Consider the following 112,246-nt stretch of genomic DNA (forward strand, 5'->3'; position numbering starts at 1 on the left):
TCCCTGTCCCGACTCCGTCGGGCCGGGGCCCTCGCCCACTACCGCTGCGTGGGCTCCCTGTCCCGACTCCGTCGGGCCGGGGCCCTCGCCCACTACCGCTGCGTGGGCTCCCTGTCCCGACTCCGTCGGGCCGGGGCCCTCGCCCACTACGCTTAGGGCCATGGGTCAGACCTTGCGTCCTCGCGATATCGCTCGTCTCCGTTTGCACAGCCATGGACTGCTGCCGGGGGCGGACGGATTTCCACGGCCCGGCTTCGAGGACCCCGAGGACGTTGTCCGCTGGATGACCGCGATGCAGGGACAGGACTGGTACTCGGTTCCGTGGTCGCTCGGTGCACGTCTGGTCTTCGGCGCGGACAGCCCGGCGCAGGCGCGAAGTGCTTCCGCGGCGGCCGTCCGGCAGGCCTTTCAAGACGGCCGCATCGTTCGCTCCTGGCCGATGCGCGGCACACTCCACACACTCCTGCCGGAAGATCTCGCTCTCTTCCATTCACTGACCTCAGACCGGCTCATCTCCTCCATGGCGGCCCGGCACCGCGAACTCGCGATCACTGCAGCGGACGGGGAGAAGGCCCGCGATGCGGTGCATGGCACCCTGCGTGGTGGCGGCCGGGCGACGAGGGCGGAACTGTTCGCCGCGTTGGAGGACGCGAAGCAGGGAACCAGAACCCAACGCGGTGCCCATCTGCTGTTGCTCCTCTCGGTCACGGGAACCTTGGTCCAAGGCCCAGTCGGGGAGAAGGAGCACCTTTTCGTCCTCCAGGACGAGTGGATCGGGGACCGCCGTCGTGAGCTTTCGCCGGAAGCCGCCCTGGACGAACTTCTGGAACGCTATGTCCGTAGCCACGGCCCGGCAACCCTCCGTGACTTCGCCTGGTGGACCGGCCTGACGCTCACAGCATGCCGTGCCGCGCAAGGGCGGCTCGGAGCACGTCTGAGGGAATACGAATCACCGTTTCACGGCGACGGGCTGCTACTCAGTTCCGAGACGGCGGACTGGCTGGAGCGACGGAACGGTGAGGCTCTGCCGGGGGCACGGTCCTTTCACCTATTGGCCGGCTTCGACGAGTACATTCTCGGCTACACGGACCGCAGCGCTGTTCTGGCCCCAGAGCATTTCGACCTCATCGTGCCCGGAGGAAACGGCATGTTCAAGCGCACCACCATGAGCGGGGGCATCACCGATGGCACCTGGTCCACCGATTCTCGTGGCACGGTCGTGCTACAGCCTTTCGAGGTGAATGGCACGCACCCGACCCCGCACCGTTCCAGCAGCAAGTGGTCCAGAGCCTACGAGCGGTTCGTCGACGCTCAGCGAATGTAACTGTTCCTTATTCCCGTATCGGAGTCCGGGGAGGTCACTCCTGAGGACCAGTTGACGGTGTTGTCGTTCCCGCTGACCCGCAAAGCCCCCAGTTTTCCGCTGAGGACCACGCCGTTGTGGGCACCAGCGATGGAGAGATCCTGGACGTCGTGGGCATTGAAAGAGCCTCGGTCACCGCCGAGGCTGGCTTTGCCCGCCTTGGCGCTGAGCACCACGGTGGTGTCCGCGCCGGAGACCGTGAGTTCGGCGATCTCGTCAGCGTTCAGGCTCACCGTGGCGGCGGTCGTCTCGACTGATCCCCACTTCTTGCCGATGATCGCGGCCCCAGCGCCGGTCACCGAGAGCTTCTTCGCCGAATCGATGTTCGCATGGACGTTCGCCCCGGTGATGCTGACCGTGCCGCAATCACCGGTGATGACCGCAGAGGCGTCCGCGGCGGTGACCGCGACGTTCTCGCCGGGGGCGCAGTTGCCGTCCGTGGTGATCTCGCGGACGCCTCCCGCTGCGGATTCCGTCGTGGGGCTGGCCGTCCCGGACGGCTGCGCCGCAGGAACAGAACAGCCGGCCAGCGCGAAGCCCACGAGCAGGGTTGCGGCCGCGGTGAGATGGCGCGATGTGGTCAGTGTCATGGCATTCCCCTTGCCGTTGAGTGATGACACACCGATCCTAGCCGGGCTGCCCGCACCATCCGCTTCCCGGTGGAGGTTTGCCCTTCAGACCCCCATACGATCCAGGGCTGCCCGCAGGCGCTCCACAGTGCCGTCGACATCGCCGAGCTTGTCCAGGCCGAACAAACCCATGCGGAAGGTGGAGAAGGTGTCCGGCTCACCGCAGTGCAGCGGGACACCGGCGGCGATCTGCAGACCTTCCTCCTTGAACCGGGCACCGCTGCGCAGGCCCGGATCATCCGTGTGGACCACGACGACGCTCGGCGCAGCGAAGTCCGCTCCGGCGACCGAAGGCAGGCCGCGTTCCTCCAACAGCTCACGGACCCGGCGCCCAAGCTCGATCTGAGCGGCGCGCAAGGCCTCGAAACCGCGTTCCCGGGTCTCCGTCATCTGCACCAGATTGCGCACGATCGTGTCCGTGGGCATGGTCGCGTGGTAGGCGGCGCGGCCCTCACGGTAGGCCTCGGAAATGGACAACCAGGTCCGCAGATCGGCGGCGAAGCTGCTTGACGCACGGGACTCCACGATCTCCAGGGCAGTGCTGTTCAGCATGACGTAACCGACGCCGGGGGAGCCGCTCCAGCCCTTCTGCGGCGCACTGAGCAGCACGTCGACGCCCAGCGACTTCATGTCCACCAGCATCGCTCCCGAGGCGATGCAGTCGAGCACCAGGACGCCTCCGACGTCGTGCACCGCGTCAGCGAGCGAACGCACATAGTCATCGGGAAGGATCATGCCCGCGGCCGTCTCGACATGAGGAGCGAACACCACGGCGGGACGTTCGGTCCGAATGGCAGCGACCACCTCGTCGAGAGGAGCAGGGTTCCACGCCGCCTGATGTTCCTGGCTCTCCGGCTGCGCGGCGCAGACGGTGACGCTTTCGGCGATGGAACCGGCTTCCAGGATCTGGGACCAGCGGTAGGAGAAGAGCCCATTCCTCACCACCAGGGCATGACGGTCTGCGGCGAAGTGCCGGGCGACGGACTCCATGGCATAGCTGCCGCCCCCGTTGACGATGGCCACGCTGTCCGCGCTGTACGCCGTGCGCAGAATCTCCAGGGTCTGCTGCATCGCGGAAACGAAACGCGCGGACATATGGTTCAGGGAGCGGTCGGTGAAGACCACCGAGTATTCCAGAAGCCCGTCCGGATCGACATCGGGGCGGGGCAGCTCAGGCGTGGGAAGGTCCATGTCTCCATGGTGGCATGCCGGGCCCGACCGGGACATCACGACGGCCGCCATGTGGATACCGTGACGCACGCAAAGAAGGGGTGGAGATCCGTCCGGAGCTCCACCCCTTCTCCTGCGTCTGACGGTTCAGAGCCGTCCGGTGGCGATGTTCACCATGCGCCGCAAGGGCTCTGCGGCCCCCCAGAGGAGCTGATCCCCCACCGTGAAGGCGCTGATGTACTCCGGGCCCATCTCCATCTTGCGGATACGGCCCACGGGGATGTTCAAGGTTCCCGAAGCGGCGACGGGGGTGAGGTCGTTCATGGACGCCTCCTTGACGTTGGGCACCACGGTGGCCCATTCGTTGTCGGTGTCGATGATCTTCTCGATCTCGGCGACGGAGAGGTCCTCGCGGAGCTTCAGGGTGAGCGCCTGGGAGTGGGAGCGCATGGCGCCGATGCGCACGCACAGGCCGTCCATGATGATGTGATCCTCGCCTGCGGTGCCGAGGATCTTGTTGGTCTCCACCCCGGCCTTCCACTCCTCACGGCTCTGGCCGTTGCCGAGGTCGGAGTCGATCCAGGGGATCAGGGAACCGGCCAGCGGCACACCGAACTGAGCCGCGTCCACACCGTCGCGCTGGTGGGCGAGCACCTTGCGGTCGATCTCCAGGATGGCCGAAGCGGGGTCGGACAGCTCGCTGCTGACCTCGGCGTTCAGGGTGCCGAACTGGTTCAGCAGCTCGCGCATGTGGCGGGCGCCGCCGCCGGAAGCGGCCTGGTAGGTCATGGAGGTGCCCCACTCGACCAGGCCGTTCTTGAACAGGCCGCCCAGGCCCATGAGCATGCAGGACACGGTGCAGTTGCCGCCGATGAAGTCCTTCACGCCGGAAGCCAGGCCGCGGTCGATCACGTCGCGGTTGATCGGGTCCAGGACGATGATCGAGTCGTCTTGCATACGGAGTGTGGACGCCGCGTCGATCCAGAGGCCGTCCCAGCCGCGCGAGCGGAGTTCACCGTGGACCTGCTTGGTGTAGTCGCCGCCCTGGGCGGTGACGATGATGGGCAGCTTCGCCAGAGCCTCAATGTCGAAGGCGTCCTCCAGCTTGCCGGCGCCGTCGGCGAACGACGGCGCGGCACCTCCTGCATTGGAGGTGGAGAAGAACACGGGATTGATGCTGGCAAAGTCGTTCTCTTCCTGCATGCGGTGCATGAGGACGGAGCCGACCATGCCACGCCACCCGACAAAGCCAACGGAGGGCACGGCTGCTGAAGTCATGACCCGATTTTACGCAGGTACACCGACATGTTTCCGCCGGTTACGTCACAGCGACGACCCCGGCTGGCGAGCTCAGCCCTCGGATGCCTCGGCTTCCAGCGCGGCCCGGCGCTTCTTCAAGGCCCACCAGGAACCGAAGACGAACACCTGGGTCACCAGGACCAGCACGATCACTCCGGCGATCCGGTTTCCACCGAGGATCATGAACAGCCCGAGGACGGCCGTGACCAGCCCCAGGAGCGGGAAGAGCATGTAGCCCAGGACGAAGAGGATGTCGGAACGCGAGAGAAGGTGCTTCATGAATGCCTTTGCGGGTACGGATCGGATGCGCGCCTCAGGCGCGTTCCCAGAGCGTGAAACGGAAGCGCGTCCCGTTTGAAGATGTCAGCCAGCCATCGGCGCCGTCCGGTGTGGGGGTGGGAGAGACGGCGGTGCGTGTCCACTCGGCCGGCAGGACGGGCGCGTGCGTGTCGCCGTCGACGTCGGAGTCGATCACGGTGATCACCGCGAAGTCGGTCTCCGGGAGCGCCTGGCGGAAGATCTCCCCGCCGCCGATCACATAGCGCAGACCGTCCCCGGCCTCGCTGTACGCGGCCTCCAGCGACGGTACGACGACGGCGCCCTCCGCCTCGGGAGTGCCCGCCCAGTCCTCGCGGCGGGTCACCACGATGTTGGTGCGGCCGGGCAGCGGACGGTACTTGGCGGGGAATGACTCCCAGGTCTTGCGGCCCATGATGACGGGTGTCCCCGCTGTGACGGTGCTGAAGTGTTTCATGTCCTCGGGCACATGCCAAGGCATGGTGCCGCCGGCGCCGATCACACCACGGGTGGTCTCGGCCCAGACCATGCCGGTGCCGTGGAGACGCGGCCGGATCTCTTCTGCGAAGGCCGTGGGATCGACGGGGCTCATACGGCCACCGGGGCCTTGATGCCGGGATGGTGCTGGTAGTCCACGACCTCGAAGTCCGCGAAGTCGTAGTCGAAGATGCTTTCCGGCTTCCGTGCGATGTGCAGGGTCGCGGACGGCAGCGCGTCCCGGCTGAGCTGGAGTTCGACCTGTTCCACGTGGTTGTCGTAGACATGGCAATCACCGCCGGTCCAGACGAAGTCGCCGGCTTCCAGATCCAGCTGCTGCGCGATCATGTGTGTCAGCAGGGCGTAGGAGGCGATGTTGAACGGCACGCCGAGGAACATGTCCGCGGAGCGCTGGTAGAGCTGGCAGGACAGCTTGCCGTCTGCGACGTAGAACTGGAAGAAGGCGTGGCACGGAGGCAGCGCCATGTCCGAGATCTCCGCGACGTTCCAGGCGGAGACGATGTGACGGCGGGAGTCCGGATTGCTTGCGAGATTCCGCATGAGCTCGGCGATCTGATCGATGTGGCCGCCGTCCGGAGTCGGCCAGGAGCGCCACTGAACGCCGTACACGGGCCCGAGCTCCCCGGCGTCGTCGGCCCACTCGTCCCAGATGGAGACGCCGTTCTCTTGCAGCCAGCGCACATTCGAGTCGCCGCGGAGGAACCAGAGCAGTTCCAGGGCCACCGACTTGAAGTGCACGCGCTTGGTGGTGATCAAGGGGAATCCCTCGGCCAGATCGAAGCGGATCTGGCGCCCGAAGACGCTACGCGTCCCTGTCCCCGTCCGGTCCGATTTGTGCGTGCCATTCTCCAGGACGTCGCGCAGCAGGTCCTCATAAGGAGTGGGGATGCTCATGGCTCCAGTCTAGTGCGGATCACCGACGAGATCTCTTCGAAGCCCACCCCGTAGGCTCTGCTGAGGTCCACCAGGCGTTCGACGGCGTCGCCGAGCTCGGGCGGAAGACCACCGTGGGGCATCGGGGTGTCCGCGGGGGCGACGACAGTGCTTCCTGAGCGACGGGCGGTGCGTATCAACCCGGCGGCTTCGAGCTCCCGGTAGGCGCGGGCGACCGTCCCGGCGGCGAGTCCGAGGTCGCCGGCCAATGCGCGGACGGTGGGGAGCCGCGCTCCATCCGGCAGTTCCCCGCTGCGGATCATGGCTTCGAACTGAGCCCTCACCTGCTCGAACGGCGGCACCGGAGAATCGAGTCGGACCGCGACGGTGGAATTCATGCGCGCTGCGGCTCCAGGTCCGGGGACATCTTCTTCCGGGGCGCCGGGTCCACACCGCTGAGCGCCCAGAGCAGCACGGCCAGCAAGAGCATCAGGGGACTGACGAAGCCCATGACATTGACGATCACGATACTCCGCCCTCCCTCCTCATAGCCGTCGCTGATCCGGACCGGCAGTAGGAGCTGGAACAGGAGGAGGGCCGAGAGGCCGAGCAGGATCGATCCGGTCCAGAGGGCCATCCGCTGCCACCGTTCCTGGAGGAGACCGGCCGGCTCCGATGCAGGGAGCGCCGCCTGGAGCGTATGGCGTGCTGTCATCCGGGCTGCGAGAAGTGCCGAGCCGAGAAGTGCCAGAATACTGACTCCGACCACGACCGTGGAGGCGGTGGCCCTCTCGTTGTGAGGACCTTCGTTCGAGAGGGTGGTCCAGAAGGCGCCGGCCAGAGTGAAGAGACTCGTGAATCCGCAGAGGAGTGCGGTGGCCAGGGTGCTGCGCCGAGGGAGCGGCATGCGGACGGGCCCGGCATCCTCAACTCGTGGGATCCGGGTCGCGCACCAGCAGTTCCACAGCAGATGGAGCACCCCCGCCCCGGCCAGGATGATCGCCTGCTGCAGCCCGGAGCCGCTCAGGAGGAGGCTGCCGCTCAGCGCCAGCGCTGTGAGAATGCCGAGGGGGACGGCAGGGAGCACTGCGAGACGGTGCCAACGCAGGGCCGGATCACTGGGCGTCTGGCGCTCGGCTGTCCGCGAGGCCGCGGGCCAGCGCCACATGACGATCAGCACGAGAAGGTTGAACGCCCCTCCCACGTTGATGCCGGTGCCCGACGCCTGGCCGGGCAACGGCAGCAGATTGAGCCCGGTGGCGATGGCAGCCAGGCCTGAGGCGATGGTGGCGGAGGTGCGCAGCAGCCGGTTCATGGAGAGCGTCCGCAGTACAGCGTTCTCCTCGGGGCCGAGCCCCGTGAGCTGTCGGCGGTGGGCGATCAACAGAAGCACCGCTACGGTTCCGGTCGCCAGGGCCAGCCAGGCACTGCCTAGCCAAGCGGCCGTCACGGCGCCGGGCAGCAGGCCGGGAGCGGGCACTGCGGAGGGTGAGGGGTTCTCTCCGGCCGGCATGCCGGCAAGCCCGACGATGGAAAGGATCAGGCCGAGGCTCACCAGGAAGACAAGCGCGGTGACGACGGCGAGCCTTCGAGGAAGGAAGTCCTGGACCGTGCGTCGTTGCACTTCCGCGATCCGTACCGTGCGACGGTCCCCGGGGTAACTCAGCTGGCCGAGCGCGTGGATGCCGAGGACCAGGATGACAGGCAGGAAAAGCGCCCATGGTGAGGTGAGCGGGTCGGAGGCGCCCGAGGGGAGGCGGCCGAACGACGACGCCGGCTGCAAAGAACTCGCCATCCAGCCCAGGACGCCGACCGTGAGGGAGTGTTTGGCCGCCGTCGTCGTACTGGTTCCTTCCCGTCCGTCCGAGGCGAGGTAGCGGAGCACGAGGAACACGATGGCGGCACCGGCCAGCGCCATCCCGAAGGGAACATAGTTTGCGAACTGCTGTGAGATGTTCATCGGACCCCCTCGGAGTTTTGTATCAAGTGTTTGATACAAAAATCGCTTCGTCAAGAGGGAACGCACAACGCGGGGTCACTTCGGGCCCAATCCAAGCATCGGATTGGGCCCGAAGTGACCCCGCGTCGGGGAAGGAAGGAATCAGAGGGCGGCCGCGTCGAAAAGGGCTGCGACCTCGGCCGGGCCCAGCCCGCTGACCGGGTCCGCCGGGCCGTCCTCGGTGATCCCGGCGAACTCCCAGCCCTCGCCGTCGCGTCGCAGCTGATAGGAGCTCAGTCGCTCCAAGGTGGCGACGGAGACCGTGGCGGTGCTGTCCGGCGACTCCTCGGCGTGCTGGTGCAGGATGGAGACGGCCACCTGGGACGCCGTCAGTTCCTCGGGAAGGGGAGTGGCGAACCAGGTGCTGAAGATCCCGGGCTGGAGCAGCAGCCGCAGTTCCTTCTGCTCCACGAGCACCACCTTCGCGTTCTCCCCATCTGCGGTGCCGACCTCCACGGTGATCCACAGGCGTCCGTCGCCCAGCGTCTGGGCGAGGAGGGAGGCGGCGCCGCTGACGCCGAGGCCGTCCTCCTCGGGCTGGACGAAGCCACGGGCTGCAAGAGCCGACAGGCCCACATTGGCCAGTTCCTCGTCCCCGGCCCAGTCACCGGCGCCGAGAGCGTCGACCGAGCGCGCATGGCCGGGCCCTTCAAAGCTGTTCAGCAGGAATGCCAGCTCGGCGATTCCGAAACCCACGGGCTCCGGGTTGGTGTTCTCAGTCATCCTTCTAATTCCTTCAGCTCGTCGTCAGTCGTCGTAGGGCCGGTACTGTTCCACGGACACCACGGTGGGCCGGGAACCCCCGGTCACCTGGAGCACGAGCACCTCGCCCGGCGTCAGGTACGGATCGGCGGTGGGCAGCCGGCCCGTCAAGGTGGTGTTCAGATGCGTGGAGATCTGTCGCAGAATCGTCGGCAGCGTGGGCCGGTGCACGCAGACCGCGGCGGGAACGCCCTTGTCGAAGACGGCTTCGAAGGCCGCGGCCGTCTTGCGCGGCTTCCGTTCGTGACTGTGCTCGGTGAGAGCATCCACGAGCTTCACTTTGACCTTGTTCGCCTTCACATACGGCGCGATCGTGGAGATGCACCGTTTCCACGGGCTGCTCACGATCCGCTCCGGACGCCAGACACCCAGCAGGCCTTTGACCGCCTGGGCCTGCCGGAGCCCTGAGGCCGCGAGTGTGCGGTCACCCTCGCCCTTGGTCCAGGAGGCTCTGGGCTTGGCCTTGGCATGACGGACGACCACGAGTGGCCAGGTGTCCAGCAGCTCGTCCTCGTAGGTGGACACCAGAGCGGCGAGAGGTTCCCGGTCCGAGGTGTTGCTCAGCAGTTCCGCCGCGCGGGACGGCGTGCACCACAGCAGGCTGTCGACTTCCTTGCCGTCCTGACGGACCCGGGCGTTCTGCGCGTTGATCGCCCAGTAGTGAACCACCTTCAGCCCTGCCGACACCCGGTAGTGGATGCTCGGCAAGGGAATGCCGAGCCCCGCCCGCAGACTGATCTCTTCGAAGATCTCCCGTGAGGCGCACTCGGGGATGGTCTCTCCCGGGTCGAGCTTGCCCTTCGGCCAGGACCAGTCGTCGTAGCGGGGGCGGTGGATCAGCAGGACCTCCAGCTCGCCCCGGTTGATCCGCCAGGGCAGACCTCCGGCCGCGACGACGGCGACCTTCTCGCCCGGGTGTTCACTCTGATCGGCGGTGGGGGAGTCCGCGCGTTCGTGCGGCATCAGCGGAGGGACCCGGAGCTGCGCTGGCGCGAGCGCGAGGCCAGGAGCCAGGACTGGACGTCGAGCAGCGGCGTTCCGTCTTCCGCCTTGTGGTGGCGTTCCCATTCGCCCTCGTCATCCAGGTGCCAGCTCGCCGTCCCGGGATCCACATAGCGGTTCATCAGGCTGATGAGGTCCTGGATGTCGTCCTGGTTGCTCAGCTGGACCAGGGCTTCGACCCGGCGGTCCAGATTCCGGTGCATCATGTCCGCAGAACCGATGAAGACCACGGGGTCGCCGTCGTTGGCGAAGGTGAAGACGCGGGAGTGCTCCAGGAAGCGCCCCAGCACGGAACGCACCGTGATGTTCTCGCTCAGGCCCGGGACGCCGGGACGCAAGGAGCAGATGCCACGCACGATCACGTTGACCTCGACGCCGGCCTGGGAGGCCCGGTACAAGGAGTCGATGATCGCCTCATCCACCATGGAGTTGACCTTGATCTGCACCTTGGCCGCCTTGCCTGCGCGGGCATTGCGGATCTCCTGATCGATCCGCTCGATCAGACCGCTGCGCACGGAACGCGGGGCCACCAGCAGCCGCTTGAAGGTGGACTTCGGAGCGTAGCCGGAGAGCTGGTTGAACAGCTTGGACAGATCCTCGCCCACCTGATGATTCGCGGTCAGCAGGCCGAGGTCCTCGTAGTAGCGGGCCGTGCGGGGGTGGTAGTTGCCCGTGCCGATGTGGCAGTAGCGGCGGATGCCGTCCGACTCCTGCCGGACCACCAGGGACAGCTTGCAGTGCGTCTTCAGACCCACGATGCCGTACACCACGTGCACGCCGGCCTGCTCCAGCTTGCGGGCCCAGGAGATGTTGGCCACCTCGTCGAAACGGGCCTTGATCTCCACCAGAGCCAGGACCTGCTTACCGGCCTCGGCCGCGTCGATCAGGGCGTCCACGATCGGGGAGTCGCCACTGGTGCGGTACAGGGTCTGCTTGATGGCCTGCACCTTCGGATCCGCTGCCGCCTGTTCCAGGAATGCCTGAACCGAGGTGGAGAAGGAATCGTACGGGTGATGCAGGAGGATGTCCCGGCGGCGCATGGCGGCGAACACGTTCGCGGCCTTTGAAGTCTCCGACTCGTTGAGGTAGCGCGAGGTGTGCGGGACCTGCTTGGGGTAATGCAGATCGGCGCGGTCGATTCCGGCGATGACGGACAGGCCGCGCAGATCGAGGGGTGCCGGAACGGCGACCACTTCGGACTCGTCGATGTTCAGTTCGCGGACCAGGAGGTCCCGTACCGCGGGATTGATATCGGTGGTCACTTCGAGACGCACCGGTGGGCCGAAACGACGCCGGAGGAGTTCCTTCTCCAGGGCCTGGAGGAGGTTCTCGGCATCGTCCTCCTCCACCTCCACGTCCTCGTTACGGGTGACGCGGAAGGTGTGGTGCTCCACGACCTCCATGCCCGGGAAGAGCTGGTCCAGATGGACGGCGATGACTTCTTCAAGGGTGATGAAACGGGCCACCCGGCCGGGTACGGCTCCGGCGCGCGGGCCGTCGACGGCGATCAGGCGCGGCAGCTGGTCCGGCACCTTGACGCGGGCGAACAGTTCCTTGCGGGTCACGGGGTTGCGGACCACGACGGCGAGGTTCAGGGACAGCCCGGAGATGTACGGGAAGGGGTGTGCGGGATCCACCGCCAGCGGGGTGAGGATCGGGAACACCTTCTCCGTGAAGAGGGTGCTCACCCGGTGCTGGGCCTCCTGATCCAGTTCGGACCAGTGCATGAGGTGGATGTGCTCGTAGGCCAGGCCCGGACGGACCTGCTCAGCGAAGACCCGGGCATGGCGTTCCTGCAGCGTGCGTGCGGCATCGCTGATCTGTTCCAGTACCTCCACGGGGCTCAGACCCGCGGGGGAGGGGACGGCCAGGCCCGTGGCGATGCGGCGCTTGAGGCCGGCCACACGGACCATGAAGAACTCGTCCAGATTGGACGCGAAGATGGAGAGGAAATTGACCCTCTCGAGAAGGAACAGGTCCGGATCCTCGGCCAGCTCGAGGACCCTGGCGTTGAATTTCAGCCAGGACAGCTCGCGGTCCAGGAAACGGTCCGGACTGATGTCACCCTCGGGCAGCAGGCTCGGCTCCTCGAACTCAGGAAGCTCGATCCGGTCCTGGGTGGCCCGTGCGGCGTTGACCTCGGACGAGCCGATGCGGGAAGGGGTTCTGCCCATGGTCCCGGTGGAAGCCCCATTGTCGCTGCTCATGCCACACTCCTAACGCTGCAGTCGATCAACCTCAACCTTACAGAACGGAAGGGGTCAGTTCGCCGGGTTTTTCCGGTACATGACGTCGCTGTCCCAATGGGCGAATCCCAGGCTTTCGTAGAGGCGCACCGCGGGGGTGTTGTCGGCCTCCGTGTAAAGCAGCACGGTCCTGGCGCCATGCTGCCGCAGGTACTCGATGCCCTTGCGGGTGAGGGTCTTTCCGAGGCCTTTCCCCTGGGAGCTTGGCACGATCCCGACCACGTAGACCTCGCCCTGGGCGGGGTGCCCAGCGAGCGCGGGCTGCATCTTGGTCCAATGGAAGCCTGCGATCCGGTCCTCGGCATCGACGGCGAGGAGGAACCCCTCCGGGTCGAACCACGGCTCCGCCATGCGTTCCCGCAGATCGCTGAGGGTCATGCCGCCTTGCTCCGGGTGATGAGCGAAAGCCGCCGCGTTGGCCGCGAGCCACGCGTCCTCGTCCTGGCCCGGCACGAAGCTCCGGATGCGGTGGCCCGGCGGAAGACCGTCGTCGTCGGACGCTCCCGTGGCAGGCGAACTGAGCCGCATGCGCCAGAGCTCCCGGACCTTGGTGAATCCGAACTGCTGTGCAAGATCCTCAGCCGCCGCGGAATCGCCGTGGGACCATGCCTGGACGCCGTCCAGGGTTCCCTGGGCGTCCTGGAGATCGGTGGCGAGACGGAGACCCACGCCGATGTTCCGGTAGGAGGGGTGCACGGCCATTTCGAGCACGGACTCCGCCTCGCTGCGGGTCAGCACCGCGAAACCCGCCAAGCCGGATTCAGCGGGCGTCGGATCCTGCGTGAAGGGGTCTTCCGGCGCATAGACCGCATGGACCAGGACCTCCTGGCCGGCGTTGCCTCCCGTGCGCAACCCGATGACGGACTGTTCGGACACGGGCGGCGTCCCATCCGCGGATTCAGCCGCGGCGAGGAGAGCCTGCGCTTCCCCGAGCACCGGGCCGTCGAGGGGCGCGGTGAGGCGATGGACCGGCCAGTGGGACGCGTTCGCGCTAGTCATGGCACACAGCCTAGTCGGGGCGGGCGACGAGGGGCACCGCCCGGGGCTTCACGCCTCGGCGGGTTGTTCGTCCTGTTCACGCGTCATGGTCAGCCGGTACCCGACATTGCGCACCGTGCCGATCAGCGTCTCGTGGTCCGGCCCCAATTTGGCGCGCAGTCGCCGCACGTGGACGTCCACGGTGCGGGTTCCGCCGTAGTAGTCGTAGCCCCAGACCTCGGTGAGGAGCTGTTGGCGGGTGAACACTCTGCCCGGATGCTGCGCGAGGTATTTGAGGAGCTCGAACTCCTTGAAGGTCAGGTTCAGTGCAGAGCCGTTGACCCTGGCGGTGTAGCTCGCTTCGTCGATCACGACGCCGGATGCGCGGATCTCGGTCTCCGCCTCGTCCTCCGGCGAGGAGCTGCGGGCCAGGGCCAGGCGGATGCGGGCCTCGACTTCGGCGGGACCGGCGGAGTCCAGGACGACGTCGTCGACGGTCCACTGGGCCGAGATCGCAGCCATTCCGCCTTCGGTGAGGATCAGCAGCAGCGGGACGGACAGGCCGGTGGCCTTCAGCAGTTTGGTCAGGGACCGGGACCCGACCAGGTCCTTCCGGGCGTCGAGGAAGATGATGTCGCACGGCTCGGTCTCGAGGAGCGCGGTGGGCTCGGCGGGCAGGATGTGCACCTTGTGATTGAGCAGCTCGAGGGCGGGCAGGATGTCCACCGATGAGTCGGTGCTGTTCGTCAAGAGCAAGAGTTGCGACATTGTCCCCTCCATGGATCGGGAGCGCGTCGTCGAGCTTGATACCCCAGTATATCGAGCCGCACGCTTCGGCGAGTTAGACGCGTCACAGTCGCGCGCCCCACCCGCCGCGGACCGGGATGGGCCTGCGGGCCCCGGATGGGGGAGGATGGAGGGGTGAGCCCTGCACCTTCGCCTTCAGCCAACGACGACGCCGGTTTCGCCCTGCTGGGCGGCGGCGCCCGCGGCGGCTCCGGCCGCCCCGCCGGACTGCGCTCCACAGGTCACGGTTATCTGACCGTGGGAATCGCTTCGCTGGTGGCCCTGGCAGTGCTGGGCGTGGCCCCCTGGCTGGGGACGGTGGGGCACATGGCGGTCTGCATCGTGGTGGCGGTCGTTTTCGGTTTCGCGTGGCCGCAGTATCTGGCCATCCCGGCCCGCAAGACCCTGGGCGGCATCATCGCCGCGGTCGGCGCGCTTTCCGTGGTCGGAACCGTCGTGGTGCCGGGCCCCGGATTCATGGCCTGGTCGGCACCTCTCATCGCGCTGGGTCTGATGGCCGTCATGCTGGTCGAACTGATCCGTGGCACGGGCCAGCCGCAACGGCTCGAATCGACCTTCGGTGCCAGCGGAGGGGTGCTGCTCGCAGCGCTCGGGGCCGGCTGGGTGGCCAACGTCCGGCTCGGAGGCCTGCGGGAGATGCTGGTGGTGGTCGTGGCGTGCGCCGCGGTCGCCGTGGCGGTCGGCCTCATCCGGTGGCCGGACCGCATCGTAGCGCCTCTCGGGGTGGTGCTCGCCGTTCTGGTGGGCCCCCTGGTCGGCTTCTTCAACCCTGACATCTCCATGCTGCCGAGCGCTCTGCTAGGCCTCGCGGCAGGAATCCTCGTGGTCTGCTTCCGGCGGCTCATCACCTATCGCGTGCATCACGCCTCCCTGGTGGGCGCCATCGCGCTCGGAGTGGGCCCGGTGCTGGCGCTGGGGAGCGTGGCTTATTTCCTCGGCAAGCTCCTGCTCATCTAGCCCTCCGAGTTGAGGATAGGATGGGCACATGTCCGTCCTTGCATTTGAGATTTTCTTCCTGGTCCTGCTCGGCATCGCGGGTATCTCCATGGCCTGGTTCGCCGGGCTGGTGGTCTACCGGCTCTTCAAGGGCCAGAAGTAAGCCGTGCCCATCGAAATCCCCAGCGACCTCACCCCGGAGCTGGTCCCCCTTTCCTGGTTGATCGGTGACTGGGAGGGCCGTGGCCGTCTGGGCACCGGTGAAGAGGGCTCCGAGCACTTCGTGCAGCGGGTGACCTTCGCGCACAACGGTCTGCCGTATCTGCAGTACCGGGCCGAAAGCTGGCTGTGTGACGATGAGGGGACCATTTTGCGGCCTCTGACCGTGGAGATGGGTTTCTGGGCGCTGGAGCGCAAACTGGTCGAGGCCGATGGCGGCCCCGGCATGGTTCCCGCCGAGATCGTCCCGGCCCTCAAGACCGCTGACGATGTCGAAGCGATGCGCAACGCTGATGGAGGCTTCGACATCTCCGTCTCGATCTCTCATCCCGGCGGGATCTCGGAGCTCTACTACGGCCAGATCAAGGGCCCGCAGGTCCAGCTCAGCACCGACATGGTGATGCGTGGCAGCCATTCGAAGAGTTATTCGGCGGCCACTCGCATCTTCGGGCTGGTCGATGGCAAGCTGCTCTGGCGTTGGGATGTCTCCGAGGGGCAGCAGGCCGAAGGGAAAGCCGAAGCCGGCCTGGAAGCGCACGCCTCCGCCATCCTGAGCAAGCTGTCCTGATTTTCCGGACTCCGTCCGATCGGCTGGACGAGCAGCAGGAATAGCCCTCACGCGAGGAAGGTTGCACCCGGTATGGAGTACACGAGCCCGCTTCTGTCGCGCCCTGCCGCCGTCGTTTCATCCGGTGTTGATGCGGGCGTCGCCGCACACTACGGTCAGCCGCTGAAGGAGCAACGCGCCCTCGCGCAGGGCCGGGCCGTGGTGGATCTCTCGCATCTCGGGGTGGTCACCGTCACCGGTCCGGACCGGCTGTCCTGGCTGGACACGCTGTCCTCGCAGCGGGTCAACGCTCTTGCGCCCGGGGAATCGACCCAGCTGCTCCTGCTCGACATCCAGGGGCGCATCGAGTTCGACATCAGAATGGTCGACGACGGCGCCACCGCCTGGCTCATCGTCGAACCAGGCCTTGCGGAGCCGCTGGCGCAGTTCCTGGACCGGATGCGCTTCATGCTGCGGGTCGAGGTCTCTGACGTGACGGACTCCTGGGCGGTGCTCGGCGGGACTGCCGGGCTGGAGGCCTTGGAGGGGCTGAATCGCTGGCGGGATCCGTGGCCCGAGGTGAGCGCCGGTGGTTATTCCTACGCCGTCGTCGCGCCGGACGATCATCCTGGCCGGGGCCGTCCCTGGATCGAGTGGATCGTGCCGCGTTCTGAGCTTGAGAGCCGGACCGCCGGTCTCGAACTGGCCGGAATGATGGCGGCCGAGGCGCTGCGCATCGCAGCCTGGCGCCCCCGCCAGGGTTTCGAAACGGACAGCAGGGCCATTCCTCATGAACTGGATCTGATCCGCACGGCGGTGCACCTGGCCAAGGGCTGCTACAAGGGTCAGGAGACGATCGCGCGCGTGCACAATCTCGGACACCCTCCGCGTCGGCTCGTGTTCCTGCAGCTCGACGGCTCTCAGCACACGCTGCCTGCCTTGGACAGCCCTGTGGTCCTGGACGGGAAGACCGTCGGCAGGCTGAGCAGTGTGGCGCAGCATCATGAGATGGGCCCGATCGCGCTGGCATTGGTCAAGCGCTCGGTGGATGCCGGGGCCGTGCTGACCGTCGTCGATTCGACAGGCTCTCAGGACGCCGAGGGTGAAGCGGTGGTGGAGGAGTATCCCGCGGCGCAGGAGGTCATCGTGGCTCCTGACGCCGGCCAGGTGGTGGGCCGTCAGAGCGGCTTCCTGCGCGCTCCACGCTGAGTTCTCGCCCGGATGTGGCGCGGATCTCCCTCTCCGACTATTCCACCTGGAATAATTGGTGTGGAATGATGGTTGCCTCCCTACGAATCTGATCCACGTAGAACCGGACGCCATACCATGACCCGAACGTCGTTGACCCCTCTGAGCCTGGCGGCCCTCGGCCTCCTCCGGGAGAAGCCGCGGCACCCCTATGAGATGTACCAGACCCTGGTGCTCCGAGGGGAGGACCGCATCGTCAAGGTCCGTCCGGGCACCCTCTACCACGCGGTCGCTCGGCTCGCCGAGCTGGGGCTCGTGGAGGAGGACGGCGTGGAGCGGGATGGCAAACGGCCGGAACGCACGGTCTACCGGATGACTCCCGACGGCGAGGCCGCTCTGAAGGCAACGGTGGAGCACATGCTGGGAGACGCCGGGAACACCTTCCCGCCGTTTCCCCTGGCACTGGCCGAGGCGCACAGCCTTCCTGCCGAACGCGTGGTCGATCGACTGAACGTCCGACTGGAGGGCCTGCGTGAACGGCTCGCCGAGTACGACGCCCTGGAGGGCGGAGCACTCGAACGGGAGGTCCCGCCGGCCTTCTGGATCATCGTCAAATACCAGCAGCATCTGCTCGCCGCGGAGATCGACTGGCTGGAGGGCATGGTGGGGGAGATCCTCACCGGCTCCCTGGACATCAATCCCTGCCCCTGAACAACCGACCCGGCACCGACACCCCTGGGGCCGGACATACTCGACACTGAAAGGTTCCTTCCCGTGGAACAGATCGCCCGACCTTGGCCAGCTCTCTGGTCCTTGGTGATCGGCTTCTTCATGATCTTGGTGGACAGCACGATCGTGAACGTGGCCAATCCCAGGATCATGGAGGGCCTGAACACCGACATCAACGCCGTCATCTGGGTCACGAGCGCCTATCTGCTCGCCTACGCGGTGCCCCTGCTCATCACCGGTCGCCTCGGCGACCGTTTCGGGCCGCGAAACCTCTACCTGACTGGCTTGGCGGTCTTCACCCTCGCCAGCCTCTGGTGCGGGCTCTCCGGCAACGTCGAGATGCTCATCGCGGCCCGTGCAGTGCAGGGCCTGGGCGCCGCGCTGATGGCGCCGCAGACCATGGCCGTCATCACGCGCATGTTCAAGCCGGAGGAACGCGGCTCCGCCATGGCCCTCTGGGGTGCCACGGCAGGCGTCGCCACCCTGGTGGGTCCGCTGCTCGGCGGCCTGCTGGTGGACAGCCTCGGCTGGGAGTGGATCTTCTTCGTCAACGTCCCGGTCGGCATCATCGGCTTCCTGGCCGCGGTGCGCTTCGTCCCCAAGCTGAAGACACACCGGCACCGTTTCGACTGGACCGGCGTGCTGCTGAGCGCCGTCGGCATGTTCCTGCTGGTGTTCGGCCTGCAGGAAGGCCAGAGCTATGACTGGGGAACCGTCACCCCCGGGATCACCGTCTGGGGCCTGATCATCTCAGGCGTCGTCGTCCTGGTGCTCTTCGTCCTCTGGCAGGCGATCTACCGCAACCGCTTCAACGGCGAACCGCTCATGCCGCTGGACCTGTTCAAGGACCGGAACTTCAGCCTCGCGAACCTGGGCATCAGCCTCATGGGTCTGACCATCAGTTCGATGATGCTGCCGCTGATCTTCTACATTCAGATGGTCCGTGGCCTGACGCCCACCCAGTCGGCGCTGCTGATGGCGCCCACCGCCGTCGTCTCCGGCGTGCTGGCACCCGTGGTCGGCAAGTGGATCCCGCGGATGAACCCGAAGGTGGTCATCCCCTCGGCTTTCGCACTGATGTCCATCTCGCTGTTCCTATACTCGTTCCTGACCACTCCGGACACCCCGGTGCTCATGTACCTCATCCCGGCCGCCATCCTCGGTGTGGCCAGCTCGGGCATCTGGGCGCCGATGAGCGCGACGGCGTTGCGCAACCTTCCGCCGCAGAAGGCCGGCGCCGGATCCGGCATCTACAACTCCACTCGTCAGGTCGGTGCGGTGCTCGGTTCCGCGGCGATCGCCGCGCTGATCCAGGCACGTCTCTCGGCCGAGCTCCCGCACGCGCCGGGCGGCCAAGGCGCGCCAAGCGGTGAGATGGCCACCGGTGTGCTGCCGGAGTTCCTGCACGCCGGATTCTCCACGGCCATGTCGCAGGCGATCCTGCTTCCGGCCTTCGCGATCCTGGTGGCCGCCGTCGCGACCCTGTTCTTCATCCGCCCGGCGGCTCCCGCCAAGGCACCGGAGCAGCAGAAGGTGTCCCAGGACTGACCTCCCCGCGCACCTCCCCGCGAAGTAACAGTTGACGCCCTGAAAACCGAGTTTTCAGGGCGTCAACTGTTACTTCGCGGGGCTCAGCCGAAGAGCACAGCGGCCTCATCGTAACGATGGGCAGGCACCGTCTTGAGGTTGCCCAGAGCGTTCTCGAAACTCACGTGTTCGATCTCGGTTCCCTTGAGCGCCACCATGGTCCCCCAGCGGCCGTCCACCACGGAATCGATGGCGGCCATGCCGAGACGGGTGGCCAGGACGCGGTCGAAGGCGCTCGGCACTCCGCCGCGCTGGATATGGCCGAGGATCGTGGCCCGGGTTTCGATTCCCGTCCTGGCCTCCAGCTCCGGCGCAAGCTGATCCGCGATGCCACCCAGCCGGGGACGGCCGAAGGTGTCCAGACCTCGTTCCGAGTGCGGGGCTTCCAGATGATCGGGAACGAAGCCCTCGGCCACCACCACGAGTGGGGCACGTCCGCGGTCATGGGCTTCCTTGACCCATTCCGCGATCTGCTCGATGCCAACTCGCTGTTCCGGGATGAGGATCGCGTGGGCGCCGGAGGCCATCCCGGCGTGGAGCGCGATCCAGCCGACGTGCCGTCCCATGACCTCGGCGATCATGCACCGGTGGTGCGATTCGCCGGTGGTCCGGAGCCTGTCGATGGCTTCCGTCGCGATCTGTACCGCGGTGTCGAATCCGAAGGTGTAGTCCGTGGCGTCCAGATCGTTGTCCACGGTCTTCGGCACGCCCACGATCTTGAGGCCGGCATCAGTCAGACGACGGGCGGCTGCCAGGGTGCCTTCGCCGCCGATCGCGATCATGGCGTCGATGCCGAGGCGATCCATATGACGCTTGATGGTCTCCGGCCCGCCGCCGTTCTCGAACGGATTGGTGCGGGATGTGCCGAGGATCGTGCCGCCCTGCTTGGCGATGCCACGGACCAAGGTCCGGGGGATGTCGATGACATCCCCTTCCACCACGCCGCGCCAGCCGTCCCGGAAGCCGACGAACTCGTGTCCGTGGATCGCGATGCCCTTCAGCACGGCTCCGCGGATCACGGCGTTCAGGCCCGGGCAGTCGCCACCGCTGGTCAGGATGCCAATTTTCATGGGTCGTTCGTCCTTCATGGTTGGGAACAGGAAGAGCGCCCCATTGAGCCCACGCCAATTCTACGGTCCACTGTGACGTGGACGACAAGGGCCCCCGCCACTATGACGGGGGCCCTCACCGTGCCGCAGGCTACTTGACGCCGCGGTTCTGCAGGAATCCCTGCAGGATGATCCGGTCATCCTTGGAGTCGGGGAGCAGGAACCACAGGGCGAGATAGATGACGAACGCCGGGCCGGGAAGCAGGCAGAAGATCAGGTATCCGATCCTCACCCAGGCCACGTCGACGCCGAATTTCGCACCGATTCCGCCGCAGACGCCCCCCAGCCAGCGTTCCGGTCCGCGCTTGAGCCCAAGGCTCCTGATGACGCTGAAAAACTTCTCCATGGCTTCTAGCCTTCCTTGTGTCGTCTCGATTGTCACGCGATGCCGTCGCCGCGGCCGGGGGAACCCGCGGCCGCCCGTAGCCGTGCCCGCCGGCGCGATGCCGCAGAGAGGAGACCGCCGATCACCAGCGCCGCCCCGGCTCCCAGCATGACCCCGATCAGGACATAGCTTCCTTCCAGGACCACGAGGCCCAGGCGGGAGACGATGATGAGCCCGGCCAGGACGATGATCAGCAGCCCCCAGACGACCGTGCCGACCCGCGCGCCCTGAGTGAACTGAGCGAACTGCTCCTGTTCATGCCAGGCCGGCGGGAAGCCGGGCGTCGTCTGCCCTGACCCTGCGGCCTGTCCTGGTCCCTGTGCCTGCGGCAAGGGGAGTTGCGACGGCAGGGACTGTTCTGAGGACGGAGGCAGCGGCTGCGGCTCCGGAACCGTCCAGGCGGACGGCAGGGGCCCAGTCCCGGGCTCCGCCGTTTCCCCGGACGGCGTGCCGTCCGTGGCGGTCCCTGGTTCCTCGCCCGCCACGGGCAGGACGTGGGTGTCCGGATGTTCTCCGGGCAACGGCAGACTCACGGTCTCCTCCTCGTTGCGCGCCTGTCCTCCGGTTTCGGGCTGCGGTGTCTGATCGCTGCTCATCGCTGGCTTCCTTCCTGCACCGTGATGTTGCTGAACGTCCCGTGGAGCTGGACGATGAGGGGTTCGCCGGACTTGCCGGCATTGAGCGTCGTGCTTCCCTGGTCCGCAACGTGGCCGCTGTCGCTGCCGTTCGTGTCCAGGCTCGAGAAGGTCAGATCGGTGCGGAGCTGAACCGGGATGTCCTGCGGCAGGATCAGGACGGCCTTGCCGGCCGTCACGTCGACAGGAACGACGACGGAGGAACCGAGCGGGCCGGCGTGGCCCAGTGTGCTCAGGTCGATGGTCCCGTTTCCGGCCGTGAGTTCGAAGCCTTGCCCGGCCTGATCCAGGCTGCTCGGATTCCAGTCCCGGTTGGCGAAGCGGACCTGTTCCCCATGAGGCGTCATGGTGAACAGCGCGCCGATGGCCAGGCACACGACGGCGAGGAAGCCGATGAACCCGGAGCTGCGGCCGCGAAGACCGGCAATGAGGATTCCGAGACCGAGCACCACGGCTGCCGCCGCCCAGGCCACGGCGTTGACCACGTCACCGAGAGGAAGCATCCCCGCGACGTCGAGGGCTTTGATACCTCCACCGACCAGCAGTGCACATCCTGCGGTCACGGCGACCAAGGAGCCTCCGGGGCCGCGATGGCGCGGTTTCCGGGGCGGCTGTGGCGCGGGCTGCCGGGGAGGCTTCGGCGGGCGAGGGGCTGAGACCTTGGGCTGTTTCGCAGGGAGAGGGGTTGTGATCCCGTCAGCGACCGCCGGTTCCCCCAGGACGGTCGCCGTGGCAAAAGGGAAGCCGCCGTCTCCGGACCCGGGCGACGCCGGATGACCGGAGCCCGCGGGAGCCGCTGAGTCGGGGGTGACCGGATGCTGAGCACGGCGATTGCGCTGATACTCCACGATCATGTAGATCACCGCTCCCGCCACGGCCAGCCAGAACAGCGTCCAGAGCAGACCGCCGAGGCCGTTCCAGCCCCAGGCCCAGAAACCGCGGCCGAGGCTGGGAAGCCCGATGATGGTCATGATGACCGCGCCCGTCATGCCGGTGCTCCAACGGCCTGCCCCGGCCTCCTGAGCGTGGATGCGGCCATCCGGCTCCGGCAGGAGCGCCCAGGCGAGACCGTAGAGCAGCACGCCGATCCCGGCGAAGACCGCCAGGACGATGAACAGGCCGCGGACGATCAGGGGGTCGACGCCGAAGCGATGTCCCAGGCCGCTGGCGACGCCACCGAACCAGCGGTCGCTGCCGCGGACCAGTCCTTGACGTCTGATCCAGGAGAAGAAGGCGTTGGGTCCCTGTCCGGGCGACGGTTCGTGGGCCGGCCCGTCGTGTGGTCCGGCACCGCTGCCGGACGCATCCCCCGCTGCGCCGTTCGGCGTCCGGGGGTCCTCAGGAAGAGTGCTGTCAGTGTTCATGTTTCGATCCTCTCCTCCGCACGGTCCCCGGCTCTACTGGGGGATCCCCTGAACCATCCCTGAGTCACCCCTGGGAAGGCTCGGGGAGCACCCCGGAGCCACCGGATCCGTGCTTGGATAAAGACCATGACATCCCCCGTGCAGCGTCCTCCTCTGGTCCGCGGCGATGACCGCGTGATCGCGGGCGTCTGCAGCGGGCTGGCGGTCCATCTCGGCTGGCCGGTCAAGCGAGTCAGGATCGGGATGCTGCTCTCCGTGCTGGCCGGAGGCGCGGGTCTTCTCTTCTACGGCTGGCTCTGGACTCTGGTCCCCACCGCCGGTGAGCGTTCGCGTGCTTCGGCCCGCCGTCCGGCGTCGCCCATCGCTCCCGCGGTCAGCGCTCCGTCGTCGCCGGCTCAGGGTGCTTCGGGCCCGACGGCGGAACCGGACGCGGGCGGCGTACCGGGCCGCGCCGGAGGTTCCCCGCTGAACCGTGCCTTCCGAACTCCCTGGGGTAAAGAGATCCTGCTCGGTGCCGGCCTTGTCCTGCTGTCGGTGGTCCTCATCGCCCGGCAGCTCGGTGCCGACATCCCCCTGGGCACCTTGATTCCCGTGGCCGCGATCCTGGGCGGGGCAGCCATCGCCTGGATGCAATTGGACGAGTCCCGCCGTGAGGACCTGGTGGATCGCGCGATGGTCCGGCAGGCCGGTGGCTGGGGCCGGCTTCTCGCGGGCCTCGCGCTCGTGATCGCCGGAGTGCTGGTGATGGTCTCCGGCTCGGGCTCCTGGGAGCAGAGCTGGGTGGCGCTCCTGGCATCCTTGACGGTGCTGGGCGGCGTCGCCCTGGTCCTCCTGCCCTGGGGTTTGAAGTTCTGGCGGGATCTGGAGAACGAACGCGCGGCCCGGATCCGCGAGACGGAGAGATCTGAGATCGCTGCGCATCTGCACGACTCGGTGCTCCAGACCCTGGCCCTCATCCAGCGCCGAGCGTCGTCCGAACAGGACGTCGTCCGCTTGGCCCGGGCCCAGGAACGCGAGCTGAGGACGTGGCTCTTCGGTGATCTGAACAGGGACACGGGCCTTTTGGCGGAGCGGATCAAAGCGGCCGCGGCCGAGGTCGAAGACGCCCACGGCGTCCCCTTGGACGTGGTCACGGTGGGCGATACGGAGATGGGCAGTGGGCATGAGGCATTGGTGCAGGCAGCCCGGGAGGCCATGCTCAACGCGGCCCGTCACGGCGGCGGTCAGGTCTCCGTGTACCTCGAGTGTTCGGATCGAGGGGCGGAGGTCTTCGTCAAGGACCGTGGGCCGGGCTTCGAACTGGATGCCGTGCCGGAGGACCGGTTGGGCGTCCGGGAATCGATCATCGGGCGCATGAAGAGACACGGTGGCACGGCGAGCATCACCAGCGGGCCGGACGGGACCGAAGTCCGGCTCCGGCTGCCGACGGACCCGCCGGACGGTCCCCGCGACAACCGGCCCGCAGCACAGAACAGAACGCAGGACGCATCAGCACAGCAGGAGAAGTCATGACGGAGGAACAGCAGTCCGCAGACCGCACGGTCAGGGTGGTGATCGTGGACGATCACGCGATCTTCCGCTCGGGGCTCAAGGCCGATCTGCGCGACGGGATCGATGTGGTGGGTGAGGCGGGGAATGTCGACGACGCCGTCGCCGTCGTCACGCGGAAGGAACCCGACGTCGTGCTGCTGGACGTTCACCTGCCTGGCGGGGCGGGCGGCGGCGGTCGTGAAGTGATCAACCGTTGTGCGGCTCAGCTCAACCGCGTGCGGTTCCTCGCGCTGAGCGTGTCCGATGCGGCCTCGGATGTGGTCTCGGTCATCCGGGCGGGCGCCCGTGGCTACGTCACGAAGAGCATTTCCGGGACCGAGATATCCTCCGCGGTGCACCGGGTCGCGGGAGGAGACGCCGTGTTCTCCCCGCGGCTGGCCGGTTTCGTGCTGGACGCCTTCGGAACGTCCGTCGAGGACATCGCCGACGATGAACTGGACCGTCTTTCCGCCCGTGAGCTGGAGGTCATGCGTCTCATCGCCCGTGGCTACAGCTACAAAGAGGTGGCGAAGGAGCTTTTCATCTCCATCAAGACGGTGGAGACGCACGTCTCCGCCGTGCTGCGCAAGCTGCAACTCTCCAATCGTTACGAGCTGAGCCGCTGGGCCGCGGAGCGCCGGCTGCTCTGAGACTCCGGCGGGTCCCTCCGCCGCCGGACTGAGCGCCTCACAGCGGGCGCATAGCAAGGGCCGCTGTGGCGCACAGTGATGCCGCTGATGCTGAGGAGGAACGGCCCGCAACCGGTGGGTCCGGCTCTCAGGAGAACCGTGAGTGTCCTAGCCCGCAGCGTAGGCAATGCCTTCCGCAACACGATCAGAACCACGGCGGTGGTGGCCGTTCTCGCGGTGACCATCGGCCTGGCCTTGGCCATGCTGGTGGCGAATCAGGCGGTGGGGGACAAGGTCCAGCAGCTGAACGCCTCGATGGGAACGGTCCTGACCGTCAACCCCGCCGGCGGTCAGGGTTTCGAAGGCGGCGGAGAACCGCTCACCTCCGCAACGGCGAAGACCGCGGCCTCCGTGGCGAACGTGTCATCGGTCGTATCGACCAAGGAAGTCCGGCTTGAAACGGCCACGTCCTCCAGCACCTCGTCTTCGACCGGTTCTCAGACGCAGGGTCCAGGCGGTTTCGGCACCTCGGTGGTGACGAGCCTTCAGCCCGCCATCGACGCCGGAACGCTCGGCAACCGGAACAACTCGGGGTCCCAGGGTTCCGGCGGGCAAGGTTCCGGCGGGCAGGGTTCCGCGCCTCAGGGGTCCGGCACCGCGGGCGGGTCAGGACAGACCCGGACGTTCCGCCTCCCCATCACCGCGACCGGCATCGGAGCCGAGGTGGACAGCACCGGCAAGGCGCTGAACATCACCAGCGGAACCGGCCTCGGGGACTACACCAAGGTGAGCACCAAGGCCTTGCTCGGCACCACGCTGGCGTCGAAGAACAATCTGAAGGTCGGATCCACTTTCACCATCGCGGGCAAGAGCTACACGGTGGCGGGCATCTTCGACGCCGGGACCACCTTCGGCAACAATGCCGTCTACCTGACCCTCCCTCAGGCCCAGGCCGTGGCTGGGACTCCCGACGAGGTTTCCAGCCTGGTGGTCACGGTGAACTCCATGAACAATGTGGACTCCACGCGAACCGCCCTGCAAACGGCTCTCGGCAGTGGCAAGGCCGATGTGACGCAGGGGCAGCGTGGCGTCGACACCGCCGTCAGCTCGCTTCAGAGCGTCAAGAGCATTTCGCTCGTGGCGTTCGTGGTCTCGCTGGCCACGGCCGGATTGGTGATCCTCTTCATCATGGTGCTCCTGGTGCGGGAGCGCCGTCGTGAGATCGGTGTCCTGAAGGCGATCGGTGCGCCGAACCGGACCATCGGGCTGCAGTTCGTCCTGGAGTCACTGGTCCTCGTCGTGATGGGCAGTGTGGTGGGGGCGGTGATCGCGTCCTTCGCGAGCAGCGGGATCGCCTCTGCCTTGGTCAGTTCCAACACCGGTCAGTCCACGGGGCAGCGTGGGGCAGGCGGGGGCGGCTTCCCGGGCGGAGGCCGCGGAGGCTTCTTCGGAGGAGCCAACCAGCTTCTGACCTCCATCAACGCGAGCGTCTCTCCCGGGGTGATCGCCCTCGGTCTCGCGGCCGTTTTCGGCGTGGCGATCCTGGGAGCGCTGGTCCCGGCCCTTCTGACGGCCCGCATCCGTCCCATCGAAGTCCTGCGAGGAGAGTAGTCATGATCGAAGTCAAAGATCTGGTCCGTCAGTTCAAGTCCGGCGACCGCACCATCAAGCCGGTCAATGGCGTCAGTTTCGAGCTGGAGCGCGGGGCGTTCGCCTCGATCGTGGGCAAGAGCGGCAGCGGCAAGAGCACTCTGCTCTCGCTCCTCGGCGCCTTGGACAAGCCCACCAGCGGCGACGTCGTCGTGGACGGGGTGAGCCTGGCGAGCCTGCCGGATGCGAAGCTGACGGCGTACCGGCGGAGGGACATCGGCTTCGTCTTCCAGCAATTCAATCTCGTGCCGAATCTCTCGGCACTGGAGAACGTCATGCTGCCCATGGAGTTCGCGGGGCTGGGACGCACGGCGCGCCGCACCCGTGCACAGGCACTGCTGGAACGAGTGCAATTGGACCCGGAGAAACATGTGCGCAAGGCCAACCGGCTCTCGGGCGGTGAACAGCAGCGCGTGGCCATCGCACGGGCCCTGGCCAATGAGCCCAAGCTGATTCTGGCCGACGAGCCCACGGGAAATCTGGACGAGCAGACCGGCGAACACATCATCGGATTGCTCAGCTCGCTGGCCGAGGAACATGGCACGACCGTCCTGGTGGTCACCCACGACCAGGGGCTGGCCAGGAAGACGGATCGGAGGTTCCGCTTGCAGCGGGGCACCCTGAACGAGGAGGCGGCGGCGCGAAGCTGACGTTCAGGACTTGGACGGCTGTGGCGCTCTCCGTGGGGGAAGGGCGCCACAGCTATGAGCGGACGACGGCGGCCTCTGTGCCGGCCGCGTTCAGGCCGGGATGCGGGCTCCAGGACACGCGTTTGCCGCCCGTTCGCACAATGTCAACTTCTTCTTCACACTGTTCTTGACAAGTTAGTCGATAGCTCGACATTTATGATCGCGAAAATCGTGGCACGGAGTTATGCTGCCATTGGCCATCAGGGCCATTTCGTTTCTCGCTATCCCGATCATGAGCAATCAGGAGAACAGTCATGACAGATCGTCAGGAATCATCGATCCTGCCCAGTCGACGGATGATACTCAGTGGCGGCGTCGCCGCAGCCGGGCTCACCGTCGTCGGACTCGGCATGGCCCCGGCGGCCGAGGCCGCGTCCTACGTGCGGCCCGTGAGGGACCCGAGCGCGCATCCGATCACCGCCCAGTGGCGGCAGCCCGGATCCTGGGCCGCCGGTTACCACACCGGCGTCGACATCGGCTGCCCCGTCGGCACCCCGGTCTACGCGACCATCGGCGGCGATGTCCGAACGGGCCGGGCGAACTGGGGTTCCGCATACGGCACCATGATCCTGATCAACGACAACGTGGACGGCTCGGACTGGGGCTACTGCCACCTGTCGAGGTCGGTGGTGAGCGAGGGCCAGCGCGTCGCCACCAACCAGTTGATCGGTTACTCGGGCAACACGGGAAACACCACCGGCCCGCACCTGCACCTGGAACGCCGCCCCCGCTACGGCGCCTACGGTTCGGATCTGAACCCCAATCTGTGGCCGTGACCTCAAGCTGAGTGCGGACCTCCAGCTGTGGCGGTGCGGAGGATGAGGCGCACGTCAGTCCTCCGCGAAGCCGGGAGGAATGCCTGAACCCCTGGGTGCGTTCCGTTGGATGTGACGGACATTCAGCCCCAGTGGGAAGCCAGCGCCTCCTTCATCTCCGACCTCTCCGAGGGTGAAGTCCTCCCATGGGCTTCACCCTCGGCCTGGTTTCTGGTGCTTTCCGGGTCGGTGGTGCTGCGCTGGAACCGGGAGGAACTGGCCCTGCACACTTCCGCAGCGGCGTTTCTCCGCCAGACGGCGCGCTTCAGGATCCAGGCATCGGAACCGAGCCGCCTGCTCCACGTCGATCTCGCAGAACTGACGGGCGCGGCGCTGCCGGAACCCGCCGTCGTCCCCGACTTCAATGCCCGCCACTACGGCGTCACCGATTTCGTGACGGCCTGCCCCCTGAGCGGCAAGCCGACGGTGCGTGATTTCAACCGTGGGTACGGACATCTGATCGGGGGAGCGATGCTCGTCTCCCTGGAGACGGAGGAGCCCGCCTCGGAATGGGACTCCGGGGTGTGCCGGGCCGCTACCGCCATCCGGCAGGACCCGGGACATCCCTGGACCTTGCTTCAGCTCTCCAAGCTGGCGCTCCTGAGCCGTTCGGCCTTGGCCGAGCGCTTCCGGGTGCAGACCGGCGTGACGCCCATGCAGTACGTCCGTCAGGAACGACTGGCCCGGGCGGCCCACCTACTGCGGCACGGCGATCAGCAGATCAGCCAGATCGCCGCAAGCGTCGGCTACACCTCCGATGCGGCTTTCGTCCGGGCGTTCTCGGCGGAACTGGGAACGACGCCGGGACGTTGGCGTGCCTCTGCGGGCTGAGCTGGCAGGGCGGCGAAGCCGACGCCGCCCAGTACTGCCGCCGTCGCCGCGGTGAGGAAGACCGCGGCCAGCCCCGAATGGTCCAGGAGCAGACCGCCGACGACGGCACCCAGGGTGATGGCCGTCTGGAAGGCGGTGACCTGCAGACTGACTGCGGCCTCCGCATCGTCAGGCTCGACCGTGGTGACCCAGAGCTGTGTGGTCACGGGCACCAGATTGAAGCCCAGACCCCAGGCGAGACTCGCCACGGTCAGGGACGCCGTCGTGCCGCTCTGCGAGGCCAGCAGAAGTGAAGCCGCCAGGATGAACGGCCCGAGGGACACCGCGAGCCGCAGCCTGCGCGAGATGGCGCCGGCCAGGATGTTCCCCACCAGGCCGCCTGCGCCCCACAGCAGAAGCAGCCAGCCCATGGCACCCGGATCGACCGTTTCGATGGCCAGCCTGATGTAGGGGTATGCCGTGAAGTTCGCGAAGGCGGCGAGCCCCACGCAGACGATGCCCAGCATGAGGCGGCGATGCCCGAGGGCCCTGCGCATCATGGCGAACCCCGCTGAAGGATGAGCGGGAACGGACGGCAGAGTCAGCGCCAGCGTGAGCGTTGCGAGGACCCCGACGACGGCGGCCGCCCAGAAGACCTGCCGCCAGCCGAGTGCCGTCCCGCCAATGGCGGCGAGCGGCATGGCGACGATCGTTGCGATGCTGGTACCGGTCGCCAGGGCCGTCGAGACCAGCGCCGGCCGGGACGGAAGGATCTGAACGCCGGCCCCGAAGGCGAGCGACCAGTAGCCTGCGATCGCCACACCGAGCGCCAGACGCCCGAGGAGCAGGACCGGGAAGGACGGAGCGACGGCCACCAGGACATTGGCCGCCGTCCCGACTCCGAGGAGGATGATCAGGACGCGGCGGCGATCGGTGCGTGGCACCAGGCTGGCCAGACTCGGGGCGGTCAACGCGCCGGCCAGCGCCGTGGCCGCCACGGCCAGGCCCGCCGTGCCGTCACTGATCCGCAGTTCGGTGGCGATCAGGGGCAGGACGCTCGCCGGAAGGAACTCGCTGGCCACCAGCATCGTGATGCCGAGGGCCAGTGCGGGGATCGCGAAGGGTGCGCGTCGAAGTGCGGTGGCTTTCATGAACACCACTGTGCCGGGCCGCGACCCGGTCGGATTGACCGGGCGTCCGTGGCGATTGCCCTATCGTCCGCGAAATCACGACCGCCCCGCACCCGATGTTGAAGACGGGTGCGGGGCGGTCGGGAGCCGGACGGTTCAGGAAGCCTTGGCCAGGAACTCCTGGAGGCGGTGCACGCCCTCTGCCAGATCATCGTCGCCCAGCGCGTAGCTGAGGCGCAGGTACCCGCTGGGGCCGAAGGCCTCGCCTGGCACGACCGCCACCTCGACCTCGTCGAGGATGAGTGCGGCCAGTTCGGCGCTGCTCTGCGGGGTCGCGGAGCCCCCGCCCGCGACGGGGAACGACTTGCCGAGCAGTGCGCGAACGTCGGCGTACACGTAGAAGGCGCCCTTCGGCGTCGGGCACTCGACGCCGTCGATCGCATTGAGGCCCTCCGTGATGGCCTGACGACGCCGGTCGAACGCCACCTTCATCTCGTCCACCGCGGTCAGTGGGCCGGAGACCGCCGCGAGTGCGGCGATCTGCATGATGTTGGAGACATTGCTGGTGGCGTGAGACTGCAGGTTGGTGGCGGCCTTGATGACATCGGTGGGGCCGATCATCCACCCGACGCGCCAACCGGTCATCGCATAGGTCTTGGCGACGCCGTTGAGGACCACCACCTTGTCTCCCAGCTCGGGGGCTGCGGCTGCGATCGAGGTGAACGGGACACCGTCGTACGTGAGGTGCTCATAGATCTCATCGGTGACCACCCAGAGGCCCTTGGCGGCGGCCCAGGCGCCGATCTCCTTGACCTGTTCGGGGGAGTACACGGCTCCCGTCGGGTTGGACGGGGAGACGAAGAGGAGGATCTTGCTGTTCTCGGTGAGCGCGGCTTCGAGCTGCTCCACCGTGACCAGGTAGCCCTGTTCAGGACCGGCGAAGACCTCCACGGGGACGCCGCCTGCGAGGCGGATGGCCTCGGGGTAGGTGGTCCAGAACGGGGTCGGGACGATGACCTCGTCTCCCGGATCCAGCAGGGTGGCGAAGGTGTTGTACACGGCCTGCTTGCCGCCGTTGGTCACGAGCACCTGGTTCGCGTCCACCCGGTAGCCGGAGTCACGGAACGTCTTCTCGGCGATGGCCTGCTTGAGCTCCGGGAGTCCGCCGGCCGGGGAGTAGCGGTGGTACTTGGGATTCCGGGCCGCTTCGACCGCGGCATCCACGATGTATCCCGGGGTGGGGAAGTCGGGTTCGCCCGCACCGAAACCGATCACCGGGCGGCCGGCGGCCTTGAGGGCCTTGGCCTTGGCGTCCACCGCGAGGGTGGCGGACTCGGCGATGGAGGAGATGCGTCGGGAGATGCGTGCAGCGGGCATGGGGCGGTGTCCTTCGCGTGTTTTTTCTGCGTCATCCGGGGTTCAGCCGGCACTCCTCAGTTTAGGGGGAAACGAGGGCCTGTCGCCGTGTCGAGGACCTCACTTAGACGTATCCGCTCTTCATGCGTATACTTATTCCTCGGTGTTGAAACGCCGTGAAGCATTCCCTGAAGGTTCCTCTCCGAGGGGCTGACGTGGGTTCAGCGGACGGTTCAGATCCATAGGGTAGTGGCGCAATTGGTAGCGCAGCGGTCTCCAAAACCGCAGGTTGCAGGTTCGAGTCCTGTCTGCCCTGCGCATGGTTAGCTCCAGGCATCAGCCGAGAGGACCAGAGCACCAGCACTGAGGCTCGCCGCAGGCGTAGCCACATGGGTTCAATGAGAACGGCATGGCGAGAAGAGCGAGGTAGCAGTGACCGAAACGGCCGCAAACAGCGCTCAGGGCCGCCCGGCCAAGAGCAACGGTAAGAAGGGCAAGAAGCTCGGCTTCTTCGCACGGATGGCCCTGTTCTTCCGGCAGATGATCAGTGAGCTGAAGAAGGTTGTCACTCCGACCCGTTCGGAGCTGCTCAACTACACCTTGGTGGTCCTGGTGTTCGTGGCCATCGTCATGCTCATCGTCACTCTGCTGGATCTCCTCTTCGGCATGGGCGTCGGCTGGGTGTTCGGTGGTTCCGGTCCCCGGGAGAGCTGACCGACAGGACATTTCCGCAGCTTGCTGCCTGCCTTCCCCGAAGGTGAGGTTGCAGTCTGTGGAATTGAGCCATTTAAGTGGGAATGCCGCTGAGTGGTTCAGCCACCATGAGCGTGCCCACGCTTGCAATGCACATCGACGAAGCAGGAGACCACGTGTCTGAGCAGGAACTCGAATTCAACGAGGACAACGCCCCGGAGTCCGAGGACACCGCGGTGGAGACTGCTGCGCCCGAAACCGTGGACGCCGAGTCCGAGGCGGTTGAGGCCGACGGCGAGACCGTCGCCGCCGAAGAGGGAGCCGACGTCGCTCCCGCCGCGCCTGCCGAGGATCCGGTGGAGGCCTTCAAGGCCAAGCTGCGCCGCCAGGAAGGCGATTGGTACGTCGTCCACACGTACGCCGGTTACGAGAACCGCGTGAAGACGAACCTCGAGACCCGTATCCAGACCCTGGACATGGAGGACTACATCTTCGAGATCCAGGTCCCCATGGAAGAGGTCGTGGAGATCAAGAACGCGCAGCGCAAGGTCGTCACCCGCGTGCGCATCCCGGGCTACTGCCTGGTCCGCATGGAACTGACGGATGCGTCCTGGGGCGCCGTCCGCCACACCCCGGGCGTCACCGGCTTCGTGGGCAACGCCCACAACCCGGTTCCCCTCAAGCTGGACGAGGTCGTCTCCATGCTGGCTCCGGTCATCGAGCAGGAGCAGGCGGAGCAGCAGGGTGGCAAGCCGGTCAAGCAGGCGTCCGCTCCGATCAACGTCGACTTCGAGGTCGGCGAGTCCGTGATCGTGAAGGAAGGTCCGTTCGAGACCCTTCCGGCCACGATCTCCGAGATCAAGCCGGAGTCCCAGACCCTCGTGGTCCTGGTCTCCATCTTCGAACGCGAGACCCCTGTCACGCTCGCGTTCAACCAGGTCACCAAGATCTGACAACCCCATAGTTTTCGTTCGCCGGCCGTGCTGCTTTAGCGGCCGGAGAACGTCCGGCCACCTCGCCAGGGTGGCCAAACAACTGAGGCGCACTCCTGTTCCTCAGTAAGCAATTGAGAGAAGGACCCTACATTGGCTCCCAAGAAGAAGGTCACCGGCCTCATCAAGCTGCAGATCCAGGCAGGTGCCGCCAACCCGGCCCCTCCGATCGGTCCCGCGCTTGGTCAGCACGGTGTCAACATCATGGAGTTCTGCAAGGCGTACAACGCTGCAACGGAATCCCAGCGCGGCAACGTCATCCCGGTCGAGATCACCGTGTACGAGGATCGCTCGTTCACCTTCATCACGAAGACCCCGCCGGCTGCTGAGCTCATCAAGAAGGCCGCAGGCGTGGCCAAGGGCTCTGCCACCCCGCACACCGTCAAGGTCGCCAAGCTGACCCAGGCACAGGTCGAGGAAATCGCCACCGCCAAGCTGCCCGACCTCAACGCCAACGATGTCCAGGCTGCTGCCAAGATCATCGCCGGCACCGCTCGCTCCATGGGTATCACGGTCGAGTAATCCTGGCCCCAGGCCATTCGCCGGTCCGCCGGCATCCCAGAAATTCATCAAGTCCCCTCAACCTGACGGGACTGTGGCAGGGCCCAGCGCGGTCCGCAGACCACAACTGCACAAGGAGAAATACGCAGCATGGCAAAGCGCAGCAAAGCATATGAGGCAGCCGCCGCCAAGATCGACGCGGAGAAGTTCTACTCCCCGGTCGAGGCAGTGACCCTGGCCAAGGAGACCAACCCCTCCAAGTTCGACGCCACGGTGGAGGTCGCCTTCCGCCTCGGTGTGGATCCCCGTAAGGCCGACCAGATGGTCCGCGGCACGGTGAACCTGCCGCACGGCACCGGCAAGACCGCCCGCGTCCTGGTGTTCGCCACCGGTGACAAGGCTGAGGCCGCTCTGGCAGCGGGCGCCGACTTCGTCGGTTCCGATGACCTGATCGAGAAGATCTCCGGTGGCTGGACCGACTTCGACGCCGCCGTCGCCACCCCCGAGCTCATGGGCAAGGTCGGACGTCTCGGTAAGGTCCTGGGTCCCCGTAACCTGATGCCGAACCCCAAGACCGGCACCGTGACCCCGGACGTCGCCAAGGCTGTCAATGACATCAAGGGCGGCAAGATCGACTTCCGTGTCGACAAGCACTCCAACCTCCACTTCATCATCGGCAAGGCCAGCTTCGACGCTGAGAAGCTCATCGAGAACTACGCCGCCGCTCTGGACGAGGTGCTTCGTCTGAAGCCGACCGCTGCCAAGGGTCGCTACATCCAGAAGGCCACCGTGGCCACCACCTTCGGCCCGGGCATCTCCGTGGACCCGAACGTCACCAAGGTCGTTCTCGGCGCCTAGTCGCCCGGCAGTCCTTCTGCCGAACGTCTGACAGAGGCCGCTCAGCTCACGCTGAGCGGCCTCTGTCGTACCCGGCGGGTAGTGTGGTGAACATGACGCAGAGCACCTTCACCATTGAGCAGCTCGTGTTGCCGGATTCCGTGGATTCGCCTGATGCCGGGGACTTTCTGCAGCTCTGCGAGCTGACGAATGTCCTCATCCAGGCGGCCCAGGGATCCCTGGACCTCGCCACTCCGAACGGTGCACGCCTGACCATGTGGCAGGAGTCGCCGTATCACCGCCTCGAGGTCTTCTTCATCCGTTGTGAGGGGCGGATCGTAGCCCGTGCCTGGATTCATTTTCCGCGTCAGGAGAACCTGGACACCGCATGGCTGGGCCTGGGCGTCCATCCGGACTTCGAGGGCCGCGGGATGGGGAGGGCCTTGGCGGAACACCTGGAGACGGTTGCCCTGTCCCATGGCCGGACCGTGGTGCAGACGGGGACAGAGCACTCAGTCGGCGCCGATGAGGAGAGCGGTGAGCGGCTCCGTCCTGGTACGGGGAGCGGCAGCGTGCCGCTCGATTCCCGGGCGGTCCGTTTCGCTCTGGCCCGCGGCTACGTGTTGGAACAGGTGGAACGCACCAGCATGCTGGTCTTGGCGGAGGGCACCCTGGGGGAGACCCGTCTCCTCCTGGAATCCGCAGCGGGACGGGCCGAGGGCGCATATGAGCTGGTCTCCTGGCTCGACGAGGCTCCCGAGGAATTCCTGGAGGATCTGGCGAGGCTCTCCACGAGCATGTCCACGGAGATCCCTCTCGGCGGGCTGGAGCTCGGGGAGGAGGCGTTCGACGCGGAGCGGGTGCGTGAGATGGACGAACGACGTCGCTCCGCCGGGACACGCGCCGTGACCACGGCTGCTCGGCACCGCGCCACGGGGGCCCTGGCAGGTTACTCGGTGCTGGAGTACGTGCCGGAGAACCCGGAGGTGGGTCACCAGGACAACACCCTGGTCCTGCCGGACCACCGCGGCCATGCGCTGGGGCAGTGGATGAAGGCGGAGAACCTGCTGCGTCTGGTGGACGCGTTCCCTGCCGTGCGGCGTATCTACACCTACAACGCCAACGAGAACGACCACATGCTCGCCATCAATACGGCCATGGGATTCAGGCCGGCCGGGTATGACGGCCAGTGGCAGTGCCATCTGGTGGACCGTCCCGCGATCGGTATGGATGACGGGAAGCAGACGTGAGCCTTCAGATCGAGCAGTTGTGGATCCCCGACTCGTTGGACGGGGAGGATTCCCATGACTTCCTGGCCGCAGTCGAGGTGTCCCGCCGCGTCCGGCAGTCGATCTGGGGCAGTGACGACCTCGCTTACACGCCTCTGGAGAAGCTCTACGAACTCCGGGACCCCTACGAGCGGCAGGTGCTGCTGGTGGCCCGGCTCGATGGGCGGATCGTCGGGGTGGCCGACATCTCCCTGCCCTTGCTCGGTGATGTGGAGGTTGCGGAGTTCACCCTGGACATCCTGCCGGAGGCTCAGGGCCGGGGTGTCGGGAGAGGCCTGATCGGGGCGGCCGAGCACTTCGCCCGCGCGGAGGGGAGGCGGCATCTTTTCGTGGATACGAACCACCCGGCTGCGAGCCTCGGCGATGGGGTGGAGAGTCTCCTCCCGGACAGTGGGCCCGGATTCGTCCCGCTCTCCAGCCGGTCCGTCGACTTCGCGCGTCGTGGCGGCTACGTCCTGGAGAGGATCGAGCAGTTCAGCTCGTGCGCCTTGCCGCTGGACACGGTCCTCGAAGGTGATCTGCTCGCCGAGGCGGAGTCCGCCAACGCCGGCCGGTACCGACTTCACCATTGGCGGGACCGCTGCCCCGAGCAGTGGCTGGCGGATGTGGCGGCTCTGGACTCCTCGGCTGAAGACCTCACGCTGGCCGAAGCCGCCGAGGCGGGCATGCCACCCGAGGACTGGGAGGACTACGACGCCGAGGCGCTCCGGCGTGCGGAGGAGATCGCCATGGCGCAAGGCCGGCGGACGGTGGTCACCGCCGTCGAGCACATCGAGAGCGGTGCGCTGGTCGGGGTGACGACCATCAGCGTGCTGCCCCAGCGGCAGGACGTGGTGTTTCAGGACGAGACCCACGTGCACCTCGGGCATCGGGGTAACAAGCTGGGCCTGCTGCTCAAGATCTCCAATATGCAGCAACTTCAGGACCTCTTCCCGGATGTGCGGGTGATCTACACCTGGAACGCCCTGGAGAACCGCTATCTGCTGACCGTGAATCAGCAATTGGGATTCCACACGGCGGGTGTGACCGGTCTGTGGCAGAAGCAGCTCCCGGACTTCCGTACGCCCAAGGTGACCTGAGTCCGTCTACGGGCCGCATGACCACTCGACGACGGGCCGCGCGGTCCGATTTGCCGAGTTCCAAGGGTCTCCCGTAAGCTTGAAGTACCAAAGACCGTCGGTTGTTGGATTCCCCTTGTTCGAAGTGGCCTGGCTTGCGCCGCGTACGACGAGCAGGGCGGGGATCCATCGAAGGACCCTTCAGCATAAGGGCGGCCGGCGCAGGTGAACCGAGCTTCCAGGATTCGTCCTGAATGATGCCCCGTGCGCCTGCGCGGGGCGTTTTTTGTTGGTGCCCCTGCGCACTTGAGGCGAGGCATTCGCCACGAGCAAAAGGACCTTCCTGACCGGCCTGATTCCCCGGAAGGAGGGTTATGACAACGCCGAACAAGGTGGCCGCAGTTTCTGAGATCACCACCGATTTCAACGAATCGACCGCCGCTGTCCTGACCGAATACCGCGGGCTCTCTGTCGCACAGCTCAAGGAGCTGCGTCGTTCTCTGGGCGCGGAGACCAAGTACTCCGTCGTCAAGAACTCCCTGACCGCGATTGCTGCCAAGGAAGCCGGTGTCGACGCGTTCGACGGCCAGCTCGCAGGCCCCACCGCAATCGCCTTCATCAAGGGCGACGCCGTTGCTGCTGCCAAGAGCCTCACGGACTTTGCCAAGGCCAACAAGCAGCTGGTCATCAAGACCGGTTACTTCGAGGGCAAGGCTCTGAACGCTTCGGAAGTTGCCGCTCTGGCCGCTCTCGAGTCCCGTGAGCTGCAGCTCGCCAAGGTCGCCGGTGTCCTCAAGGCCCCGGCTGCCGCAGCTGCCCGCATCATTGATGCCCTGCGCATCAAGCTCGAAGAAGAGAACGGCGCTCCGGCGCCCGCCGCTGAGGAAGCACCTGCCGAGGCTCCGGCCGAGGCCGCTTCCGAAGAGGCCTGATCCTCTTCTCCCCACCCACACACTGTGGTGCGCAGGCACCAACTAAAGGAAGGACGCCAATCATGGCGAAGCTCAGCAACGAAGAGCTCATCGAAGCTTTCAAGGAACTGACCATCATCGAGCTCTCCGAGTTCGTCAAGCTGTTCGAGGAGACCTTCGAGGTCACCGCAGCAGCTGTTGCCGTTGCAGGCCCCGCCGGTGGCGGCGCTGCTGAAGAGGCCGAGGAGAAGACCGAGTTCGACGTCATCCTCGAGGCCGCTGGCGACAAGAAGATCGGTGTCATCAAGGAGGTGCGCGCCCTGACCTCCCTCGGACTGAAGGAGGCCAAGGACCTGGTCGACGGTGCTCCCAAGGCCGTCCTCGAGGGCGCTACCAAGGAAGCTGCCGAGAAGGCCAAGGAGCAGCTCGAGGCTGCCGGCGCCACCGTCACCGTCAAGTAATTCGGTTTCGGTTCGGTTCCCCGTTCCACTCGGAACGGAAGCTGATCTCTGCGAAAACCCCGTCCACTTCGGTGGGCGGGGTTTTCCGCTGTCCGGGTGTTTTCGACGGCTTGTTCCAACCTCGGGTGAACAATTCAGGAATCGTTTCACAACTCCTTCCCCAGCCTGAGGAACGGACCTAGACTGACGCTTTGGGCCCACTCGCCCCGACCGCCCGGCGTCCGTCGGGCAGCGTCGCAGATCACTCACCCGAGGTAGCACCCATGAGCGAATCCACATCCGTCAGCCGTCGAGCCATGCTGGCCGCCGCCGTCGTCGCCGGCTCCAGCGCGAGTGCCCTTCTCGCGACGCCCGCCGAGGCCGCACCGGGCCGGGACAAGAAGAACTTCCGGCTGACGGTCCTGGGGACCACCGATCTGCACAACAACGTCTTCAACTGGGACTACTACAAGAACGCCGCGTACTCGGACAAAGACGGCAACCAGATCGGCATCGCTCAGGCATCCTCCCTGATCAAGGCGGTCCGGGCCGAACGTGGGGCGGCGAACACCCTCACCCTGGACGCCGGCGACACCATTCAGGGCACCCCGCTCGCGTACTACTTCGCGAAGATCAAGCCCATTTCCCGGACGGTCAAGCACCCCATGGCGCTGGCCATGAACGAACTCGGCTACGACGCCGTGGCTCTCGGCAACCACGAGTTCAACTACGGGATCGATGTGCTGCGCACCTGGGAGAAGCAGCTGGACTTCCCCTTGCTGGGTGCCAATGTCCACACGGAAGGAAGCGGCGCTCACGCCTTCCGTCCGTACATCCTCAAGCGGGTCAAGACGGCCAACGGCTGGGTCACCGTCGGCCTGGTCGGCTTCGTCACCCCCGGCTGTGCCTTGTGGGACCGCCACAATGTGGAGGGCAAGCTGACCTTCAACGGCATCGTCGAGGAAGCCAAGGTCGTGATCCCGCAGGTCAAGGCCGCGGGTGCCGACGTGGTGATCGTGTCCTGCCATTCCGGAGCGACCCCGGGTTCCTCCTACGGTGACGCTCTGCCTTTCCCGGAGAACGCCTCCACACAGCTTGCCGAGGAGGTCCCCGGCATCGACGCGATTCTCGTCGGACATGCGCACCAGGAGATCCCGGAGCGCTTCGTGGTGAACAAGACCACGGGGCGCCAGGTTCTTCTCACCGAGCCGCTGCGCTGGGGCATGAGGGTCTCCGTCATCGATCTGGACCTGGTGAAGGAACGGGGCTCCTGGACCGTGAAGGCGGCGCACTCACACCTGCTGGACGCGAAGACCGCGCCGGAGGACCCGTGGATTGTCCGCGCCGTCGGTTCCGCCCACCAGGCCGCCGTCGGCTATGTGAACACCGTCATCGGAACATCCACCGCTCCGTTGTCCACGGCGACGGCGTGCTGGGAGGACACCGCTGCCATCGACGCCATCAACTTCGTCCAGGCCAGCCGGATCAAGGGCGAGCTCGCGCAGGGTGAGTACGCGGCCCTGCCGGTGCTTTCCATCGCAGCGCCGTTCTCCCGAGAGGTGGACGTCAAGGCGGGGCCGCTCACCATCCGCGACATCGCGGGCCTGTACATCTTCGACAACACGCTGCTCAGCATCAAGTTCACCGGAGCGCAGCTCAAGGCCTATCTGGAGTGGTCCGCAAGCTACTACCGTGGTGTCCAGGGAAGCACGGTGGCCGCGAAGGACCTGACCAACGCCCCCACGGCGCTGGCGCCGACGGGCACGCCGGACTACAACTACGACATCGTCTACGGTCTGGATGCACCGCTGGAATACAGCATCGACGTCGCAAAGCCCGTCGGACAGCGTATTCAGGGCCTGAGCTATGGCGGCGCCCCGGTGCCGGACGGCATGGAGTTCGCCCTCGCCATCAACAACTACCGGCAGAGCGGCGGCGGGAGCTACCCGGGCGTGACCGCCGCACCCGTGTTGAGCAACAGTCAGCAGGAGATCCGCCAGCTCATGATCGATTACGTCGTCGAGCACGGAACGCTGGACGCCTCGGTGTTCAGCCGTCAGGACTGGAAGCTGCTCGCCAACGGTGCTCCGCTGACCGTTACCGCCTGAGCCCCTTACGCGAGAAGCCAGTTGAGCACAGTCCGGACGCCGGACACTGTGCTCAACTGGCTTCTCGCGTAAGAGGGTGGGTGAGGATCAGCCGCGGTAGAGCAGCAGTGCCTCGCCCTGGCCGCCGCCGCCGCACAGCGACACGGCGGCCTTGCCGCCTCCGCGGCGCTTGAGTTCGTAGGCGGCGTGCAGCGCCAGGCGTGCGCCTGAGGCCCCGATCGGGTGTCCGAGGGCGATGGCGCCGCCGTGGATGTTGCACTTCTCCAGCGGGTATCCGAGATCCTTCAGGGACTGGACCGCCACCGATCCGAAGGCCTCATTGATCTCGATGAAGTCCAGATCCTCCACGGACCAGCCCGCACGCTTCAGAGCGGCGCTGATGGCGTGGGACGGCTGGGAGTGCAGCGAGTTGTCCGGGCCGGCCACCTGGCCGGGCTTGCCGACGACGGCGAGGTAGTCGAGCCCGTGCTGTTCGGCGTAGGCGCGGGAGGCCAGGACCAGCGCGGACGCGCCGTCCGACAGCGGAGAGGAGTTGCCCGCCGTGATGGTGCCGTCGGTGGCGAATGCGGCCTTCAGCGGAGCGAGGGTCTCGGTGGTGGTGCCTGCCCGGACGCCCTCGTCGGTGTCGACGATCTTCGGCTCACCCTTACGCTGGGCGATGCTCAGCGGCGCGATCTCCTCGGCGAGGACGCCGCCATCGATGGCCTGGGCCGCCCTCTGGTGGGATGCGGCTGCCACTTCGTCCTGAGCCTTGCGATCGATGCCGAGCGTCAGGTTGAGGCTCTCCGTGGAGAGGCCCATCGACTGCCCGTCGAAGGCGTCCGTCAGCCCGTCGTGCGCGGCGTGGTCGAGCGCCTGAACGGTCCCGTAGGCCCAGCCTTGCCGGGAGCCCGGCAGCAGGTGCGGGGCGCGCGTCATGGATTCCTGGCCGCCGGCGACGACGACGTCGGCCTCGCCGGCGCGGATGAGGCGTGCGGCATCGATCACGGCAGTCAGCCCGGAGAGGCAGACCTTGTTCAGAGTGATCGCCGGAACGTCCCAGCCGATGCCTGCGCCGATGGAGCTCTGACGCGCCGGGTTCTGGCCCGCGCCCGCCTGCAGGACCTGGCCCATGATCACGGCCTGGACTTCAGAAGGGTCAATCCCCGCCCGCTCCACGGCCGCTTTGATGGCGTGGCTTCCGAGCTGGACCGCCGTCTTGGCGGCGAGCTGCCCGTTCAGGCGGCCCTGGGGGGTGCGGGCCGCTGCGAGGATGACAACGTCGTTGTTGTTTTCAAGGGTGGACATGGGCCTTCGCTTTCCGTCGTGGCGTACTGCGACAAGGCTATCGTGTGCTGTCCCGGGGACGCCCGGTCTGACAGGATGAAGAGGAACGGTCCGTCCGAGGAGGGAATCATGCCAGATCCGCACGCCCGGGTACGCGAGGCCGCCGCAGTGCGGGGCCTTGAGATCGAAGTGCGCGAGCGTCCCGCTGCGAAGTCCTTGGCGGAGGCGGCGGCGTTGCTGGAGATCCCGCCGTCGAGCATCGTCAAGACCCTCGTGGTGAAGCGCTCCGATGGAAGCTATCTGTTCGCTCTCGTCCCAGGCGGACGGGCCATCTCCTGGCCGAAGCTCAGAGCGGTGGTGGGCGTGAACCGTCTTCGTCTCCCCGAGGCCGAGTTGGCATTCGAGGCGACCGGTTATGAGCGGGGAACCATCACACCGATCGGAAGTGCGGGGGAGTGGCCGGTCTTCGCGGACGAGACGATCGTCGGGCAGCGCGTCGCGATGGGTGCCGGTGCCCATGGGTTCAGCCTCTTCGTCGATGCCGATCAGCTGATCCGGGCCTACGACGCGACGGTCGCCGACATCACGGTCCCGGAGGGCTGAGGACGGCTCGCCGGGTCGCGGCTCGGCTTGACGCGGGCCTAGTGACTGGGGTAGACATATTCGTTTCTGTCCTGTACCGTGGGTATTTGCGTCTTCCCTCTGTACCGTCAGCCTTCATATAGCGGTGGGCTGGTCGTGCCTGTGGCGTTTAAGCAGTTTTCTGCCGGCGTTTCAGAGCGGTCCCGGGTCATATAGCGGTCCCGGACAGGTGGTGCCCAGCGTGTGCAGCGTCTACTGGCACTCAAAAGGGGGAGGGCTGTCCAGCCCGAAGGTCTGTGGAAGGAACCCTCTTGGTCGCCTCGAGCACCCCAAACAACGAAACCGCTACCACCGATGGTGCGACCCGTCGCATCTCATTCGCGAAGATTCACGAACCGCTTGACGTCCCCAACCTGCTTGCTCTCCAGACGGACAGCTTTGACTGGCTGGTAGGCAACGAGCGTTGGCAGGCCAAGGTCGCTGCGGCGATCGAGGCCGGCGACGATTCAGTGGCCACCACCTCTGGCCTCGCCGACATCTTCGAAGAGATCTCGCCGATCGAAGACTTCCAGGGCACCATGTCCCTGAGCTTCTCCGATCCTGAGTTCTACGAGCCCAAGTACACCATGGCCGAGTGCAAGGATCGCGACGCGACCTACTCCGCCCCGCTGTACGTCAAGGCTGAGTTCATCAACAACAACACGGGCGAAATCAAGCAGCAGACCGTGTTCATGGGTGACTTCCCCCTCATGACGGAGAAGGGCACCTTCGTCGTCAACGGCACCGAGCGTGTCGTCGTATCCCAGCTGGTCCGTTCCCCGGGCGCCTACTTCGAGAAGGCTCCGGACAAGACCAGCGACAAGGACATCTACACCGCGCGCATCATTCCGTCGCGCGGTGCCTGGTTCGAGCTTGAGATCGACAAGCGCGATCAGGTCGGCGTCCGTCTGGACCGCAAGCGCAAGCAGTCCGTCACGGTGCTGCTGAAGGCGCTCGGCTGGACCGAGGGCCGGATCCTGGAGGAGTTCGGCGAGTACGACTCCATCCGCGCAACCCTCGAGAAGGACACCACGCAGACCCAGGAGGAAGCCCTCCTGGACATCTACCGCAAGCTGCGTCCGGGCGAGCCGCCCACCGTCGAGGCCGCCCAGAACCTGCTGGACAACCTCTACTTCAACGCCAAGCGCTATGACCTGGCCAAGGTCGGCCGGTACAAGATCAACCGCAAGCTCGGCATCGACCGTCCGCTCTCCGACCGCGAGGCTTCCATCCTCCACGTCGAGGACATCGTGGCCATGATCAAGTTCCTGGTCGCTCTGCACGCCGGCGAGACCACCCTGAAGGGTGCCCGCGACGGCGAGGAAGTGGATCTGCGGGTCGAGGTCGATGACATCGACCACTTCGGCAACCGCCGTATCCGCGCGGTGGGCGAGCTGATCGAGAACCAGGTCCGCACCGGCCTGTCCCGCATGGAGCGTGTCGTCCGCGAACGCATGACCACGCAGGACGTCGAGGCGATCACCCCGCAGTCGCTGATCAACATCCGTCCCGTGGTCGCTGCGATCAAGGAGTTCTTCGGAACGTCCCAGCTCTCGCAGTTCATGGACCAGAACAACCCGCTCTCCGGTCTGACGCACAAGCGCCGTCTCTCGGCGCTGGGCCCGGGCGGTCTGTCCCGTGACCGCGCAGGCATGGAAGTCCGAGACGTTCACCCGTCCCACTACGGCCGCATGTGCCCCATCGAGACCCCTGAAGGCCCGAACATCGGTCTGATCGGCTCGCTGGCCTCCTACGGTCGGATCAACGCCTTCGGCTTCATCGAGACCCCGTACCGCAAGGTGGAGAACGGCGTCGTCAGCGACCAGGTCGAGTACCTGACCGCCGACGACGAGGCCGAGGTCGTCATCGCCCAGGCCAACGCGCCGCTGGACGCCGACAACCGCTTCACCGAGGAAGCCGTCCTCGTGCGTGAGCGCGGCGGCGGCGGCGAGCCCGTGCTCATCCCGGCCGAGGACGTGCAGTACATGGACGTCTCCCCGCGCCAGATGGTGTCTGTGGCGACGGCCCTGATTCCGTTCCTGGAGCACGACGACGCCAACCGAGCCCTCATGGGTGCCAACATGCAGCGTCAGGCCGTGCCGCTGGTCCGCGCCGAGGCCCCCTTCGTGGGCACCGGCATGGAGCGCGCAGCAGCGGTCGACGCCGGTGACGTCGTCGTGGCCCGCAAGGCCGGCGTCGTCAGCGAGGTCTCCGCGGATCTGGTCGTCATGCTCAACGACGACGGGACCGAGACCAGCTACCGGATCGGCAAGTTCTCGCGTTCCAACCAGGGCAACTGCTACAACCACCGTGTCCTGGTGAACGAAGGCCAGCGCCTCGAGGTCGGCGGCATCATCGCCGACGGCCCCTCCACCGACGAGGGCGAGCTGTCCCTCGGACGCAACCTGCTGGTGGCGTTCATGTCCTGGGAGGGACACAACTTCGAGGATGCCATCATCCTTTCCCAGCGCCTGGTGGCGGAGGACGTCCTGTCCTCCATCCACATCGAGGAGCACGAGATCGATGCCCGCGACACCAAGCTCGGTGCCGAGGAGATCACCCGTGACATCCCGAACGTCTCGGAAGAGGTCCTGGCGGGCCTTGACGAGCGTGGCATCATCCACATCGGTGCTGAGGTCGAAGCCGGCGACATCCTGGTCGGCAAGGTCACTCCCAAGGGTGAGACCGAGCTGACCCCGGAGGAGCGTCTGCTGCGCGCCATCTTCGGTGAGAAGTCCCGCGAAGTCCGTGACACCTCCCTGAAGGTTCCCCACGGCGAGTCCGGCACGGTCATCGGCGTGCGCGTCTTCGACCGCGACAACGACGACGAGCTGCCCCCGGGCGTGAACCAGCTGGTGCGCGTCTACGTGGCCGCCAAGCGCAAGATCACGGACGGTGACAAGCTCGCCGGCCGTCACGGCAACAAGGGCGTCATCTCCAAGATCCTGCCGATCGAGGACATGCCGTTCCTGGCAGACGGAACCCCCGTCGACGTCGTGCTCAACCCGCTGGGTGTCCCCGGTCGAATGAACGTCGGTCAGGTGCTGGAAACGCACCTCGGCTGGGTCGCCAAGACCGGCTGGAAGATCGAGGGAGAGCCGGAGTGGGTCAAGAACCTTCCGAATCTGCCGCGTGAAACCGGTCCGAACCAGACCCTGGCCACCCCGGTGTTCGACGGTGCCCGCGAGGAGGAGATCTCCGGTCTGCTGGACTCCACCAACGTCACCCGTGACGGCGATCGCCTGATCGACTCCTCCGGCAAGACCCGTCTGTTCGACGGTCGTTCCGGTGAGCCGTTCCCGGACCCGATCTCCGTGGGCTACATGTACATCCTGAAGCTCCACCACCTGGTGGACGACAAGATCCACGCCCGTTCCACCGGTCCGTACTCCATGATCACCCAGCAGCCGCTCGGCGGTAAGGCCCAGTTCGGTGGCCAGCGCTTCGGTGAAATGGAAGTGTGGGCCCTGGAGGCCTATGGCGCGGCGTACACGCTCCAGGAACTCCTCACCATCAAGTCTGATGACATCCACGGCCGCGTGAAGGTCTACGAGGCCATCGTCAAGGGTGAGAACATCCCGGAACCGGGTGTCCCCGAGTCCTTCAAGGTTCTGATCAAGGAAATGCAGTCGCTGTGCCTGAACGTGGAGGTCCTCTCCACGGACGGCACCACGATCGAGATGCGTGACTCTGACGATGCAGTCTTCACGGCTGCTGAGGAACTGGGTATCGATCTGTCCCGCGCAGAGCCCAGCTCCGTCGAAGAGGTGTAGTGACGTGCGACGGCGGCGGTCACCCGCCGCCGTCGCACCCCGCCTCTTCTAAGACAGTCAAGACTTTTCAGACAAGAGAGAACAGGATTCCATGTCCAGCGAATCTTCCTTCGGCCTCATGCAGATCGGCCTGGCCACTGTGGATGACATCCGTCAGTGGTCCTATGGCGAAGTCAAGAAGCCGGAAACCATCAACTACCGCACTCTGAAGCCGGAGAAGGACGGTCTTTTCTGCGAGAAGATCTTCGGCCCCTCCCGCGACTGGGAGTGCTACTGCGGCAAGTACAAGCGCGTGCGCTTCAAGGGCATCATCTGTGAGCGCTGTGGCGTCGAGGTCACCCGTGCCAAGGTGCGCCGTGAGCGCATGGGCCACATCGAGCTCGCCGCTCCCGTCACCCACATCTGGTACTTCAAGGGTGTGCCGTCCCGTCTCGGTTACCTCCTCGACCTCGCTCCGAAGGACCTTGAGAAGGTCATCTACTTCGCCGCGTACATGATCACCAGTGTCGACGAGGACAACCGTCACGCCGAGCTGCCCAACCTCCAGATCGAGCACGATGTGGAGAAGAAGCAGCTGGTCGACACCCGCGATGCCGACATCGCCGCGATCGCCCGTGACCTCGAGGACGAGCTCGCCCGCCTGGAGGGCGAGGGAGCCAAGGCCGCCGACAAGAAGAAGGCCCGTGACTCCGCGGACCGTCAGATGGCGAACGTCCGTAAGCGTGCGGACGCCGACATCGAGCGCCTGGAGCAGGTCTGGGACCGCTTCAAGAACCTCAAGGTCGCTGACCTTGAGGGCGATGAGGGCCTGTACCGCGAACTGCGTGACCGTTACGGCATGTACTTCGAGGGCTCCATGGGCGCCGAGGCGATCAAGAAGCGTCTGGAGAACTTCGACCTGGAGGCCGAAGCCGAGCTCCTGCGCGACATCATCCAGAACGGCAAGGGTCAGCGTAAGACCCGTGCGCTGAAGCGCCTCAAGGTCGTCAACGCGTTCCTCACCACGGACAACAGCCCGCTGGGCATGGTCCTGGATGCCGTTCCGGTGATCCCGCCGGAACTGCGCCCCATGGTCCAGCTGGACGGTGGCCGCTTCGCGACCTCCGACCTCAACGACCTGTACCGTCGCGTGATCAACCGCAACAACCGTCTCAAGCGTCTGCTCGAGCTGGGTGCGCCGGAGATCATCGTCAACAACGAAAAGCGCATGCTGCAGGAAGCTGTTGACAACCTCTTCGACAACGGCCGCCGTGGCCGCCCCGTCACCGGTCCGGGCAACCGTCCGCTGAAGTCCCTGAGCGAAATGCTCAAGGGCAAGCAGGGTCGTTTCCGCCAGAACCTCCTCGGCAAGCGCGTCGACTACTCCGGCCGTTCGGTCATCGTCGTCGGCCCGCAGCTGAAGCTGCACCAGTGTGGTCTGCCCAAGCAGATGGCTCTGGAGCTCTTCAAGCCGTTCGTGATGAAGCGCTTGGTGGACCTCAACCACGCTCAGAACATCAAGAGCGCCAAGCGCATGGTGGAGCGTTACCGTCCGCAGGTCTGGGACGTGCTGGAAGAGATCATCACCGAACACCCGGTGCTGCTCAACCGTGCACCCACCCTGCACCGTCTGGGCATCCAGGCCTTCGAGCCGCAGCTCGTGGAAGGCAAGGCCATTCAGCTGCACCCGCTCGTGTGTGCTGCCTTCAACGCCGACTTCGACGGCGACCAGATGGCTGTGCACCTGCCGCTGAGCCCGGAGGCACAGGCCGAGGCCCGCATCTTGATGCTGTCCTCGAACAACATCCTGAAGCCCTCGGACGGCCGCCCGGTGACCCTGCCTTCGCAGGACATGATCATCGGTCTGTACCACCTGACCACCAAGCGCGTCGGCTCCGCCGGTGAAGGCCGGATCTTCTCGTCCGTGTCCGAAGCCGTCATGGCCTTCGACTCCCGCGAGCTGCACCTGAACTCCAAGGTGAAGATCCGCCTGGACAACTTCGTGCCGTACGAGGGCTGGGAAGCTCCCGAGGGCTGGGAGCCGGGTCAGCGGACCATCGTCGAGACGTCTCTTGGACAGGTGCTCTTCAACGACACCCTGCCTGCGGATTACCCGTGGGTCGAAGCCGTCGCGGACAAGGGCGAGCTCTCCCGGATCGTCAACGATCTGGCCGAGCGTTACCCCAAGGTCGTCACGGCTGCGACGCTGGACAACCTCAAGGACGCCGGTTTCTACTGGGCCACGCGTTCCGGCGTGACGGTCGCCATCTCGGATATCGAGGTGCCTGCCGCCAAGCCGGAGATCCTGGCCGGGTACGAGGCCAAGGCCGCGAAGATCCAGGGTCAGTACGACAAGGGTCTGATCGACGAAGACGAGCGCCGTCAGGAACTGATCGAGCTCTGGGGCAAGGCCACTGATGAGGTCGCCGGTGTGATGCGCAAGTCGCTCTCCCCGATGAACACCATCAACCGCATGGTCTCCTCCGGTGCCCGTGGTAACTGGATGCAGGTTCGTCAGATCGCGGGTATCCGTGGCCTCGTGGCCAACCCGCGTGGTGAGATCATCCCGCGCCCGATCAAGTCCTCCTACCGCGAGGGCCTGTCCGTGCTCGAGTACTTCATCGCCACGCACGGTGCCCGTAAGGGTCTGGCCGACACCGCTCTGCGTACCGCCAACTCGGGTTACCTGACCCGTCGTCTGGTGGACGTCTCCCAGGATGTCATCGTCCGTGAAGAGGACTGCGGCACTGAGCGCGGTCTCGTCACCCCGATCGCCATCGTGGATGAGAACGGTGAGCTGCACCTGGACGAGAACGTCGAGAACAGCGCCTACGCACGCACCCTGGCCGTCGACGTCGTCGATGCCGAGGGCAATGTGCTGGCTGCAGGCGGCACCGACTGCGGCGACGTGGTCATCGCCGAGCTGTTCGCTGCGGGCATCACGGAGATCAAGGTCCGCTCCGTGCTGACCTGTGAGTCCACCGTGGGCACCTGCGCGCTCTGCTACGGCCGCTCCCTGGCCACCGGCAAGACCGTGGACATCGGTGAGGCTGTCGGCATCATCGCCGCCCAGTCCATCGGCGAGCCCGGTACCCAGCTGACGATGCGTACCTTCCACACGGGTGGTGCCGTGTCCGCCGGTGGTGGCGACGACATCACCCAGGGTCTGCCCCGTATCCAGGAGCTCTTCGAAGCCCGTACCCCGAAGGGTGTGGCTCCGATCTCCGAGTCGGCCGGCCGCGTCACCATCGAGGAGGGCGAGAACTCCGTCCGCCTCGTGGTCACCCCGGACGACGGCACGGAAGAGCTGGCCTACCCGGTCCTGCGTCGTTCGCGTCTGCTGGTCAACGACGGCGAGCACGTCGGCGTCGGCCAGAAGCTCGTCCAGGGTCCGGTGGACCCCAAGCAGGTGCTGCGCATCATGGGTCCCCGTGCCGCGCAGAAGTTCCTGGTGGACGAGGTTCAGGGCGTGTACCGCAGCCAGGGCATCGGCATCCACGACAAGCACGTGGAGGTCATCGTCCGTCAGATGCTGCGTCGCGTCACCGTGATCGAGTCCGGCGATTCGGATCTGCTGCCCGGCGAGCTCGCCGAGCGCAGCCGCTTCGAGGGCGAGAACCGTCGCGTGGTGTCCGAGGGCAAGAAGCCGGCCTCCGGCCGTCCCGAGCTCATGGGCATCACCAAGGCGTCGCTGGCCACCGAGTCGTGGCTGTCGGCCGCTTCCTTCCAGGAGACCACCCGGGTGCTCACCCAGGCGGCCATGGAAGGCAAGAGCGACCCGCTGCTGGGCCTCAAGGAGAACGTCATCATCGGTAAGCTCATCCCGGCCGGCACGGGTCTCCCGCGCTACACCGAGGTGAACGTTGAGCCGACTGAGGAAGCCAAGGCGAGCATCTTCTCCGCCCAGGCGTCCTTCAGCGACTTCTCCTATGACCCCATGGGTGTCGACGGCGGCAACGAGTTCCACGCGATCCCGCTGGACGACTACGACCTGGGTGGCGACTACCGCTGATCCTGGTCGGAGCGTAAGCGCCGATAGCGAAGAGACCCCCACCGGAATCCGGTGGGGGTCTCTTGCCGTCTGCGGCGATGCCGGGTTCCGGGCCGGTCTGTCCTCAGCCGTGAAAGCGGCGTTTCCAATCGGCCCAGTCCCAGCGTCTGAGGAATTGCTGCGCGGCCTTCATCCCGGACTGGTAGAGGATCTGTTTGTCCTCCTGGCCGAGACTGAAATCCGTCGGCCGGTAGGGGGAGGTGTCCACGAAGATCGTCCGGGCCCGGATCGCCGGGTCGTTGATGTGGGTGCGTTCCTGCGCACTCATTAGCGTGTGGAGCAGTGACCAGCTGAACTGCACACTGTTGTGTTCCGGATTCCAGTCCTGGCTGCGCAGACTTTGATGTCCCGAGAGTTTGACCCCGAGTGTCGGCCAGCGTGCAGCTTGGCCGTCGTGGCGGTCGAAGACGTCGATCGGGAAATTGGAGAGCAGGCCGCCATCGACGCAGACGATCCGGTCGTGACCGGTGACCCGTGGATTCATCGGCATGCGCCAGGGGTGGAAGAAGAACGGCACCGATGCGGAAGCGCGGATGGCGTCGGCCACCGGGATGCTGTCGGGATCCACGCCCATGAGCTGCCGATAATCCCAGGGGAGCCGGAGCATCAGTCCACGGGAGACGTCGGAGACGATCACCACGAGCCGGTACCGCTGGGCACGGGGGAGAGCGGACCCGGGATCATCCATCCGCAGATCGCCCCAGGTGCGGACCCCCTCGGCCGCCAGGGTGCGGGAGATCCAGTCGTGCAGGAATTCGCCGGCGTAGAGGCCTTGGTGCAGGAGCAGCCCCAGGCCCGGGCCGAGGACGGGTACCCGGCTCAGCAATCCCTTGCGATCCTGGAACCGGGAGAAGTCGAGTTCGTTCAGGACTTCTCTGATCTGGGAGGAACTCATGCCGGCGGCCAGGAACGAGGCGACGATCGCACCGGCCGAGGTGCCGGCCACCCGGTGGAAGGTGTACGGCGACGGCGCGCCCTCCAGGGCCGCGATGGCACCGGCCAGAGCCGAACCCTTCACCCCTCCGCCTTCCAGTACCAGATCGGCGTCCGCCATGACACTCCGTTCAGCCGTAGAGGTGGAGGCCGTCCCGGCCTGGGGGTTCAGCTGTTCGCATCCTGTTCCGTCCCGGGCCGCGAGTCAAGGACGACGCGCGGAGGGACGGCCGGTGCCGGATGCGGATTCCGCGGGGGAGCGCCGCTCGTGGTACAGTTGATTTGATTGATTTAGTGGCAGCGGACACCGTCCATGTTGTGGGTAACTTGCACAACGAATGCCACGCTTTTGCATGTCTGGGGCCCTTTGGGATTTCTTCGGAATGGACCGGATGTGCATCTCTTTGAAGTGCTTCGCCCTGGCGAATCCGCGGCTCTTGCCGTGAGGTCACGGGCCGGGGCAAAGCAAATGGGGAGTGGCCGGGAACGGCCGCTCCAGATGATGGAGAACACGAACAGTGCCTACTATTCAGCAGCTGGTCCGTAAGGGCCGCACGCCGAAGGTCTCCAAGACCAAGGCTCCTGCCCTTAAGGGCAGCCCGATGCGCCGCGGTGTCTGCACCCGCGTGTACACCACCACCCCGAAGAAGCCGAACTCGGCTCTGCGTAAGGTCGCCCGTGTCCGCCTCAACGGCGGCGTCGAGGTCACGGCTTACATCCCGGGCGTGGGTCACAACCTGCAGGAACACTCCATCGTGCTGGTGCGCGGTGGTCGTGTGAAGGATCTCCCCGGCGTTCGCTACAAGATCGTCCGTGGTGCCCTCGACACCCAGGGTGTGAAGAACCGCAAGCAGGCTCGTAGCCGCTACGGCGCGAAGATGGAGAAGAAGTAATATGCCTCGCAAGGGTCCGGCCCCCAAGCGGCCGCTCGTTTCGGATCCGGTTTACGGCTCCCCGCTGGTCACCCAGCTGATCAACAAGGTTCTCGTGGACGGCAAGAAGTCCACCGCCGAGCGCATCGTCTACGGTGCCCTCGAAGGTGCTCGCGAGAAGTCCGGCAATGATCCCGTGGCAACCCTGAAGAAGGCCATGGACAACATCAAGCCGAGCCTCGAGGTCAAGTCCCGCCGCGTCGGCGGCGCCACCTACCAGGTTCCGGTCGAGGTCAAGCCGGGCCGCGCCACCGCGCTGGCCCTCCGCTGGCTCGTCGGCTACTCCAAGGCCCGTCGTGAGAAGACCATGACCGAGCGCCTCCGCAACGAGATCCTGGATGCCTCCAACGGTCTCGGCGCCGCTGTCAAGCGCCGCGAAGACACCCACAAGATGGCCGAGTCCAACAAGGCCTTCGCTCACTACCGCTGGTAAAACCTCACGTTCCGCCGCCGGCCTACTCGGTCGGCGGCGGATGTGTAGTCCATCTCAAAGGGAGACACCGTGGCACAGGACGTGCTTACCGACCTTAACAAGGTCCGCAACATCGGCATCATGGCCCACATCGATGCCGGCAAGACCACTACGACGGAACGCATCCTGTTCTACACGGGTGTGAACCACAAGATCGGTGAAACGCACGACGGTGCGTCCACCACCGACTGGATGGAACAGGAAAAGGAACGCGGCATCACCATCACCTCCGCCGCGGTGACCTGCTTCTGGAACAAGAACCAGATCAACATCATCGACACCCCCGGTCACGTGGACTTCACGGTCGAGGTTGAGCGCTCCCTGCGCGTCCTCGACGGTGCCGTTGCCGTCTTCGACGGCAAGGAAGGCGTTGAGCCGCAGTCCGAGACCGTGTGGCGTCAGGCCGACAAGTACAACGTCCCGCGTATCTGCTTCGTCAACAAGATGGACAAGCTGGGCGCCGACTTCTACTTCACGGTCGACACCATCATCAGCCGCCTGGGTGCCAAGCCGCTCGTCATGCAGCTGCCCATCGGTTCCGAGAACGACTTCATCGGTGTCGTGGACCTGCTTGAGATGCGCGCACTCGTGTGGCCTGGCGACGCCAAGGGCGATGTGACCATGGGTGCCTCCTACGAGGTCCAGGAGATCCCCGCCGATCTCAAGGAGCGTGCCGAGGAATACCGCGCACAGCTCGTCGAGACCGTCGCCGAGTCCTCCGAAGAGCTCATGGAGAAGTACCTCGAGGGCGAAGAACTCACCCTTGAAGAACTCAAGGCCGGCATCCGCAAGATGACCGTCAACTCCGAGCTGTACCCCGTGTTCTGTGGCTCCGCCTTCAAGAACCGTGGCGTTCAGCCGATGCTCGACGCCGTGATCGACTTCCTGCCGTCCCCGCTGGACGTGCCGGACATGATCGGCCACAACCCGCGCAACGAGGAAGAGGAACTGGTCCGTAAGCCCAGCGCTGACGAGCCGTTCTCCGCCCTCGCGTTCAAGATCGCCGCGCACCCCTTCTTCGGTCAGCTGACCTTCGTCCGCGTGTACTCCGGTCACGTCGAGGCCGGCGCTCAGGTGGTCAACTCCACCAAGGGCAAGAAGGAGCGCATCGGCAAGCTCTTCCAGATGCACGCCAACAAGGAGATGCCTGTCGAGGGCGCCACCGCCGGCCACATCTACGCCGCCATCGGTCTGAAGGACACCACCACCGGTGACACCCTCTGCGATCCGCAGAACCAGATCGTGCTGGAGTCCATGAGCTTCCCCGAGCCCGTGATCTCCGTCGCCATCGAGCCGAACTCGAAGGGCGACCAGGAGAAGCTCTCCACGGCCATCCAGAAGCTCTCCGCTGAGGACCCGACCTTCCAGGTCTCCCTCAACGAGGACACTGGCCAGACGGTCATCGCCGGCATGGGCGAGCTCCACCTGGACATCCTGGTGGACCGCATGCGCCGCGAATTCAAGGTCGAGGCCAACGTGGGCAAGCCCCAGGTCGCCTACCGCGAAACCATCAAGAAGGCCGTTGAGAAGGTCGACTTCACCCACAAGAAGCAGACCGGTGGTTCCGGCCAGTTCGCCAAGGTGCAGGTTTCCTTCGAGCCGCTCGAGACCACGGACGGCACCTTCTACGAGTTCGAGAACAAGGTCACCGGTGGCCGCGTTCCGCGCGAGTACATCCCCTCCATCGACGCAGGTATCCAGGACGCCATGCAGTTCGGCATCCTGGCCGGCTACCCGATGGTCGGTGTGAAGGCGATCCTGATCGACGGCGCTTACCACGATGTCGACTCCTCGGAAATGGCGTTCAAGATCGCCGGTTCCCAGGTGTTCAAGGAAGGCGCCCGCCGTGCCAACCCGGTTCTCCTCGAGCCGCTCATGGCCGTCGAGGTCCGTACTCCTGAGGAGTACATGGGCGACGTCATCGGTGACCTCAACTCCCGTCGTGGCATGATCCAGTCCATGGAGGATGCCGCCGGTGTCAAGGTGATCCGTGCCAACGTCCCGCTGTCCGAAATGTTCGGCTACATCGGCGACCTGCGGTCCAAGACCCAGGGCCGTGCTGTGTACTCGATGACCTTCGACAGCTACGCTGAGGTCCCGAAGGCTGTGGCCGACGAGATCATTCAGAAGAGCCGCGGCGAGTAAGTTGTCGCACCTCGGCTGGAGGTCTGCCCGCAGATCTCCAGCCGTCGTCGCGAAACTTCCGGCTACTCGCCGAGGTGCCGCGACAACTCGGCCCCAGGGGCAGTTCAGCCCCTGAACCGCAATTTCATCAAAACCCCTGCCCCCAAGTAGACTTGTACAAGTTCTGCCGCGACACCCGCGGCGAAGTAGCACGTCACTTGAAAAATGTTCTAGGAGGAACCTGTGGCAAAGGCAAAGTTCGAGCGGACTAAGCCGCACGTCAACATCGGCACCATCGGTCACGTTGACCACGGTAAGACGACGCTGACGGCCGCCATTTCCAAGGTGCTGTACGACCAGTACCCGGATCTCAACGAGCAGCGCGACTTCGCTTCCATCGACTCTGCTCCGGAAGAGCGCCAGCGCGGTATCACCATCAACATCTCCCACGTGGAGTACCAGACCGAGAAGCGTCACTACGCACACGTTGACGCCCCCGGTCACGCTGACTACATCAAGAACATGATCACCGGTGCTGCTCAGATGGACGGCGCGATCCTCGTGGTTGCCGCTACCGACGGCCCGATGGCTCAGACCCGCGAGCACGTTCTGCTCGCCCGCCAGGTTGGTGTTCCCTACCTGCTGGTCGCGCTGAACAAGTCCGACATGGTTGAGGACGAGGAACTCCTCGACCTCGTGGAGATGGAAGTTCGCGAACTGCTCTCCTCCCAGGAGTTCGACGGCGACAACGCTCCCGTCATCCGCGTCTCCGGTCTGAAGGCTCTGGAAGGCGACCCCAAGTGGGTTGCTTCCGTCCAGGAGCTCATGGCCGCCGTCGACGAGTCCGTTCCGGATCCCATCCGTGACCGTGACAAGCCGTTCCTGATGCCGATCGAGGATGTCTTCACCATCACCGGTCGTGGCACCGTGGTGACCGGCCGCGCCGAGCGTGGCACCCTCGCCATCAACTCCGAGGTCGAGATCGTCGGTATCCGTCCGGTCCAGAAGACCACGGTCACCGGTATCGAGATGTTCCACAAGCAGCTCGACGAGGCTTGGGCCGGCGAGAACTGTGGCCTGCTGCTCCGTGGCCTGAAGCGCGACGATGTCGAGCGTGGCCAGGTTGTGGTGAAGCCGGGTTCCATCACCCCGCACACCAACTTCGAGGCGAACGTCTACATCCTCTCCAAGGACGAGGGTGGGCGTCACAACCCGTTCTACTCGAACTACCGCCCGCAGTTCTACTTCCGTACCACGGATGTCACCGGCGTCATCACCCTCCCCGAGGGCACCGAGATGGTCATGCCTGGCGACAACACCGAGATGAGCGTTGAGCTGATCCAGCCCATCGCCATGGAAGAGGGCCTCGGCTTCGCTATCCGTGAGGGTGGCCGCACCGTTGGTTCGGGTCGTGTGACCAAGATCGTCAAGTAATCACCTGACGACGCTTCCGGCTTCGCGCCGGTGAGAATGCCCCACTGCTTCGGCAGTGGGGCATTCTGCGTTTCCGCAGGTATCAGGCGCCGCTGGGAGGTCGATTGGCGTTTGAGCCGAGGATGCGGCATACTTGAAGGGTTGCTCGCGCGCTTCTTCGCGTCCCGCCCCGGATAATGCCGGGAGCCAGGGGCCAGGTTGAAGGCAGGGGCAATGACAATCCACCTCTGAATGACGGTGTGGTGTGCTTGGAGAAGCGCGACACGCCCGACCGCGGGGGTCGGAGGCTCCGATGGATTGAGGAACCCGGGATCACTCGGATTCAGTTCGTTCGGAGAGCGGTAGTCACGACTTCAAATGCTTCGGCAGCCGCGCACAACAGCAAAGAGATGCGAAAGCGGTTCTGGTTTTCCAGGAACGCACCTAACTGAAAGAGAGTCAGGCGACATGGCGGGACAGAAGATCCGCATCCGGCTGAAGTCATATGACCACGAGGTCATTGATGTTTCGGCACGGAAGATCGTTGAGACGGTCACGCGCGCAGGCGCAACGGTAGTCGGCCCGGTGCCGCTGCCCACCGAGAAGAACGTGTACTGCGTTATCCGTTCTCCCCACAAGTACAAGGACAGCCGTGAGCACTTCGAAATGCGTACTCACAAGCGTCTGATCGACATCATCGACCCCACGCCTAAGGCCGTCGACTCGCTCATGCGTCTCGACCTGCCGGCTGACGTGAACATCGAAATCAAGCTCTGAGGGAGGTGCTGAGAAAACTATGACCGCAACCCGCAATGTTAAGGGCCTGCTGGGCACGAAGCTCGGCATGACCCAGGTCTGGGACGAGAACAACAAGCTCATCCCCGTCACTGTCGTCCAGGCTGACTCCAACGTCGTCACCCAGCTGCGCAATGCTGAGAAGGACGGCTACACCGCGGTTCAGATCGGCTTCGGCCAGATCGACCCGCGCAAGGTCACCAAGCCGCTTGCCGGCCACTTCGACAAGGCCGGGGTCACCCCGCGCCGCCACGTCGTCGAGCTGCGCACCGCTGACGCCGAGAGCTACGAGCTCGGTCAGCAGCTGTCCGTGGAGGTCTTCGAGGCCGGTCAGAAGATCGACGTCGTCGGTACCACTAAGGGCAAGGGCTTCGCCGGTGTCATGAAGCGTCACGGCTTCCACGGCGTCGGTGCTTCCCACGGTGCCCACAAGAACCACCGCAAGCCCGGTTCCATCGGTGGCGCCTCCACCCCGAGCCGCGTCTTCAAGGGCCTGAAAATGGCCGGTCGCATGGGCGCCGCGCGTCACACCACGATGAACCTGACGGTTCACGCGGTCGACGCCGAGAAGTCGCTGCTCCTGATCAAGGGTGCCGTCCCCGGCGCCCGCGGCTCGGTCGTCCTCGTACGCACCGCCGTGAAGGGAGCCTAGTACCATGGCCAACACCATCAAGGTTGACCTGCCCGCCGAGATCTTCGACGTCCAGACCAACGTGCCGCTGCTGCACCAGGTCGTCGTCGCGCAGCTCGCTGCTGCTCGTCAGGGCACTCACAAGACCAAGAACCGCGGCGAAGTCGCCGGTGCCGGTCGCAAGCCGTTCAAGCAGAAGGGCACCGGCCGCGCTCGTCAGGGTTCCGTCCGTGCTCCTCACATGACCGGTGGTGGCGTCGTGCACGGCCCGACCCCGCGTGACTACAGCCAGCGCACCCCCAAGAAGATGAAGGCTGCCGCTCTGCGTGGCGCCCTCTCTGACCGCGCCCGCAACGGTCGCATCCACGTGGTGGAGTCCCTGGTCGCCGGCACTACGCCGTCCACCAAGGAAGCCCGCGCCACGCTGAAGGCGATCTCGGACCGCAAGAACCTGCTCGTGGTGATCGACCGCGCCAACGATGCTGCCGCACTCTCCGTGCGCAACCTCGTCGAGGTTCACGTCCTCTACGTCGACCAGCTCAACACCTACGATGTGCTGGTCTCCGACGACGTGATCTTCACCAAGGCTGCCTTCGACGCCTTCGTTGCCGGTAAGGACAACAAGACCGTGGAGGAAGCCAAGTGAGCGCCGTCTTCAACAAGGACCCGCGTGACGTCATTCTCGCGCCCGTGGTCTCCGAAAAGAGCTACGGCCTGATCGACGAGGGTCAGTACACCTTCCTGGTGGACCCCCGCTCGAACAAGACCGAGATCAAGCTGGCCGTGGAGAAGATCTTCTCCGTGAAGGTCAACACGATCAACACCATCAACCGTGCCGGTAAGCGTAAGCGCACCAAGTTCGGATGGGGGCAGCGCAAGAGCACCAAGCGCGCGATTGTCACCCTGAAGGAAGGCACCATCGACATCTTCGGCGGTCCGCTCTCGTAGCGGAGACCACTTTAACGAGGAATAAATTATGGCAATCCGCAATTACAAGCCGACCACCCCGGGCCGTCGTGGCTCGAGCGTGGCCGACTTCAGCGAAGTAACTCGCTCGACTCCGGAAAAGTCGCTGCTGCGTCCGCTCACCAAGAGCGGTGGCCGCAACAACACCGGTCGCATCACGACCCGTCACAAGGGTGGTGGCCACAAGCGCCAGTACCGCGTGATCGACTTCCGTCGTCACGACAAGGACGGTGTCAACGCCAAGGTCGCGCACATCGAGTACGACCCCAACCGTACGGCTCGTATCGCGCTCCTGCACTACGTTGATGGCACCAAGCGTTACATCATCGCTCCCAACAAGCTCGCTCAGGGCGACATCGTGGAGTCGGGCCCGAACGCTGACATCAAGCCCGGCAACAACCTGCCGCTGCGCAACATCCCGGTCGGTACCGTGATCCATGCAGTTGAGCTCCGCCCCGGTGGCGGCGCCAAGATGGCCCGCTCCGCCGGTGCCTCCGTGCAGCTCGTCGCTCGTGAAGGCCGTTTCGCCCAGCTGCGTCTGCCTTCCGGTGAAGTCCGCAACGTCGACGTGCGCTGCCGCGCAACCGTCGGCGAGGTCGGCAACGCCGAGCAGTCGAACATCAACTGGGGCAAGGCCGGCCGTATGCGCTGGAAGGGCGTCCGCCCGACCGTGCGTGGTGTGGCCATGAACCCGGTCGACCACCCGCATGGTGGTGGCGAAGGCAAGACCTCCGGTGGCCGTCACCCGGTCAACCCGAACGGTAAGCCTGAGGGTCGCACCCGCCGCCCCAACAAGGAAAGCGACAAGCTCATTGTGCGTCGCCGTCGTACCGGCAAGAACAAGCGATAGGAGCCTGGAAACATGCCACGCAGCCTGAAGAAAGGTCCTTTCGTTGACCAGCACCTCTTCGTGAAGGTCGCCAAGGAGAACGAAAAGGGCACCAAGAACGTCATCAAGACGTGGTCCCGTCGCTCGATGATCATCCCGGACATGCTGGGTCACACGATCGCCGTGCACGATGGACGCAAGCACGTGCCGGTTTTCATCACGGAGTCGATGGTCGGGCACAAGCTCGGCGAATTCGCCCCGACGCGGACTTTCCGCGGCCACGTGAAGGACGACCGCAAGGGCAAGCGCCGCTAAGGCGTTTGACCTCGGTCTTAAGACGAGAGAAGGAAAGCAATGGAAGCCAAGGCTATTGCGCGCCACATCCGCGTAACGCCTATGAAGGCCCGGCGCGTCGTCAACCTTGTTCGTGGTAAGCAGGCGAATGAGGCTCTGGCGATCCTGAAGTTTGCCGAGCAGGCAGCTTCGGAGCCGGTCTACAAGGTAGTTCAGTCCGCAATCGCGAACGCCCGTGTCCTCGCGGACCGTGACGGCGTCGCGTTTGACGAGAATGATCTGTTCATCAGCGAGGCGTTCGTTGATGAGGGTCCGACCATGAAGCGGTTCCAGCCGCGTGCTCAGGGTCGTGCGTTCCAGATCAAGAAGCGCACCAGCCACATCACCGTGGTTGTCGCTACCCCGGAGAACGAGGAGGCCCGCTAAGTGGGACAGAAAGTAAACCCGAACGGGTTCCGACTCGGCATCACCACCAATCACATCTCGCACTGGTTCGCCGACAGCAACAAGCCCGGTCAGCGCTACAAGGACTTCGTCCGTGAGGACGTCAAGATCCGTGAGCTCATGACCACTGGCATGGAGCGCGCCGGCATCGCCAAGGTTGAGATCGAGCGCACCCGTGACCGCGTGCGTGTGGACATCCACACCGCCCGTCCGGGCATCGTGATCGGCCGCCGTGGTGCTGAAGCCGACCGTATCCGCGGCGAGCTGGAGAAGCTCACCGGCAAGCAGGTTCAGCTGAACATCCTCGAGGTCAAGAACCCCGAGATCGAGGCTCAGCTGGTTGCTCAGGGCATCGCCGAGCAGCTCTCTTCCCGCGTGGCTTTCCGCCGTGCGATGAAGAAGGCCATGCAGTCCGCGCAGCGCGCCGGCGCCAAGGGCATCCGTGTCGCTTGCTCCGGTCGTCTGGGTGGCGCTGAAATGTCCCGCTCGGAGTTCTACCGCGAAGGTCGTGTGCCGCTGCACACCCTGCGCGCCAACATCGACTACGGCTTCTACGAGGCCAAGACCACCTTCGGCCGTATCGGCGTGAAGGTCTGGATCTACAAGGGCGATGTGACCGCGAAGGAGCTTGCTGCACAGCAGGCCGCAGCCCCGTCCCGTGGCCCCCGTGGTGGTGGGGATCGCGCCGGTCGTCCCGGTGGCGAGCGTCGCCGTCGCAACGAGCGCCCGGCCGCCGAAGCAGCTCAGGCTGCCCCGGCTGCCGAAGCAGCAGAAGGAGGACAGGCTTAAATGCTTATCCCACGTCGAGTCAAGCACCGTAAGCAGCACCACCCGGGTCGTTCCGGCGCTGCAACCGGCGGCACCGAGGTCAGCTTCGGTGAGTTCGGTATCCAGGCACTGACCCCGGCCTACGTGACGAACCGCCAGATCGAATCTGCGCGTATCGCCATGACCCGTCACATCAAGCGTGGCGGTAAGGTCTGGATCAACATCTACCCGGACCGCCCGCTGACCAAGAAGCCTGCCGAAACCCGCATGGGTTCCGGTAAGGGTTCCCCCGAGTGGTGGGTCGCCAACGTCAAGCCGGGACGGGTTCTGTTCGAACTCTCCGGTGTGAACGAAGAGGTGGCTCGCGAGGCCCTGCGCCTGGCAATCCACAAGCTCCCGTTGAAGGCACGCATCGTGCGTCGCGAAGGTGGTGAATGAGAATGGCAGTTGGATCCAAGGATCTGGCCCCGGCACAGCTGGACGGCCTCGACAGCGAGCGCCTCGTTGCTGAGCTCCGTAAGGCCAAGGAGGAGCTGTTCAACCTGCGTTTCCAGTCCGCCACTGGTCAGCTGGAGAACCATGGTCGTCTGAAGTCCGTGAAGCGCGACATCGCTCGCATCTACACGGTTCTGCGTGAGCGCGAGCTGGGCATTCGCCCGGAGCCCGCTCCCGTGGTCGAGGCCAAGGAAGAGAAGAAGGCCAAGAAGGCTTCCAAGAAGGCTGAGGCAGCTGAGGCCGCCACGACCGAGGAGGACGCCAAGTGAGTGAAAAGGATCAGAACGTGACGGAAACTGCTGCGCAGCAGCGCGGTTACCGCAAGACGCGTCGCGGTTACGTGGTCTCCGACAAGATGGAGAAGACCATCGTCGTCGAGGTCGAGGACCGTGTGAAGCACGCTCTGTACGGCAAGGTCATCCGCCGCACGTCCAAGATCAAGGCTCACGACGAAGAGAACACCGCCGGCATCGGCGACCTGGTTCTCCTCGCCGAGACCCGCCCGCTCTCCGCCACCAAGCGCTGGCGTCTGGTGGAGGTTCTCGAGAAGGCCAAGTAAGCCTTCCTGAGACTCCACGGAGCAATCCGTGAAGACCCCCGTTCCCTCTGGGAGCGGGGGTCTTCTGCTTTGCCCCGTCCCGTTGTGTGCTCACTTGTTGCGGGTGTTGGAGGCCGGGACCCGCAACAAGTGAGCACACAACGGGAGAGGACGACGACGGCGGTCCAGGCGGCGACGCCGGGGTGGCAGGTATCCTGTCAACAGCTGTGCGGGGGATGGCTCCGCCGTCGACCCCTGAGGTGTTTCATGCCGCACTCCGCCCTCGAAGACCAGGCCCGTCATGCCGCCGACTCCCACGGGACCATCAGGGTTCGTGGTGCGCGGGAGAACAATCTGCAGGACGTCTCGCTGGACCTGCCCAAACGGAGGATCACCGTCTTCACCGGTGTCTCGGGATCCGGCAAGAGTTCGCTCGTCTTCGGGACGATCGCGGCGGAGTCTCAGCGATTGATCAATGAGACCTACACGAGCTTCATCCAGTCCTTCATGCCGGCGCTTCCGCGGCCCGACGTCGACGAGCTGGAGAATCTCTCCGCGGCGATCGTGGTGAATCAGGAGCGGATGGGCAGCAACTCGCGGTCCACTCTGGGAACGGTGACGGATGCCCACGCACTGCTGCGGATCATCTTCTCGCGGGCGGGGGTTCCGAGTGCCGGGCATGCGGGGAAGTATTCGTTCAACCTCGCCGAGGGCATGTGCTCCGAGTGCGAAGGATCGGGCTCGATCTCAGCCCTCGACGTCGATGTGCTGCTGGACCGTTCGAAGTCCATTGCCGGGGGAGCGATCCAGGTGCCGGGTTTCTCGGCGGACGGCTGGCTGGTGAAGGTGCTGCTCGGTACCGGACGCTTCGATCCGGATCTCCCCGTCCGGGAGTTCGATGCGGAGACGCTGGACTTCCTGCTCAACTCGCCGGCCATCAAGGTCAAGATGGACAACGTCAACATGACCTATGTGGGGCTCGAGACCAGGATCCGGCAGAACTACCTGGCAGCCGGGAAGGAACCCAAGCAGGCCCACATCAAGGCCTTCCTGGAGCGGGCGGCCACCTTTGCCGTCTGCCCGCTCTGCGACGGTGGCCGGCTGAACCAGGAAGCACTCTCCAGCCGGATCGACGGCAAGAACATCGCGGAGTGTGCACAGCTGCAGGTCACCGACCTCATTCAGTTCCTTGAGCGCGTCGATGAACCTTCGGTGGCGCCCGTGATCGGCAATCTGATCGGTACCTTGCAGGCACTGGTGGATATCGGCCTGGGGTATCTGAGCCTGGACAGGCCCTCCTCCACGCTGTCCGGGGGAGAGGCGCAGCGGGTGAAGATGGTCCGGCACCTCGGCTCCCCGTTGAGCGACGTCAGCTACGTCTTCGATGAGCCGACCGTGGGACTGCATCCCCACGACATCGCGCGCATGAACGAACTCCTCAAGGATCTGAGGGACAAGGGCAACACGATCCTGGTGGTGGAGCACAAGCCGGAAGTCATGGCGATTGCGGATCACATCGTCGACATCGGGCCCAAGGCTGGAATTCACGGTGGTGAGATCGTCTTCCAGGGGACGTTCGCGGAGCTGGCGACGGCGGACACCCTGACGGGCAGCCATGTCAGCACACGTGTGCCTTTCAAGGAGGAACCTCGTTCTAGCACGGGTGTGCTTCAGATCCGCGGGGCGTCGACCCACAATTTGCGAGACGTCGACGTCGATGTCCCGACGGGGGTGCTGTGCGCGGTCACGGGCGTTGCGGGTTCCGGTAAGAGCTCACTGATCCATGGTGCGCTCGGCAAGCGCGAGGGTGTTCACGTCGTGGACCAATCGGCCATCCGTGGTTCACGGCGTTCCAACCCGGCGACCTACACCGGGATGCTGGACCACATCCGGGCGGCCTTCGCGAAGGCCACCGGCACCAAACCGGCCCTGTTCTCCGCAAACTCCGAGGGCGCGTGCCCCAATTGCAAGGGCGCCGGAGAGGTCTTCACCGAGATTCCCGGGATGGCTCCCGTCGGCACGGTGTGTGAAGACTGTGGCGGTAAGTGCTTCACGGAAGAGGTGCTCCAGTACCGCATGGACGGATTGAACATCTACGAGGTCATGCGACTGAGTGTCGAGGAGGCTCAGGAGAAGCTCAAGGTGGCCAAAGCGAAGCCGATCCTCCAGCGCCTCGCACGGGTCGGACTCGGATACATCACCCTGGGCCAATCGCTCTCCACCCTTTCGGGCGGCGAGCGGCAGAGGATCAAGCTGGCCACGCGGATGGGTGGGGACGCCGGGGTCTTCATTCTCGATGAGCCGACCACCGGGCTGCACCTGGCGGACGTGGAGAATCTCCTCTCGCTGCTGGATGAGCTCGTGGACGCGGGCAACAGCGTGCTGGTCATCGAACACCACCTGGGCGTGGTCGCGCATGCTGACTGGGTCATCGACATGGGTCCTGGTGCCGGGCATGATGGCGGCACCGTGGTCTTCGAAGGCAGCCCGGCCGAACTCGCGGAGTCCGGCACGCTGACGGGCCGCTACCTCAAGGAATACGTCGCCTGACACGCCAGAATGAGCAGGGTTCCTTGACGAGAGAGCGGTCCGTCGGTTAGAGCCTGCTGTGATAAGATATTGAATTTGTATGGGTGCGTCATGCGCCCAGGCAAATCCTCGTGAACCATCGTGCCAACGCATACTGCCTCAGGGCCGGTCCCCGGCCAGGGGGCCCAGATGCGCCTGGAACGAGGGTTCAACCCTGTTTTGGCAAAATCCAGGCAGGGCAGAGACACCCCAGTAACCGTTCCGCAAGGCTCGCGCTGTAGGCAGTATTTCAGCGTGGGAACCGGCGCGACGCAAGGAGTAAACATTGATTCAGCAGGAGTCGCGGCTTAAGGTCGCCGACAACACGGGTGCCAAGGAAATCCTCACCATCCGTGTTCTCGGTGGATCCGGTCGCCGCTACGCAGGTATCGGCGACGTCATCGTCGCCACCGTCAAGGATGCGATCCCTGGCGGCAACGTCAAGAAGGGCGACGTCGTCAAGGCTGTCGTCGTCCGCACCCGTAAGGAGCGCCGTCGTCCGGACGGTTCCTACATCAAGTTCGACGAGAACGCAGCCGTCATTCTGAAGAACACCGACGGGGAACCCCGCGGTACCCGTATCTTCGGTCCGGTCGGTCGTGAGCTTCGCGACAAGAAGTTCATGAAGATCGTCTCGCTGGCCCCGGAGGTGCTGTAACTATGGGTGCAAAGATCAAGAAGGGCGATCTCGTCCAGGTCATCAGCGGTGCTCGTCAGGACCGCGGCGGCGACCGTGGCAAGCAGGGCAAGGTCCTGCGTGTGTTCCCGGAGAGCAACCGCGTTCTGGTTGAGGGCATCAACCGCGTCACCAAGCACGTGAAGGCCGGGCAGACTCAGCGCGGCACTAACACGGGCGGCATCGAGGTCGTCGAGGCCCCGATTCACGTCTCGAACGTGGCTCTGGTGGACCCGTCCAGCAAGAAGCCGACTCGCGTGGGCTTCCGTGTCGAGAAGGCCGATCGCAACGGCGTCGAGCGTGAAGTTCGCGTCCGCGTCGCCAAGGCTTCCGGGAAGGATATCTGATGACTGAGACTCTCGAGACCCCGGTGAAGATCGTCCCGCGTCTGAAGACCAAGTACGCCGAGAACATCAAGCAGTCCCTGCAGGATGAGTTCGCGTACGAGAACGTCAACCAGGTTCCGCGCCTCGTGAAGGTCGTCGTGAACATGGGTGTCGGTGACGCCGCCAAGGATTCCAAGCTCATCGAAGGTGCCATCCGCGATCTGACCGCAATCACCGGTCAGAAGCCGCAGGTCACCAAGGCCCGCAAGTCCATCGCTCAGTTCAAGCTGCGCGAAGGCATGCCGATCGGTGCTCACGCGACTCTGCGTGGCGATCGCATGTGGGAGTTCCTGGACCGTCTGGTCACCCTCGCTCTGCCCCGTATCCGCGACTTCCGCGGTCTGAACGGCAAGCAGTTCGACGGTAACGGCAACTACACCTTCGGCCTCACGGAGCAGGTCATGTTCCACGAGATCGACCAGGACGCCATCGACCGCGTCCGCGGTATGGACATCACGGTTGTCACCACCGCCAAGACCGACGACGAAGGCCGCGCGCTGCTCAAGCACCTCGGCTTCCCGTTCAAGACCGAAGACTAATCACTACGTAGAAGGTCCACCGGCTCTGCCGGGGGAAACCAGTACGAGGAAGGGCAAGAGCCCACATGACTATGACTGATCCTGTCGCAGACATGCTCACGCGTCTGCGCAATGCAAACTCGGCACACCACGACACCGTGTCCATGCCGTACTCCAAGCTGAAGGCCCGCATCGCCGACATCCTGAAGGCCGAGGGTTACATCTCGGACTGGAAGGAAGAGGAAGCACGCGTTGGCAAGACGCTGACCATCGATCTGAAGTTCGGTCCGAGCCGCGAGCGTTCCATCGCTGGCGTCCGCCGTATCTCCAAGCCCGGTCTCCGCGTTTACGCGAAGTCCACCAACCTGCCGCACGTGCTGGGTGGTCTGGGCATCGCAATCCTGTCCACCTCTTCCGGCCTCCTGACTGACAAGCAGGCCGGCAAGAAGGGCGTGGGCGGCGAAGTCCTCGCTTACGTCTGGTAACGGGAAAGGAAGAGAAGAATGTCGCGTATTGGACGTCTCCCCATCACCGTTCCGGCTGGCGTTGAGATCAAGCTCGACGGCGCTGTCGTCACCGTCAAGGGCACCAAGGGCGAGCTGAGCCACACCGTGGCCAGCCCGATCGAGGTCTCCCTCGACGAAGGGACCCTCTCGGTGTCCCGTCCCAACGACGAGCGCACCGCTCGTTCGCTGCACGGTCTGACCCGTACCCTGATCGCCAACATGATTGAAGGCGTGACCAAGGGCTACGAGAAGAAGCTGGAAATCGTCGGTACCGGTTACCGCGTGCAGGCCAAGGGTTCTGACCTGGAGTTCGCTCTGGGCTACAGCCACCCGGTCAGCGTCGTCGCCCCGGCCGGCATCACCTTTGCGGTGGAAGGCCCCACCAAGTTCTCTGTTGCTGGCATTGACAAGCAGCAGGTGGGCGAGGTTTCCGCCAACATCCGCAAGCTGCGCAAGCCCGACCCCTACAAGGGCAAGGGCATCCGTTACGCCGGCGAAGTCATCCGCCGCAAGGTCGGAAAGGCTGGTAAGTAACCATGGCCATCAGCATCAACAAGAAGCGCAACAGCAAGAACAAGAGCGCAGCGCGCTCTCGTCGCCAGCTGCGCATCCGCAAGCGGATCTCCGGCACCCCGGCCCGTCCGCGTCTCGTTGTCAACCGCTCCGCACGTCATATCTTCGTGCAGATCGTGGACGACACCGTGGCGAAGACGGTGGCTTCTGCCTCCACCATGGAAGCAGAGCTGCGCTCCCTCGAGGGCGACAAGACCGCCAAGGCCAAGCGCGTCGGCGAGCTCGTCGCCGAGCGTGCCAAGGCAGCCGGTGTTGAGGCCGTGGTCTTCGACCGCGGTGGCAACAAGTACCACGGCCGTATCGCCGCCGTCGCTGACGGCGCTCGCGAAGGGGGCCTGGCACTGTGACCGAAGCCAACAACGAAAAGGAAACCCAGGTGTCTGAAGCTGCAGCAGCTGTTGCAACTGAAACCACTGAGGCTGCCAGCAACGACAACCGCCGTGGCGGCCGTCGTGGTGAGCGCGGCGAGCGTGGTGGCCGTGGCGAGCGTGGTGGCCGTGGTGGCCGCGACGCCCGTGAGGCCGAGAAGAACCAGTTCGTTGAGCGTGTTGTAACCATCAACCGTGTTGCCAAGGTGGTCAAGGGTGGCCGCCGCTTCAGCTTCACCGCCCTCGTGGTGGTCGGCGACGGCAATGGCATGGTCGGTGTCGGTTACGGCAAGGCCCGCGAAGTCCCGGCTGCCATCGCCAAGGGTGTGGAAGAGGCTAAGAAGTCCTTCTTCCGCGTCCCGCGCGTCGGCAGCACCATCCCGCACCGCGTCCAGGGCGAAGCCGCCGCTGGTGTCGTGATGCTCCGTCCGGCTTCCCCGGGTACCGGTGTTATCGCCGGTGGTCCGGTGCGCGCCGTGCTGGAGTGCGTCGGCATCCACGATGTGCTTTCCAAGTCGCTGGGCTCCTCCAACGCCATCAACATCGTTCACGCGACCGTTGAGGCCCTGCGCATGCTCGAAGAGCCGGCAGCTGTTGCCGCTCGTCGTGGCCTGCCGCTGGACGAGGTGGCCCCGGCCGCTCTGGTGCGTGCACTGAACGCCCCGAAGGCAGGTGCCTGAGCCATGGCGAAGAACCTGACTCCGTCCGACGCACAGTTGGAAATCACTCAGATCAAGGGCGTCATCGGCGCCAAGCAGAACCAGCGGGATACCCTTCGCTCGCTCGGCCTCAAGCGCATCGGCCACACCGTGGTCCGTTCCGCTGATGCCGTGACCGTCGGCATGCTCAACACGGTTCCGCACCTCGTAGAGGTCAAGGAGGCGAAGTAATGGCCGAGAAGAAGACTGCTGAGACTGAAGAGAAGCAGCACGCTCTGAAGGTTCACCACCTGCGTCCGGCCCCCGGCGCCAAGACCGCCAAGACCCGCGTGGGTCGTGGCGAGGCGTCCAAGGGCAAGACCGCCGGTCGTGGCACCAAGGGCACCAAGGCCCGCTACCAGGTCAAGGCCGGTTTCGCCGGTGGCCAGCTGCCGCTGCACATGCGTCTGCCGAAGCTTCGCGGCTTCAAGAACCCGTTCCGTGTCGAGTTCCAGGTGGTCAACCTTGACCGCCTCGGCGAGCTCTTCCCGGAGGGTGGCGCTGTGACGGTTGCCGATCTGGTCGCCAAGGGCGCGGTTCGCAAGAACCAGCCTGTCAAGGTCCTGGGCTCCGGTGACATCACTGTCAAGGTCGATGTCACGGTGGATGCCTTCTCGGCCAGCGCTGCTGAGAAGATCCAGGCCGCCGGTGGTTCCATCACCGCTCTCTGAGAGCCGGAACCGCTGAACGCACACTGAGAACTCCCGGTTCCCGGACTTGCTCCGGGGGCCGGGAGTTCCTGCGTTGACGTGCCAGATTACTGGCGCGGGCATGACAACAGTTAGACTCGGGTGTCGGGTTCAGAAAGAACCCCACGCACCCGTCACCTCACCCATCCTCAGGAGGACGCTTGCTCAGCGCATTCGGCCGTGCCTTCAGGACACCTGACTTGCGGCGCAAGTTGTTGTTCACCCTTGGCATCGTCACGATCTTCCGCCTCGGCGCATTCATCCCCGCCCCAGGCGTTAGCTATAACAACGTGCAGCAGTGTCTCCAGCTGACCAAGGGCAACAGCAGCCTGCAGCAGATGGTGAACATGTTCTCCGGTGGCGCCCTGCTGCAGGTGTCGATCTTCGCCCTGGGCATCATGCCCTACATCACGGCGAGCATCATCGTTCAGCTGCTCCGGGTGGTCATTCCCCGGTTCCAGGAGCTCTACGACGAGGGTGCCTCGGGGCAGAGCAAGCTGACGCAGTACACCCGTTACCTCACGATCGCTCTCGGCCTGCTGAACGCCACCACCCTGGTGTCGCTGGCCCGGTCCGGGCAGTTGCTGCAGGGCTGTTCCCTGCCGCTGATCCCGGACTCCAGCATCGTGACCACGATCCTTCTGGTAATCACGCTGACCGCGGGCACCGGCCTGATCATGTGGATGGGCGAGCTCATCACGGAGAAGGGCATCGGCAACGGCATGTCCTTGCTGATCTTTACCTCGATCGCCGCCGGTTTCGTGCCGGCCATGAACGGCATCATCGGTGCCAAGGGCTGGGGCACCTTCCTGGCCGTCCTGGTGGTCGGCCTCGTGACGGTTGCGCTGGTGGTCTTCGTGGAGCAGTCCCAACGCCGGATCCCGGTGCAGTACGCCAAGCGCATGGTGGGCCGCCGCACGGTGGGCGGAACCACCACCTACATCCCGATCAAGGTCAACATGGCCGGCGTGATCCCCGTGATCTTCGCATCGTCCATCCTGTACCTGCCCGCGTTGATCGCGCAGTTCAACACCCCCACGGACGGACGGCCGATCCCGGACTGGGTGGCATGGGTCAACAACAACCTCACCAGGGGAGACCACCCGCTCTACATGGCGGTCTACTTCCTGCTGATCATCTTCTTCACCTACTTCTACGTGTCCATCACCTTCAATCCTGAAGAGGTCTCGGACAACATGAAGAAGTACGGTGGCTTCATTCCTGGGATCCGGGCCGGTCGGCCTACCGCGGAGTACCTGCAGTATGTGCTGTCCCGGATCACCTTGCCGGGTGCGCTGTACCTCGGCATCGTTGCGCTCATCCCGCTGGTGGCCCTGGTGCTCGTTCAGGCCAACCAGAACTTCCCGTTCGGTGGCACTTCCATCCTCATCATGGTCGGTGTCGGCCTTGAGACGGTGAAGCAGATCGACGCGCAGCTTCAACAACGGCACTACGAAGGGCTCTTGCGATGACAAGAATGCTGATCATTGGTCCCCCCGGTTCCGGCAAGGGAACCCAGGCCGAGCGGATCTCCGCGCGGCTCGGTGTGGTGGCCATTTCCACGGGGGATATCTTCCGTGCCAACGTCAAGGGCGAGACTCCTCTGGGCCTGGAAGCCAAGAAGTACATCGACGCCGGCGACTTCGTCCCGGACTCGGTCACCAACCGCATGGTGCGTGACCGTCTCGGCAACGACGACGTGAAGGTCGGTTTTCTGCTGGACGGCTACCCCCGCACGGTGGCCCAGGTCGACGAACTCGATGCCATCCTCTCTGAAGGCGACAGCAAGCTCGACGTCGTGCTGCAGCTGACCGCCGACGATGAGGAATTGGTGACCCGTCTGCTGGGCCGCGCAAAGGAGACCGGCCGCAGCGACGACAACGAGACCGTCATTCGTCACCGTCTGGATCTGTACCACCAGCAGACGGAGGCCGTCGTCTCCAAGTACGCAGAACGCGGGATCCTCCGCCGCGTGGATGGCATCGGGGCCATCGACGAGGTCACGGACCGGGTGATGGCCGCCATCACCGAGGCCGCCGATGAGACGGCCAGCGCCTGACGAAATCCCCCCTATGCCCCCGGAACACTCCGGGGGCATAGCTTTTGGACAAGCAGCCCCGAGAGCCGGCGAAGGCCGGCTGGAACGAAGGAAACGCAGTGGCATTCCACCAGCCCAGGATCGAATACAAGAACAACGCCCAGATGCGCATCATGCAGGAGGCCGGCGAACTGCTCAGCCGTGCTCTCGACGCCGCCGTCGCGGCGGTGGCTCCTGGCGTGACGACCGACCAGCTGGACGCGGTGTTCGCGGAGGTGGTGGATGCTGCCGGAGCCCAGTACAACTTCCTGGGCTACCGCGGTTACCCCAAGCACATCTGCGCCTCCGTCAATGACGAGGTGGTGCACGGCATCCCCGGCGCGCGGGTGCTGGAGGAAGGCGACGTGCTGAAGATCGACGGCGGCTGCATCGTACGCGGCTGGAATGCCGACTCGGCACGCACCGTGATCGTCGGCAAGGGGGATCCCGAGGACGAGCGGCTCTCCGAGGTGACCCGGATGGCGATGTGGCACGGTATCGCGGCTCTGGCCACGGCGAAGTACGTGGGCGACATCGGAGACGCGATCGACGACTACGTGTCCGCGCAGAGCGGTAAGGCACTGGGCATCCTGGAGGACTACTGCGGCCACGGCATCGGTTCCGAGATGCACATGGCACCCGATGTCCTGAACTACCGCAGCAAGCATCGTGGACCCAAGATCAAGCCTGGCATGTGCTTCGCCATCGAACCCATGCTGGTCCGCGGCGGGCTGGAGACCGCCACCCTGGAGGACGACTGGACGGTCGTCACGACCGACGGCGCGCGAGCCTCTCAGTGGGAGCACTCGGTGGCGGTCCACCGCGAGGGCATCTGGGTGCTGACGGCTCCCGACGGTGGTGCGTCCGAGCTGGAGAAGCTGGGCGTGACGGTTGCGCCGATCCCCGCCTGAACCGCCGTCGTCCTTTCGCCCCGCGAAGTGACAGTTGAGGCCCCTAACCATGCCGGTTAGGGGCCTCAACTGTCACTTCGCGGGGCGAAAGGGGGCCATCAGGCGAGTGGGAAGCTCGATGGCAGCAGTTCCTCGGTCGTCCGGTGCGCGTGGTCGGAGATGCTCAGCGAGGCGATGTAGTGGTCCAGGAAATCCTGGGCCCGTTCCCGGTAATCGCTCGTGTCCACAGTCACGATTTCGCGATCCTCGACGACGGTCCGGCCGGCGACCACCACCCGGGTGATGTCCCGTCCGTCGGCGTTCATGACAAGAGTCCGGATCGGATCCGCATGAGGGCCGATGTGGTGACCCGTGAGGTCCAGGACGAAATAGTCCGCCTGGGCGCCCGGGGCCAGTCTGCCGAGATCCGGGCGGCCCAGGGCCTCGGCCGGGTCCAGGGTGGCGGAACGGAAGAGGTCCCCGGCCTGGGCACTGGCCCGGTTCCCCGTGCTCGTCTTGTGCATGCCCATGGCGAGGTCCAGGCCGCGGATCATGTTCGGAGGGGCGGAGTCGGTGCCCATCACGATCCGGACGCCCTTCTCACGATACGAATCGTAGTTGTCCAGGAGGCTGCCGTAGTGCGCCGCCGGGAGCGGGCAGAAGATCACGCTCGTGCCGGTCTCGGCGAGCAGTGCGACGTCGTCCCCTTCGCCGAAGGCCTCAGGCATATGGCGGTGCCCGGGGACCGTCCAGGCGTGCGGGATGAAGGTCCGTTCGGCGAGGAACCCGAGGGAGTGGAGGTAGGGGATGGGACGGAGGCCGGTGCGCTGGAGGATCGTCTCCACCTCGTAGAGCCCTTGTGCGGCGTGCAACCGGACCGGGATCCCGAGCTCGTCCGCCGCCCGGCGGGTGAGCCGGAGCGTCTGCTCGGTCTGGGTCTCGATCCGGGCAGGAAGCAGGGCTGTCCTGATGCGCCCGTCTGCGCGGCCTTCGTAGTCCTTGGCGAAGCGGACGGCCTCGGAGAGCCCGTCCAGTCCCTGCTGCTCGTCTTCGTGCAGGAATACCCGTTCCCCGTCCGTGTAGGGGACGTGGGTGCGGTAGCTAGGGCCTAGGTAGGCGCGCAGGCCGATGGCCTCGACGGCTGCTGCGGTCTCCGCCATGTCCTCATAGTCTTCGCACCACTGAAGGTAGCTCTCTGAGGCGATCGGCATGAGTGTGGTGATGCCGTTGCGTGCCAGCTGCGAGAGGGCGAACTCACGCCGGAAACGGGCTTCCTCCGGCCTGAACACCGGACCGTGGTCTTTCAGGTACTCCTCGGACCACACCAGGCCCAGGCGCGTCTCAGGGCCGTGCCAGGAGTCGAACAGCGCATGGTCGATGTCCGCCAGGGCGTTGAGGTCGATGAAGCCGGGCGAGACGATCGAGAGCCCGGCGTCGATCTCCTGGTCGACGTGGCCCTGATAGTCGCGTCCGACGAACACCACGGTGCCGTCCTCATGGACGAGTTCGGCATCCTTGAGGATGCGGTGGTCGCCGTCGGCATGGCCGATGACGAAGGCTGCTTTGATGCGGGTGATCACGGGGATTCTCCTGGGAGGTCGTGCGGAGGTTCAGATGCCCGGCTGCTCGGCTGACGTCCGGCCGAGGTCGGAACTCTGGTTGTCCAGGATGGCGCCCGCCACGAGCATGGCCTCCTGTGCTTGCTGGTCGCGGATGGCCTCGTACAGCTCGTCGTGGTTGTCGTGGCTGGCCGTGGCGGCCCGGTTGAGGCCGGCCTGGGAGGTCCACCCGGGCTCCGCACTCGCGGCGAGGGAACCGTAGATACCCGCGAGAAGCTGGTTGTGTGATGCTTCGACGACGGCGCGGTGAAAGTCGATGTCAGCCTGGCGGAAGCCGTCGTCGTCGCGTTCGGCGGCTGCGGCACGACGGCGGTCCAGTGCGTCCTTGAGCCGGTTCAGATCGGCATCGTCACGGCGCTGGGCGGCCAGGGATGCTGCGGGCACGTCGAGGCTGCGGCGGACCTCGATGGCCTCATGCGGGTCCGCGCCTTCCATCCCGCGGCGCAAGGCCAGTTCGCTTTCGTCGACGGCGGCCACAAAGGTCCCGTCGCCCTGCCGGGTGACGAGCAGCCCCGCATGAACCAGGGCCCGCAGTGCTTCACGCAGGGGAGCGCGACTGAGCCCGAGTTCCTTCCCCAGTTCCGGTTCCGGCGGGATCCTGTCGCCGAGACCCCAGTCTCCTCGCCGGATGCGCAGGCGGATGTCGTCGATGGCCTCCTCGACCACGCTCCGCCGGCCGTATGCCGTCATGGTTCCTCCCTCGGGCGAACTGTCGTGCCCGGCGGCCTTGGGGCGCAGCGGGCCGGGTGAGTGGGTCCACTCTCCGTCACCGAAGCCTCTCACGGCAATCGAGGAAAATCCACTCTTTCGTAAGACGTCTGACGGGTGTAGCGTGTCGGCCATGACGCAGATCACATCCACGGCGCCGGGCGGACGGCTTCGGGACGCCTCGGCCGCAACGCCGGTCCGGCTCGGCGCGCAGTTCGGCCGATACCCCGGGCAGGAGGAGCAGCCGCTCGAGGATTCCGTTCGCGCCGCCATCCTCGATGGATTCGGACTGGTGGTGCTGAACAGCATCGCCCCGGAACTCGCCGCAGGCGAACACGAGCAACTCAAGAGGGCGGCGGAACTCGCCGCGGACCATGGTGTCGAGCTCCAACTCGGGCTGGGTTCCGCGGGACCCTTCGGAGGGGCGCACCACACTCGCCATTCGCTTGGAGCCGCCCTGGCCCACGGGCTGGAACTCGGCATCCGCGAGTTCTTCGTCCACACCCGCTCGGAACGGGAAGGCACCTGGGAGGGAGGGCGTTTCCTGGACCACAGCGCCCAGTTGAGGCTGATCCGGTCGAATCTGGAGTCTCTCACCGCCCAGGCATCCGGTGCAGGGGCCAGGATCAATCTCAAAACCCACGAGGACCTGGCCTCGAACGAGGTGCAGGCCCTGGTGGAATCTCTCGACCCGGCCGTCTTCTCGATCGGACTGGACGTGGCCAATCTGGTGGTGCGAGGCGAAGACCCACAGGCCGCAACGCAGCGGCTGGCTCTCATGATCAGGATGACGCATCTGGAGGACCTCGTGCTCTTCCCCGTCGAACACGGTTACCGGCGCAGGCTCCGGCCCATCGGAGACGGTGTCCTGGACTGGACGCCGCTCCTGAGCACCCTCCTGGATGCCGGCGTGCGTGACTTCACCCTCGAACAGCACCGCGGAAAGTTCGACACCCCCGTCTTCGAGCGTTCGTGGTTCGAGCACGAACCTCATCTCGATGCCGCGGACCTCGGGCAACTGTCCCGGCTCGGCGTCCTGACCGCCGACGGCGTCGCCCAGGGTCGCATCCCGGCACTGACCGACTGGGACGAGGACCCGTCTCCCGCCGAGCGCCGTCGTCAGCTGCTTCGCAGCGCCACCGCGCTCCGGACCGCGCTCGCCGCCCTCGGCGCTTCCGTGACAGACCCGGCCGCACTCCTCTCCCGGGAGGAAGGAATTCAATGACCGCCATCGCAGCAATCCCCGCCGCCCCGGCCAGAAGCAGACCCTTCAGGAGCTTTCTGAAGCGTGACGCCGCCCTGACCCTGACCCTCTCCCTGCTCGCCGCACTCATCCTGCTCACGCTCCTCGGCCCCCTCCTCTGGCCGCAGCAGCCGGATGACATCAACCTCTCCGATGTCCTGCAGGCCCCGAACGCGACCCATCCGATGGGAACGGACGACACGGGCCGCGACGTGTTCGCCCGTTTCCTGGCCGGCGGCAGGACCTCCATGCTGGCCGGCCTCGGCATCGCGCTCATCGGCGCCGTCGTCGGCTGCATCGCCGCCCTGCTCGCGGGTTCCATGCGCGGCTGGGTGGACACGCTGTTCACCTGGCTCAGCAATTCGATCCTCTGCTTCCCGGCCATCCTGCTCGCCATGGCGATCGCGATGGCCTTGCAACCAGGGGTCACCGCTGCCGTCATCGGCCTGTCCCTGCATTCCTTCCCCTGGTACATGCGCACCCTGCGCGGCGAGGTCATGCGTCTCTATGGACAGGACTACATCCGCTCGACGACGGCGCTCGGAGCGCACCCCGCACGGGTCCTCTTCCGGCACGTCTTCCCGCACCTGATACCGATCATGATCCTGCAGATGGCAGCGGTGTTCGGAGCCGCCGTACTGTCCCTGGCCGCGCTGGGTTTTCTCGGCCTCGGGGCCCAGCCGCCCACTGCGGAATGGGGCGAAATGATCACCGAAGGCCAGCAGTTCTTCCTGACCGGTCAGTGGTGGATCGCCGGATTCCCGGGCCTCGGCCTCCTGGTGGCGGTCACCTTGACCACGCTGATCGCCGACCGGGCCCGTGAGGTTCTCGATCCTCGCGGCGAATTCATCCAGGCGAAGTGAGGCGCACCATGATCAGCACCATTCTCAAGCGGCTCGGAATCTCCCTGGCCACCATCTTCGGAGCATCCCTCTTCGCCTTCATCCTCCTGCGCAAGGTCCCGGGAGACCCTGCCCGCGCGATCGCGGGCGACACGGCCACCCCCGAAACCATCGCGGCCCTGCGGAAGTCCATGGGCCTGGACGAGAACATCTTCGTCCAGTACGGCAAGTACCTCGAATCGATCCTCCACGGGGACTTCGGCTTCTCCTACAGCACCGGCAACAGTGTGGGAACACTGCTGGCGCAACGTCTGCCCGCCACCTTGGAGCTCGGCCTGCTCTCCGTGGTCATCGCCATCGCCGTGGCGGTGCTCAGCGCCAGCATCGCCGTCTACTCCCGTCGCCGGTGGCCGGACAGGGCATTGCGGATCGTCTCCTCCGTTGCCATGGGCTCGCCTCCGTTCTGGATCGCACTCCTGGCACTCATGGTGCTCTCCATTCAGTTCGGGATCTTCCCGGGCCCGGAGGGCAGGCTCTCCCCGGGCCTGGCCGCGCCGCCCAAAGTGACGGGCCTGTTCACGGTGGACTCGCTGCTGGCAGGCCAGTGGGGCACCTTCGGCAACGCTGTCTGGCACCTCGTCCTGCCAGCCCTGGTGGTGGCGCTCGGACCCTTCGCCTTCCTCAGCAGGCTTTACCGGAATCAACTGCGAGGCACGCTCCGCGAGACCTTCGTGACGGTGGCCCGCAGCCACGGCCTGCAACGCTTCCCGGTGTACAACCGCCACGTCGCACCGCACGGCCTCCTGGCATTGCTGCCGGCCGCATCCCTGCTCTTCGCCGACCTGCTCGCGGGCAGTCTGCTGGTGGAAAAGGTGTTCGGCTGGCCCGGCATCGGGTCCATGACCGCCGACGCCATCATCCAGAAGGATTTCGCCGTGGTCCAGGCGGTTCTGCTTCTGGCCGCCATCCTCTACGTGGTGGTCAGCCTCCTGGCCGACCTCCTCATGACCGCAGCAGATCCCCGCACCCGAGTAGGAGCCCGCTGATGTCCCATGCAGCATCCCTTCCCGTCCTCCGGCCCGGTCCCCAGCCCCTCGAAGCGCCGGTGCTCAAGGTCCGGGATCTCCGTACCGACTTCGACGCGAAGTCCGGCACCGTTCATGCGGTGCGTGACGTGTCCTTCGATCTGCGCAAGGGCCAGCGCCTGGCGATCGTCGGAGAATCCGGTTCCGGGAAATCCGCGCTGGCCATGTCCCTCGTGGGACTGGTTCCACCTCCTGGCCGTGTGGTGAGCGGCAGCGTCATGCTCAACGGCAAGGAGCTGGTGGGGCTGGACGACGCCGGGATCTCCCGTATCAGGGGCCGCGATATCGGTCTCGTCTTCCAGGACCCGATGGCCGCGCTCGACCCGCTCCGGACCATCGGGAGCCAGTTCGTGGAGACCATCAGGGTGCATCAGGACGTCTCCGTCCGGACGGCACGGGCTATGGCCTGCGAACTGCTGGCCGAGGTGGGGGTCGACGATCCTGCCCGGAGAATCTCCGACTATCCACACCAGTACTCCGGAGGCATGCGTCAGCGCGTCCTCATCGCCATGGCCATCGCCAACGACCCGGCCGTGGTCATCGCCGATGAGCCGACGACGGCTCTGGACGTGACCACCCAGGCCCAGGTACTCGATCTGCTCGCCTCGATCTGTGATGAACGGGGCAACGCGCTGATCATGATCACGCACAATCTCGGGATCGTGGAGGAACTCTGCGACAGCGTCGACGTCATGTATGCGGGTCGCTTCGTGGAGTCCACCGGGGTGGAAGAGCTGTTCGAAACGCCGGCGCATCCGTATTCCAGGGCGCTCCTGGACTGCGTCATCGACCCGGCCACCACTCGCCGGGGTGCCATGCCCGCCATCGCGGGTTCCCCACCTGATCTCGCGGTGGACGAACCGGGGTGCCCCTTCGCCCCGCGCTGTGCGATCGGCCGCGACGAACAGCGGTGCGCCACCGCACGGCCGGAGCCGCGCACCCTGTCCGGCGGCGCCGTCGTCCGCTGCCACTTCGCCGACGACACCCCAGGAGGTGCAGCATGAACAGCGAATCCGCGCCGCTCCTCAAGGTGGAGAAGCTCAACAAGTCCTACGGACGCGGCTTCAGCACGAAGAACCGCAGCCAGATCCTGCATGACGTCTCGTTCGGACTTCACCGTGGACAGACCCTTGGTCTGGTGGGGGAGTCCGGCAGCGGGAAATCGACGACAGCGGCCTGCGTCATGGGGCTGACGGGCGTGGACAGCGGGGTCATCGAGTTCGACGGAGTGGACCTCACATCCTTGAAGAAGGCCGAGATGCGACGGATGCGCCGACGCATTCAGATGGTGTTCCAGGACCCCAACGGCTCCCTGGACCCTCGTTTCACGGTCTCAGATCTGGTGGAGGAACCACTCGTCATTCACGGGGTCAAGGACACCGCAGAGCGCTCCCGGAGAGTGGGGGAGGCCCTGGACCGGGTGGGCATCACCGCCAAACAGGCCGAACGCTATCCCTTCGCCTTCTCCGGTGGACAGCGTCAGCGCATCGCGATCGCCCGCGCCTTGGTGCTTGAACCCGAGCTCGTGGTCCTGGACGAACCCGTCAGTGCCCTCGACGTCTCCATCCAGGCCCAGGTGCTCAACCTCCTGAGCGATCTGCAGGACGAATTGGGGCTGACTTACCTCTTCATCGTCCACGACCTCGCCGTAGCCCGCCTCATGAGTCACCGGATCGCGGTCATGAAGGCCGGCCGGATCGTCGAAGCGGGGCCGGCGGCCGAAGTCTTCGACCACACCACCCACCCTTACACCAGGGCCCTGCTCGACGCCGTGCCCGGCGCCCGGCGCAAGGCCCGGGCTCTCGTCGCGACCGGCGATGGGCCGTCGACGGAAGGACAGTGACATGCGTCCCCTGCGATCCCGAAGCCGTTTGATACACAAGACGACAGCGCTGCTTGCCTCACTCTCCGTCCTGTCCGTCGCGGCGTGCGGCAGTCCTTCGTCCGGGAGTTCTCAGGAACGCGCCTTCACGGTGAACTGGGCGACCTCCCTGACCAACATCGACCCGGCCTTCGTCTGCGCCGGAAATGAAAACAGCTTCGCCAGCAATTTCTACGCCCGGCTCGTCAAGCTCGGAACAGCCACGCAATCCGACGGAACCGTGGTGGCGGACACTGATCCCGCCAAGGTGTCAGGCGACCTCGCGACGTCCTGGAGCGTCTCCCCCGACGGCAAGGACTACACCTTCTCCCTCCACCCCGGAGCGAAGTTCGCCAACGGGGACCCGCTCGACGCCGAGGCCGTCAGGTATTCGATCATGCGCAATCTGACGATCGGCGGGTGCGGCTCCCTGGGTTTGCAGATCGGCCTGACAGACCCGCCGCTGATCAAGAACGTGGTGGCGGTCGATGCGCGGACCGTACGCCTGCAACTCTCCCGTGCCTACCCGGCCATCCTGGTGACTTTGGCTCAGAGCCGCGGTTCCATCTACGACCCCAAGGTCATCAAGGAGCACGGGGAGGACCAGAAAGGCGTGCCCAATCAATGGCTCGCGGCACACACGGCGAGCAGCAGCGGACCGTACGTCCTGGACGAGTACGTGGCGAACAACTACGCGGTTCTGAAACGGAACCCCAACTACTACGGGACCCCGGCACGTGAGCCGGTGGTGCGGGTCAACTTCATCACCTCGATCCCGACCCTCATGCTCCAGGCCCGCCGGGGCGAGGCAGATGTGACTCTGGGTCTGCCGCCGTACGTGGTGCACCAGCTCAGTCAGGACTCCTGCTGCCGCGTCACCACGGCACCGGCCTTCGCCCCGGTGACGGTGTCCTTCGACAATGCGTCCGGGGTCACCTCGAACGCGAAGATCCGTGAGGCGCTGAGCTACGCCGTACCGTACGAACAGATCCGCCAGAGCGTCGCCTACGGCTACGCGGACCCCTACTACGGCCCGTTCGTGCCCGGAACCCCGGGATTCGACCAGGCCCTCTCGGCGCCGCGAGCGGAGGACGTGGCCAAAGCCAGGGCCTTGGTGAGTGCCTCCGGTGTCCAGGACCCGCAGATCGATCTCATGATCAATCCGACGTCGCCCGGGGTGTCCACGCTTGCCACCATCCTCAAGTCCTCCTGGGAACGGATCGGGGTGAAGGTCACCATCGATTCCCAGACGCCCACTGCGTTCGCGACCAAGTTCAACACGGGCTCCTATCAGTCCGCGCTGCTGTTCGAAAGCGCCGGTGCGGTGGCTGCGTACGAGCTGCGCAAGAAGATGACCTGCGGCAGCAGTTTCAACAACCAGCACATCTGCATTCAGGGCACCCAGGAACTCATGGACAAGCTCAATGCGGCGCCGGACCTGGCCTCGCAGCAGCCCTACATCAACGCACTGGTCAAGGCCTGGACGGCCGATGCACCCACCATCCCGCTCTACCGGGCCCAGTTCACCGGGGTGCTGGACCACTCGGTGAAGCACTTCGACTACTCCTCCTCTCTGACCTTCTACAACTGGGGCCGTTGAGAGCGGTTTCATCCGACGAACTCATAGCAAAGGACACACAATGCGAATCGGTGTTGATGGGAGCAAGATCCCGCACGAGGCGGAAGACTCCGCGATCCGGATTCTGGAACGGGCACAGGCCATGGGATTGGAAGGGGTGTATTTCCGGACCATCATGGACGTCTCTCCGACACTCGACAGAGGTCTCCTGGCCGAGGTCCGGGACTGTGCGGCCGAGTTGGGGCTGTACCTGCAGATGGGCCTTGCGAAGGTCAACCCATATGCCGCGGCGGAAGCCCCTCAGGTGAGGCGGCTGGGCGACGGAGACTATACGCGGGGCATGGTGAAAATGATCGAAGCGGCACATGAAGCCGCCGGGGTCACGGATCTGTGGGTCGCCTGTGCCAACTATCAACGGGGCATGCCGGGATACTACGTGTTCGACCGGTTCCGCACCGATGCCCCCTGGCCGGACCAGCTCGCGGCGATCGAGAAGTTCCTGCGGCTCCTCGCCCCGGTGGCGCGGGACCACGGAGTGCATCTGAACATCGAGACGCACGAGGAGATCACCAGCTACGAGGTGGTGAGGCTCGTGGAAGCAGTCGGACCGGACGTTCTCGGCGTCACCTTCGACACCGCCAACGTGGTGGTGCGTGGTGAAGACCCGGTGGCGGCCGCACGCCGCGTGGCCCCATATACCAGGGCGACCCATCTACGGGACTTCGTCCTGGGGGAGCAGGACGGTGTCTTCGGCAGGGTTTTCGCCCCGATAGGTCAGGGCTCCATCGACTGGGACACGGTGCTCGGCATCCTGCACGCTGCCAATCCGGAGCTCCCGCTGTCCATCGAGAACGCCGGCCCGAGCCTCCACTTGCCGATCGGGCTCGACGATCCCGAGTGGACTTCCGTGCACCCGGACCTCGACCCGTCGGAGGTCGCCGCGATCAGGGCCATGGCTTCTCAGTACGCGGACAGGGTGGGACGCGGTGACGCTTTGCCGTTGGACCGTTTCCGCGCGGTGCCGTACGACGGCGAGCGATTCATCCAGGAGTCGGCCCAGGCTCTGCGGGGGGCGCTGGCCCGTTTGGGCATCGCCGCGGGCGCGGGCGCTCGCTGACACGACAGCCGTCACTCCTCCGCCGAACTCGCGAAGACCGTGCCACCTCGTCCCCTGAGGGCGCGAGGTGGCACGGTCTTCGCGAGTTCAGCGGTGCTGCAAGTGCTACTTGCCGATCTTCGGCTTCACGTCCTTGGTGTAGATCCCGTCGAGCTTGCCCTTGAGATCCGTCAGGCTGGACTTCACGTCGGCCTTCTGGGTCAGGATGGCGGCCGCGGCCTTCGCCATCTCCTGGTCGGCGCCGGGCAGGAAGACGCGGGCGTTGTCCTGCTTGCGGGTGACCGCGAGCTGGTCCATGGCGATCTTGATCTGCGGGGTCTTGGCCAGGACCGAGGTCATGTCGGCGGACTTGCGGGTGGGCATGTAACCCGTGGCGGCGGAGAAGAGCGCGGTGTTCTCCGGCTCGGTCACGAACTTCAGGAAGGTCGCGGCGGCGAGCTGCTGTTCCTTCGGCACACCGGCGGGGATGCCCAGACCGGCACCGCCGGTGGGGCAGACCGGGCTCTCGGCGCTGGGACCGCCGGGGAGGAACCCGACACCCACGTTGAACTTGGCGTTCTTGAGGACGCCCACCAGGGAACCCGTGGAGGAAAGGGTCGTGGAGGCGATCCCCGCGGCGAAGTCGTCCGCGGAGTCCTTGGAGGAGACGCCGGCCCAGGCATCCTTGTACACGGAGTCCTGAGCGAACTGCATCGCCTTGACGTTGGCATCAGAGTCGGCCGTGATCTCCCAGTCCTTGGACCAGGCGCCGCCTTCGCCCCAGAGGTTGTTCTGGAGGGTCCAGCCGGCGTAACCGGCCAGCGCCGGGTACATGAAGGCGAACTGCGCCTTCGACGCGGCCTTCAGCTTCGGCGCCCATTCAGCGAACTCGGCCCAGGTCTTCGGCGCGCGGTCCGGCAGGCCCGCGGCCTTGAAGTGGTCCTTGTTGTAGTAGAAGAGCGGGGTGGAACGGGCGTACGGCATGGCCCACTGCTGGGAGTCGTAGCCGTAGTCCGCCACCAGGGTTTCGCGGAAGTCGCCCATGGTGAAGTCAAGCTGCTTGAGCAGACTGTCCAGCGGGATGATGCTCTTGTTCATGTAGTAGCGGAACCACCACACATCGGAGAGGACCAGGAGGGCGGGCAGACCGCTCTTGGCGGCCTGAGCGGTCTGGAACTTCTGGGCGATCTCCTCGTAGTCCTTGCCACCCGTGATGAGGTTGACCTTGATATCCGGGTACTTGGCCTGGAACTTGTCGATCAGCTGCTTTTCCACGTCCTGAGACTGGCCGGGGTGGGTGGACCAGAAGTCGAAGCTCGTGGCCGGCTTGACACCGCTGAAGTCGGTGTCGGCCGCCGCCTGGGTGGAGCTGCCTCCCGTGGAGGGGCCGCCACAGGCGGCGAGTGCGGCGGTGACGGCTGCAGCGGCGGAGAGACCGAGGAATTGACGACGGCGCAGAGGCGAGTTCATGAGGGACCTTTCGAATGCGGTGATGCGGTGACGGAAGATGGGTTTTCGGTGGGTCGCGCCCGGCTCAGCCGGTGACGCTTCCCTGGGTCAGTCCGGCCACGATGTAGCGCTGCAACATCGCGAAGATGAGCAGCACGGGCAGGATGACCAGAACTGAACCGGCCATGAGGATGCCCCATCCTGCGCCGTTGCTCTCCGAGTTCTGAAGGAGAGTCAGGCCGACGGGCAACGTCATGCTTTCCGGTTTGTCGGTGATGATGAGAGGCCAGATGTAGTCGTTCCATTCGCTGACGACCGTGACCAGGGCGACCGTGGCGATGGACGGAAGGGAGACCGGTACCACCACGCGCCACAGGCGGCGCCAGTGCCCGGCGCCATCGAGTTCCGCCGCTTCCAGGATGGAGCCCGGGAGCGTGAGGAAGTGCTGGCGCAGCAGGAAGGTGCCGAATGCGGTGCCGAGCCCGGGGAGGATGATGCCCCACAGGGTGTTCTTGCCGCCGAGGCCGGCGATCAGGATGTAGTTCGGCAGGATCGAAACCTGGGCCGGGACCATCAGCGCCACGAGGATGATGATGAACACCGCGTTCTTGAAGGGGAACCTCACGAACACGAGGGCGTAGGCGGTGAGGATGGCGAGGCTGACCTTGATGGCCGATCCGACGGCGGTGACGATCACGCTGTTGGTGAAGAACTGCCCGAACGGCACGGTGGTCATGGCCGTGTGGTAGTTGTCCAGGGTGGGCGCCTGGGGCAGGATCTTCAGATCCATGGTGACGATCTCGCCGGGTTGCTTGAATGAGTTCAGGACCATCCAGAGCAACGGCAGGAACACGAGCAGTGTCGCGAGGACCAAGGGGATGTAGCCGCCCGCCAGAGTCGCCACGAGGTTCTTGCGGCTGAAGACGCGCTCCGGCGCGGGTGCCGCCGGGGTGAGTGTTGTGCTCATGCGTAGTGCACCTTCTTCTCCACGAAGCGCAGCTGGAGGACGGTGACCACCAGGAGGATGGCGAAGAGGACCACGGAGATCGCTGCGGAGTAACCAGCGCGGTTGTAGGCGCCGAAGGCCTGGATGTACGCCTCGTAGATGAGGGTGCTGGTGCCGTTGCCCAGAGGGGTCATGATCCTGATCAGGTCGAAGGCCTGAAGCGAGCTGAGCATCGTGGTGATCAGCAGGAAGAACGTCGTCGGGGACAGCAGCGGCAGGGAGATGTTCAGGAAGCGCCGGAGGCCGTTGGCACCGTCCAGGGACGCGGCTTCCATCACCTCGGTGGGCAGCGATTGCAGGCCGGCGAGGAACACGACGGCGCAGTAGCCCAGGTTCTTCCAGACGTAGACCACGATCACCATGACGAGCGCCAGCTGGGGATCGTTGATCCATTCCGGGCTCTTCGCCCCCAGCCCGCGCAGGATCCAGGCGAGCACGCCGTATCCGGGGTCGAAGATGAACAGCCAGACCAGGCCGACGCCGACGCCGGACAGGACGTACGGAGCGAAGACGGCGGCGCGGGCGAAGGTCGTGCCGCGGACCTTCGCATTCAGAGCCAGCGCGACGAGCAGCCCGAGGATCATCGAGCCGCCCACCGTGAAGAGGGTGAAGACGGCCGTCGTGCCCAGGACTCGTGGAGCGTCGTCGCTGGTGAAGAACGTGAGGTAGTTCCCGAGTCCCACGACGGTCGCGTCAGCCGAGCCGAGTGTCCAGTCGAGGGTCGAGTAGTAGATGTTGTTGATCAGCGGCAAGTAGGTGAACACCGCGATCAGGAGCAGATTGGGAGCCGCGAAGGCCAGGAAGATTAGGAAGTCGCGACGGCGCCGGTGGCTCCAGCCGCGCCGTCGGGTCTTCATTCCGGTCGCGGTAGCGGGTACGGATGCCGCCGCCGCTGGCGCTGGGCGCCGGGAAACGTCTGTGTCAGTCATCAAGGAATCTGGGTCTTTCTGCCCACGAGGTCGGTGTGGGCCGAGTTCACTTCACCACAGCCCAGGGCCTGGAAATCCCGTGAAGCCGGCGATCCGGCGAGAGTTCCTGGACACTTCAGAGGCGGTTCACCATCTGGTCAGCGAAGCGTCTCCCCGAGTTCAGAAACGAGAGGATCCCACCACTTGTCAGGGAGGAGAATGGCTCCATGGGACGCATCACGGAGGTGCCCGGCGTGCGGGTCGGGCGGGCGGAACGGGTCGGAGACGGGTGGCTGAGCGGGGTCACGGTGGTTCTGCCGCCGCCCGGCACGGTCGGTTCGGTGGATGTCCGGGGCGGTGGGCCGGGAACGCACGAAACCGATGCGCTGGATCCGTCCACCATGGTGTCCACCGTTGACGCCGTGGTTCTGACCGGTGGCAGCGCCTACGGGCTGGCCTCGGCGGGAGGCGCCCAGCTCTGGTGCGAGGAGCAGGGGAGAGGCTTCCCGGTCCGGGGCGGAGTGGTGCCGATCGTCCCCGCGGCCGCGATCTTCGACCTCGGTCGCGGCGGTGACTTCCGGGCCCGCCCCGATGCGGACATGGGCTACCGGGCGGCCCGCGACGGCGGTGAGCGCGAGGAGGGGCACGACGTCGAGCGCGGCACGGTCGGCGCGGGAACCGGCGCGCTGATCGCCCAGGGCGCGTACAAGGGAGGGCTCGGAACGTCGGCCATCCACCTGGACGACGGCATCGTGGTCGGGGCGCTCGCGGTGGTCAACGCGCTGGGTTCTCCGATCGGGTTCGAACCAGCATCGGCGCGGAAGGATTCTCACGGTGCGCCGGACGCCGGCTCGCTCAACACCACGCTCGCCGTCGTCGTGACGAACGCGGCCCTTGAAGTGGCCCAGTGCCGCCGAACCGCTACGGCCGCGCACGCGGGACTCGCCCGGGCGCTGAACCCGAGTCATACTCTCGCCGACGGGGACACCGTCTTCGCCTTGTCCACGGGGGAGAAAGAGGTGCTGACCGCACTTCCGACGGCGGAACGGACGCCATTTCTCATCGGTCTGCAAAGCGCCGCGGCGGAGGCGGTCAGGCTCGCGATCCTGGATGCGGTCGCGCAGGCGGACACCGTCGAGACTCCTGCCGGGGTCTTCCCGGCCTGGCCTGCAGGGAGTGCGTGAAAGCGCAGGGAACGCTATCATGGGCCGATTTAACTTCTGGCCCCGGATGCCGTACAGTTGATGGTTGGTTGTCTGTTCCGTCATGCCCTCTGCGCTGTGGTACTCCACGGCGTGGCCGCTCTACTGTGGCCGGCTCGGGGGAACGGCAGCCTGTGGGAGTGATCCCACAGGAAAACACCCACAGTTCGTACGGCGCATCAGTGCTGTGCGGCACCAACAGTTAGCGGAGGATATGGCCAAGAAGGACGGGGTCATTGAGATCGAAGGCGTGGTGACTGAAGCTCTGCCCAACGCGATGTTCCGTGTTGAGCTGACGAACAAGCACATCGTCTTGGCACACATCTCTGGAAAGATGCGCCAGCACTACATCAGGATCCTCCCGGAGGACCGCGTGGTGGTGGAGCTGAGCCCTTACGACCTCACCCGAGGTCGTATCGTCTACCGCTACAAGTAAAAACCGCTGCCGCGGCTGGTCCGCGGCAGGGAACCCTGCAAACACGCAAAGGAACGCCATGAAGGTCAAGCCGAGCGTCAAGCAGATCTGCGACAAGTGCAAAGTGATCCGCCGTAACGGCCGGGTCATGGTGATCTGCGAGAACCCGCGCCACAAGCAGCGCCAGGGCTGATTTCCCGCAAGGGATCAACCAGGCTGCTTGCCCACGCAAGTAACTGAAGAAGGCAGCACAAGCTGCGCTGGGACGTATTGGGCCCGGACAGCTGACCCCCGGCCCGGAGGCTGGGGCCGCACGAACGGTGCGGGTGTACTGCCTACGACCTCCGGACAACACAAGGAGAACCGCCACTATGGCTCGTCTCGCTGGCGTTGACATCCCCCGCGAAAAGCGGTTGGAAATCGCGCTTACTTACATCTACGGCGTGGGCAAGACCCGTGCAAAGGAAACTCTGGCTGCCACCGGCATCAGCGCTGACGTTCGCGTCAAGGACCTGACTGACGCCGAGCTGGTTCAGCTTCGTGACTTCATCGAGGGCAACTACAAGGTTGAGGGTGACCTTCGCCGCGAAGTCGCCGCCGACATCCGCCGCAAGGTTGAGATCGGCAGCTACGAAGGTCTGCGTCACCGCCGCGGCCTTCCGGTCCGCGGTCAGCGCACCAAGACCAACGCACGTACCCGTAAGGGTCCGAAGCGGACCGTCGCAGGCAAGAAGAAGGCCGGCCGCTGATCCCCGTAGGGATCACACCGGGTTTCACTGGAAACTTTTGTAGGAGTAGATAATGCCCCCAAAGACTCGTGGCGCCATCCGCAAGCCGCGTAAGAAGGACAAGAAGAATATCGCGCTGGGTCAGGCGCACATCAAGAGCACGTTCAACAACACCATCGTGACCATCACGGATCCGTCCGGTGCTGTGATCTCCTGGGCTTCCTCCGGCGAGGTCGGGTTCAAGGGCTCCCGTAAGTCCACCCCGTACGCCGCTCAGATGGCTGCCGAGACCGCCGCCAAGCGTGCTCAGGAGCACGGCCTGAAGAAGGTCGACGTGTTCGTGAAGGGTCCGGGTTCCGGCCGCGAGACCGCCATCCGCTCCCTGCAGGCCGCTGGCCTCGAGGTCGGTTCCATCCAGGACGTGACCCCGAGCGCTCACAACGGCTGCCGTCCCCCGAAGCGCCGCCGCGTCTGATTGCTGTGGTTCCGTCGCGTCGTCGCTCTTCCGAAACGGAGGGCGACGACGCGACGGCGGAACGACGTCGATTTCCACTACCTGTGTTGCGTCATATAGCGGATGCTCGCTGAAAGGAAACCTAAGTGCTCATTGCACAGCGCCCCACCCTCACTGAAGAGGTAGTTTCCGAAAACCGCTCCCGGTTCGTCATCGAGCCGCTGGAGCCGGGCTTCGGTTACACCCTCGGCAACTCCCTGCGTCGTACCCTGCTCTCCTCCATCCCCGGCGCCGCTGTCACCAGCGTCCGGATCGATGGCGTGCTGCACGAGTTCACCACGGTTCCCGGTGTGAAGGAGGATGTCACTGAGATCATCCTGAACATCAAGAACCTGTCGGTGTCCTCCGAGCACGATGAGCCGGTTGTCGCATACCTGCGTAAGCAGGGCCCCGGAGTCGTGACCGCTGCGGATATCGCTCCGCCGGCCGGCGTGGAATTCCACAACCCGGACCTGCACATCGCGACCCTGAACTCCAAGGGCAAGTTCGAACTCGAACTGACCATCGAGCGTGGCCGTGGCTACGTCTCCGCTGCTCAGAACAAGGCAGGCGATGCAGAGATCGGCCGTATCCCGGTCGATTCCATCTACTCGCCCGTCATGAAGGTGACCTTCCGCGTGGAGGCCACCCGTGTCGAGCAGCGCACCGACTTCGACAAGCTCGTCGTCGATGTGGAGACCAAGCAGTCCATCGCCCCGCGCGATGCCGTCGCTTCGGCCGGCACCACGCTGGTCGAGCTCTTCGGCCTGGCCCGCGAGCTCAACGTTGCCGCTGAGGGCATCGAAATCGGCCCGTCGCCCACGGACGCCGCTCTTGCGGCCGACATGGCGCTGGCCATCGAGGAACTGGACCTCACGGTCCGTTCCTACAACTGCCTCAAGCGCGAGGGCATCCACACCGTGGGCGAACTCGTGGCGCGTTCCGAAGCCGATCTGATGGACATCCGCAACTTCGGTGCCAAGTCCATCGACGAGGTCAAGGCCAAGCTTGTTGAACTGGGCCTCTCCCTGAAGGATTCGCCTCCCGGATTCGACCTGGCTGCCCGTGCAGCCGTGGCCGATGAAGACGATGCGGCCTTCAGCGACGAAGAAGCCTGATATAGCAGATTTCGGTTTGACCGGTCCGTTGGCGGTCCGGATGAACCACCCATCTAGGAGATAGAACTATGCCTACCCCCTCCAAGGGTCCGCGCCTGGGCGGCGGTCCGGCTCACGAGCGTCTCATGCTCGCGAACCTGGCCTCCCAGCTCTTCGAGCACAAGCGCATCACCACCACGGTCACCAAGGCCAAGCGCCTGAAGCCGTACGCCGAGCGTCTGGTCACCTTCGCAAAGCGTGGCGACCTGGCTTCCCGCCGCCGCGTGCTCGGCCTGATCAGCGACAAGGGCATCGTCCACGAGCTGTTCACCGACATCGCCAAGCAGGTGGAGAACCGCCCCGGCGGCTACACCCGCATCACGAAGATCGGCAACCGTAAGGGCGACAACGCTCCCATGGCCGTGATCGAGCTCGTGCTCGAGCCGCTCTCCGCGAAGCAGGCCGTCGTCGCCGAGGCCACCCAGGCCACCGAGAAGGCTGCTCCCGCTGAGGAAGCCGTCGTCGAGGAGACCACTGAGGTCGTCGAGGAGACCGTTGAGGCTCCCGCCGCCGACGAGGCCACCGAGGCTCCGGCCGAGGAAGCCGCTGCTGAGGAAGCTGAGGAGAAGGACGCCAAGTAAGGCTCCTTCGACCCAGTAGAATCGGGTCCATGCGTTATCAGGAACCCGCCGTCACCGAATCAGGTGACGGTGGGTTCCTGCGTATCCGGATGGATCTGGCCTACGACGGCGCCCCGTTCCACGGCTGGGCGGTCCAGCCCGGCCTGCGCACCGTGCAGGGTGCGGTGGAGGAGGCGCTGGAACTCATCCTTCGGCGGCCGCTCCGGCTGACCGTGGCCGGCCGTACGGACGCCGGTGTGCACTCACGGGGCCAGGTGGTTCATTGGGACTCCACGGCGGAGGAGTGGGAGCGGCTCGGCAGGGGCGACACCGCCCAGGCCGCCTCCGCCCTGGGGCGGAGGCTCCAGGGCGCGTTGGCAAGAGTTCTGGGGAACGATGCAGGCGCCGTCGTCGTGCACCGGGTGGTTGTTGCGGCAGCGGGCTTCGACGCCCGCTTCAGCGCGCTGTGGAGACGCTACAGCTACCGCATCGCCGACGACGCGCGCCTTCACGATCCGCTGAGCCGTGCTTTGACGCTGTGGCACAAGAAGCCGCTGGACGTCGAAGCGATGAACCGGGGTGCGGCACTATTGCTCGGCCTGAATGACTTCCGTTCGTACTGCAAGCCTCGCGAAGGCGCGACGACGACGCGTGAACTTCAGCGTTTCGACTTCGAGCGGGGGCCCGAGGGCGTGATCACGGCGCATGTCCAGGCGGATGCGTTCTGCCACAACATGGTGCGCGCACTCATCGGAGCCACTCTTCGCGTGGGTGAAGGGACGGAACCGCCTCCATGGCTGTGGGAGCGCCTGGAGGCGCGGCAACGGGACGCCCGCTCGGTTCTGGCGCCTGCGCACCCGCTCGTGCTGGAGCACGTCGCCTACCCGGAGGATGATCAGCTCCTCGCCCGCGCCGAGCAGACACGGGCTCTGCGGGACTGAACCCTCCTCGCTTTGCCTGGCAGGACGATTAACGATAAAGTTTTAAGTCGTTGTGCGTGTGCCCTCTCGATGATGGGTGCCGCCCGGATGATTCTGTTGCATGGATCGCACGTCCGGGCGGGCTATCGAGCTCCGGGTCTCACTGGTTCGCAAGAGCCCTCACCTCTCGTATCCGGTCGCACAGGAAACCTTGGCAGGACTTCACGCCTGCCAAACTACTTTGAACGCCAGAACAAGAACGAGGCATACACCGTGCGTACGTACACCCCGAAGCCCGGCGATGTTGATCGCCAGTGGCACGTCATTGACGCAACCGACGTCGTCCTGGGCCGTCTTGCCAGCCACACCGCCAACCTGCTGCGCGGCAAGCACAAGCCGACCTTCGCCGCTCACATGGACATGGGCGATTTCGTCATCATCATCAACGCTGAGAAGGTCGCCCTGACCGGCGCCAAGCTCGAGCAGAAGCGCGCTTACCGCCACTCCGGTTACCCGGGCGGCCTGAAGAGCGTCAACTACGCCGAATTGCTCGAGAAGAACCCCGTTCTCGCCGTGCAGAAGGCCGTCAAGGGCATGCTTCCGAAGAACTCCTTGGCTGCCGCTCAGCTGACCAAGCTCAAGGTGTACCGCGGTGCCGAGCACCCGCACGCCGCCCAGCAGCCCAAGACTTTCGAAATCACCCAGGTCGCCCAGTAGTCCTGGCCACCACCCAACTTATTTTTTCAAGGAGAATCGTGGCTCAGAACGAAGAACTGACCACCGAGGCCGTTGAGGCCGAGGAGAACCCGACCAGCTACACCTCGGAGAGCGCCCCGGCGCAGGTTTCCGAGCAGAAGGAGCGCCCGGCCCTGACGGTGCCCGGCTCCGGTGTTGGTCGTCGCAAGGAGGCCATCGCCCGCGTGCGTGTGGTCCCCGGCACCGGCAAGTGGACCATCAACGGCCGCGAGCTGGACAACTACTTCCCGAACAAGCTGCACCAGCAGGAAGTCAACGAGCCGTTCCGCATCCTCGAGCTCGAGGGTGCCTACGACGTGATCGCCCGCATCCACGGTGGTGGCCCCTCCGGCCAGGCCGGCGCGCTGCGCCTCGGCATCGCCCGTTCCCTGAACGAGATCGACGTCGACAACAACCGTGCCACCCTGAAGAAGGCCGGCTTCCTCACTCGTGACGCCCGCGTCATCGAGCGTAAGAAGGCCGGTCTCAAGAAGGCCCGTAAGGCACAGCAGTACTCCAAGCGCTGATTTCTCAGCCTTCCCGAAAGGGCCGGTCGCGGAGCGACCGGCCCTTTCGGGTCCCTCGGCAGAAATCAGCGCTTGGCTCCACAAGCGCTGGCTGTCGGCCCCTCGGCGCAATTCAGCGCTTGGCTCCACAAGCGCTGAGGTTGTCGTCTTCCCAAAGGGCCGGTCGCAGAACGGCCGGCCCTTTCGGGTCCCTCGGCAGAAATCAGCGCTTGGCTCCACGAGCGTGTTGTTCTGTGGAGTTCTTCAAAGGCCCGGCCGCTGTTTGCGGCTGGGCCTTTGCCGTACCTGGGGCGCCCGTGAGGGGTGTGGGTCCCGGGGGTTTGGGCGCGGTCGGCTAGAATCTTGTTCGATGTCTAGATTATTTGGAACCGACGGTGTCCGGGGTCTGGCCAACGGCTTGCTGACCGCTGAACTCTCCCTGCAGATCGCTCAGGCCGCGGCTGTGGTCCTGGGACACGCGCGAACGGACGGGGCCCGCCCCCGTGCAGTCGTCGCCCGCGACCCTCGGGCCAGCGGTGAGTTCATCTCTGCGGCGGTTGAGGCCGGTCTGGCGAGCTCCGGCGTCGACGTCTACGATGCCGGCGTGCTGCCCACCCCCGCGGCCGCCTACCTGGTGGCCGATCTGCAGGCCGACTTCGGCGTCATGATCTCTGCGTCCCACAACCCGGCTCCGGACAATGGGATCAAGTTCTTCGCACGCGGCGGACACAAGCTGCCGGATGAGGTCGAGGACGCCATCGAGGCTCAGATGAAGATCGGCTTCGAGCGCCCGCAGGGTGCCGGTGTCGGACGTATCCGACGCTTCGCCGACGCCGAAGACCGTTACATCGTCCACCTGCTCCGTTCGATCGCGCCGCAGCGTCTCGAAGGGCTCACAGTGGTCCTGGACTGTGCCCACGGCGCGGCCAGTGGCTGTTCCCCTGAACTGTTCAAGGATGCGGGCGCCAAGGTCATCGTGATCGGTGCCGATCCGGACGGACTCAACATCAACGACGGGGTGGGGTCCACTCACCTGGGACCGCTGCAGGCCGCCGTGCTGAAGCATGGCGCCGATCTGGGCATCGCCCACGACGGCGACGCGGACCGCTGCCTGGCCGTCGACCACGAAGGCAACGAAGTGGACGGCGATCAGATCATGGCGATCCTCGCCGTGGCGCTCAAGGATGCCGGAAAGCTGAACGACGACACCCTGGTGGCGACCGTCATGAGCAACCTCGGCCTCAAGCTCGCCCTGCGGGATGCCGGTATCACCATCAAGGAGACCGCGGTCGGTGACCGCTACGTGCTCGAAGGCATGCGCGACGGCGGGTACAACCTGGGCGGCGAGCAGTCCGGCCACGTGATCTTCGCCGACTTCGCAACCACCGGTGACGGGCTGCTCACCGGCCTTCAGCTGGCAGCCCGGGTCGCGCGCACAGGCAAGAGCCTGAAGGAACTTGCGGAAGTCATGCACAAGTTGCCGCAGCTCATGATCAACGTCAAGGGTGTCGACAAGGCTCGCGCCACGCACGATCCGAACGTGGCCGCCGCGGTCGCCCGGGCCGAACAGGAGCTGGGGGAGACGGGCCGCGTCCTGCTGCGCCCCTCCGGCACCGAACCCGTGGTCCGTGTGATGGTGGAGGCCGCGGACATGGAGACTGCGACCCGTGTCTGCGAAGAACTCGCCGGGGTGGTCAAGGAGCACCTCGCCCTCGAACCGACCGCCTGAACAGCAGCCCTGACGCCGAAGGCCGCTCACCCGATGGGGTGAGCGGCCTTCGCGTTTCCGGGGAGAAGGGTGGGCTGGGGTCAGCGGTTCTTGAGTGAGTCGCGGATCTCGGTGAGCAGAGCGATCTGCGGATCCACGGTCTCTTCGTCCTCCTTGATGCCCAGCTTCGCGTTGCGGCGGGCGATCATGTGGTTCATCGGCATGACCACGGCGAAGTAGATGGCCGCGGCGATGAGCAGGAAGTTGACGAGTGCCGTGAGGAACACGCCGATCTTGATGCTGCCGAAGACGAGGAAGTTGTCGAAGTTGGGGGTGCCGAACATCATTGCGATGAGCGGCATGAGAATGTTCTCAACGAGAGCGGTGACAACGGCGCCGAAGGCGGCACCCATGACCACGGCCACAGCCAGGTCGACGACGTTGCCCTTCATGATGAAATCTTTGAAACCCTTGAGCATAGGCCCAAACTAACGCATCGGGAGCCTTCGAGGGTGGATAAAAGCTGACTTCTGATTAAACGTGTCGAGAAACATGACAAGTTGTCACAGGCCCGCGCGGCCATCGGGACGGCTCAGGCGTAGCCTGGAGCCGCCGGCAGGCCGAAGTACGTTTCCAGGTTCTTGATGCCCCGGGAGTGCATGTCCATCGCGGCCGGAACGCCGATGAAACGCAGGTGCCACGGCTCCGCGAGGTAGCCCGTCACGTGTTCCTGATCCATCTGGTACCGGACGATGAACCCGAACTCGTGTGCCCGGCGGGCCGCCCAGACGGCGGAGGGCTGGGCGGCGAAGCAGGGGAGGAATGCGCAGGCGCCGTCGCTGTCCTCCAGGTCGAAGGCCCAGCCGCTCTGATGCTCGGAGAAGCCGGGCCGCGCCGAGGCTGTGTCGGCGCTGGCCGTGCCCCGTGTGTCGGCATACGACTGGTAGAGACGCACCTGGGTCTCATAGGAGCGGTACCCGCTGCCCAGCACCATGCCCACGCCGTCCTTGCTGGCCGCGGCGAACATCTTCTCCGCGGCGTCCGCCGTCGTGGAGTTCAGCAGCGCCAGCTCGCCCTGCGCGGAGGTCAGGACGTCCGGGTGGCGCAGGTCGGCCGGGGCGAAGCTGAGGGGTCTCAGCGGCCGTCTCTTGTTCACGACCACCCAGGGGCTGCGAGGATCGTCGAAGGAATGCCGGGTGCCCGGGAGGCTGAGGTACGGTGCGGGCGGAGGACTGGGGGCCGCGGTGCGCGGTGCCGTCGGTGAGGGGGCCGGGGCGCGGACCACGGATGCGCTGCCCGACGGTGATGCTGAGGAGGTCGCGTTGCCGGACGCCGCCGTCGTCGGCGGTGAGCAGGCCGCCAAGGTGGCGGTGCCGATGCCCAGCAGGCCGGCACGGAGAATGTCCCTGCGACGCGATTCCATCAGACCTTCCTGAGCAGCATCCGGCGGATCGAATGATCTGAATCCTTGGTGAGGACCAGCTGAGCGCGGCCCCGCGTCGGCAGGACGTTGTGAACCAGATTGGGTTCATTGATCCTCTGCCAGATCCCGCGGGCCGTGGCTTCCGCCTCGGCATCACTGAGCGAGGCGTAGCGATGGAAGTAGGACTCCGGCTGCGAGAAGGCCGTGGTGCGCAGCTTGCGGAAGCGGTCCACGTACCACTGTTCGATGTACTGGGTCTTCGCATCGACGTAGATGGAGAAGTCGAAGAAGTCCGAAAGGGCGAGGCCGTGCCTGCCGTCCTGTCTGACCTGTGCGGGCGCCAGCACGTTGAGGCCTTCGACGATCAGCACATCAGGCCGGTGGACCACGACCTCACGCTCAGGGACGATGTCGTACGTGACATGGGAGTACCAAGGGGCCCGGACCTCCTCGGCGCCGCCTTTGACGGCGGTGACGAAGCGGAGGAGTGCCCTGCGGTCGTAGGACTCCGGGAAACCCTTGCGCTCCAGGAGATCTCGACGCCGAAGCTCTGCGAGGGGGTACAGGAAGCCGTCCGTGGTGATGAGCTCAACGTTCGGTGTACCCGGCCAGCGGCGCAGCATCTCGCGGAGCACACGGGCGATCGTCGACTTGCCGACGGCGACGGAACCGGCGACGCCGATCACGAACGGGGTGCGCTGCGTCCGTTCGCCGAGGAAGGTGGTGGTGGCGGAGTGCAACTGGCCCGCGGCCTCGACATACAGGTGCAGGAGGCGGGACAGCGGGAGATATACGTCACGCACCTCCGCCATGTCCAGAGGGTCGCCGAGACCGCGCAGCCGGTCCAGGTCTTCCTGGTTCAAGGGCTGCTCCATCTGCGCAGACAGCCGGGACCAGGTCTGACGGTCCAGCTCCACGAAAGGGGAGGCGCTGTCCGTCTGAGTGTCCGTACGGTGCAAACTCACCTAAGTGATTCTGCCCTCCCCGGCCCCCAGAATGAAATGGGACCCGTGGGCCGGTAGGCTTGAGTCCATGTGTGGAATTGTGGGATACACCGGTCGTTCCGCCGTGGCCGAGGCCGCGGGGCGCTCAGCTCTCGGCGTGGTACTCGAAGGCCTTCGCCGTCTTGAATACCGCGGATATGACTCCGCCGGCGTCGCCGTGCTCGACGGGGGCGGTGTGGCCGCCCGGAAGAAGTCCGGCAAGCTGGCCAACCTCCTCGGGGAACTGGAGGCGGAGCCGCTGCCCGAGTCGCTGACCGGAATCGGGCACACCCGCTGGGCGACCCACGGTGGGCCCAGCGACGTCAACGCTCACCCTCACCTCGCCGACGGCGGCAAGCTCGCGATGATCCACAACGGCATCATCGAGAACTACGCCGGGATCAAGCAGGAACTCGCCGCGCAGGGCGTGGAGTTCCTCTCGCAGACCGACACCGAGGTGGCGGCCGCGCTGCTCGGCGCCACCTACCGGAAGCTTGCCGACGGCGCCATGAAGGGCGATTCCGGCACGGCCATCCTCACTGAGGCCATGCGTCAGGCCTGCCAGCGTTTCGAGGGTGCCTTCACCCTTCTGGCCATTCACGCGGACGCCCCCGAAGCGGTCGTCGCCGCCCGCCGCAACTCGCCGCTCGTGGTGGGACTGGGTGACGGTGAGAACTTCCTCGGCTCCGATGTCTCCGGCTTCATCGATCACACCCGCCGCGCCGTGGAGCTCGGTCAGGATCAGATCGTCACCATCACCCCGGAGAACATGGAGATCACGGACTTCTTCGGGAACCCCGCCGAGGGCCGTGAGTACCACGTGGACTGGGATCCGTCCTCCGCCGAGAAGGACGGCTACCCGTCCTTCATGGAGAAGGAGATCCACGATCAGCCGGAGGCGGTGGCCAACACCTTGCTGGGCCGTGCCGACACCAACGGCAATCTGACCCTGGACGAGCTGCGCATCGATCCCGAGCTGCTGAAGTCGGTCAACAAGATCATCGTCCTCGCCTGTGGCACCTCCGCCTATGCGGGGCAGGTCGCCAAGTATGCCATCGAGCACTGGTGCCGGATCCCCACCGAAGTCGAACTCAGCCACGAGTTCCGCTACCGGGACCCGATCGTGGACGGGAACACCCTGATCGTCTCCATCTCCCAGTCCGGTGAGACCATGGACACGCTGATGGCCGTGCGTTACGCCCGCGAACAGGGCGCGAAAACGGTGGCCATCTGCAACACCAACGGCTCCACCATCCCGCGTGAGTCTGACGCCGTGCTGTACACCCACGCCGGTCCGGAGATCGCAGTGGCTTCCACCAAGGCCTTCCTGGCGCAGATCACCGCCGCCTATCTGCTGGGCCTGTACCTGGCACAGCTGCGCGGGAACAAGTTCAAGGGCGAGATCAAGGACATCCTGTCCGATCTGGGCAAGATCCCGGCGAAGATCACCGACATCCTGGAACGCGAAGAGGACATCAAGTCCCTGGGCCGGAACATGGCAGAAGCCAAGTCGGTGCTGTTCCTCGGCCGTCACGTCGGTTTCCCGGTGGCCATGGAAGGTGCGCTCAAGCTCAAGGAGCTGGCCTACATCCATGCCGAAGGTTTTGCAGCCGGTGAGCTCAAGCACGGCCCGATCGCCCTGATCGAGGACGGCCAGCCGGTCTTCGTAGTGGTGCCGTCCCCGCGCGGCCGCGACTCCCTGCACGCGAAGGTCGTCTCCAATATCCAGGAGGTCCGCGCCCGTGGTGCCCGGACCATCGTCATCGCGGAGGAAGGCGACACGGATGTGGCCGCCTACGCCGAGCACGTCTTCTACGTGCCGGAGACCCCGCCGCTGCTCGCACCGTTGCTGACCACAGTTCCGCTGCAGCTCTTCGCAGCGGCCCTGGCCGAGGCCAAGGGCTACGACGTGGACCAGCCCCGGAACCTGGCCAAGAGCGTGACCGTAGAATAGCGCCATGATCGTTGGAATCGGCGTGGACGTGGTGGACATCGAACGCTTCAAGCGGCAGCTGGAGCGGACTCCGGGCTTGCGCGAGAGACTGTTCGTCCCAGCGGAGCGGGAACTGAACGACCGCTCACTGGCGGCGCGCTTCGCGGCCAAGGAGGCAGCGGCGAAGGTGCTCGGGGCGCCTGCCGGCATGAACTGGCAGGACTGCTGGATCGGGCTTTCCGCGGAGGGGCCGACCATCCAGGTGAAGGACACGGTGAAGGCCGTGGCCGATGCCAAGGGGATCAAGCAGTGGCACCTCTCCATGAGCCACGACGGCGGCATCGCCACCGCGATGGTCGTGGCGGAACGCTGAAGAACACGAGCAACTAGATGATCGGCGCCTATTCCGCGGATCAGGTGCGGGCCGCAGAGCGGCCGGCCCTGGCCGCTGGGATGGGCGCCGAACTCATGTCCCGGGCCGCCTTCGCCGTGGCTCAGCAGACACTCGGGCTGCTCCGGTCTCAGAGGGGCCGGCTGGCCGGCTCTCGCGCGGTCGCCCTGGTCGGCAAGGGGAACAACGGTGGCGACGGGTTGTGGACCCTGACCTTTCTCGCCCGCCGTGGGCTGGCGGTGACCGCGCTGCTGATGGAGGAGACCTGCCATCGGGAAGGACTCGCCGCACTGAGGGCAGCGGGTGGCACGGTGCTGTGGCTGAGCGGAGCCCCGGGGCCTGAGGACGGCGCCGCGAGCCCGGCCGAGGCGCGGGCACTCTGTCTGCGGTCCGACGTCGTCATCGATGCGATTCTGGGTACGGGAGCCCGCGGCGGGCTGCGCGGGCTCGCTGCGGAGCTGGTGTCGGCTCTCGCCGAGGACCAGCGGGTGCCTGGATACCTGCCGCCCGTCGTGGCGTGTGACATCCCCAGTGGCGTGGACGCCGGGACGGGAGAGTGCTCCGGCCCGGTGCTGCGGGCGACGTTGACGGTCACCTTCGTCGGGGCGAAAGCCGGCCTGTTCCTGCCGCCCGGTGCACAGAGCTGCGGCCGCATCTCGGTGGTCCCGCTCGGAGTGGAGGCCGCCTTGGGTGAGCCGCTCGTCCGCCGTCTGGAGTCTGAGGACCTGGGCGAGCTGCTGCCCCGCCCGTCCGCGAACGGACACAAGTACACGAGAGGCGTGCTCGGTGTCGTGGCCGGTTCCGAGGAGTATCCCGGGGCGGCAGTACTGGCCTGCTCCGGAGCGCTCGCGGCCGGGGCAGGGATGGTCCGCTATTACGGGCCCCCGCCCGTGGCCGCACTGGTCAGCAGTGTGCTGCCGGAGGTCGTCTGTCATAGTGGCACGGCCGTGCCAGGAAGAGTTCAGGCGTGGCTCCTCGGCCCGGGAGTCTCGGGCGGCGAGCAACTGGCCCGGTGCCGGGCCGCCCTGGCGCAGGAGCTCCCCACGGTCCTTGACGCCGGGGCCTTGCACCTCCTGAACGAGGGCATTGCCGGACGGGCAGATCTGGTCCTGACCCCGCACGCCGGTGAGCTGGCGGAATTGCTGGGGCGGTTCGGACAGCCGCGGGAACGTTCCGTGGTGGAGGCCCGGGCACTGGACTCCCTCCGGGACGCCGTACGGCTCAGCGGCTGCACCGTGCTTCTGAAGGGCCCCCAGACCCTGACAGGCTCTCCTGACGGTGCGATCCACTCGCAGGCGGATGGCACGCCATGGTTGGCGACCGCAGGCAGCGGCGACGTCCTGGCCGGTGTCCTCGGTGCCCTGCTGGCGCAGGCGCCGCCCTCGTCGCCCGATGCGGAGACAACGGAGGTCCCCGGACGATGGGCGCGCGTGGCGGCTCTCGCCGCTGCGGTGCACGGAAGGGCGGGCAGGATCGCCACCGGTGAGTCCTCCGGGGGCTCCGGCCGTCCGGTCACCGCTCGCGATGTGGCACGTGCCGTGCCCCTGGTGTGGGACGAAACGTCGCACGACCGTAGCCCTGACGTCACCTCGGCCGGATACGGTGAGCCCTCAGGAAGAAGTGACCCTACAAGGAGGCAGTCCGCGTGGAGAACGTGAACCAGCAGCAGGTCTGGCCCGGCAAGGCGTACCCCCTGGGTGCGAGCTACGACGGGGCGGGCACGAACTTCGCCCTGTTCAGCGAGCGGGCCGAAGCCGTGGAATTGTGCCTTCTGGAGGACGACGGCACGGAACAGCGGATCGCGCTGACCGAAGTGGACGGTTACGTCTGGCACGCTTATCTGCCGTCGATCAAGCCGGGACAGAAATACGGCTACCGGGTCTCCGGCCCCTATGAACCGGAACAGGGCAATCGCTTCAACCCGGCCAAACTCCTGCTCGACCCGTATGCCAAGGCGGTCGCCGGTCAGGTGGACTGGGACGCGGCGCTGTTCAGCTATGACCACGAGGATCCCACGCAGCGCAATGACGAGGATTCCGCGCCGCACATGATGCTGGGCGTGGTCATCAACCCGTACTTCGACTGGGCCGGGGATCAGCGACCGGGCACGCCATACCACCAGAGCGTCATCTACGAGGCTCATGTCCGAGGGCTGACCATGCTCCACCCGGACGTCCCGGAGGCGCAGCGCGGCAGTTACGCGGGGCTGGCTCACCCGGCGGTCCTCAAGCACCTGCAGGAGATCGGTGCGACCGCCATCGAATTGATGCCGGTGCACCAGTTCGTCAACGACTCCGTGCTCCAGGACAAAGGGCTGTCCAACTACTGGGGCTACAACACCATCGGTTTCTTCGCCCCGCACAACAGGTACTCGTCCAGCGGCGACCAGGGGGAGCAGGTCCAGGAGTTCAAGGCCATGGTGCGGGATCTGCATCGGGCCGGAATCGAAGTCATCCTGGATGTGGTCTACAACCACACGGCGGAGGGCAACCATCTGGGACCGACGCTTTCCTTCCGCGGCATCGACAACGCCGCCTACTACCGGCTGACGGATGATGACCCGCAGTACTACATGGACTACACCGGCACAGGGAACTCCCTGAACGCACGCAATCCGCATTCACTGCAATTGCTCATGGACTCGCTGCGGTACTGGGTCACTGAGATGCATGTGGATGGTTTCCGCTTCGACCTGGCCGCCACGCTGGCACGGGAGTTCTACGACGTGGACAAGCTCTCCAGCTTCTTCGAACTGGTGCAGCAGGATCCGGTGGTGTCGCAGGTCAAACTCATCGCCGAGCCCTGGGACGTCGGTCCCGGCGGTTACCAGGTGGGCAACTTCCCGCCGCAGTGGACGGAATGGAACGGCAAGTACCGGGACACCGTACGAGACTTCTGGCGTGGTGAACCGGCCACCTTCGGCGAGTTCGCCTCGCGGCTGACAGGTTCCGCCGACCTGTATGAACACTCCGGACGCCGTCCGGTCGCCTCCATCAACTTCGTCACGGCCCATGACGGCTTCACCCTGCGGGACCTGGTGTCCTACAACGAGAAGCACAATGAGGCCAACGGCGAGGACAACCGTGACGGGGAGTCCCACAACCGTTCCTGGAACTGCGGCGTCGAGGGGCCCACCGAGGACCCCGCGGTCCTTGCGCTGCGGGCGCGGCAGCAACGGAACCTTCTGGCGTCGCTCCTGCTTTCCCAGGGGGTGCCGATGATCCTGCACGGGGATGAACTGGGCCGGACCCAGGACGGCAACAACAACGCCTACTGTCAGGACTCGCCCCTCAGCTGGGTGCACTGGGATGAGCTGGACGCGGAGCTGGTGGCCTTCACGGGGGCCGTCAGCAAACTGCGTCACGAGCACCCGGTGTTCCGCCGTCGTCGCTTCTTCGACGGGCGTCCCTCGACCAGCGCCGAGGGCGAGCTGCTGCCCGACGTCGTCTGGCTGGACACGGATGGCACGCAGATGACGGACGAGGACTGGAACAACGGCTTCGCCCGGACTCTCGCGATGTTCCTCAACGGCGGTGCGATTCAGGCACCGGGGGAGCGGGGCGAGGAGATCCTGGACGACGACTTCATGCTGTGCTTCAACGCGCACGACGACGAGGTGGACTTCACGCTTCCGGCCGAGAACTTCGCAGCATCGTGGACTCCGGTGCTGGACACCTCGGGCCGCGAGTGCAGGGGGACTCTCGCCGCGCGGGCCACAGTCAAAGTCGCGGCGAAGTCGATGGTCGTGTTGCAGGGCTGGCGCGGCTAGCCCTCTCGTGCTTCTCGTTCCTCGCGAGACGCCAGTTGAGCACAGTTCGGGACGGGAACACTGTGCTCAACTGGCATCTCGCGAGGGAGCTGGCTGAGGGGTGCCAGCAGGTGTTTCACGATGCGGAACGGCGCTCGCCGTCGGGTTACTCGAGTGGCAGGATGAGAATGTGAGCTACCTTGCATCCCCTCAGCGTTACGAGACCATGCCCTACCGCCGCGTCGGCCGCAGCGGCCTGAAGCTGCCCGCCATCTCGCTCGGTCTGTGGCACAACTTCGGCGACGACAAGAACTTCGAAACGCAGCGGGCCATCCTGCGCCGCGCCTTCGATCTTGGCGTGACCCACTTCGACCTCGCGAACAACTATGGACCGCCTCCCGGAAGCGCCGAGAGCAACTTCGGACGTCATCTCGCCGAGGACTTCCGGCCCTATCGTGACGAGCTGGTGATTTCCACCAAGGCCGGCTACCACATGTGGGACGGCCCCTACGGAGAATGGGGCTCCCGCAAGTACCTGATCTCTAGCCTGGACGCCTCCCTGAAGCGCATGGGACTGGACTACGTGGACATCTTCTACAGTCACCGCCCGGACCCCGACACCCCGCTCGAAGAGACCATGGGCGCGTTGGACTTCGCCGTCCGCTCGGGGCGGGCCATGTATGCGGGCATCTCCTCCTACACCCCGGAGCAGACCCTGGAAGCGGCACGGATCCTCAAGGAACTTGGAACTCCACTGCTGATCCACCAGCCGAGCTACTCGATGCTGAACCGCTGGACCGAGGACGGCAGCCCCAATCTGTATGAGGCGCTGGAGCAGGTCGGAGCCGGCTGCATCGCGTTCTCGCCCCTGGCCCAGGGCATGCTCACGGACCGTTACCTCCAGGGTGTGCCCGCTGATTCCCGCGCCGCACAGGAGCGCTTCCTCAGTGCGGATGCCCTGACCGAAGAGAAGATGGCGCGCGTGCGTGGGCTCAATGGGATCGCTGCCGGTCGCGGCCAGAGCCTGGCGCAGATGGCGATCGCCTGGATCTTGCGGAATCAGCCGAAGGGCGCCCCGGTGACCTCCGCGCTGGTGGGCGCATCGAGCGTGCGTCAGCTGGAGGACACTCTGGGCGCGTTGGACCGGCTCGATTTCACCGAGGAGGAGCTGACCGCGATCGACGAGTTCGCCGTCGAATCCGATATCAACCGCTGGGCGCCCGCCAAGCACAGCAACTCCTGAACCGTCACTCGGCGATGGACGACGACGGCGGGAGACCGCCGTCGTCGTCCATCATGCGGAGGCGGGACTAAAAACGGGCCGTCCGGTGTTGTGCTTGTGCTGGGAGGTTTCTGTCCGTCCCGGCACGTTCGATAGACTGCTGAGGCGTTCCGGCCCGTTGTCCGTGACACGGTGTGGACGCTTCGCCGCTCCTGTCCGCCGCCACCTCCGGTCCGGACCGGGGCCCGCGGTTCAAGATCTGACTAAGGAGTTCCGTGCCGTCACATCCCATTCGCGTTGCCATCGTCGGTGTTGGCAACTGCGCCGCCTCACTGGTTCAAGGCGTCGAGTACTACAAGGACGCCGACCCCAAAAGCACTGTTCCGGGCTTGATGCACGTCGAGTTCGGCCCGTATCACGTGGGGGACGTGCAGTTTGTGGCGGCTTTCGACGTCGATTCCAAGAAGGTGGGTCTCGATCTCGCCGATGCGATCGGCGCGAGCGAGAACAACACGATCAAGATCGCGGACGTGCCCAGCACGGGTGTGACGGTTCAGCGTGGTCACACCCTGGACGGCCTGGGACGCTACTACCGCGAGACCATCGTCGAGGCACCGGAGGAACCGGTTGACGTGGTCGCGGCACTCAAGGCCGCCGAAGCGGACGTCATGGTCTGCTACCTGCCCGTGGGCAGTGAGGAAGCCGCCAAGTTCTACGCGCAGTGCGCCATCGACGCCGGAGTCGCTTTCGTCAATGCGCTTCCCGTCTTCATCGCCGGAACCCCGGAGTGGGCCGCGAAGTTCGAGGCAGCCAAGCTCCCGATCGTGGGCGACGACATCAAGAGCCAGATCGGTGCCACCATCACGCACCGCGTCATGGCGAAGCTCTTCGAAGACCGCGGCGTGACCCTGGACCGGACGTACCAGCTGAACGTCGGCGGCAACATGGACTTCAAGAACATGCTGGAGCGCGACCGCCTGGAATCCAAGAAGATCTCCAAGACGCAGGCCGTGACCTCCAACGTCGAGGCCGAGCTGCGGGCCGATGACGTCCACATCGGCCCGTCCGACTACGTCGCCTGGCTCGATGACCGCAAGTGGGCGTTCGTCCGCCTGGAAGGCCGTAACTTCGGTGACGCTCCGGTGTCGTTGGAATACAAGCTGGAGGTCTGGGACTCCCCGAACTCGGCCGGAGTGATCATCGACGCCATCCGTGCCGCCAAGATCGGTCTGGACCGCGGTGTGGGCGGACCGCTGCTCTCCGCCTCAAGCTACTTCATGAAGTCTCCGCCTGAGCAGGCCAACGACACCGTGGCCCGCGAGAATGTGGAAGCCTTCATCCGCGGCGAGCGCGAACGCTGAGCCGTTCCGGCATAACGAACAACGCGGGGTCATTTCCGGCCCGATGTCCACAAGGAATCGGGCCGGAAATGACCCCGCGTTGTTTAATGTCGCGGCGTTGTCAGCGGCGGCCGGTTTGCAGGCCTGCCCGGCCCATGGCGTCCGCGTAGGAACGGCCCATGTCGATCAGCCATTCGGTCTGGCGCTCCTTGGAACCCGCAAAGCTGCGACCGTGCAGCGAGCGGGCCTTGTAGACCTTCAGGCCGCGACGCCAGATGAGCGGGTTGTCAGTCTTCAGCAGCATCTGGGCGAGACGGTTGGCCTCGGTGCCGTGGGCCACGATCGCGGAAACGCGCGGGAGCAGGCGCATCAGGGTGAGCAACGGCTTGAGGCCGGCGTTCACCTGTTCGGGGGTGAGCTTGCCGTTGGACTCGCCCGGAGTGAACCACGGGTGGGTGTTCCACGGCAGGAGCCATTCCGGACGGAGCCCGAGCTGGAACTGCAGACCGAGCAGGCGGGTGGCCGCGGCGTCGTCGCCGGCCCAGACGGTGCCGTTCGGTGAGGCTTCGCTGTTGTTGGAGAAAAGCGAGACGATCCGTGCCTCGTCGGCGGAGTGCATCGGGTCCACGTAGGGGACCTCGAAACCCGGGCGGAGCTTGCGCAGCAATTCGACGTGTTCATTGACGACGGCGATGTGCGGGGCGAAGAAGGGGCTGTCCGGGCGGCTCGGCGCGGGCTCCGGTGCGTCTTTGTCCGCGGGGGCTTCGGCTTCCGGGGCCGTTTCCACAGCGACGGCGGTGACTGCCTCGACAGCTGCTCCGTCGGCGAGATCCGCGTCGTCGATGTCGTCCGTCGGCGCCTCGGGGAGGGAGACTGCGGTCGGCTGGGGTTCGAGGCGGCGGGTGATCACCGGACCGGCCTTGGGCGCGGTCTTGGAAACCTTCCGGACGGCGGCCTTCGTGGTCGACGTGTCTTCGGCTCGTGCGCTCGTGCTGGCTTTCGCAGTCACGGACTTCCGAGATGCGGACTTCTTGGGTGCGGAGGCGTCGAGATCGTCATCTTCGTCTTCGACGAAGAGGTCGTCCAGCATGCGGTCGAGTTCGTCGTAACCGCTGTCGAAGTCGTTCTCGGCGTTGTGGACGTGGCCGAAACCCTCGTCGTAGCGGGAGGTACGACTGCCGTCGTAATCCTCATCCTCGAAATAATCCGTGTCAGCCAGGGCGGTCATGAGGGCAGGGCTCTCCTCGGGTCAAGCAGGGGCCGCATCCGGACGCGCAGAGGCACGCCCGGTGAAAGCCGGGAAGTGGGGGAGGGGTGCCCACCGGAATGCCGGTGAGACCACCAATCCTAGCAAGCCGCGGGACTCTTTCAGCGCCGTCGTGGCCGAAATCTCTTCTCTTACAGACCTGGGGCCGAGGCAAGCCCGGGACACGGAGCGCCCGTCGGGCACAGTGCAGGCCCTACGCGAATTCGCGGGGGGCCTGCGCTTCCGGAAGTGGCGGGGCGGGCCGGCTCAGAGGTGGATCACGAACTGTGCCAGGGCTGCGGCGGCCACGAAGCTGGCCGTGAAGGTGATGCAGGCGATCACCACCAGCCTCCAGTTCAGCGTCTTGAGGGCATTGACGTCGCGTCCGATGTTCAGGCCCAGCATCGCAATGGAGGCGAGACCCACGAACAGGGGATTGAAGTCTTTCGTCACGGACACCAGCACTGAGGAGAACGGCATGAACGGTGCCGTCACGAGAGTGGCCAGGGCGAGGACCCAGACGCTCGGCGGGACGTTCGGCAACACCTTGCTCAGAAGGAACGCGATGGCCGTCAGAACGCCCAGCAGCAGAATGCCGGTGATCTGGCTGGGAGCGAACTTGTGGGTGCCGATCACATTGAGCATCAAACCGACCGCGAGGCTCGCGACGAAGACGAGAATCCATTGCTTCGAACCCATGGCGACTTCGGGGTCCTTGATCACCGCGGTGACGTCGAGCTTCTCGGTGCTGTCATCCGCCTTCCGGGCGGCGGGTCGGACGGCTGTGCCCTTGGGTCCAACGCGCTGCCCTTCGTCGTCACGCCGGAACAACCGGGACCAGAAGCGGTAGAGGCGCTGGGAGATGGGCAAGGAGACGAAGACCCCGGCATAGAAGCCCACCAAGTTGGTCACGAGATTGGACAGCCCCGCCAACGCCAGGATTTCGGCCGCCTGATCAGGGTGGATGGCGGAGAGCGCGGCCGCTCCGCCGAGCATCATGGAGCCTGAACCAAGCCCCAGGCCGAGTGCCAGAGACCGGACATCGAAGATGCCCAACCCGCCGAGGAAACCAGCAAGGAGCGAGATGAAGACGGCGCCGAAGACGCTGCCGAGGAGCCAGACGGAGAAGACACCGCGGTAGACGGGGGACTTCACCCCGAACTTCTGGAGTGCGTATGCAAGGTAGGACTCGCGGTCGATCGCCCAGGTGGCGCCGATGGCTGCCTTGCCGAGCCCGAGGGCAACCGCCACCGGCAGGGCCAGGATGACCGTGCCGAAGATGTGGCCCACTTCCTGCAGGACGATGGCCGGGCCGATGGTGCTCAGCTTGCCCAGAGACGGTCCCACTCCCACGCCCAGAGCCGCCAGGAAGAGCACGATACTGACGTTCAGGAGCACGGAGTTGACGGCACGGTTCTGGCCGGACAGCGGCTTCCAGCGTTGAATCCCGATGACGGCACCCATCAACACGGCCCAGAGAACGGGCTGGAGCACGATGGCCGCGCTGCCGAGCGGGATCGTGTAAGTGCCCACCAGGATCGCAGCGGAACAGATCACCGCTGACAGGAGGATCATCGAGGTCCATTGCCGGGCGGTCGGGGAGAACCACCGGGAATCGGTTGAGGATGAACCGTGTGGTGCGGAATGCGCCGCCGGCGTGGATTCTGTGTGGTGAGACATCGGACGGTGGCCTTTGGAGGAGGAGAGGCCGGGGAGGATCCGGCATTTTGGTATACAGAAAAGTGTAAGCCTTGTCACAATTCCCCCGCAAGGGCCTCTTTAGGCCAAAAGGGCGGAGTGGCAAAAGTGCTTTCGGAATACCAAAAAGCTCATCCGTGGCGTGAGTTCAGACCGTCAGGCTCGGAACCCCGGTCAGGGCGCGTCCATAGGCGCCCAGGGTGGCCCGTGCCGCGCGGTCCCAGCCGAACGCCGCTGCATGCCGCACGGCTCCTGCTGAGAGCACGGCGCGGAACGCGACGTCGTCGTGCAGCCGCTCCAGCGCGGCGGCCCAGGCCGTGATGCGGTGGTCCTCCAGCAGGAGGCCGCTGACGCCGTCGGCGACGGCCTCGCTGAGCCCGCCGACGCGGGTCGCGAGCACCGGGGTCCCGCAGGCCTGGGCCTCCAGCGCCACGAGCCCGAAGGACTCGCTGTAGGAGGGCATGGCCACCACATCGGCCGCGCGGAACCAGTCCGCGAGCTCGGCACGAGGAACCGCGTCGAGGCGCGTGACGATGTCGCGTACCCCGCAGGATTCGATGAACGAGTCGATGTCGTATTGCCGGGCCCCGCTCTGCTCCCCGAGCAGAGTCACCCGCAGGGGGATGTCAGGCCGCCGGGCACGCAACGCGGCGGCAGCATGGACGAGGACGTGTGGACCCTTGAGCCGCTGCATGCGACCGGCGAACACGACGTGGAACTCGCCGTCTGAGGCGGCCCGGGCTGCCGTCCTCGGGGTGAAGACGTCCAGATCCACGCCGGGCGCCACGATGTCGATCAGCTCGGGAGAAGCGTCGTAGTGCGATTGCAGCTCCCTGGCTTCCGTGGGCGTATTGGCCACGAGCCGGGCGGCCCGGTCCACGATCAGCTGCTCGCCCTGTTCCCGGTTCTCGGGCTCGGCATGTTCCCCGGAGTGAAGATGCTGATTCTTCACCCGGGCCATGGTGTGCATCGTGTGGACCAGCGGCACGTCCCAGTCCCGGGCGAGGTGGACGCCGGCGACCCCGGAAAGCCAGTAGTGCGAGTGGATGACCTGATAGTGCCCTTGCGGCTGGGAGGCCCGGATGGCGGAGATCTCATCGGCCATCTGATGGATCAGCCCCGGCAGTTGCTCTTTGGGAATGCGCCGGACAGGCCCGGCCTGGATGTTGTGAACGCAGACGCCGGCCTCAGGGTGCTCGACGCTGGGCTGCCCAGGGGAGACCGCGCGAGTGAAGACCTCGACCTCGGTTCCCGCGGCCGCCAGTGAGGAGGCGAGCGAGCGGACGTAGACGTTCATCCCTCCCGCGTCCCCGGTGCCGGGCTGTTCCAGAGGGGAAGTGTGCAGGGAGAGGAACGCGACGCGGCTGATCTGCGGCATGATGTTCCCTGGCTCCTGCTGGTATCGGCGGACTGATGATGCCCCCTTGGCTGACTTTACCGCTCCGGGGCGGCGTGGCCGAAGCCTCATCCCCGTTCGTCAAGCTGAGAGGAACGGCAGAAGCCCCGTACTAGGCTTAACGGGTGACTTCTGAGACCCCTGCCTCCCCGAGCGTGACGGACGCCGCAGTAGCTTCGGCAGCTGCGGCCACGCCGTCGTCCGCTCACGAGGTGCAGCCCCTGCCTGAACGCGCCGCCGTCGTCGACCTCGCCGCCATCCGGCACAATGTGCGGCGGCTCGCGGAGATCGCCGCACCGGCGAAGGTCATGGCAGTGGTCAAGGCCGACGGTTACGGGCACGGCGCTCTCCAGACCGCTCAGGCAGCGCTCGACGGCGGTGCCGCCTGGCTCGGCACTGCGCACGTGAGCGAGGCGCTGGCGCTGAGGGCTTCGGGCATCGAAGCCCCGCTGCTTGCCTGGCTGCACACTCCTCAGACCGACTTCGCTGCCGCCATCGAAGCGGGCATCGACCTCGGCTGCTCCGGCTGGGACCTGTCCCACATCGTCGCTGCGGCCCGCGAAGTCCAGCGTCCGGCCCGGGTGCACCTCAAGGTGGACACCGGACTCGGCCGCAACGGGTCCACCGTGCAGTCCTGGGATCAGCTGATCGGCGAGGCCGTGGAGTATCAGGACGAGGGGCTGCTGAGGGTGGTCGGGATCTTCTCGCACCTTGCCGTGGCCGACGAGCCGCACCGGCCGGAGACCGATCACCAGCTCGAGGTGTTCCGCGAGGCGCTCGCGCTCGCCGAGGACGCCGGCATCGATCCGGAGGTCCGGCACATCGCCAACACCCCCGCCGCCTTCACCCGTCCGGACACGCACTTCGACCTGGTCAGGGCCGGCATCGGCGTCTACGGTCTCTCGCCGTTCGCGGACCAGCGCAGCGACGAACTGGGGCTGACGCCGGCGATGACGTTGCAGACACGCGTAGCCAATTGCAAGGCCGTCCCTGCCGGACAGGGCGTCTCCTACGGGCTCCACTACCGCACCCAGGGGCCGAGCACTCTGGCTCTGATCCCGATGGGGTACGCCGACGGCGTGCCACGCATCGCCACGGGCGGACCCGTGCGTCTGGGCGGGAAGACGTACCCGGTGGTGGGCCGGATCGCCATGGACCAGATGGTCCTGGACCTGGGTGTCCAGCTGGACGACGCGGAGCGCCTCGAACTCGTCGGTGCCCCGGCGGTGCTGTTCGGCGACGGCTCCGATGGAGGCCCTCTCGCGGACGACTGGGCGTCGGCGGCGGGGACCATCAACTACGAGATCGTCACCCGCATCAGTGGCCGTGTGCCGCGCATCTACATCGACAGTGAAGCTCCCGTCGTGGGCGGCGGCCTTCCCGGAGCTGCCACATGAGCGGCCCTCTCTGGAGCGTGACCTTCCAGGTCTCCGATGTGGAGCAGACTCAGGCGCTCGCCGAGCGCATCGCATCGTCCCTGTCCTTCGGAGACCTCCTGATCCTCAGCGGCGGGCTCGGCGCGGGCAAGACCACCTTCACGCAGGGACTCGGCCGCGGACTGGGTGTGCGCGAAGGCATCATCTCGCCGACCTTCGTGCTGGCGCGCCGTCACCCGAATCTGCCCCAGGGGCCGCGGCCGGGAGGCCCGGATCTCGTGCATGTCGACGCCTACCGCCTGGGCAGCGCCGAGGAGCTTGAGGACATCGATCTGGAGGAGAGTCTGGACGCCTCCGTCACGGTCGTCGAATGGGGCAAGGATCGCGCAGAGCAGCTCTCCAGCAGCCGTCTGGAGATCGAGCTGGACCGTGCCACCGGTGCTTCGGCGTCGGAGGAGATCATCCTGGACTTCGAGGATGAGGATGAACCGCGCACCATCACCGTCACGGCGTTCGGTGAGCGCTGGCAGGATCTCCCCGGCTGGACCCGGGACGGCGTCGTAACGCCTCGGAAGGAAGAACAGTGAGCACCATTCTGGCCATCGACACCTCGGCCATCGCCAGTGCGGCCATCCTGCGCGACGGTGAGGGAGCCGCCGAGGTCCTGGCACGTTTCGCCACCGAGGACACTCGCAGTCACGCCGAGGTGACGGCCCCCGCCGTCGCCCGCCTGCTGCGGGAGAGCGGTGTGAACGGCAGCGGGCTGGACGCGATCGTGGTGGGCGTCGGGCCCGGCCCGTTCACCGGACTGCGCGCCGGTTTGGCCGTGGCGCGCACCCTCGGATTCGCTTGGGGGCTCCCGGTGCACGGCATCATGAGCCTGGATTCGATCGCGGCCGAAGCTGTTGCCCATGACGCCCCCGGGCGATTCGTCGCCGCCACGGATGCCCGCCGCAAGGAGGTCTACTGGGCGTTGTACGCGAACGACGCCGGAACGCCCCGGCTGCTCGACGGTCCCCATGTGCAGCGTCCTGCCGAGGTGCCCCTGAGCGATCTGCTCGGTACCGGCGCCGTCGTGTACGGTGCGGGCGCGGGCCTGTATCCGGAGGAGCTGCCGCCCGCGGAGGGTTTCGCTCGTACCCAGCCCGACGCCGTCGCACTCGGCACTCTCGCGCTCGCTCGTCTGGCCCGCGGTGAGGAACTCCTGGACACGGAGCCGCTGTACCTTCGCGAGTCAGACGCCCAGGTCCCCGGCCCACGGAAGAAAGCCCTGTGAGGAGGAGCCTGTGATGAGCGGCAACGACGAGTCGCCCCGGCACTATTCCGTTGACGAACGGGATCCCGGCTTCAGTCTGAGGACCATGACTCCGGAGGATCTGCCGGTGGTCCACGGACTGGAACTGCGGCTCTTCCCGGGGGACGCCTGGCCCTTGGAGATGTTCGAGGCGGAGCTGGCGCAGACGGAGACCAGGGAGTACTTCGTGGCCACCATCGGCGGCACGGTGGTGGGCTATGCCGGCCTCATGTGCATCCCGCCCATCGCGGATGTCCAGACCATCGCCGTGATCCCCGAGTTCGAAGGCCGGGGGATCGGCTCGGCCCTGTTGCGTACGCTGCTTCAGCGCGCTGCAAACGGGCAGGCGGAAGACGTTCTGCTGGAGGTCCGTGAGGACAACCCCCGCGCACAGGCGCTTTATCTCCGGTTCGGTTTTGAGCGGATCGCGGTGCGCAAACGTTATTACAAGGGTGGCATCGACGCTCTGATCATGCGGCGGGAACTGGGCGAGGAACCCGCGGAACCGTCCGCCGAGGGCCGTGGAGGAAGGGCAGTATGAACCGGACCGAACCACTCATCCTGGGAATCGAATCCTCGTGCGACGAAACCGGTGTCGGCATCGTCCGTGGCGGCAAGCTCCTGAGCAACACCGTGTCCTCGTCCATGGACGAGCATGTCCGTTTCGGCGGGGTCATCCCGGAGATCGCCTCCCGGGCGCACCTGGAGGCGATCGTCCCAGCGCTTGAAGCGGCGTTGGAGGAGGCAGGCGTCACCCTCGATGAGGTGGACGGCATCGCCGTGACAGCGGGGCCGGGCCTTGCGGGAGCCCTCATGGTCGGAGTCAGTGCTGCGAAGGCGCTCTCGGTGGCCACCGGCAAGCCGCTCTTCGCCATCAACCACCTCGTGGCACATGTGGCCGTCGGGCTGCTGGCCGAGCAGGTCTTCGCCGACGGACTCCCGGAGAACCTGGGGGCGCTGCTCGTCTCCGGCGGGCACACCGAGGTGCTGCGCGTCCGCAGCATCCAGGAGGTGGAGCTGCTCGGCAGCACCATCGACGACGC

Annotated in this window: 113 protein-coding genes and 1 tRNA gene (1 of these 114 cut by a window edge); 82 read left to right on the top strand and 32 right to left on the bottom strand. The window is 65.7% G+C overall.

Annotation, left to right across the window (positions count from 1 at the left end; translation table 11 throughout):
* The first annotated feature begins 160 nt into the window (after window positions 1–160).
* On the top strand, window positions 161–1,324 hold the full coding sequence (locus tag ACIPXZ_RS00580; RefSeq protein ID WP_400590086.1) for a winged helix DNA-binding domain-containing protein: 1,164 nt from the start codon (window positions 161–163) through the stop codon (window positions 1,322–1,324).
* Here the strand turns inward: ACIPXZ_RS00580 and ACIPXZ_RS00585 are convergent.
* From ACIPXZ_RS00585 to ACIPXZ_RS00645, 13 genes are all read right to left on the bottom strand, one after another.
* Window positions 1,312–1,953 carry a DUF3060 domain-containing protein gene (locus ACIPXZ_RS00585; protein WP_400590088.1) on the bottom strand — a complete coding sequence of 214 codons (642 nt, stop codon included), beginning with the start codon at window positions 1,951–1,953 and terminating at the stop codon, window positions 1,312–1,314. The two genes, ACIPXZ_RS00580 and ACIPXZ_RS00585, sit on opposite strands and share 13 nt — an antisense overlap.
* Before the next feature lie 84 nt (window positions 1,954–2,037).
* Window positions 2,038–3,183 carry an aminotransferase class V-fold PLP-dependent enzyme gene (locus ACIPXZ_RS00590; RefSeq protein WP_400590089.1) on the bottom strand — a complete coding sequence of 382 codons (1,146 nt, stop codon included), beginning with the start codon at window positions 3,181–3,183 and terminating at the stop codon, window positions 2,038–2,040.
* A 126-nt stretch (window positions 3,184–3,309) separates the two neighbouring features.
* Window positions 3,310–4,440, bottom strand: a complete 1,131-nt coding sequence (asd, locus tag ACIPXZ_RS00595) for an aspartate-semialdehyde dehydrogenase (protein ID WP_400590091.1) — start codon at window positions 4,438–4,440, stop codon at window positions 3,310–3,312.
* 72 nt (window positions 4,441–4,512) lie between these two features.
* Window positions 4,513–4,740 carry an NF038396 family protein gene (locus tag ACIPXZ_RS00600; protein ID WP_400590093.1) on the bottom strand — a complete coding sequence of 76 codons (228 nt, stop codon included), beginning with the start codon at window positions 4,738–4,740 and terminating at the stop codon, window positions 4,513–4,515.
* Window positions 4,741–4,774: 34 nt separating this feature from the next.
* Window positions 4,775–5,350, bottom strand: coding sequence for a dihydrofolate reductase (locus tag ACIPXZ_RS00605; RefSeq protein ID WP_400590094.1), 576 nt, complete (start codon window positions 5,348–5,350; stop codon window positions 4,775–4,777).
* A complete protein-coding gene (locus ACIPXZ_RS00610) occupies window positions 5,347–6,150 on the bottom strand; it encodes a thymidylate synthase (RefSeq protein WP_400590096.1) in 804 nt (267 codons plus the stop codon). The genes ACIPXZ_RS00605 and ACIPXZ_RS00610 overlap by 4 nt, the downstream gene beginning before the upstream one ends.
* On the bottom strand, window positions 6,147–6,527 hold the full coding sequence (locus ACIPXZ_RS00615) for a GntR family transcriptional regulator (protein ID WP_400590098.1): 381 nt from the start codon (window positions 6,525–6,527) through the stop codon (window positions 6,147–6,149). Before ACIPXZ_RS00615 ends, ACIPXZ_RS00610 begins: the two co-directional genes overlap by 4 nt.
* Window positions 6,524–8,089, bottom strand: coding sequence for a hypothetical protein (locus ACIPXZ_RS00620; RefSeq protein ID WP_400590100.1), 1,566 nt, complete (start codon window positions 8,087–8,089; stop codon window positions 6,524–6,526). Before ACIPXZ_RS00620 ends, ACIPXZ_RS00615 begins: the two co-directional genes overlap by 4 nt.
* Before the next feature lie 141 nt (window positions 8,090–8,230).
* The gene (locus tag ACIPXZ_RS00625; protein ID WP_400590102.1) at window positions 8,231–8,851 is read right to left on the bottom strand and encodes a hypothetical protein; all 621 of its coding nucleotides are present in this window, start codon (window positions 8,849–8,851) and stop codon (window positions 8,231–8,233) included.
* 24 nt (window positions 8,852–8,875) lie between these two features.
* The gene (locus ACIPXZ_RS00630; protein ID WP_400590103.1) at window positions 8,876–9,853 is read right to left on the bottom strand and encodes an NUDIX domain-containing protein; all 978 of its coding nucleotides are present in this window, start codon (window positions 9,851–9,853) and stop codon (window positions 8,876–8,878) included.
* Entirely contained in the window at window positions 9,853–12,099 is a 2,247-nt protein-coding gene (locus ACIPXZ_RS00635) for an RNA degradosome polyphosphate kinase (RefSeq protein WP_400590105.1), read from the bottom strand. Before ACIPXZ_RS00635 ends, ACIPXZ_RS00630 begins: the two co-directional genes overlap by 1 nt.
* 54 nt (window positions 12,100–12,153) lie before the next feature.
* Window positions 12,154–13,137, bottom strand: a complete 984-nt coding sequence (mshD, locus tag ACIPXZ_RS00640) for a mycothiol synthase (protein ID WP_400590107.1) — start codon at window positions 13,135–13,137, stop codon at window positions 12,154–12,156.
* Window positions 13,138–13,185: 48 nt separating this feature from the next.
* Window positions 13,186–13,884, bottom strand: coding sequence for a winged-helix domain-containing protein (locus tag ACIPXZ_RS00645; protein WP_400590108.1), 699 nt, complete (start codon window positions 13,882–13,884; stop codon window positions 13,186–13,188).
* A gap of 153 nt (window positions 13,885–14,037) precedes the next feature.
* On the opposite strand from ACIPXZ_RS00645, the gene ACIPXZ_RS00650 reads away from it, so the two are divergent.
* The 5 genes from ACIPXZ_RS00650 (at window position 14,038) to ACIPXZ_RS00670 (ending at window position 19,090) form a co-directional block, all read left to right on the top strand.
* On the top strand, window positions 14,038–14,880 hold the full coding sequence (locus ACIPXZ_RS00650) for a permease (RefSeq protein ID WP_400590110.1): 843 nt from the start codon (window positions 14,038–14,040) through the stop codon (window positions 14,878–14,880).
* 145 nt (window positions 14,881–15,025) lie between these two features.
* Window positions 15,026–15,646 carry an FABP family protein gene (locus ACIPXZ_RS00655; RefSeq protein WP_400590112.1) on the top strand — a complete coding sequence of 207 codons (621 nt, stop codon included), beginning with the start codon at window positions 15,026–15,028 and terminating at the stop codon, window positions 15,644–15,646.
* 72 nt (window positions 15,647–15,718) lie between these two features.
* Window positions 15,719–16,834 (top strand): YgfZ/GcvT domain-containing protein, encoded by a 1,116-nt coding sequence (locus ACIPXZ_RS00660; RefSeq protein WP_400590113.1) that lies wholly within the window; start codon window positions 15,719–15,721, stop codon window positions 16,832–16,834.
* Between the two features lie 117 nt (window positions 16,835–16,951).
* The gene (locus ACIPXZ_RS00665) at window positions 16,952–17,524 is read left to right on the top strand and encodes a PadR family transcriptional regulator (protein WP_400590114.1); all 573 of its coding nucleotides are present in this window, start codon (window positions 16,952–16,954) and stop codon (window positions 17,522–17,524) included.
* Window positions 17,525–17,587: 63 nt separating this feature from the next.
* Window positions 17,588–19,090, top strand: a complete 1,503-nt coding sequence (locus ACIPXZ_RS00670) for a DHA2 family efflux MFS transporter permease subunit (RefSeq protein WP_400590115.1) — start codon at window positions 17,588–17,590, stop codon at window positions 19,088–19,090.
* An 83-nt stretch (window positions 19,091–19,173) separates the two neighbouring features.
* Here the strand turns inward: ACIPXZ_RS00670 and ACIPXZ_RS00675 are convergent, their stop codons facing one another.
* The 4 genes from ACIPXZ_RS00675 to ACIPXZ_RS00690 form a co-directional block, all read right to left on the bottom strand.
* Window positions 19,174–20,199, bottom strand: a complete 1,026-nt coding sequence (locus ACIPXZ_RS00675; protein ID WP_400590117.1) for a 6-phosphofructokinase — start codon at window positions 20,197–20,199, stop codon at window positions 19,174–19,176.
* A 130-nt stretch (window positions 20,200–20,329) separates the two neighbouring features.
* Window positions 20,330–20,584, bottom strand: coding sequence for a PspC domain-containing protein (locus ACIPXZ_RS00680; RefSeq protein WP_400590118.1), 255 nt, complete (start codon window positions 20,582–20,584; stop codon window positions 20,330–20,332).
* A 32-nt stretch (window positions 20,585–20,616) separates the two neighbouring features.
* Window positions 20,617–21,219: a hypothetical protein gene (locus ACIPXZ_RS00685; protein WP_400590120.1), complete on the bottom strand. Its 603-nt coding sequence runs from the start codon at window positions 21,217–21,219 to the stop codon at window positions 20,617–20,619.
* Entirely contained in the window at window positions 21,216–22,622 is a 1,407-nt protein-coding gene (locus ACIPXZ_RS00690) for a PspC domain-containing protein (protein ID WP_400590122.1), read from the bottom strand. The genes ACIPXZ_RS00685 and ACIPXZ_RS00690 overlap by 4 nt, the downstream gene beginning before the upstream one ends.
* A gap of 126 nt (window positions 22,623–22,748) precedes the next feature.
* Between ACIPXZ_RS00690 and ACIPXZ_RS00695 the strand changes: the two genes are divergently transcribed.
* The 6 genes from ACIPXZ_RS00695 (at window position 22,749) to ACIPXZ_RS00720 (ending at window position 28,766) form a co-directional block, all read left to right on the top strand.
* Window positions 22,749–24,134 (top strand): PspC domain-containing protein, encoded by a 1,386-nt coding sequence (locus tag ACIPXZ_RS00695; RefSeq protein WP_400590124.1) that lies wholly within the window; start codon window positions 22,749–22,751, stop codon window positions 24,132–24,134.
* Window positions 24,131–24,802: a LuxR C-terminal-related transcriptional regulator gene (locus ACIPXZ_RS00700; RefSeq protein ID WP_400590125.1), complete on the top strand. Its 672-nt coding sequence runs from the start codon at window positions 24,131–24,133 to the stop codon at window positions 24,800–24,802. The genes ACIPXZ_RS00695 and ACIPXZ_RS00700 overlap by 4 nt, the downstream gene beginning before the upstream one ends.
* 138 nt (window positions 24,803–24,940) lie before the next feature.
* The gene (locus ACIPXZ_RS00705; RefSeq protein ID WP_400590127.1) at window positions 24,941–26,392 is read left to right on the top strand and encodes an ABC transporter permease; all 1,452 of its coding nucleotides are present in this window, start codon (window positions 24,941–24,943) and stop codon (window positions 26,390–26,392) included.
* 2 nt (window positions 26,393–26,394) lie between these two features.
* A complete protein-coding gene (locus ACIPXZ_RS00710; RefSeq protein WP_400590128.1) occupies window positions 26,395–27,081 on the top strand; it encodes an ABC transporter ATP-binding protein in 687 nt (228 codons plus the stop codon).
* A 293-nt stretch (window positions 27,082–27,374) separates the two neighbouring features.
* The gene (locus ACIPXZ_RS00715) at window positions 27,375–27,896 is read left to right on the top strand and encodes a M23 family metallopeptidase (protein WP_400590130.1); all 522 of its coding nucleotides are present in this window, start codon (window positions 27,375–27,377) and stop codon (window positions 27,894–27,896) included.
* A 111-nt stretch (window positions 27,897–28,007) separates the two neighbouring features.
* Window positions 28,008–28,766, top strand: coding sequence for an AraC family transcriptional regulator (locus ACIPXZ_RS00720; protein WP_400590131.1), 759 nt, complete (start codon window positions 28,008–28,010; stop codon window positions 28,764–28,766).
* Here ACIPXZ_RS00720 and ACIPXZ_RS00725 read toward each other — a convergent pair.
* Window positions 28,682–29,896 carry an MFS transporter gene (locus tag ACIPXZ_RS00725; protein WP_400590133.1) on the bottom strand — a complete coding sequence of 405 codons (1,215 nt, stop codon included), beginning with the start codon at window positions 29,894–29,896 and terminating at the stop codon, window positions 28,682–28,684. The two genes, ACIPXZ_RS00720 and ACIPXZ_RS00725, sit on opposite strands and share 85 nt — an antisense overlap.
* 135 nt (window positions 29,897–30,031) lie before the next feature.
* Window positions 30,032–31,252: a pyridoxal phosphate-dependent aminotransferase gene (locus tag ACIPXZ_RS00730; RefSeq protein ID WP_400590134.1), complete on the bottom strand. Its 1,221-nt coding sequence runs from the start codon at window positions 31,250–31,252 to the stop codon at window positions 30,032–30,034.
* Window positions 31,253–31,474: 222 nt separating this feature from the next.
* Between ACIPXZ_RS00730 and ACIPXZ_RS00735 the strand changes: the two genes are divergently transcribed.
* The 10 genes from ACIPXZ_RS00735 to ACIPXZ_RS00780 all read left to right on the top strand — a co-directional run bounded on the left by ACIPXZ_RS00735 (window position 31,475) and on the right by ACIPXZ_RS00780 (window position 40,060).
* Window positions 31,475–31,547 (top strand) — tRNA-Trp (locus ACIPXZ_RS00735).
* A gap of 116 nt (window positions 31,548–31,663) precedes the next feature.
* The gene (gene secE, locus ACIPXZ_RS00740; RefSeq protein ID WP_400590136.1) at window positions 31,664–31,945 is read left to right on the top strand and encodes a preprotein translocase subunit SecE; all 282 of its coding nucleotides are present in this window, start codon (window positions 31,664–31,666) and stop codon (window positions 31,943–31,945) included.
* Window positions 31,946–32,100: 155 nt separating this feature from the next.
* Window positions 32,101–32,877, top strand: a complete 777-nt coding sequence (gene nusG, locus ACIPXZ_RS00745) for a transcription termination/antitermination protein NusG (RefSeq protein WP_400590138.1) — start codon at window positions 32,101–32,103, stop codon at window positions 32,875–32,877.
* Window positions 32,878–33,009: 132 nt separating this feature from the next.
* Window positions 33,010–33,438, top strand: a complete 429-nt coding sequence (rplK, locus tag ACIPXZ_RS00750; RefSeq protein ID WP_400590140.1) for a 50S ribosomal protein L11 — start codon at window positions 33,010–33,012, stop codon at window positions 33,436–33,438.
* Window positions 33,439–33,567: 129 nt separating this feature from the next.
* Window positions 33,568–34,275: a 50S ribosomal protein L1 gene (gene rplA, locus ACIPXZ_RS00755; RefSeq protein ID WP_400590141.1), complete on the top strand. Its 708-nt coding sequence runs from the start codon at window positions 33,568–33,570 to the stop codon at window positions 34,273–34,275.
* Window positions 34,276–34,367: 92 nt separating this feature from the next.
* Window positions 34,368–35,504: a GNAT family N-acetyltransferase gene (locus ACIPXZ_RS00760; RefSeq protein ID WP_400590143.1), complete on the top strand. Its 1,137-nt coding sequence runs from the start codon at window positions 34,368–34,370 to the stop codon at window positions 35,502–35,504.
* Window positions 35,501–36,622 (top strand): GNAT family N-acetyltransferase, encoded by a 1,122-nt coding sequence (locus tag ACIPXZ_RS00765; protein ID WP_400590145.1) that lies wholly within the window; start codon window positions 35,501–35,503, stop codon window positions 36,620–36,622. The genes ACIPXZ_RS00760 and ACIPXZ_RS00765 overlap by 4 nt, the downstream gene beginning before the upstream one ends.
* 353 nt (window positions 36,623–36,975) lie before the next feature.
* Window positions 36,976–37,533, top strand: a complete 558-nt coding sequence (gene rplJ / locus ACIPXZ_RS00770) for a 50S ribosomal protein L10 (protein ID WP_066211587.1) — start codon at window positions 36,976–36,978, stop codon at window positions 37,531–37,533.
* Between the two features lie 62 nt (window positions 37,534–37,595).
* On the top strand, window positions 37,596–37,973 hold the full coding sequence (gene rplL / locus ACIPXZ_RS00775; RefSeq protein ID WP_400590146.1) for a 50S ribosomal protein L7/L12: 378 nt from the start codon (window positions 37,596–37,598) through the stop codon (window positions 37,971–37,973).
* Between the two features lie 263 nt (window positions 37,974–38,236).
* Window positions 38,237–40,060 (top strand): bifunctional metallophosphatase/5'-nucleotidase, encoded by a 1,824-nt coding sequence (locus ACIPXZ_RS00780; RefSeq protein ID WP_400590148.1) that lies wholly within the window; start codon window positions 38,237–38,239, stop codon window positions 40,058–40,060.
* A gap of 87 nt (window positions 40,061–40,147) precedes the next feature.
* Here the strand turns inward: ACIPXZ_RS00780 and ACIPXZ_RS00785 are convergent, their stop codons facing one another.
* Window positions 40,148–41,347 carry an acetyl-CoA C-acetyltransferase gene (locus ACIPXZ_RS00785; RefSeq protein ID WP_400590150.1) on the bottom strand — a complete coding sequence of 400 codons (1,200 nt, stop codon included), beginning with the start codon at window positions 41,345–41,347 and terminating at the stop codon, window positions 40,148–40,150.
* 108 nt (window positions 41,348–41,455) lie between these two features.
* Here ACIPXZ_RS00785 and ACIPXZ_RS00790 point away from each other — a divergent pair, with 108 nt between their 5' ends.
* The 3 genes from ACIPXZ_RS00790 (at window position 41,456) to ACIPXZ_RS00800 (ending at window position 49,711) form a co-directional block, all read left to right on the top strand.
* Window positions 41,456–41,929 (top strand): aminoacyl-tRNA deacylase, encoded by a 474-nt coding sequence (locus tag ACIPXZ_RS00790; RefSeq protein ID WP_400590152.1) that lies wholly within the window; start codon window positions 41,456–41,458, stop codon window positions 41,927–41,929.
* A 290-nt stretch (window positions 41,930–42,219) separates the two neighbouring features.
* Complete coding sequence (gene rpoB / locus ACIPXZ_RS00795) at window positions 42,220–45,720, top strand: DNA-directed RNA polymerase subunit beta (RefSeq protein ID WP_400590154.1); 3,501 nt, start codon at window positions 42,220–42,222, stop codon at window positions 45,718–45,720.
* Between the two features lie 91 nt (window positions 45,721–45,811).
* A complete protein-coding gene (locus tag ACIPXZ_RS00800; protein ID WP_400590156.1) occupies window positions 45,812–49,711 on the top strand; it encodes a DNA-directed RNA polymerase subunit beta' in 3,900 nt (1,299 codons plus the stop codon).
* Between the two features lie 103 nt (window positions 49,712–49,814).
* Here the strand turns inward: ACIPXZ_RS00800 and ACIPXZ_RS00805 are convergent, their stop codons facing one another.
* Window positions 49,815–50,804, bottom strand: coding sequence for a patatin-like phospholipase family protein (locus ACIPXZ_RS00805; protein ID WP_400590158.1), 990 nt, complete (start codon window positions 50,802–50,804; stop codon window positions 49,815–49,817).
* Between the two features lie 397 nt (window positions 50,805–51,201).
* Here ACIPXZ_RS00805 and rpsL point away from each other — a divergent pair, with 397 nt between their 5' ends.
* From rpsL to map, 28 genes are all read left to right on the top strand, one after another.
* Window positions 51,202–51,576: a 30S ribosomal protein S12 gene (rpsL, locus tag ACIPXZ_RS00810; RefSeq protein WP_066211570.1), complete on the top strand. Its 375-nt coding sequence runs from the start codon at window positions 51,202–51,204 to the stop codon at window positions 51,574–51,576.
* Between the two features lies 1 nt (window position 51,577).
* The gene (gene rpsG, locus ACIPXZ_RS00815; RefSeq protein ID WP_305997136.1) at window positions 51,578–52,048 is read left to right on the top strand and encodes a 30S ribosomal protein S7; all 471 of its coding nucleotides are present in this window, start codon (window positions 51,578–51,580) and stop codon (window positions 52,046–52,048) included.
* A gap of 69 nt (window positions 52,049–52,117) precedes the next feature.
* Window positions 52,118–54,232, top strand: a complete 2,115-nt coding sequence (fusA, locus tag ACIPXZ_RS00820) for an elongation factor G (protein WP_400590159.1) — start codon at window positions 52,118–52,120, stop codon at window positions 54,230–54,232.
* Between the two features lie 222 nt (window positions 54,233–54,454).
* Window positions 54,455–55,645, top strand: a complete 1,191-nt coding sequence (gene tuf / locus ACIPXZ_RS00825; protein WP_400590160.1) for an elongation factor Tu — start codon at window positions 54,455–54,457, stop codon at window positions 55,643–55,645.
* 447 nt (window positions 55,646–56,092) lie between these two features.
* Window positions 56,093–56,401, top strand: coding sequence for a 30S ribosomal protein S10 (gene rpsJ, locus ACIPXZ_RS00830; protein WP_003803825.1), 309 nt, complete (start codon window positions 56,093–56,095; stop codon window positions 56,399–56,401).
* 19 nt (window positions 56,402–56,420) lie between these two features.
* Complete coding sequence (rplC, locus tag ACIPXZ_RS00835; protein ID WP_400590161.1) at window positions 56,421–57,071, top strand: 50S ribosomal protein L3; 651 nt, start codon at window positions 56,421–56,423, stop codon at window positions 57,069–57,071.
* A gap of 4 nt (window positions 57,072–57,075) precedes the next feature.
* Window positions 57,076–57,696 carry a 50S ribosomal protein L4 gene (gene rplD, locus ACIPXZ_RS00840; protein WP_400590163.1) on the top strand — a complete coding sequence of 207 codons (621 nt, stop codon included), beginning with the start codon at window positions 57,076–57,078 and terminating at the stop codon, window positions 57,694–57,696.
* Window positions 57,693–57,998 (top strand): 50S ribosomal protein L23, encoded by a 306-nt coding sequence (gene rplW / locus ACIPXZ_RS00845; protein WP_400590164.1) that lies wholly within the window; start codon window positions 57,693–57,695, stop codon window positions 57,996–57,998. The genes rplD and rplW overlap by 4 nt, the downstream gene beginning before the upstream one ends.
* Before the next feature lie 28 nt (window positions 57,999–58,026).
* Window positions 58,027–58,866 carry a 50S ribosomal protein L2 gene (rplB, locus tag ACIPXZ_RS00850; RefSeq protein ID WP_400590166.1) on the top strand — a complete coding sequence of 280 codons (840 nt, stop codon included), beginning with the start codon at window positions 58,027–58,029 and terminating at the stop codon, window positions 58,864–58,866.
* A gap of 12 nt (window positions 58,867–58,878) precedes the next feature.
* Complete coding sequence (gene rpsS / locus ACIPXZ_RS00855) at window positions 58,879–59,160, top strand: 30S ribosomal protein S19 (RefSeq protein ID WP_066211549.1); 282 nt, start codon at window positions 58,879–58,881, stop codon at window positions 59,158–59,160.
* A gap of 39 nt (window positions 59,161–59,199) precedes the next feature.
* The gene (gene rplV, locus ACIPXZ_RS00860; protein ID WP_400590168.1) at window positions 59,200–59,565 is read left to right on the top strand and encodes a 50S ribosomal protein L22; all 366 of its coding nucleotides are present in this window, start codon (window positions 59,200–59,202) and stop codon (window positions 59,563–59,565) included.
* Window positions 59,566–60,372, top strand: a complete 807-nt coding sequence (rpsC, locus tag ACIPXZ_RS00865; protein ID WP_400590170.1) for a 30S ribosomal protein S3 — start codon at window positions 59,566–59,568, stop codon at window positions 60,370–60,372.
* Window positions 60,373–60,789 (top strand): 50S ribosomal protein L16, encoded by a 417-nt coding sequence (rplP, locus tag ACIPXZ_RS00870; RefSeq protein WP_400590171.1) that lies wholly within the window; start codon window positions 60,373–60,375, stop codon window positions 60,787–60,789.
* 2 nt (window positions 60,790–60,791) lie between these two features.
* Window positions 60,792–61,115 carry a 50S ribosomal protein L29 gene (rpmC, locus tag ACIPXZ_RS00875; RefSeq protein WP_400590173.1) on the top strand — a complete coding sequence of 108 codons (324 nt, stop codon included), beginning with the start codon at window positions 60,792–60,794 and terminating at the stop codon, window positions 61,113–61,115.
* Window positions 61,112–61,405 carry a 30S ribosomal protein S17 gene (rpsQ, locus tag ACIPXZ_RS00880; RefSeq protein WP_400590175.1) on the top strand — a complete coding sequence of 98 codons (294 nt, stop codon included), beginning with the start codon at window positions 61,112–61,114 and terminating at the stop codon, window positions 61,403–61,405. Before rpmC ends, rpsQ begins: the two co-directional genes overlap by 4 nt.
* Before the next feature lie 246 nt (window positions 61,406–61,651).
* Window positions 61,652–63,934: an ATP-binding cassette domain-containing protein gene (locus ACIPXZ_RS00885; protein ID WP_400590177.1), complete on the top strand. Its 2,283-nt coding sequence runs from the start codon at window positions 61,652–61,654 to the stop codon at window positions 63,932–63,934.
* A 304-nt stretch (window positions 63,935–64,238) separates the two neighbouring features.
* Entirely contained in the window at window positions 64,239–64,610 is a 372-nt protein-coding gene (gene rplN, locus ACIPXZ_RS00890) for a 50S ribosomal protein L14 (protein WP_066211533.1), read from the top strand.
* Between the two features lie 2 nt (window positions 64,611–64,612).
* Window positions 64,613–64,975 carry a 50S ribosomal protein L24 gene (gene rplX / locus ACIPXZ_RS00895; RefSeq protein WP_400590179.1) on the top strand — a complete coding sequence of 121 codons (363 nt, stop codon included), beginning with the start codon at window positions 64,613–64,615 and terminating at the stop codon, window positions 64,973–64,975.
* Window positions 64,975–65,553 carry a 50S ribosomal protein L5 gene (gene rplE / locus ACIPXZ_RS00900; protein WP_400590181.1) on the top strand — a complete coding sequence of 193 codons (579 nt, stop codon included), beginning with the start codon at window positions 64,975–64,977 and terminating at the stop codon, window positions 65,551–65,553. The genes rplX and rplE overlap by 1 nt, the downstream gene beginning before the upstream one ends.
* A 65-nt stretch (window positions 65,554–65,618) precedes the next feature.
* Window positions 65,619–66,017, top strand: coding sequence for a 30S ribosomal protein S8 (gene rpsH, locus ACIPXZ_RS00905; protein ID WP_400590182.1), 399 nt, complete (start codon window positions 65,619–65,621; stop codon window positions 66,015–66,017).
* A gap of 18 nt (window positions 66,018–66,035) precedes the next feature.
* Window positions 66,036–66,572 carry a 50S ribosomal protein L6 gene (gene rplF / locus ACIPXZ_RS00910; protein WP_400590184.1) on the top strand — a complete coding sequence of 179 codons (537 nt, stop codon included), beginning with the start codon at window positions 66,036–66,038 and terminating at the stop codon, window positions 66,570–66,572.
* 2 nt (window positions 66,573–66,574) lie between these two features.
* Window positions 66,575–66,958 carry a 50S ribosomal protein L18 gene (gene rplR, locus ACIPXZ_RS00915; RefSeq protein WP_400590185.1) on the top strand — a complete coding sequence of 128 codons (384 nt, stop codon included), beginning with the start codon at window positions 66,575–66,577 and terminating at the stop codon, window positions 66,956–66,958.
* Window positions 66,959–66,987: 29 nt separating this feature from the next.
* The gene (rpsE, locus tag ACIPXZ_RS00920) at window positions 66,988–67,659 is read left to right on the top strand and encodes a 30S ribosomal protein S5 (RefSeq protein WP_400590187.1); all 672 of its coding nucleotides are present in this window, start codon (window positions 66,988–66,990) and stop codon (window positions 67,657–67,659) included.
* Window positions 67,660–67,662: 3 nt separating this feature from the next.
* Window positions 67,663–67,869, top strand: coding sequence for a 50S ribosomal protein L30 (gene rpmD / locus ACIPXZ_RS00925; RefSeq protein ID WP_305997115.1), 207 nt, complete (start codon window positions 67,663–67,665; stop codon window positions 67,867–67,869).
* Window positions 67,869–68,348 carry a 50S ribosomal protein L15 gene (gene rplO, locus ACIPXZ_RS00930; RefSeq protein WP_400590189.1) on the top strand — a complete coding sequence of 160 codons (480 nt, stop codon included), beginning with the start codon at window positions 67,869–67,871 and terminating at the stop codon, window positions 68,346–68,348. Before rpmD ends, rplO begins: the two co-directional genes overlap by 1 nt.
* Window positions 68,349–68,527: 179 nt before the next feature.
* Window positions 68,528–69,838, top strand: coding sequence for a preprotein translocase subunit SecY (gene secY, locus ACIPXZ_RS00935; protein WP_400590191.1), 1,311 nt, complete (start codon window positions 68,528–68,530; stop codon window positions 69,836–69,838).
* A 5-nt stretch (window positions 69,839–69,843) separates the two neighbouring features.
* On the top strand, window positions 69,844–70,425 hold the full coding sequence (locus ACIPXZ_RS00940) for an adenylate kinase (protein ID WP_400590596.1): 582 nt from the start codon (window positions 69,844–69,846) through the stop codon (window positions 70,423–70,425).
* A 98-nt stretch (window positions 70,426–70,523) separates the two neighbouring features.
* A complete protein-coding gene (gene map, locus ACIPXZ_RS00945) occupies window positions 70,524–71,354 on the top strand; it encodes a type I methionyl aminopeptidase (RefSeq protein WP_400590193.1) in 831 nt (276 codons plus the stop codon).
* A gap of 98 nt (window positions 71,355–71,452) precedes the next feature.
* On the opposite strand, the gene ACIPXZ_RS00950 is transcribed toward map, so the two are convergent.
* Window positions 71,453–72,913 carry a chlorohydrolase family protein gene (locus ACIPXZ_RS00950; RefSeq protein WP_400590195.1) on the bottom strand — a complete coding sequence of 487 codons (1,461 nt, stop codon included), beginning with the start codon at window positions 72,911–72,913 and terminating at the stop codon, window positions 71,453–71,455.
* Between the two features lie 30 nt (window positions 72,914–72,943).
* Window positions 72,944–73,642, bottom strand: coding sequence for a FadR/GntR family transcriptional regulator (locus ACIPXZ_RS00955; RefSeq protein WP_400590197.1), 699 nt, complete (start codon window positions 73,640–73,642; stop codon window positions 72,944–72,946).
* Between the two features lie 151 nt (window positions 73,643–73,793).
* Between ACIPXZ_RS00955 and ACIPXZ_RS00960 the strand changes: the two genes are divergently transcribed.
* From ACIPXZ_RS00960 to ACIPXZ_RS00990, 7 genes are read left to right on the top strand one after another with little or no spacing between them, the layout of a single operon-like run.
* Window positions 73,794–74,885 carry a TIM barrel protein gene (locus tag ACIPXZ_RS00960; protein WP_400590198.1) on the top strand — a complete coding sequence of 364 codons (1,092 nt, stop codon included), beginning with the start codon at window positions 73,794–73,796 and terminating at the stop codon, window positions 74,883–74,885.
* Window positions 74,882–75,766 carry an ABC transporter permease gene (locus ACIPXZ_RS00965; RefSeq protein ID WP_400590200.1) on the top strand — a complete coding sequence of 295 codons (885 nt, stop codon included), beginning with the start codon at window positions 74,882–74,884 and terminating at the stop codon, window positions 75,764–75,766. The genes ACIPXZ_RS00960 and ACIPXZ_RS00965 overlap by 4 nt, the downstream gene beginning before the upstream one ends.
* An 8-nt stretch (window positions 75,767–75,774) precedes the next feature.
* On the top strand, window positions 75,775–76,791 hold the full coding sequence (locus ACIPXZ_RS00970) for an ABC transporter permease (RefSeq protein WP_400590202.1): 1,017 nt from the start codon (window positions 75,775–75,777) through the stop codon (window positions 76,789–76,791).
* A complete protein-coding gene (locus ACIPXZ_RS00975) occupies window positions 76,791–77,834 on the top strand; it encodes an ABC transporter ATP-binding protein (RefSeq protein ID WP_400590204.1) in 1,044 nt (347 codons plus the stop codon). The genes ACIPXZ_RS00970 and ACIPXZ_RS00975 overlap by 1 nt, the downstream gene beginning before the upstream one ends.
* On the top strand, window positions 77,831–78,673 hold the full coding sequence (locus ACIPXZ_RS00980; protein WP_400590206.1) for an ATP-binding cassette domain-containing protein: 843 nt from the start codon (window positions 77,831–77,833) through the stop codon (window positions 78,671–78,673). Before ACIPXZ_RS00975 ends, ACIPXZ_RS00980 begins: the two co-directional genes overlap by 4 nt.
* A gap of 1 nt (window position 78,674) precedes the next feature.
* A complete protein-coding gene (locus tag ACIPXZ_RS00985) occupies window positions 78,675–80,291 on the top strand; it encodes an ABC transporter substrate-binding protein (protein ID WP_400590208.1) in 1,617 nt (538 codons plus the stop codon).
* A gap of 40 nt (window positions 80,292–80,331) precedes the next feature.
* Window positions 80,332–81,387 carry a sugar phosphate isomerase/epimerase family protein gene (locus ACIPXZ_RS00990; protein WP_400590210.1) on the top strand — a complete coding sequence of 352 codons (1,056 nt, stop codon included), beginning with the start codon at window positions 80,332–80,334 and terminating at the stop codon, window positions 81,385–81,387.
* Between the two features lie 105 nt (window positions 81,388–81,492).
* Here the strand turns inward: ACIPXZ_RS00990 and ACIPXZ_RS00995 are convergent, their stop codons facing one another.
* The 3 genes from ACIPXZ_RS00995 to ACIPXZ_RS01005 form a co-directional block, all read right to left on the bottom strand.
* Entirely contained in the window at window positions 81,493–82,836 is a 1,344-nt protein-coding gene (locus ACIPXZ_RS00995) for an ABC transporter substrate-binding protein (protein WP_400590211.1), read from the bottom strand.
* Between the two features lie 64 nt (window positions 82,837–82,900).
* On the bottom strand, window positions 82,901–83,782 hold the full coding sequence (locus tag ACIPXZ_RS01000) for a carbohydrate ABC transporter permease (RefSeq protein ID WP_400590213.1): 882 nt from the start codon (window positions 83,780–83,782) through the stop codon (window positions 82,901–82,903).
* Window positions 83,779–84,678, bottom strand: coding sequence for a carbohydrate ABC transporter permease (locus ACIPXZ_RS01005; protein ID WP_400590215.1), 900 nt, complete (start codon window positions 84,676–84,678; stop codon window positions 83,779–83,781). The genes ACIPXZ_RS01000 and ACIPXZ_RS01005 overlap by 4 nt, the downstream gene beginning before the upstream one ends.
* Before the next feature lie 278 nt (window positions 84,679–84,956).
* Here ACIPXZ_RS01005 and ACIPXZ_RS01010 point away from each other — a divergent pair, with 278 nt between their 5' ends.
* From ACIPXZ_RS01010 to glmM, 11 genes are all read left to right on the top strand, one after another.
* Window positions 84,957–85,913: a P1 family peptidase gene (locus ACIPXZ_RS01010; RefSeq protein ID WP_400590217.1), complete on the top strand. Its 957-nt coding sequence runs from the start codon at window positions 84,957–84,959 to the stop codon at window positions 85,911–85,913.
* Window positions 85,914–86,145: 232 nt separating this feature from the next.
* Window positions 86,146–86,367: a translation initiation factor IF-1 gene (gene infA / locus ACIPXZ_RS01015; RefSeq protein WP_009358723.1), complete on the top strand. Its 222-nt coding sequence runs from the start codon at window positions 86,146–86,148 to the stop codon at window positions 86,365–86,367.
* Between the two features lie 58 nt (window positions 86,368–86,425).
* Window positions 86,426–86,539, top strand: coding sequence for a 50S ribosomal protein L36 (rpmJ, locus tag ACIPXZ_RS01020; RefSeq protein WP_011775570.1), 114 nt, complete (start codon window positions 86,426–86,428; stop codon window positions 86,537–86,539).
* A 178-nt stretch (window positions 86,540–86,717) separates the two neighbouring features.
* Complete coding sequence (rpsM, locus tag ACIPXZ_RS01025) at window positions 86,718–87,095, top strand: 30S ribosomal protein S13 (RefSeq protein WP_305997097.1); 378 nt, start codon at window positions 86,718–86,720, stop codon at window positions 87,093–87,095.
* 52 nt (window positions 87,096–87,147) lie between these two features.
* Complete coding sequence (gene rpsK / locus ACIPXZ_RS01030; RefSeq protein WP_400590220.1) at window positions 87,148–87,549, top strand: 30S ribosomal protein S11; 402 nt, start codon at window positions 87,148–87,150, stop codon at window positions 87,547–87,549.
* A gap of 125 nt (window positions 87,550–87,674) precedes the next feature.
* The gene (locus tag ACIPXZ_RS01035; protein WP_400590222.1) at window positions 87,675–88,685 is read left to right on the top strand and encodes a DNA-directed RNA polymerase subunit alpha; all 1,011 of its coding nucleotides are present in this window, start codon (window positions 87,675–87,677) and stop codon (window positions 88,683–88,685) included.
* A 68-nt stretch (window positions 88,686–88,753) separates the two neighbouring features.
* Complete coding sequence (rplQ, locus tag ACIPXZ_RS01040; RefSeq protein ID WP_400590224.1) at window positions 88,754–89,305, top strand: 50S ribosomal protein L17; 552 nt, start codon at window positions 88,754–88,756, stop codon at window positions 89,303–89,305.
* Window positions 89,306–89,334: 29 nt separating this feature from the next.
* Window positions 89,335–90,225, top strand: a complete 891-nt coding sequence (truA, locus tag ACIPXZ_RS01045) for a tRNA pseudouridine(38-40) synthase TruA (protein ID WP_400590225.1) — start codon at window positions 89,335–89,337, stop codon at window positions 90,223–90,225.
* A 252-nt stretch (window positions 90,226–90,477) separates the two neighbouring features.
* A complete protein-coding gene (gene rplM / locus ACIPXZ_RS01050; RefSeq protein ID WP_400590227.1) occupies window positions 90,478–90,921 on the top strand; it encodes a 50S ribosomal protein L13 in 444 nt (147 codons plus the stop codon).
* A 38-nt stretch (window positions 90,922–90,959) separates the two neighbouring features.
* Window positions 90,960–91,466 (top strand): 30S ribosomal protein S9, encoded by a 507-nt coding sequence (gene rpsI / locus ACIPXZ_RS01055; protein WP_400590229.1) that lies wholly within the window; start codon window positions 90,960–90,962, stop codon window positions 91,464–91,466.
* Between the two features lie 349 nt (window positions 91,467–91,815).
* The gene (glmM, locus tag ACIPXZ_RS01060) at window positions 91,816–93,174 is read left to right on the top strand and encodes a phosphoglucosamine mutase (protein WP_400590231.1); all 1,359 of its coding nucleotides are present in this window, start codon (window positions 91,816–91,818) and stop codon (window positions 93,172–93,174) included.
* An 80-nt stretch (window positions 93,175–93,254) separates the two neighbouring features.
* Here glmM and mscL read toward each other — a convergent pair whose 3' ends face one another.
* From mscL to coaA, 3 genes are all read right to left on the bottom strand, one after another.
* Entirely contained in the window at window positions 93,255–93,632 is a 378-nt protein-coding gene (gene mscL / locus ACIPXZ_RS01065) for a large conductance mechanosensitive channel protein MscL (RefSeq protein WP_400590233.1), read from the bottom strand.
* Window positions 93,633–93,745: 113 nt separating this feature from the next.
* Window positions 93,746–94,576, bottom strand: a complete 831-nt coding sequence (locus tag ACIPXZ_RS01070; protein ID WP_400590235.1) for a D-alanyl-D-alanine carboxypeptidase family protein — start codon at window positions 94,574–94,576, stop codon at window positions 93,746–93,748.
* On the bottom strand, window positions 94,576–95,541 hold the full coding sequence (gene coaA / locus ACIPXZ_RS01075; protein WP_400590237.1) for a type I pantothenate kinase: 966 nt from the start codon (window positions 95,539–95,541) through the stop codon (window positions 94,576–94,578). The genes ACIPXZ_RS01070 and coaA overlap by 1 nt, the downstream gene beginning before the upstream one ends.
* A gap of 67 nt (window positions 95,542–95,608) precedes the next feature.
* Here coaA and glmS point away from each other — a divergent pair, with 67 nt between their 5' ends.
* The 6 genes from glmS (at window position 95,609) to ACIPXZ_RS01105 (ending at window position 104,214) form a co-directional block, all read left to right on the top strand.
* On the top strand, window positions 95,609–97,513 hold the full coding sequence (gene glmS, locus ACIPXZ_RS01080) for a glutamine--fructose-6-phosphate transaminase (isomerizing) (RefSeq protein ID WP_400590238.1): 1,905 nt from the start codon (window positions 95,609–95,611) through the stop codon (window positions 97,511–97,513).
* Between the two features lie 4 nt (window positions 97,514–97,517).
* A complete protein-coding gene (locus ACIPXZ_RS01085; RefSeq protein WP_400590240.1) occupies window positions 97,518–97,865 on the top strand; it encodes a holo-ACP synthase in 348 nt (115 codons plus the stop codon).
* 17 nt (window positions 97,866–97,882) lie between these two features.
* Window positions 97,883–99,541 carry an NAD(P)H-hydrate epimerase gene (locus tag ACIPXZ_RS01090; RefSeq protein ID WP_400590242.1) on the top strand — a complete coding sequence of 553 codons (1,659 nt, stop codon included), beginning with the start codon at window positions 97,883–97,885 and terminating at the stop codon, window positions 99,539–99,541.
* Window positions 99,529–101,652, top strand: coding sequence for a glycogen debranching protein GlgX (glgX, locus tag ACIPXZ_RS01095; protein ID WP_400590244.1), 2,124 nt, complete (start codon window positions 99,529–99,531; stop codon window positions 101,650–101,652). Before ACIPXZ_RS01090 ends, glgX begins: the two co-directional genes overlap by 13 nt.
* 169 nt (window positions 101,653–101,821) lie before the next feature.
* Entirely contained in the window at window positions 101,822–102,874 is a 1,053-nt protein-coding gene (gene mgrA / locus ACIPXZ_RS01100) for an L-glyceraldehyde 3-phosphate reductase (RefSeq protein WP_400590246.1), read from the top strand.
* Window positions 102,875–103,128: 254 nt separating this feature from the next.
* Window positions 103,129–104,214 carry an inositol-3-phosphate synthase gene (locus ACIPXZ_RS01105; RefSeq protein ID WP_400590248.1) on the top strand — a complete coding sequence of 362 codons (1,086 nt, stop codon included), beginning with the start codon at window positions 103,129–103,131 and terminating at the stop codon, window positions 104,212–104,214.
* Window positions 104,215–104,314: 100 nt separating this feature from the next.
* On the opposite strand, the gene ACIPXZ_RS01110 is transcribed toward ACIPXZ_RS01105, so the two are convergent.
* The 3 genes from ACIPXZ_RS01110 to mshA form a co-directional block, all read right to left on the bottom strand.
* Window positions 104,315–105,421 carry a hypothetical protein gene (locus tag ACIPXZ_RS01110; protein WP_400590250.1) on the bottom strand — a complete coding sequence of 369 codons (1,107 nt, stop codon included), beginning with the start codon at window positions 105,419–105,421 and terminating at the stop codon, window positions 104,315–104,317.
* 285 nt (window positions 105,422–105,706) lie between these two features.
* Window positions 105,707–107,014 carry a DUF3100 domain-containing protein gene (locus ACIPXZ_RS01115; protein ID WP_400590251.1) on the bottom strand — a complete coding sequence of 436 codons (1,308 nt, stop codon included), beginning with the start codon at window positions 107,012–107,014 and terminating at the stop codon, window positions 105,707–105,709.
* 271 nt (window positions 107,015–107,285) lie between these two features.
* Window positions 107,286–108,515, bottom strand: a complete 1,230-nt coding sequence (gene mshA / locus ACIPXZ_RS01120) for a D-inositol-3-phosphate glycosyltransferase (RefSeq protein ID WP_400590253.1) — start codon at window positions 108,513–108,515, stop codon at window positions 107,286–107,288.
* A 230-nt stretch (window positions 108,516–108,745) separates the two neighbouring features.
* Between mshA and alr the strand changes: the two genes are divergently transcribed.
* The 5 genes in view from alr to tsaD are tightly spaced (at most 13 nt apart) and all read left to right on the top strand, a layout consistent with a single transcriptional unit that may run on beyond the window.
* Entirely contained in the window at window positions 108,746–109,930 is a 1,185-nt protein-coding gene (gene alr / locus ACIPXZ_RS01125; RefSeq protein ID WP_400590597.1) for an alanine racemase, read from the top strand.
* Complete coding sequence (tsaE, locus tag ACIPXZ_RS01130; protein ID WP_400590255.1) at window positions 109,927–110,496, top strand: tRNA (adenosine(37)-N6)-threonylcarbamoyltransferase complex ATPase subunit type 1 TsaE; 570 nt, start codon at window positions 109,927–109,929, stop codon at window positions 110,494–110,496. The genes alr and tsaE overlap by 4 nt, the downstream gene beginning before the upstream one ends.
* On the top strand, window positions 110,493–111,185 hold the full coding sequence (gene tsaB / locus ACIPXZ_RS01135; RefSeq protein ID WP_400590257.1) for a tRNA (adenosine(37)-N6)-threonylcarbamoyltransferase complex dimerization subunit type 1 TsaB: 693 nt from the start codon (window positions 110,493–110,495) through the stop codon (window positions 111,183–111,185). The genes tsaE and tsaB overlap by 4 nt, the downstream gene beginning before the upstream one ends.
* Window positions 111,186–111,198: 13 nt before the next feature.
* Window positions 111,199–111,744, top strand: a complete 546-nt coding sequence (gene rimI / locus ACIPXZ_RS01140; protein WP_400590259.1) for a ribosomal protein S18-alanine N-acetyltransferase — start codon at window positions 111,199–111,201, stop codon at window positions 111,742–111,744.
* Window positions 111,741–112,246 carry the 5' portion of a tRNA (adenosine(37)-N6)-threonylcarbamoyltransferase complex transferase subunit TsaD gene (tsaD, locus tag ACIPXZ_RS01145; RefSeq protein WP_400590261.1) on the top strand. 574 nt of this gene lie beyond the right edge of the window, so only the first 506 of its 1,080 coding nucleotides appear in the window; it begins with the start codon at window positions 111,741–111,743; the stop codon falls past the right edge of the window. The genes rimI and tsaD overlap by 4 nt, the downstream gene beginning before the upstream one ends.

Source organism: Arthrobacter sp. NPDC090010 (assembly GCF_044748305.1).
Lineage (GTDB): Bacteria > Actinomycetota > Actinomycetes > Actinomycetales > Micrococcaceae > Arthrobacter_E.

Bases quoted from the DNA above. Each gene is read 5' to 3' on its own strand.
- ACIPXZ_RS00580 (WP_400590086.1), top strand. From the start codon at position 161: ATGGGTCAGACCTTGCGTCCTCGCGATATCGCTCGTCTCCGTTTGCAC.
- ACIPXZ_RS00585 (WP_400590088.1), bottom strand. From the start codon at position 1,953: ATGACACTGACCACATCGCGCCATCTCACCGCGGCCGCAACCCTGCTC.
- ACIPXZ_RS00590 (WP_400590089.1), bottom strand. From the start codon at position 3,183: ATGGACCTTCCCACGCCTGAGCTGCCCCGCCCCGATGTCGATCCGGAC.
- asd (WP_400590091.1), bottom strand. From the start codon at position 4,440: ATGACTTCAGCAGCCGTGCCCTCCGTTGGCTTTGTCGGGTGGCGTGGC.
- ACIPXZ_RS00600 (WP_400590093.1), bottom strand. From the start codon at position 4,740: ATGAAGCACCTTCTCTCGCGTTCCGACATCCTCTTCGTCCTGGGCTAC.
- ACIPXZ_RS00605 (WP_400590094.1), bottom strand. From the start codon at position 5,350: ATGAGCCCCGTCGATCCCACGGCCTTCGCAGAAGAGATCCGGCCGCGT.
- ACIPXZ_RS00610 (WP_400590096.1), bottom strand. From the start codon at position 6,150: ATGAGCATCCCCACTCCTTATGAGGACCTGCTGCGCGACGTCCTGGAG.
- ACIPXZ_RS00615 (WP_400590098.1), bottom strand. From the start codon at position 6,527: ATGAATTCCACCGTCGCGGTCCGACTCGATTCTCCGGTGCCGCCGTTC.
- ACIPXZ_RS00620 (WP_400590100.1), bottom strand. From the start codon at position 8,089: ATGAACATCTCACAGCAGTTCGCAAACTATGTTCCCTTCGGGATGGCG.
- ACIPXZ_RS00625 (WP_400590102.1), bottom strand. From the start codon at position 8,851: ATGACTGAGAACACCAACCCGGAGCCCGTGGGTTTCGGAATCGCCGAG.
- ACIPXZ_RS00630 (WP_400590103.1), bottom strand. From the start codon at position 9,853: ATGCCGCACGAACGCGCGGACTCCCCCACCGCCGATCAGAGTGAACAC.
- ACIPXZ_RS00635 (WP_400590105.1), bottom strand. From the start codon at position 12,099: ATGAGCAGCGACAATGGGGCTTCCACCGGGACCATGGGCAGAACCCCT.
- mshD (WP_400590107.1), bottom strand. From the start codon at position 13,137: ATGACTAGCGCGAACGCGTCCCACTGGCCGGTCCATCGCCTCACCGCG.
- ACIPXZ_RS00645 (WP_400590108.1), bottom strand. From the start codon at position 13,884: ATGTCGCAACTCTTGCTCTTGACGAACAGCACCGACTCATCGGTGGAC.
- ACIPXZ_RS00660 (WP_400590113.1), top strand. From the start codon at position 15,719: ATGGAGTACACGAGCCCGCTTCTGTCGCGCCCTGCCGCCGTCGTTTCA.
- ACIPXZ_RS00665 (WP_400590114.1), top strand. From the start codon at position 16,952: ATGACCCGAACGTCGTTGACCCCTCTGAGCCTGGCGGCCCTCGGCCTC.
- ACIPXZ_RS00675 (WP_400590117.1), bottom strand. From the start codon at position 20,199: ATGAAAATTGGCATCCTGACCAGCGGTGGCGACTGCCCGGGCCTGAAC.
- ACIPXZ_RS00680 (WP_400590118.1), bottom strand. From the start codon at position 20,584: ATGGAGAAGTTTTTCAGCGTCATCAGGAGCCTTGGGCTCAAGCGCGGA.
- ACIPXZ_RS00685 (WP_400590120.1), bottom strand. From the start codon at position 21,219: ATGAGCAGCGATCAGACACCGCAGCCCGAAACCGGAGGACAGGCGCGC.
- ACIPXZ_RS00690 (WP_400590122.1), bottom strand. From the start codon at position 22,622: ATGAACACTGACAGCACTCTTCCTGAGGACCCCCGGACGCCGAACGGC.
- ACIPXZ_RS00695 (WP_400590124.1), top strand. From the start codon at position 22,749: ATGACATCCCCCGTGCAGCGTCCTCCTCTGGTCCGCGGCGATGACCGC.
- ACIPXZ_RS00700 (WP_400590125.1), top strand. From the start codon at position 24,131: ATGACGGAGGAACAGCAGTCCGCAGACCGCACGGTCAGGGTGGTGATC.
- ACIPXZ_RS00710 (WP_400590128.1), top strand. From the start codon at position 26,395: ATGATCGAAGTCAAAGATCTGGTCCGTCAGTTCAAGTCCGGCGACCGC.
- ACIPXZ_RS00715 (WP_400590130.1), top strand. From the start codon at position 27,375: ATGACAGATCGTCAGGAATCATCGATCCTGCCCAGTCGACGGATGATA.
- ACIPXZ_RS00725 (WP_400590133.1), bottom strand. From the start codon at position 29,896: ATGAAAGCCACCGCACTTCGACGCGCACCCTTCGCGATCCCCGCACTG.
- ACIPXZ_RS00730 (WP_400590134.1), bottom strand. From the start codon at position 31,252: ATGCCCGCTGCACGCATCTCCCGACGCATCTCCTCCATCGCCGAGTCC.
- rplA (WP_400590141.1), top strand. From the start codon at position 33,568: ATGGCAAAGCGCAGCAAAGCATATGAGGCAGCCGCCGCCAAGATCGAC.
- ACIPXZ_RS00760 (WP_400590143.1), top strand. From the start codon at position 34,368: ATGACGCAGAGCACCTTCACCATTGAGCAGCTCGTGTTGCCGGATTCC.
- rplJ (WP_066211587.1), top strand. From the start codon at position 36,976: ATGACAACGCCGAACAAGGTGGCCGCAGTTTCTGAGATCACCACCGAT.
- rplL (WP_400590146.1), top strand. From the start codon at position 37,596: ATGGCGAAGCTCAGCAACGAAGAGCTCATCGAAGCTTTCAAGGAACTG.
- ACIPXZ_RS00780 (WP_400590148.1), top strand. From the start codon at position 38,237: ATGAGCGAATCCACATCCGTCAGCCGTCGAGCCATGCTGGCCGCCGCC.
- ACIPXZ_RS00785 (WP_400590150.1), bottom strand. From the start codon at position 41,347: ATGTCCACCCTTGAAAACAACAACGACGTTGTCATCCTCGCAGCGGCC.
- ACIPXZ_RS00790 (WP_400590152.1), top strand. From the start codon at position 41,456: ATGCCAGATCCGCACGCCCGGGTACGCGAGGCCGCCGCAGTGCGGGGC.
- ACIPXZ_RS00800 (WP_400590156.1), top strand. From the start codon at position 45,812: ATGTCCAGCGAATCTTCCTTCGGCCTCATGCAGATCGGCCTGGCCACT.
- ACIPXZ_RS00805 (WP_400590158.1), bottom strand. From the start codon at position 50,804: ATGGCGGACGCCGATCTGGTACTGGAAGGCGGAGGGGTGAAGGGTTCG.
- rpsG (WP_305997136.1), top strand. From the start codon at position 51,578: ATGCCTCGCAAGGGTCCGGCCCCCAAGCGGCCGCTCGTTTCGGATCCG.
- rpsJ (WP_003803825.1), top strand. From the start codon at position 56,093: ATGGCGGGACAGAAGATCCGCATCCGGCTGAAGTCATATGACCACGAG.
- rplC (WP_400590161.1), top strand. From the start codon at position 56,421: ATGACCGCAACCCGCAATGTTAAGGGCCTGCTGGGCACGAAGCTCGGC.
- rplD (WP_400590163.1), top strand. From the start codon at position 57,076: ATGGCCAACACCATCAAGGTTGACCTGCCCGCCGAGATCTTCGACGTC.
- rplB (WP_400590166.1), top strand. From the start codon at position 58,027: ATGGCAATCCGCAATTACAAGCCGACCACCCCGGGCCGTCGTGGCTCG.
- rpsS (WP_066211549.1), top strand. From the start codon at position 58,879: ATGCCACGCAGCCTGAAGAAAGGTCCTTTCGTTGACCAGCACCTCTTC.
- rplV (WP_400590168.1), top strand. From the start codon at position 59,200: ATGGAAGCCAAGGCTATTGCGCGCCACATCCGCGTAACGCCTATGAAG.
- rplP (WP_400590171.1), top strand. From the start codon at position 60,373: ATGCTTATCCCACGTCGAGTCAAGCACCGTAAGCAGCACCACCCGGGT.
- rpmC (WP_400590173.1), top strand. From the start codon at position 60,792: ATGGCAGTTGGATCCAAGGATCTGGCCCCGGCACAGCTGGACGGCCTC.
- ACIPXZ_RS00885 (WP_400590177.1), top strand. From the start codon at position 61,652: ATGCCGCACTCCGCCCTCGAAGACCAGGCCCGTCATGCCGCCGACTCC.
- rplX (WP_400590179.1), top strand. From the start codon at position 64,613: ATGGGTGCAAAGATCAAGAAGGGCGATCTCGTCCAGGTCATCAGCGGT.
- rplE (WP_400590181.1), top strand. From the start codon at position 64,975: ATGACTGAGACTCTCGAGACCCCGGTGAAGATCGTCCCGCGTCTGAAG.
- rpsH (WP_400590182.1), top strand. From the start codon at position 65,619: ATGACTATGACTGATCCTGTCGCAGACATGCTCACGCGTCTGCGCAAT.
- rplF (WP_400590184.1), top strand. From the start codon at position 66,036: ATGTCGCGTATTGGACGTCTCCCCATCACCGTTCCGGCTGGCGTTGAG.
- rplR (WP_400590185.1), top strand. From the start codon at position 66,575: ATGGCCATCAGCATCAACAAGAAGCGCAACAGCAAGAACAAGAGCGCA.
- rpmD (WP_305997115.1), top strand. From the start codon at position 67,663: ATGGCGAAGAACCTGACTCCGTCCGACGCACAGTTGGAAATCACTCAG.
- rplO (WP_400590189.1), top strand. From the start codon at position 67,869: ATGGCCGAGAAGAAGACTGCTGAGACTGAAGAGAAGCAGCACGCTCTG.
- ACIPXZ_RS00940 (WP_400590596.1), top strand. From the start codon at position 69,844: ATGCTGATCATTGGTCCCCCCGGTTCCGGCAAGGGAACCCAGGCCGAG.
- ACIPXZ_RS00955 (WP_400590197.1), bottom strand. From the start codon at position 73,642: ATGACGGCATACGGCCGGCGGAGCGTGGTCGAGGAGGCCATCGACGAC.
- ACIPXZ_RS00960 (WP_400590198.1), top strand. From the start codon at position 73,794: ATGACGCAGATCACATCCACGGCGCCGGGCGGACGGCTTCGGGACGCC.
- ACIPXZ_RS00965 (WP_400590200.1), top strand. From the start codon at position 74,882: ATGACCGCCATCGCAGCAATCCCCGCCGCCCCGGCCAGAAGCAGACCC.
- ACIPXZ_RS00970 (WP_400590202.1), top strand. From the start codon at position 75,775: ATGATCAGCACCATTCTCAAGCGGCTCGGAATCTCCCTGGCCACCATC.
- ACIPXZ_RS00975 (WP_400590204.1), top strand. From the start codon at position 76,791: ATGTCCCATGCAGCATCCCTTCCCGTCCTCCGGCCCGGTCCCCAGCCC.
- ACIPXZ_RS00980 (WP_400590206.1), top strand. From the start codon at position 77,831: ATGAACAGCGAATCCGCGCCGCTCCTCAAGGTGGAGAAGCTCAACAAG.
- ACIPXZ_RS00985 (WP_400590208.1), top strand. From the start codon at position 78,675: ATGCGTCCCCTGCGATCCCGAAGCCGTTTGATACACAAGACGACAGCG.
- ACIPXZ_RS00990 (WP_400590210.1), top strand. From the start codon at position 80,332: ATGCGAATCGGTGTTGATGGGAGCAAGATCCCGCACGAGGCGGAAGAC.
- ACIPXZ_RS00995 (WP_400590211.1), bottom strand. From the start codon at position 82,836: ATGAACTCGCCTCTGCGCCGTCGTCAATTCCTCGGTCTCTCCGCCGCT.
- ACIPXZ_RS01000 (WP_400590213.1), bottom strand. From the start codon at position 83,782: ATGAGCACAACACTCACCCCGGCGGCACCCGCGCCGGAGCGCGTCTTC.
- ACIPXZ_RS01005 (WP_400590215.1), bottom strand. From the start codon at position 84,678: ATGAAGACCCGACGGCGCGGCTGGAGCCACCGGCGCCGTCGCGACTTC.
- ACIPXZ_RS01010 (WP_400590217.1), top strand. From the start codon at position 84,957: ATGGGACGCATCACGGAGGTGCCCGGCGTGCGGGTCGGGCGGGCGGAA.
- infA (WP_009358723.1), top strand. From the start codon at position 86,146: ATGGCCAAGAAGGACGGGGTCATTGAGATCGAAGGCGTGGTGACTGAA.
- rpmJ (WP_011775570.1), top strand. From the start codon at position 86,426: ATGAAGGTCAAGCCGAGCGTCAAGCAGATCTGCGACAAGTGCAAAGTG.
- rpsM (WP_305997097.1), top strand. From the start codon at position 86,718: ATGGCTCGTCTCGCTGGCGTTGACATCCCCCGCGAAAAGCGGTTGGAA.
- rpsK (WP_400590220.1), top strand. From the start codon at position 87,148: ATGCCCCCAAAGACTCGTGGCGCCATCCGCAAGCCGCGTAAGAAGGAC.
- rplQ (WP_400590224.1), top strand. From the start codon at position 88,754: ATGCCTACCCCCTCCAAGGGTCCGCGCCTGGGCGGCGGTCCGGCTCAC.
- truA (WP_400590225.1), top strand. From the start codon at position 89,335: ATGCGTTATCAGGAACCCGCCGTCACCGAATCAGGTGACGGTGGGTTC.
- glmM (WP_400590231.1), top strand. From the start codon at position 91,816: ATGTCTAGATTATTTGGAACCGACGGTGTCCGGGGTCTGGCCAACGGC.
- mscL (WP_400590233.1), bottom strand. From the start codon at position 93,632: ATGCTCAAGGGTTTCAAAGATTTCATCATGAAGGGCAACGTCGTCGAC.
- ACIPXZ_RS01070 (WP_400590235.1), bottom strand. From the start codon at position 94,576: ATGGAATCGCGTCGCAGGGACATTCTCCGTGCCGGCCTGCTGGGCATC.
- glmS (WP_400590238.1), top strand. From the start codon at position 95,609: ATGTGTGGAATTGTGGGATACACCGGTCGTTCCGCCGTGGCCGAGGCC.
- ACIPXZ_RS01085 (WP_400590240.1), top strand. From the start codon at position 97,518: ATGATCGTTGGAATCGGCGTGGACGTGGTGGACATCGAACGCTTCAAG.
- ACIPXZ_RS01090 (WP_400590242.1), top strand. From the start codon at position 97,883: ATGATCGGCGCCTATTCCGCGGATCAGGTGCGGGCCGCAGAGCGGCCG.
- ACIPXZ_RS01110 (WP_400590250.1), bottom strand. From the start codon at position 105,421: ATGACCGCCCTGGCTGACACGGATTATTTCGAGGATGAGGATTACGAC.
- ACIPXZ_RS01115 (WP_400590251.1), bottom strand. From the start codon at position 107,014: ATGATCCTCCTGTCAGCGGTGATCTGTTCCGCTGCGATCCTGGTGGGC.
- mshA (WP_400590253.1), bottom strand. From the start codon at position 108,515: ATGCCGCAGATCAGCCGCGTCGCGTTCCTCTCCCTGCACACTTCCCCT.
- tsaE (WP_400590255.1), top strand. From the start codon at position 109,927: ATGAGCGGCCCTCTCTGGAGCGTGACCTTCCAGGTCTCCGATGTGGAG.
- rimI (WP_400590259.1), top strand. From the start codon at position 111,199: ATGAGCGGCAACGACGAGTCGCCCCGGCACTATTCCGTTGACGAACGG.